This is a genomic window from Spiroplasma mirum ATCC 29335, from assembly GCF_000565195.1.
Lineage (GTDB): Bacteria > Bacillota_I > Bacilli_A > Mycoplasmatales > Mycoplasmataceae > Spiroplasma > Spiroplasma mirum.
Genome location: NZ_CP006720.1, coordinates 57,672 through 173,014 on the forward strand (window position 1 = coordinate 57,672; position 115,343 = coordinate 173,014).

Here is a 115,343-nt window from a genome sequence, read left to right on the forward strand (position 1 = left end):
TTGGCACTAAATGGTCAAAACTGAATTATTCCATTTATTATTGCAATTATTCTATTAGCCTTAGCAATCTTTGTTATTAACTACACAGTGTTAGGATTTAGAATTAAAGCAGTTGGGAAATCACGTGATGCTTCATTATATGCCGGAACAAATGTTAAATTCTATATAATTGTTTCAATGGTAATTTCCGGGGGACTCGCCGGCGTCTTGGGAATGCTTTATTACATGACCCAGTCAACGGTGTTGCAGTTCACCACTGATGCCTTGCCAAGTGTCGGGTTTGATGCGATTGCGGTAGCGTTAGTTGCCTTTACGAACGGATTGTCCATCTTGCCAATTGCGCTGTTATGGGCGATTATTAAGACTTCAGCGATGGCAACAACCCAACTTCCAGCGCTCCAAATGTCAAAACAAATGGGACAATTAATTTTCGGAATTATTATTTATATGACAGCTATTTCAGCGTTATTTATATATTTAAAACCGATTTTATGAATTCGCCGTTGATTTAATATTTATAATAATAAAGATGTATGGGGTGAATATCAAAAATATCGACTAAAAATTAAAGAATATAAAAAAGAAATTAAAAATATTAATAAAGAATACCATGTTCAACTAAAAGTTTTAAAAGCAAAAGGTAATAAAGAAGAAGTTTTAAATTATAAAGAAGAAGTTAATAGTCAATTAACTAACTTAGTTGGTCGAATAAATAATTTAAAAACTGAAATTAATTTCTTTATTCAAAAATGTTACAAAAATTTATTTATGGAAGGGCGTAAAGCAATTCGAACTAGTTACAACAATGCTATTTTTGGTTCAATTGCCGCGGCAGTGGATCGTTATGTGCAAGCAAATACAGAGTATACCTTGAAAAAACAACAAGTTGCTTTTGCCAAAAGACAGTATGAACAAACTGTTAAAGAGTTAGCCGGAAAAGCAAAACATGAATGTTATGAATTATTAAATAATTATAAAAAAGATGCTTATCTACAGTTAACTAATTTACACTCAGCGTATAGTGAATTAATTTCGCGTCAAAATGAGGAAATTAAAGTATTAAAAGAAAGTTACTATCCAATTTTTGACCAAATTCATCATCAATATGAAAATGACCATGTGTTATTAAAACAACATGAAAAAGAAACAATGGCAAAATTGAATAGTGAAGTTAAAGCGTTAAAAATTAAACATAAACAACAATTACATGATTTAAGACAACAACAAAAAATTGCCAAACAACAGATTAAAGCACAGCTAAAAGAATTAAAACTAGCTTGTGATAATGATTCAGTAATAAAACAACAAGTGGCAACAATTAAAGAAAATTTAAACCTTAAATTACAAGAACTTAAAAAAGAACACCTTGCTAATTTAGAAAAATTACGAATTGAGCAACAAAATAAATTGCCGGAATTACGTAATAAATATAATCACGAAGTATCCTTAATTATTCAAGCGTTAAAAGATAATAATAAATTATTACGCCAAGAATTACTTTGTAAAAAAGAAACTTATAAAAAAGCAAAATTAGCTCAGAAAAGGGGGGAATAAGATGTCAGCTGCAGGTCAATTATTTGCCAATGGTTCCATATTATTTGCTGTTTTATTAATTGCATCAATGGCTGGACTTTATTCAGAACGCGCCGGAGTTGTTAACATTGCCATTGACGGGATGATGATTATTGGGGCTTTAGTGTATGCTTTATTAGGAAAAGCCTTTGCCCAACAGGGAAATGCAATGCAATTAGTAGCATTAGTAATATCTTCAATGATTGCCGGATTATTTGCCATCCTTCATGCGTTTGCTTCGGTCACCTTGCGCGCCCAACAAGTCATATCCGGAACCGCTATTAACTTGTTAGCAACTGGATTAGGATTGTTCTTTGTAACAATTCCTTCCTTAGCACCCGGAAACATGATCCAAACTGGATTTACAACCATTGGAATTGATAAATATCAAATTGTAACCATCTTTGTTATTATTGCCGTGGTGATTGCCTTATTCACATTCTTCTTCTTTAGATTTACTAAAAGAGGAACACGCTATGTGGCAGCCGGGGAAAACCCTAATGCCATTGATGCAGCGGGAATTAGTGTTATTAAAACTAGATATGTAGCGGTAATTATCTCAGGATGTTTAGCGGGCTTAGCTGGTGCAATGTTTACCCACTTTGTATCAGGACAATTCCGTGGTGATGTCCAAGGACAAGGTTATATTGCTTTAGCAATTATGATTTTTGGTCAATGAAGAATTCAATATATTACTCTAGGAAGTATGCTATTTAGTTTCCTAATTGCTCTAGCTAATAGTTTATGAAGATTTACTGGTTGAAATATTGCTGATCCCTCAAACCAATTATTAAAAATTATTCCATTTGCTCTAGCTTTAGTAACAATGGTCGCCTTTTCAAAATACTCGAAAATGCCGAAATCTGATGGAATTCCATTTAATAAATCTTTACGGTAAGAAAACTTTAATATTAATTATCTAAAATAAAAATACCTATTATTATAATAGGTATTTTTATTTATAAAAGGACTATTAAATTTGTTGTCCTTCTTTTCAATATTTTTTCACTGCGTCTAATAGTTTTTCATCATATTCTGCTTAAAGATTTTGATTAGGATCATTACTTTCTTTTTTTGAATAATTTGTTGTTTCAAGACATTAAGATATTCTTAAATATCTTCCCCTAATGTTAAATAGCGGTTAACAATTTCTAGGGCCTCTTGATCCATATTTTTAGTTTGGACTATTTTCATAGTTCTTTTCCTCCTATTATTATAAACTTTTCTAATTATAAAAAAAAACAAATTTCCGATAAAAAATTATCGCAACTAAAATTTTTAGTGATATTGTTTAATAATCCGAGGGGTATATCTCTTTTGAAATTTGCTTTTTAGTTCAGAAAAATTTAAAATATAATTATCCACAAATAAGGAGGGATAAGATGGTAGATTTTGATCCAAGATGTTTTAAATGTGTTAATGAACAAGAGAGAGTGGGAAAGGGAGGAGCTGTTGCTAATGTTTTATTTAATAAAATGAAACAAGGAATGGTTGGCTCAGTAAATGATGAGATTTATGTGTGTGCTCGTCATAAATAACCCGAGATTTTAAAGAATAAATAGTCTTGATTTTTAAATTAAGACTATTTTTAATTTTAAAATAAAACCAAATATTTATTGACTTTTTTACAAAACCAATATAAAATTTATAAGCATATATTGTGAAAATTTTGAAAAGTGAGGTTTAGAAATTAATGGCATTAAAAGAAAAAGAATTTGGGCATTACGCTAAAAGAATTGATTATACAAAAGTAAGTGGGAATTTGGACCTGCCGAACTTAATTGAAATTCAAACTGAAACGTATGATTGATTTAAAAAACAAGGAATTAGCCAAGTGTTCGAAGAAGTATTCCCAATTGTTGGGCATGAAGAGAATGTTATTTTAGAAATGTTAGATTGAGAATTTAGAGAACCACGACGAACAATTCCCCAATCTAAAGAAGAATCTAAGATTTATGAAGCACCAATTTATTCAAATTTAAAACTAACAATTAATTCAAAAGATTTAGAAATTGAAAAAGGACTCATTAAAGGTGACGCTGAATTAATTAAGTCATGAATTGAAGAAAAAATCGGTCATAATATTACTATTTTGAAAAAAACAGCTGATGTTGTGTATTTCGACATCCATTCAGGAGATGAAGAAGCAACTTGCATTGCAACAATTAAAGAACGAACAGATTTAAAATTAGTCATTGAAATCACAATTGAAAAAATTGGTGAAGTTTTTTTTGGTGATTTTCCGTTAATGACTGGAAAAGGAACCTTCATTGTTAATGGTTCAGAAAAAGTTGTTGTTTCACAATTAGTCCGTTCACCAGGGGCTTATTATAAAAAAGATTTTAACCGTAAAACCGGAGAAAACATTTATTATGTTGATCTAATTCCGTCTCGGGGAACATGGTTAGAATTTGAATCAGATATGAAAAAAATTAAGACTGGAAAAGAAGAACGTTTTGACACTGTTTATTATGTCAAAATTGATAAATCAAGAAAAGTTTCGGTGGCTAGTTTATTTACAGCCTTAGGAGTAACCAAAGAAACTGTTTTTGATATTTTTGGTGATAATAAATATGTTGGAAACACTTATGATTTAGAACAATATAGTGGTGATATTAATTATGATCAGCAAGTAGCGGCCCAAGAAATTTATAAAAAAATCCGTGCAGGAGAAACTGCCACTCCTGATGGAGCTACTAAATATTTATATGGTTTATTATTTGACAAACGTAAATATGATTTAACGAAAGCCGGAAGATTCAAATTAATTCAAAAATTATCAGTTGAAAACCGAATCTATAATAAGGTTTTAGCAGAAGACATTAAAGATGTTAATGGTAAAGTAATTTTTAGTGAGGGAACTTTATTTGATAAAGAAAGTGTTAATAAATTAAAAGAGGTTTTAAAAGCTGGTGCTTGTTTAGAAGAAGTCTACTTTAATACTGAAATTCCCGGTAATAATAAAATCCAAAAAATTAAAGTATACGTTGATAACGAATTAAGAAATCAAGTTGAAAATATTATTGGAATTGATCCGAACGCAACGGATGAATTTGTTACAGCGCCAGATATTTTAGCAACTTTTTCATATTTATTAAACTTAAAACATGATATTGGAGAAGTTGATGATATTGATCACTTAGGAAACCGTCGTGTTCGTACAATTGGAGAATTGCTACAAAACCAATTTCGAATTGGACTTTTAAGAATTGAAAAAAATGTTAAAGAAAAAATGTCAACTTCAAATATTTTCAAGATGAAGCCATCAAATATTATTAATAATAAACCTTTATCAGCGATTATTGGTGAGTTCTTTAACTTGTCACAGTTGTCACAGTTTATGGACCAAACTAACCCCTTAGCAGAGTTAACAAACAAACGTCGGTTAACAGCCTTAGGGCCGGGTGGATTATCACGTGAACGCGCTGGTTTAGAAGTACGGGATGTTCACTACTCACACTACGGAAGAATTTGTCCAATTGAAACACCAGAAGGGCCTAACATTGGGTTAATTAATAGCTTAGCAACTTACGCAAAAATTAATTCATTTGGCTTTATTGAAACACCATACCGCAAAGTAATTGATAATAAAGTTACTAGTCAAAATGATTATCTAACCGCTGATGAAGAAAAAAATTATGTGGTGGCACATGCTAACATTCGTTTAAGCGATAAGGGTAAAATTTTAGACGACCAAGTAATTGCTCGGTTCCAAGGTGAAAACATTATTGCATCACGAACTGAAGTTGATTATGTTGATGTGTCACCAAAACAAATTGTTTCAATTGCTACAAGTTGTATTCCGTTCTTAGAAAATGATGATGCGAACCGGGCATTGATGGGAGCCAACATGCAACGACAAGCCATCCCACTAATTAATCCCCAATCACCATATGTTGGAACAGGAGTTGAATATGCCGCAGCGAAAGACTCGGGATTAGCAATTGTTTCCCAATATGATGGAGTAATTGATTTTGTTGATGCTACAAAAATTATTTTAAAAACCAAAGAAGGGTTAAAAACATATAACCTAGATACTTTTGTGCGTAGTAATCAGGGGACTTCTTTAACGCATGTTCCGTTAGTTAAACAAGGGCAAAAAGTTGTGAAAGGTCAAATTCTAGCTGATGGTCCTTCAATTGATAAAGGGGAATTAGCCTTAGGACAAAATGTAGTGGTTGCCTTTACAACTTGAAATGGTTATAACTATGAAGATGCCATTATTGTTTCTGAACGTTTAGTTGCGGATGATGTTTTTACTTCGATTCATATTGAAGAATATACAATTGAAAGACGCCAAACAAAACAAGGAGCAGAAGAAATTACGAGAGAAATTCCTAATATTTCTGAAAACGCGCGGAAATTCTTAGATGATGACGGGTTAGTTATTATTGGAACCGAAGTTAAACCAGGTGATATTTTAGTGGGGAAAGTTACCCCAAAAGGGCAAACCCAACTTTCACCAGAAGATAAACTATTACAAGCAATTTTTGGTGAAAAATCAAAAAATGTTAAAGATAATTCTTTACGAGTACCAAATGGGGGGGAAGGAATTGTGCAAGCAATTAAACGATTCCCTCGTGAAAAATATGAATTAGCAGCTGATGTGTTAGAAGTTGTTAAAGTTTATATTGTCCAAAAACGTAAGATCCAAGAAGGAGATAAAATGGCTGGTCGTCATGGTAACAAAGGGGTTATTTCAAAAATCTTACCAATTGAAGATATGCCACACTTAGAAGATGGAACCCCAGTTGATATTATGTTAAACCCATTAGGGGTGCCATCACGGATGAATATTGGACAGGTGCTAGAAATTCATTTAGGAATGGCGGCTAAAAAATTAGGGCAAAAAGTTTCAACACCAGTTTTTGATGGAATGACAAATGATGAATTAATTGAGCTAATGGATAAAGCAGGAATGAAAAACTTCGGGAAAGAAATTTTAGTTGATGGTCGTACTGGTGAAAAATTTGATAACCCAGTTTCAGTGGGAGTAATGTATATGTTAAAACTATCTCACATGGTTGATGACAAATTACATGCTCGGAATGTCGGACCATACTCATTAATTACCCAACAACCGTTAGGAGGAAAAGCTCAAAATGGGGGGCAACGTTTTGGAGAAATGGAAGTTTGGGCGTTAGAAGCTTACGGAGCAGCGCATACCTTACGAGAAATTTTAACAATCAAATCCGATGATATTAAAGGAAGAACCCGCGCTTACGAAGCAATTGTTAAAGATAAGAAAATTCCTGAACCAGGAATTCCCGAATCATTTAATGTTTTAACTCGTGAAATTCAAGGGTTAGGATTTAATATTCAAATGATTGATGAAGATGGAAACATCAAAAATATCAATAGTTATGATAATGAAGATAGTTATGTAATTGAAGAATTAACTAATACAACAATTGATGAATTTGAAGATGAGTTTGATATTTCAAAATTTATTCTAAATAACGATAATATTGAAAATGCTGAATTCGAATTGAATATTGAAGAAGATCCAAATGCAGATGAGGATAGTTATGATGATGGTGATCATAACCCAATTAAACCAGATTATCAAAGTGATGAAGAATAGGGAGGCAAAGTAAAAATGGTAGAAAATAATAAAATGAAAAACGGACGTATGATTAAAATCGGCTTGGCGAATCCCGATGATATTCGTGGTTGATCTTATGGGGAAGTTAAAAAACCCGAAACAATTAACTATAAAACTTTAAAACCAGAACGTGATGGTTTATTTGATGAAAAAATCTTTGGTCCAACCAAAAATTTTGAGTGTGCTTGTGGGAAATATAAAAAAATCAAAAAACAAAGGTAAAATCTGTGAACGATGTGGGGTCGAAATTACCGAAGCTATCGTGCGGAGAGAAAGAATGGGGCATATTGAATTAGAAGAGCCAGTTACTCATATTTGGATGTTAAAAGCAGCGCCAAGTCGGATTTCCCTAATTTTAGATATGAAAACTAAAGAGTTAGAAGAAGTTGTTTACTTTGTCTCTTATATTGTGTTGGATGCTGGGGATGCCAAATCATTACGTCCAAAAATGGTATTAGATTTAGGAAATGCCAAAACCTCAGCTCAAACTCGCCAACGTTTAACAAAAACTTTACGCGAAATCTTAGATACCCTTGAGCCAAATACAATTGCTTATGAAGTCGGTGAACAAATGATTGAGGATTTAAAAAATACTTCATTACCGTTTTCAATGGATGAATGTGCCCAATTTATTAATCGCCATACAAATGCTAAATTTGGAATTGGTGCCGAAGCAATTGAAGAACTATTAAAAAAATTAGATATTGATGCTGAAATCAACAAGATTAAACAAGATTTAAAAGATAAAAGAACGCAATTAGATCAAAATAAATTAATGAAAAGATTAGAAGTTTTAGATTCATTAAAAAAATCAAATAGTAAACCGGAATGAATGATCTTACGGGCAATTCCCGTTATTCCCCCTGATATTCGTCCAATTATTCAATTAGATGGGGGAAGATTTACAACTTCGGAAATTAATGATTTATACCGTCGGATTATTATTCGTAATGAACGGCTAAAAAAAGTTAAAGCAATGGGGGCACCTAGTGTAATTGTTAATAACGAAAAAAGGATGTTACAAGAAGCTGTTGATGCTTTATTAGATAACGAACGAAAAGCACGCCCGGTTACTGGTAAAGATAAACGACCATTAAAATCATTAACAAGTATTTTAAAAGGAAAACAGGGACGTTTCCGTCAAAACTTATTAGGGAAACGTGTTGACTATTCAGGGCGAAGCGTTATTGCAATTGGTCCGGATTTAAAAATGTATCAATGTGGATTGCCGCGTGATATGGCGATTACCTTATTTAAACCCTTTGTCATTCAATACTTAGTTAAAAATGGGATTGCCGCTAATATTAAAGTGGCGGAAAAATTAATTTTAAACCAAGATGACAAAGTTTGAGAAGTGTTGGAAGAAGTGATTAAAGATCACCCAGTCCTTCTAAACCGGGCACCAACCTTACACCGGTTAGGAATTCAAGCTTTTGAACCAAAATTAGTAAAGGGAAAAGCAATCAGATTACATCCATTAGTAACAACTGCTTTTAATGCGGACTTTGACGGAGACCAAATGGCGGTCCATGTTCCAATTACCGATGAAGCAGTAGCGGAAGCTAGAAGTTTAATGTTAGGAAGCCGTAATATTTTAGGACCAAAAGATGGAAAACCAATTGTTACCCCAACCCAAGATATGGTCCTAGGAAACTATTATTTAACATATGAAGAACGTGATCAGTTAGGAGAAGGTTCAATTTTCAAAGATATTAACGAAGCAATTATGGCTTATGAAACTAATTGTGTTGCTTTACATGCATTGGTGGCTATTCCTGTTAAAGCATTTAGTAATAAACAATTTAAACAAGCTAATATGGGAGATTACTTAATTACAACGCCCGGGAAAATTATCTTTAACCAAATTTTTAAAGAAGAGTTCCCATATATTAATGAACCAAATATTGAAAACTTAATTGCTTTAGCACCACGAAATATGATTAAAGATAATGTTGATCTTCATGAGTATTTGGTAAATTGAAAAATTAATGCGCCATTTAAGAAAAAAGACTTATCAAATATTATTGATCGTTACTTTAAAATATACGGGGCTAACAAAACAGCGGAAATGTTAGACAACATGAAAAACTTAGGATTTAAATTCTCTGGGAAATCAGGGGTTACTGTTTCGGCTGCTGACGTTAAAGTTTATGAACATAAACATGTTGAGTTTAAAGAAGCTGACCAAAAAGTTCAAGAAATTAATGACTACTATAAATTAGGAATGTTAACGGCCCGAGAAAAACATACAAGAATTGTTAACGTGTGATCACGGGTAAAAGATAATATCCAAAATGAATTAGAACATGTTTTAAAGGAAGATCCAAAAAATCCAATCTTTATGATGGCTGATTCGGGAGCACGGGGAAACGTTTCGAACTTTACCCAACTAGTTGGGATGCGGGGATTAATGAATAACCCGAAAGGGGACATTATTGAGTTACCAATTAAATCTTCGTTTAGAGAAGGATTATCAGTGTCAGAGTTCTTTATTTCAACCCATGGGGCTCGGAAAGGGATGGCCGATGTTGCTTTAAAAACGGCCGACTCTGGATACTTAACTCGCCGTTTAGTTGATGTTTCCCAAGAAATTATTGTAACAATTCCGGACTGTCATACTCGTAAAGGGTTTATGGTTTCGGATATTGTGGAACAAAAACACTCAAATATTATTGTGCCATTAAAAGACCGGTTAGTTGGCCGTTGTAATTTACGTGATATTAAATTATCTGAAAATGATATTATTCCGGCCGCTACTTTATTAACAGAAGAAGATGCTGCACGAATTATCAAAGCCGGTATCAAAGAAGTAATGATTCGTTCAGTTTTAACATGTGAAGCTAATAAAGGAGTTTGTCAGATTTGTTATGGTAAAAACTTAGCAACTGGAAACGAAGTTGAAATTGGAGAAGCAGTTGGAACAATTGCGGCCCAATCAATTGGAGAGCCCGGAACCCAGTTAACAATGCGTACTTTCCATACCGGAGGGGTGGCCGGAGGGGCTGATATTACCCAAGGGTTACCACGGATTAAAGAATTATTAGATGTTACCACACCAAAAGGATCAATTGCGATTATTTCAGAAATTGATGGTGAAATTAGTGATATTAAAGACGAAGGTGGCTTATATATTATTCATGTTAAATCAGAAAATGATGAACGTAAATATAAAACCCAATTCGGTGCTATCCTAAGGGTTAAACTTGGTGATAAAGTAGTTCGTGGTCAAAAATTAACTGAAGGTTCAATTAATATTAAAGAATTATTAGAAGTAGCGAAGATTGAAGATGTTCATAACTACATTCTAAAAGAAGTTCAAAAAGTTTACCGTTTACAAGGGATTGAAATTTCTGATAAATACATTGAAATTATTGTTAAACAGATGTTAAACAAAGTAAAAATTATTGATTCAGGTGACACTGACTTATTACCAGGAGAAATTGTTTCAATTAAAAAATACCGTACTGAAACAATTAATGCGGTACGGGCAATGAAAAAACCACCAACCGCTAAGCATGTCATCTTTGGTATTAAAAAAGCACCATTAGAATCAGAATCGTTCTTATCATCTGCTTCATTCCAAGATACAACGCGTGTCTTAGTAAAAGCAATTATCAAAGGAAAAGTTGATAAATTAGAAGGATTAAAAGAAAACATTATGTTAGGACATTTAATTCCAGCAGGAACTGGTTTAAAAGAATCGAAAGAAATTATTGAAGCAGGAATTGCGGCAAGAACAGAAGAATATTAAGAATAAAAGTTTACAATAACTTGTAAACTTTTTATTTTATTAAGATACTTAGCATCATTGAGATTTAGTTACTCGATGATTTAAAAAATAAAATTTTAATAAATAATGATAATAATATTGACTATTAATTAAAAAATCGCTATTATTATATGTGGATTGTATTGTTTGATACACTCGGATATGTGAAAGGAGAACAAGAGGATGCCAACAATTAACCAATTAGTTAGAAAACCACGTAAAGATAAAGTTTGAAAAACAAAAGCGCCGGCTTTAAACCGTGGGCTGAACTCTTTACAAAAAAAAGTAACTAATACGACATCTCCTCAAAAAAGAGGGGTTTGTACTCGTGTTGCAACAATGACACCAAAAAAACCCAACTCAGCGTTAAGAAAATATGCTCGTGTTCGTTTAACAAACGGAATGGAAGTTACCGCTTACATTCCTGGTGAAGGGCATAACTTACAAGAACACAGCGTTGTGTTAATTCGTGGTGGTAGGGTTAAAGACTTACCTGGGGTAAGATACCATATCATTCGGGGAACATTGGATACTGCTGGTGTTAATAACCGTCAGCAAGGAAGATCACTTTATGGAGCAAAAAAACCTAAAACAAAATCTTAGAATTTAATAGTAAGGAATGATTATTAGTGGAAGGAGGAAGAAAAATGCGTAAACGTAGAGCTGAAAAGAGAGATGTTTTACCAGATCCAATTTATAATTCAAAATTAGTAACACGTGCCATTAATAAAATTATGATTGACGGTAAAAGAGGAGTTGCTCAAACAATCTTGTATGGAGCTTTTGAAAAAATTAAAGAAAAAACAAATGCGGATCCGTTAGAAACATTTAACAAAGCCCTTGAAAATATTACTCCACATTTAGAATTAAAAGTGCGTAGAATTGGGGGAGCTAACTACCAAGTCCCAATTGAAGTTAATGAAGATCGTAAAATTACTTTAGGATTAAGATGATTAATTAGTTATGCAAGATTAAGAAATGAAAAAAGTATGACTGATAAATTAGCAAATGAAATTTTAGATGCTGCAAACGGAGTTGGGGGAGCAGTTAAGAAAAAAGATGATACCCATAAAATGGCAGAAGCTAATAAAGCATTTGCTCATTATCGTTGATAAAAAAAGTTATTTATAGGTAGAAAGGAAAATAAAAATGGCAAGAGAATATTCTCTAGAAAATACGAGAAATATTGGAATTATGGCGCACATTGATGCTGGTAAAACAACAACAACAGAGCGGATTTTATTCCATACGGGAAAAATTCATAAAATTGGTGAAACCCATGATGGGGCCAGCCAAATGGACTGAATGGCCCAAGAACAAGAAAGAGGTATTACAATTACTTCAGCGGCCACAACTGCTTTTTGAAAGCATATGCGTATTAATATTATTGATACTCCTGGTCACGTTGACTTTACAGTCGAAGTTGAAAGATCACTACGGGTATTAGATGGTGCTGTTGCGGTGTTAGATGCGCAGTCAGGAGTTGAGCCCCAAACAGAAACTGTTTGACGTCAGGCTACTACATATAAAGTACCGCGCATTGTGTTTGTTAACAAAATGGATAAAATTGGAGCTGATTTCCTATATTCAGTAAAAACAATTCATGAACGTTTACAAGGTAATGGACACCCAGTGCAATTACCAATTGGAGCCGAAGACCAGTTTAGTGGTATTATTGATATTATTGAAAGAAAAGCATACCACTATGATGGCCAACCAAATGAAGAAGCGCAAGAAATTGCAATTCCAGATGACATGAAAGATTTAGTTGAAGAATACCGCACAAAATTAATTGAAGCGGCTGCTAACTTTGATGAAGACCTAATGATGAAATATTTAGATGGTCAAGATGTTAGTGTTGCAGATATTAAAGCAGCAGTGCGTAAAGCAACTTTAACTAGTGAATTTTTCCCAGTCTTTTGTGGAAGTGCCTTTAAAAATAAAGGGGTTAAAGCAATGTTGGATGGAGTAATTGACTACTTACCGTCACCAGTGGATATTCCTGCTATTAAGGGAATATTTTCAGATGGTACTGAAGTGGAAAGACATGCTTCAGATGATGAACCATTCTCAGCATTAGCCTTTAAAATTATGACTGACCCGTTTGTTGGAAAACTAACTTTTTTCCGGGTTTATTCAGGAGTCTTGAAAAAAGGAAGCAGTGTTTTAAACTCAACAAAAGATAAATCAGAACGAATTGGACGAATTTTACAGATGCATGCTAATAACCGTAATGAAATTGAAGAAGTTTATGCGGGAGATATTGCTGCTGCAGTTGGATTAAAATTAACAACAACGGGAGATACTTTATGTGATGAAAAAAATGAAGTAATCTTAGAATCAATGGTCTTCCCAGAACCAGTTATTAACTTAGCATTAGAACCAAAAACAAAAGCTGACCAAGAAAAAATGAGTTTAGCTTTAGCAAAATTAGCAGAAGAAGATCCAACTTTTAGAACATGAACCGATGAAGAAACTGGACAAACTATTATTGCCGGGATGGGTGAATTACACCTTGACATCATTGTTGATCGTTTAAAACGTGAGTTTAAAGTTGAAGCAAATATTGGAGCACCCCAAGTTTCATACCGTGAAACTTTCAAAGAAACCGCCGAAGTTGAAGGAAAATACATCAAACAATCTGGAGGTCGTGGACAATATGGTCATGTTTGAATTAAATTTGAACCAAACCATGACAAAGGATTTGAATTTGTGGATGCAATTGTCGGAGGAAAAATTCCGCGTGAATTTATTGGGTCTGTTAAAAAAGGACTTGAAGATTCAATGCAAACTGGGAAGTTAGCTGGTTATCCAATGATTGATATTAAAGCAACTTTATTTGATGGATCATACCATGATGTCGATTCATCACAAATGGCTTATGAATTTGCTGCTAGTTTAGCGTTACGGGAAGCTGCTAAAAAAGCAAAACCAGTTATCTTAGAACCAATTATGGCTGTGGAAGTTATTGTTCCTGAAGAATACTATGGGGATGTAATGGGTAACTTGTCTTCACGTCGGGGACAAATTGAAGGAAATGAACAACGGGGAAATGCCCAAGTTGTTAAAGCAAAAGTACCATTATCAGAAATGTTTGGTTATGCGACTGACCTTCGTAGTTTTACCCAAGGGAGAGGAACCTACACAATGATCTTCTCACACTACCAAGAAGCACCAAAATCAGTTACCGAAGAAATTGTTAAAAAATCAGGAAAAGCCGCACCGACTGCTTAAAAAATACATGGTTAGTCTACCATTTTAAAAAAAAGGATTGAAAATATAAATAAATTCTATTAAAATAGTTATGACATTTGTCAATTAATTAGGGAGGAAAAATAAAATGGCAAAACAAAAATTTGACAGAAGTTTACCACACGTAAATGTAGGTACAATTGGACACGTTGACCATGGTAAAACAACTTTAACAGCTGCGATTACCACAGTATTAGCTAAAAAAGGATTGGCAGAAGCTAAAGGTTATGATGGAATTGACAACGCCCCAGAAGAAAAAGAACGTGGAATTACAATTAACACTTCGCACGTTGAATACCGTACAGAAAAAAGACACTACGCTCACGTTGACTGTCCAGGTCACGCGGACTATGTTAAAAACATGATTACCGGAGCTGCCCAAATGGATGGCGCAATTTTAGTTGTTGCTGCAACAGATGGACCAATGCCTCAAACAAGAGAGCATATCTTATTATCAAAACAAGTTGGAGTTCCAAAAATCGTTGTTTTCTTAAACAAATGTGATATGGTTGATGACGCTGACTTATTAGACTTAGTTGATATGGAAGTTAGAGACTTATTAAGTCAATATGACTTTGATGGTGATAATGCCCCTGTTGTTAAAGGATCAGCATTAGGAGCATTAAACGGTGAACCACAATGAGAAGAAAAAGTAATGGAATTAATGGATGCGGTTGATAATTATATCCCAACTCCAGAAAGAGATAAAGATAAACCATTCTTAATGCCGGTCGAAGACGTTTTCACAATTACAGGTCGTGGAACAGTTGCCACTGGACGAGTTGAACGTGGAGAATTAAAATTAAACGATGAAGTTGAAATTATTGGAATTAAACCAACTCACAAAACAGTTGTTACTGGAATCGAAATGTTCAGAAAATTATTAGATTACGCGGAAGCGGGAGATAACATTGGAGCATTATTACGTGGTGTTAACCGTGATGATATTCAACGTGGACAAGTTTTAGCAAAACCAGGGACTGTTAAACCACACCAAGAATTCAAAGCGCAAGTTTATGCATTAACAAAAGAAGAAGGAGGGCGTCATACACCATTTTTCGGTCACTACCGTCCACAATTCTACTTCCGGACAACTGATGTTACGGGAAGCATTGAATTACCAGCAGGAACAGAAATGGTAATGCCAGGAGACAACGTTGAATTAACAGTTAAATTAATTAGTCCAATTGCTGTTGAACAAGGAACTAAATTCTCAATTCGTGAAGGTGGAAGAACAATCGGCGCTGGATCAGTTGTGGAAATTATTAAATAATTGTAAAGACACAATCAAATAATAACTTATTCGTAAGTTATTATTTTTTTATTTTAAATATTTAAATTGTCTAAAATTAATATTAATTCACACCCCTAAAATATGTTATATTGTAAATGTAAATTAGATATTAATGTTAACAGAGTATGCAAAGGACCTAATAATCAAGGATTATTTGTTAGGTATTTTTTATGATTATTTATTCTAATTTATCTTCATAACGAGAAGATTTACTTAAAAACGCTTGTTTTTAATGGATTTTTAGTTATAATTCTAATTAAGTCATTTAAAGGAGGTTAACAAGATGGCATATAACCCAACAGTCAATAATGTTGAAGAACCAGCAAAAGCAATTGCTTTTGGGAAGTTTTTTGTATATATTTCATTTATTTTAATCATTCCAATTTTTATTTTTATTGGAACAAGAAATAGTTTAATTCGTCAAAAACAACGAATTGAAGAGACAGCATCGGATATTGATGTGCAATTAAAACGAAGAATGGACATGTTAACTAAATTAGTTGATGCTACAAAGCAATATATGCAATATGAAAAATCAACATTATCAACAATTACTGAATTGAGAAGTCAAACAAGTCCTTTTAAAATAAAAGATGTTGATCGCATTAACAAAGCTATTAGTGACCAAATGGGACGCATTAACATGTTAATGGAAAATTACCCTGATTTGAAAGCTAATAATAGTGTAATTGAATTACAAACAGGGATTAAAGATTGTGAGGACAACATTGCTGCTGCTCGTAGATTTTATAACTCAGAAGTTCGTGATTTTAACGGAAGAATTAAAACCTGACCAACAAATGTAGCGGCCGGAACTATTCATGCGCAAACATATTTATATTTTGAAGCAGCTCCTGCTGATCGCCAAGATGTTAAAATTGATCTAGGACAATAATTAATAGCTGATGACAAATAATTTAAATTCGACAGTAACTCCGCAGTCAAAACGCTGAATCACCACAATTACGAATGATGTTAATGATAAATTACAACAATTTAGTAACCATAAAATAAGTTTTAAGTATTCTTCAAAAAATTTACGAGTATTTGCCGCAATTATGTTGAGTGCGGGATTACTTTTTCTTGTCTTTACAATTTATTTTCTTGCGGCTAGTAAGTCATTGCACGGTGTTTTTTTGATTGTTGACATTGTTTTTTTAGTAATTGGGGCGTTGTTATTTTTGATTGGGATTATTTTTTATGTAAAATGATATATATCCGATAATTATGAACAAAAGATTTTAAAAGTTTTAGATTTTCAAAAATATTATCAACTTGCTTTTTTAGATGAATTCGCTGGAAAAATCGAGTTAGATGATATTTCGACGAATTTTAAAATTGCACCTAATGCTTTTGTTCCCTGTGAAGGTAAAATTAGAGTGGACCGCGTTCTTAATTTACATCATCGTAATTTTCGTTGTTCATTTGGAACCCTAACCCAGGAAATTCGCCGTAGTTATGTTGATAGCCAGGGTCGCCGCCGCACAACATATTATTGAAACCGGTTCCCCTTTTTAAATAGTATTATTTTAAATAAAAATATTGAAGTCAATGCTGTTATTAAACCAGCAAAGTCATTTTTAAAAATTTTTAAAACTAAGGACAATACTAATTTAGAATCAAGTGAATTTGAAAAAATGTATGCGGTTGATGCTGATGATCAAATTATGATTCGGAAGTTATTAGTCCCAAAAGTTATTGCTAATTTAATCAACTTGGGCAATACTGTTAATAATATTCCACAGATGAATTTCACCGAAAATTACTTAACCTATGGTTTTGAAAAATTCAGTGTGGGGGGTTGGCAAGATCCAACTGGAGCCTTAGCCGGAATTGATTTAAAAGGTAGTTGAGAAGACATTCCCAATGATATTTGCAACAAAATTATTGCTGATCTCCAGTATTTTCGTCGTGTATTTGAATGAGTAGCTGCTTACGATTTAATTGGGGAAGATTTATAAGAATAAAATACTAATTGTATTTTATTTTTTTATTTAAAATTATTAAGCTAAAATAACTAAAACCTAGAATAATAGCAATTGTTCAGAGCATATAACTGATACCAGCATACCACTGGTTATGAAGAACTTGCGAATATGGTTGTTTAGTCGCCATACTAACAGATAATAATGAAATAAAGAAGATTACCAAGGCGATAAAACAGGTGAAAATATAAATAAAAATTTTAATGTTAAAATGTTCTTCTTTTTCGTCATAAACATATGTTTTGACAAAAATAAAAGGGTTTTTAATTAATAAGAAATTAATGAACAATAAAATAAGGTTTAAAAAAATGAATATTATTGAATAAGTTAGTTTATCAGTGGGGTTAATTTTACTAAAAATAAAAGCTAATAACACAATAATTGAACTAAGAGCTAAAAAAATAAATAATCATAACAGATTAAATTTTATTTTTTTAATAATTAATTTAATGTCCGCAACTTTCATATTACACCTAACTTTTTTTATTAAGTAAATCATAACAAATTTATGCTAATTATAAAATATTATTAAAATAATAAATCAATACTTTTTTTCAGTTGATAAAAAAATAAAATTTTCATTGCTTAATTAAAAAATATGATTTAAGATATGTATGTAAGAATGAAAGGATGAAATAAATATGTATAAAATGATAAAAATAACGCCTTTTTTTTCAGAGCGTTTATGAGGGGGAAGAAAATTAGAAGAGTATGGGTTTAAGTTACCAGCTAATCAACTTATTGGGGAAGCGTGAGTAGTTAGTGCGCTTGATAATGGCATGGGATATGTACAAAACGGAGAATACCAGGGATTATCACTAAAAGAATTATATGAAAAACATCATGATCTTTTTAATGATAATAATTCGCAATTTCCTTTATTATCTAAAATTATTACTGCTAATGATTATTTATCAGTTCAAGTTCATCCTGATGATAAATATAGTTTAGCACACGACGGGATGTTAGGAAAACCAGAATGTTGGTATATCATTAACTGTCCAGAAGATGCGGAATTAATTTATGGACACCATGCAAAAACAAAATCAGAATTAATTGATTTTGTTAAGAATAAGCAGTGAATTGAATTATTTGTAAAAGTAAAAATTAAAAAAGGGGATTTCTTATATGTTCCTCCGGGTAAGATTCATGCCATTACGCCCGGAGTAACTGTTTTTGAATTGCAAAGATCATCGGATGTCACCTATCGATTTTATGATTTTGATCGGAAAGATCAGGATGGAAACTTACGCCCGTTGCATATTCAAGAATGTTTGGATGTTACCACTGTTCCTGATCCTCAATTACCAGTTATTCATAAAAAACAGGGACTTCTAATTGATAATGAATATTTTACATTATATTTAATTAAGTCTGATCAACATTTAGAATTACCAAATGTTAATTGAGCTCAAGTTACTCTACTAAAAGGAACAGCAGTGATTAATGGTGAACAATTACTTGCTGGTGAATCAGCGATTCTAGTAGACTTTAATAACAATTTAACAATTAAAACGGCGGGTGAATTATTATTAAGTTATAAAAAATAAGTTAACACTTATTTTTTATTTTTTTCTGAATATTTTTTTTGTTTAGAAAAAACTATTTACAAAAAAAAAAAAAAATATAATAAGAACAGGAGGTATATATTCAAATGAAATCTAATGATTTGTTCGATCAAGAGCATATAATTCTTAATTCACAAGCAAAAACACAACAAGAAGCGTTTGTTGAATTAGCAGAATTAGCTAAAAAACTAGGTTGTGTTAATGAAGCAAGTGACTTAGTAGCTGGCTTTAAAGCTCGTGAAGCAGAATCATCAACTGGTTTTGAAGATGGTTTTGCCATTCCCCATGCGAGAATCAAAGCAGTTAAAAAACCAGCAGTATTATTTGTTAGATATCAAAATCCATTGGATTGAAATGCCATGGATGGTAAACCAACTAATATTGCCATTGCGTTAGTCATTCCAGAAGACAAATCAGCTGATATTCACTTGGGGCTGTTAAGTGATATTGCCAGAAAATTAATGGATGCTGATTTTAAAAAAGCAATGAAAACTGAAACTGATAAAGCCAAAATTCAAAAAGCATTAATGGGTGAAAGTAAGAAAGAAGAACCAGTTACGACAACTAGTGGTTCAAAATTAATTTTAGGAATTTCAGCGTGTCCAACTGGAATTGCACATACATTCTTAGCAGCTGATAAGTTAACACAAGTTGGGCCAAAATTAGGGTATACAGTCAAAGTTGAAACCCATGGATCAGAAGGAATTCGAAATAACTTTACTGATGATGAGATTCAACGTTCTGAAGTAATTGTTGTTGCTGTTGATATTGCGGTTGATATGTCAAGATTTGGTGGTAAAAGAGTTTATACCACAAGTACATCAAAAGCAATTAAAGATCCCGAAGGGGTTATCAATACTGCTTTAAAAGAAGCCAAAGTTCAAACAGTAGGTGAGTTTAATACTAGCGGTGATAAAAATAGTGGCCAAAGAACAGGAATTATGAAACATTTAATGTCTGGTGTTTCTTATATGGTTCCAATTGTTATTTTGGGGGGTATTTTTATTGCTCTTGCCTTAGGATTATCAAAAGCTATTTATGGAGCTAGTTATCAACGCTACCATGGATCATTTAAGGATATGGAATGAGTCTTAAATTCAGGTCAAGCAACTCCAACCTTACAAGCGGTTTACTATACCGATCCCACTGCTGATCCCCAAAACTTTTTCTATTATTTATTAAAACTAGGGAGTGCAGCCTTCACCCTAATGATTCCAATTTTAGCAGCCTTCATTGCTAATTCAATTGCCGGAAGAGCGGCGATTGCCCCAGCGTTAGTAGTCTCATTTATTGGAAATGATGCGAGTGCTTTCTTCCCAATTGATGGAATCGGCGCTGTTGATACGCCAACCGGATTTGTGGGGGCTATCTTAGCTGGGTTAGCTGTTGGTTATACAGTTAAATGGATTAATAGTTGAAAAGTGCCAAAATCCTTACGCCCGGTAATGCCAATTTTTGTAATTCCGGTTCTAGTTGGATTTGTGTACGGAATGATTATGATGTTTGTGATTGGATTAGTAGTCGGTTATGTAATGCACCAATTCAAATGATGAATTTCATCAACATGAGGAAATCCAAATAATGCCGCTGGATTAGGAATCGGATTTGGATTCGGATTACTAATTGGAGCGATGGCTGGATTCGATATGGGTGGACCAATTAATAAAGTAGCGTTCTTAGCTTGTACAGGATTAATTGGTTCAAAAGTCTATACCCCAATGGGGGCAATGGCTTGTGCCATCCCAGTTGCACCATTAGGAATGGGAATGGCAACATGAATTTTCCGTCCATTATATAATGATGAACAAAAATCAATGGGATCATCAGCCTTCTTTATGGGATGTATCGGAATTTCGGAAGGGGCTATTCCATTTGCTATTAATGACCCAAAAAGAGCGATTGTATGTAATGTTGTTTCTTCAGCAATTGCCGGTGCTGTTGCTGGATTATTAGGAATTGCTGATGCTGCAGCGCATGGTGGTCCAATTGTTGCCTTAGTCGGAGCGATTGGTCGTGGAAACGATGGCCAATTATTAGGATGAGGAACTGCTTGAGGTTGAACATTATTATCATTAGTTATTATGTTTGGTGGGGCAACAATTAATACCTTTATGTATGGAATATGAATGATTATTGATAAAAAACGAACAGGTGAAACAATTTCAATGAAAGAATTTGTTTTAAAAACAAGAGCGGACAAAGTAGTTGCTAAAAAAGCAAATAAACAAGTAAAACTTAATAAAGTAGCAAAAAATAATATCAAAGGATAGTAGATAACTTATAAAATGGGTAATTACTACCCATTTTATTGTTTATCATATTTGTAAGGAGTTAATAAAATTATGCTTAATTTAAATGTTACTTTTAATTTATTTGAAGTTTTACCTTGATGAGCAGCTTTATTAATTTGTATTGCAATTATTATAATAGTTACTATTTTAGTCTGATATTTTAAAAAGAAAACCAATAATATTAAAAATAAAGCTGAGGAAGTTGAATTAAAAAGTTTATGAACAAGAATGCGAGAATTACGACAAAAACAAAAAAATAAGAAGAAAGCGACTTCCATCCCAGAAAAAACGATTACTAACCAAGAAAAAATTAAAAAATTAGAAGCAGAATTAGAAGAATTAAAAAATAAAAATAATAATGAAAATGATAATTAATTATCATTTTTTTGATATTTTTTATTTTTTTGTGTATAATATTATTTTGTTTTATTTTTTTAAAATTTAAACTTTTATGATATAATTAACATATAACAAATGGTTGAACATGGTTAGTAATAGTATGGTTATCAAAATTTTAATATTTAGAATTTGTGGGGGGCATATTAATGGAAAAAATCAAAATATCGAATTTAAAGACAAAGGGTATGCTTGAGCGCTTTTTATATAGTAGTGATATTGTTAATGCTGGTGATGATATTGCGGTAGTTAAAACAAATAATGATGAAATAATTATTAAAACCCCTTATAATGGTAAAATCATCAAGCCGCTAAAAACTGGTGCAACTGTTAAGAAAGGTTCAACCATTGCTTACTTATTAACCGATGAGAAAGAAATTGCTAAATATAATAATAAACATGGTTATCAAGATGAATTTAGTTATTTAGATAAAAATGGCGTACGATTTAATCCTGGTAAAAATGGGCAGTTTGGGACAAAATGGAAAGATGTTGATGAAGAAGATTATTCAGGAGCTGCTTTTGTTAGTGATGCTGATACTAAAACCCCACCGCAACTACTTAATATTACCCAAATTCCTAACAGAAATAAACAGTATGCAAATCGAATTGCTAATTTAAAAACTACTGTTGAACCACCAGAAATGCCAATCACCAAACAATCAGAGACTATTCTCCTTGAACCAGATGATTTAACTGAGTCATCAGCTGTCCCTGTCAAAAATAACCAGCCAATTATTAATACTGATAGCCTTATTAAAGAAAATGCAGATAATTTAATTAAAAAAGAAGAACCAGTGGTTAATTTAAATTCAGAAAAAATAAGTGAAAAACATTTAACATTTGGTCCCCAAAAGTCACATCGACTATCATTTAAAAATTTACATTACAATGTTGGACCTCAAGAACGTGCGCATATTCCTTTAATTGATACAATTAAAGATGTTAATGTGGAAAATTATGGTGCAAAAGATCGAGACGATGATGTTAAAAACAATCATTCACTAAATAATTCATTTATGCGAATGCATAATGATATTGCTAATGCAGTTAAGGAAAGTGATAATATGTTAAAAGACAAAACTAATGCAAAAATTTATGCGAAATATCTTGTTGAAGAAACAAAAAAACAAGATCAAGCACCCCAAAATAACTTAACAGCTAATCTTTTTGCTGCTAATGAAGAAGGAAATTCTTCTTTTCGTGATTTAGTAAAAGCTCGCCGTAATCAATTACACCAACAAAATAATTTTCACGAAATTATTGATGAACCTGAAAATAATAAGAACGTAATGGATTTCTTAGATGAATATGGTCGCCCTAAAATTATGCGAAATATTATTCAAGGACGAATGAATAATTTAATGAAAAACAATGGTCAATTAGAGTCAGTTAATGAGGTTAATCCAGCAAGAAGTACAAGCAGTGATAGTAGCGTGTCGAAACAACCTAAAATTTCGGTTGAAGAAGAACCAGTGGACTATATTACAGCGGATGGCTATGAAATTAAAGTTGGTGAGGATCAAAATACGCCGCCTAAAGATTTAGGTTATTATTCACCATTAAAAACCTATCGTGATCGTTTATATGAAAAATTAAATAATAACGATCAACGTGAAAAAATTCTTAAAACGCGAAACCAGCGAGAATTAATTAAAAAAAGAATGGAACAATTAGCACGTGGTGATATTGAAGTTACCGATAACGTTTTAGGGGCAATTAATAATTACAAGCGCCCTTCTTATGAAGAAATTGAAGCCCAATATGATCTTTTAAATGATAATTATAATAAACAAAAATTATCATCACCAACGCATGCCACAAATAATAGTGAGGAAATCATTAACCCCTACCGGGAAATCATTCCCGATAGTCTTAAGAGTTCTGCCCAACCAACGCCATCCTTAAACCCCCAACCAGTTGTTAATAACCAACCATTTGTGACTAACCCTGGATCTCAATCTCAACCAGTAATTGTTAACCAACCACCAGTTGTTAATAATAATAACCAGGAAGTATTGGTTGAACTAGCAATTTTAAAAGAAAAATTAGCGCAACAAGAACAACAAAATAAACACCAGGAGTTATTACAAGAAATTAAAACATTAAAAGAAAATAATCTTCGTAATAATGTTAATAATAATGATCATAATAATTTTGATAAAATGATGCAGTATATGTTAATGCAACAGATGATTAAAAGTATGAATCAAACACCCAATCCTTTTTTAGCACAATTATTACAAGAATCAATGCCTAATCAGCAACCAACTAATTTTAACCAACTACCTCCAGAACCACAGAGCCAACCAGGTACCCACAATAACGAAGGGATTATGGTTAAAAAATTTGATGAACAATCTAATAGTAACGCGGGAAATTTTATTCAACCATTAAATAACAAACTTAATATTTTACATACAAATACCAATCCCGTGGAACCACAAGGATTAGAAACGAGAGAAGAAATTAAACGAACTAAATATCCAGTAATTCGGTCAGTTATTTTATCACAAAGTCAAGTGCCACCGCTAACAATTAGTACGGAAATTGATATGTCAGCAGTCATTGAACAACAACGAAAATTAAAGAATGCTAACGCCGAAACGGGTGTAAAATTTTCAACAATGAGTTTTATCTTAAAAGCTGTTTCGTTAGCATTAAGTAAATATCCAAAACTAAATTCATACTACGACCAATCAGCTAACCAAATTGTAATTAAAAATTCTCACCATATTGGATTAGCAACGGAAACAAGTGAAGGGTTAGTTATTCCAGTGATTAAGTTTGCAGAACGCTTAAGCTTAAAACAAATTGCCATTAATATTCAAGAAACTCTTGATCGTTTACGTCAAGGTGAGTTATATGATTATGAATTGCAAGGAAGTACAATTACAATTGCTAACTATGGAACAGTTGGCGCAACGCAAGCCACCCCAACAATTTTCTATCCTAACTCTGCTGTAATTGGGGTTGGAAGAATTGTTCGCAAACCAATTGTAATTAAAGGCGACAAGTTGGTAATTCGTTCAATGATGAGTATTTCACTAACCATTGATCAAAGAATTATTGATGCAGCGGAAGCGGGAATTTTTATGACTAGATTAAAAGAAATTCTTGAACAACCAGAATTAATTACTTTATCATAAAAAAACATTATCTTGCAGATAATGTTTTTTTTAACGTAAAATTTTATAACTATATATTGTACCTTTCACAATTAATGCGTCTAGTTCATGGGTTCAATTACTAGTTTTATTAACGATGATGGTATATAATAAATTCTTGCGATAAAAATTGCGCCGCGTAATTTTAATATTGTATTTAAATAATAGTTCTTTTACAAAAATCTCATTTAACGGTAGAAATAAAATTCCTACTTTGATATATTCACTAATTTTAGTTAATGGTGCTAAGTCAATAAATTTGCGCGTAATTGTGCCATAAATAGTTTGTAAAGAATCAAAGCCCAAAGCAATAGAGCCAGCATACTTAATAACTAAGACAATAATATTAGTTAACTCTTTGTTAAGAATATTATTCAGAATTGCTCGCCCAGCGCTGTTTCTAATTTTACCATTATCAGTTTTATAAATATTTTTTCGACGTTTACCAATAATATAAGCATAGCAGTTACAAGTTGCTGATTTATCTTTATACTTTGCTAAGAAATTAATAATATCTTGTTGAGTTTCAACATAACTCATAAAACAAATAAATTTAGAGTTCTGAAAAACTAGTTCACTATTAAATATTTCATTTTTGTTGATAATATAACATTTTAATAAATACTTAATACCTCCCTACGCTCCACAAAATAGTTTCACATAAAATATTATATAAAAGGAAGGTATTAATTGCTAATGATTCCAGAAATTTAATTGTTTTGTATTTACAAATATTTTAGATTAGATATAATGATTAAGGTTATACCAATATATCATGGCGGTTGTGGCGAAGAGGTTAACGCCCCGGATTGTGGCTCCGGTACTCGTGGGTTCAAGTCCCATCAGCCGCCCCATTAATTTTAAATAACCACAAAGTGTTAATCATTCCAGTTGGTGTGATTTTTTATTTTTATGGTTAATATTTTTAGTTAAAGAAATAATTTAAAATTGTTAATTAAAAACTCCACAATCTTAAAACTAATTGTGCTATATTAGAAGTGTAAATTTGACTACTTGAGTACTTAAAGTACCTAACAAAATAAACTTGTTAGTTTTTTGTTTAATCACAATTTATACTAATACCGCTTTATTAATTAAAGGTTTAAAAAAATAATAATATTTAAAAACCAGGGAAGCGAGGGAAACAATATGTCCTGCTTAATAATGTTCCACTATCTTTAATTGTAGAACAAGCAATTGGTTATTTTGCTGCATTATTTAGTAGGAATTATTACGTGTTTACCACAACTCATCAAAACATTAAAAACAAGAAATACAACTAATATTTCCTTAGCAACATATTGTATATTTAATTTGGCTAATTTATTATGGCTCATTTTTGGAGCACTATCCATTAGTTGCCCACAACTAAATCCTAACCAATCAGAAGTTACAAAAATTATGTGGAGTTTAACTTTAATCGTACCATATTTTGTAACTTTTACCAGAGTCAGTATCATTTTAGGCATTAAAATTTATAATATTAAAAAACATGGGGAATTATTAACTACCGCTAATAAAAAAACTGATGGTTGAAAAAATTAACGAAAGTAGAGAACAATTATGCTCTTAACTAGTTTTAGTGATGATCCACTCTTTTTAACGGTCCATATTATTGGATAATTAGCTGCATTAATATCAATGTTGGTTTTTATTCCCCAAGCTATTAAAACGATTAAAACAAAGCAAATCGCGTGGGAATTTTATTAGGAATGTACTTAATATATAACCTTGCTAATTTTGCTTGAATAATTTGAGTAATTATTGACTGAGATAGCGAACCAAATAATATGCTATCTGATTTAACTGTGATTATTCCAAAGCTTGTTTGTATTATAATAACAAGTATAATTATTAGAATGAAGGTTATTAATACCAAAAAAGTTCACCATTACATTAGAAAGGAAGTTTAGAATAAAAAAATTAGTTTCAAATCATGAGTTTTTATGTAAACATCATACCAGTGGTCGTTATGAAGGAATGAAACACTCTTATGATTTAATGTTAACTTGTGCGGATAGTGATTTTAAAATTCTGCTGGTAATTCAATAAGATTTAATCAAAGTTATCAAAGAAGGAGATGTTAGTTATTCGTTCTTAGATAATCAATTATTAGAAGCAATTAATACTTGGTATACTAAATAATATAATTTATCTTTTGCTCGCGAAGAGTTAATTATTGTGAGTGGGGGTTATTCATTTAATGCAAATTGCCTTGAAAGTTTTAACAAAATCGGGCGATGGAGTTATTGCTCAACCACCAGTTTATGATCCTTTTTATGAAATTATTAAAAATAAAGACCGTAAAATAATTATGAACCATTTATTATATGATGAAGAGTAACAATACTACACAATGAACTTTCTGGAATTAGAAGAATTAATGCAACAACATAAAGCAATGATTTTATGCAGTCCTCATAATCCGGTGGGAAGAATTTGAAAAGAAGCAGAGTTAGCACAGTTATTATTCTTAGCTGCAAAATATAATGTTTTCATTATTAGTGATGAAATTTGACAAGATATTGTTTCTAGTAATGTTCAACATCATCCACTTTTTAGTTTTAATTCACCAGCAATTAATCAAGTATTAGTATTATCTTCCCAAACAAAAACTTATAACCTGGCAGGAGCCCAAATTGGTTATGGGTTATCTTATAACCGTGATTTTATTGTAAAAATGCACCATGAATTAACAAAATCAATTCATTATGCTTCAACTAATTATTTATCAGCTAAAATGATTATTAGTGGTTATTTGAACCATGATAATTATGATTGGCTAGCAGCATATAAAACAACGTTAGAAGAAAACTACCATTATTTGGTAAATGAACTTTTGAAAGGTCAACTAATATCAAATTCACCAGAATTGAAGGAACTTATTTAGGATAGTTAAATATGAGTAAGGTTGTTAAAACATGCCCCCAGTTAGAGCAAAAATTAGATAGTGTGCATATCCAAGCCATTAATGGTAGTATTTTTTCACCAACTTCCGAACTATTTATCCGGGTTGATTTTGCGCTAGATAAAAAAACAATTGCCGAAGTAGCACACCGATTAATTGACTTATTTAAATAATAAAAGTGTTCTTATATGTTTACTAACCTCCATTTGCTTGTTATAATGTATATGTTGGCATATTAATAATAAAATAAGAAATCTTATTATTAATTTAATGTAATATATGTGATATTTATTTTTTTAATTTTTACCGAATAATTTAATTTTAAAGCGACATAGTTATTAAAATTAAGATATTTTAGTGTATTTAATAAAATTAAATAATTAAGTATTAACTATTGACGAAGTGGAGGTGCAATAATGATCGATGCCTTAAAAGTTGGGGATAGTCTTGTTGTTCACGCCTATAAACATAACGGATCAATTTATCGCTCATGAGAAGAAGCAATTGTGTTAACGATTGAAGCGGATTATATTGTATTAGTTAATGAAGATGTAACAGTAACTGAAGTTAACGGGCGGAAATGACGAACAAATGAACCAGCAATTTGAATATTTAATAAAAAAAATTGAAGCAATATTATTTGTATGTTTAAAGATAGTGGCTTAAATTATTATTGTAATATTGCCTCACCATTTATTTTGGATGATAAAACAATTAAGTATGTTGACTATGATTTAGATATTAAAGTTTTTACCGACGGTAGTTATAAAATTTTAGATTTAAAAGAATTTAATCGTAATCGCATTGCTTGAAAATACCCTCGGGAAATTGTTAACATTGTTTGAGCAGAAATTGATAACTTAAAAAAACAAATTAAAAATCGTGAATTTGTTTTTGCTCATGAAGAAGCGCGTAGATTATGACATAAATATGTTGATTTCAAAGCTAAACAACGCTAATCTTAGCGTTTTTTTTGTTGTTTTTAATAAAAAAAGTTATTAAAAATTATTTTCGATATATGATAAAAATATATGATTTTTTAGTGAAAGAAGTAGTATTATGGCAAAATATAAGTTTCCAGACCAATTTTTATGAGGAAGTGCTTTTTCAGAACCACAAACCGAAGGAGCTAGTTTAGAAGATGGTAAAGCAGCATCAAATTGAGATCATTGATTCCAAATTGAAAAATATCGGTTTTTTTAACCAAACTCCGTGTTTAAATGATTTTTATCATCGTTATCCAGAAGATATTAAAAAATTGCCCGGGGTTTGAATTTTAATTCCCTACGGACATATCAATTCAGTGAACAAGATTAATTCCCGATGGCAAAAATATCAACCCCAAAGGTGTTAAATTCTATAATAATGTTATTAATGAAATGCTAAAAATAAGATTAAACCAATTATTAATTTATTTCATTTTGATATGCCTTTTTGAGCCCAAGAAAAAGGTGGCTGGGTTTCGCGTGAAGATGCGGCTGCTTTAAAAGGAATTTATATTCATGTTGAAGTAAAAGCACTTGCGGAAGCACAATCAGTATTAAATGACTGAGATGTCATTTTACTTGGCCCACAAGTAAAGTTTATGGAAAGAAACATTAAATCAATGACTACAAAACCATTATCGGTGATTCCTTCTAATATATATGCCTTAGGGAAAGGGTCTGAAGCATTAGACTTAGCATTAAAAATGTTAGGATAACTCCTCCCTATTTAAAATAGAAGAGAAGGATTTCTATTTATGGGTGAAAATAATAATGATACACAAAAATTTAGACCCGATAAGAAAATAAATTTTCAGGTTCAAAATTTTAAGAATTGATGAAATAGTAAAACCCTACCAACTATTTTAAAAATTGGGAATCAACGTCATTTTTCAGCAATTTGGTATTCATTTGGAACAATGACCTCTTGATTATTGCTCGATCAATTGGGATTTTAATTATTACCATTATCTTTTTTTTGGGGGGGTCAAATAAGATTTCTTTATTAGCCTTATTTACCAAAGCAGGTAATCCTAATTGGGATTGAAATGCTAGTTCATTTGAATGACCAACCAAAGCTTGAGCGGATGCTTCCCAAAATGGGGAGTTAGCATTTGGATATATTAATATTGCCATAATTGGTGCAATGCCATTATACTTTTCATTTTTATTAGGGTACTTTATTACCTTATCAAGAAACTTTAAACAACCAGTAATGGCTGGATTAGCTTCATTTACTGCTTTTATTGTAGCATTTATGGGGCAAGTTTTTTCTTTATGAGTGCCCAAGGATTGATTATGGCATTAATTGTGGCATTATTTACATCTGAACTATTTATATGGTTTGGAAATATGAAAAAGTTAGAGGTTAAACTACCCTCGGGAGTACCCCACTGTTGGGAAGTTCTTTGCGGTCTTTTTACCAATGACCTTTACTTTAGCGAGTGTAGCGTTAGTTAACATTTGTTTCTTAGCACCGGTAATTGCTACAACAGGATGAAGTGTTGACACTTGGCAAAACCTTGTTATTAGTAGTTATAAAGGTGGTTCAATTTGACAACCAGCATTTAAAGACTTTACAATTAGTGGTAATGATTTTTTAGAATGAGTTACTAAAACTGGACCATATAAAGATGCTAATATTGATACCAATTCATTATTTATCAATGGTGCTACTGCGAATATTATTAATGGTTATGGGAATGCTACTGATGTAGTGGGAATTAATAATTATTTTGATACAATCCGAAACGGAATGACAAAAGATGGTTATAACTTGTTTGGCCAATATTTAGTTTCGAGATTTGGTGGAGAGATTAAAGGAATTACTAGTTTACAAGATAGTGTCATTGATATTAAAGCTTCTATGGGAACAACTGGTATTGTTGTAATTTTAGCGGAACGCTGAAACCAAATCCAAGTTCCGACAAACGCCTTTGGATTCGGAGCAGCAATTTATAAATTCTTTACTTGATAATTCATTGGTTTTGCAACTGGTGATGATGGATTAGGATTAGCAATCTTATATGTCTTTATGATTTCATTCTTCTGGTTCTTTGGAGTTCACGGGTCAAATATTATGGCTGCTATCTTCGAACCAATTTGATGGATGATTTTAGGAATTAACACCGCGTTAGTATCAACAGGAATGCCAAAAACTGTGAATGAAAATTCTGAGTTAGGAATTTTTGCTAAACCTATCACTGGTTCCAATATAAGCTAAATCATAATTGGCATAATCATCAATTAACTCTTCCAAACTATTGTAGACTTTTGCCATTTGATATTTTGCTTGATACTCTTTTTCTTGCTCAATTGTTAAATTATAAATCCCATAGGGAATAATATCGTTATGATATTTAGTGTTTTTAATATCATCTAAAAATCATCTGGTAATTCTTCCCGCTCCAATAAATACAATTTTCATCTTTATCCTCCTATTGATACCAAATATTTCATGTTGATAATTCTGTGGTTAATAATTTTTTAAGGTTGTTCAAATCATCATAGACTAAATTTTCCCCACCACTCGTAATTACGCGTTGATATCACACATAAGATAATTTTGGTTTACGCGTTTTGGTTTTACTATTAAAATTAGCCGCTACTAAACCATAATCTTTCCAATAACTACCACTTGGTGAATAAATATAACAATAAGTTCATAATGAATAACCAATAAAATTAATTCCTTGGGCAACTGCTTTTTAACTTCATTAATATACAATTCTAAATATTCAATCCGTTCTTCATAAATAATTAATTCGTGAGTCTTATCATCAAAAGCCTCCATTCGATTTTCAATAATCATTAATGGCTTGTGTTACTCCTCAGCTAAAACTTTAGCCCCCGTTACTAACATTGATGGGTCAATGATCCAGTTTCATTTTGTATAGCGAACATTTTTTTTTGGAAAAACTTGTTTAAAGTCTTTAACAAAAAAAGTTGCACTTTCAATTTGCATTTTACCAGGTTACTTTTGGTAATCACCTTTGGTAATATAACAAGGCCGATAGTAATTTCATCCAATTAAATCTAACGGATATTTTTTTAAAAATTCTAAATCAGCTGGTAAAATTTGATAGTCAATTTTATTTTCATCCATTCATGTCAAGAATTCGGGGGGGGGTATGTTCCTTTTAAGTTAGGATTCAAGAAAAATTCTTAAATTATTTATCATATTTTTTAGCTGCCGAGTTATCATCTCTCTGATAAGGAATTGCTGGTGACCAGTCATGGTCAATTCATAACATTGCATCGTGGGGAACATATCCCGCTTTTTTGCTAATTTAAACTCTTCTTTGACAATTGCTCCGGTCAAATGTAAATGATGGAGAGCTTTCATAAAGCTAGCTTTATTTTTTTCGCTCGCGGGTAAATAATCATCAAGATAACCTAATAAGGTAAAAGTTGAATTTTCATCATTAACAAATCAAATTTTGCTATACTTTATAGAAAAATATCTTAGTTATTGATTTAGGGGGAACAATTGATAAATGTGCAGTTTTTCCCAACAAAAAGACATTATCTTAGAATTTTTAATTCCAACTAATTTAAATAATATTTTACTTAATATTAAACATGGAATTGATAAGCAATTTATCAAACATCAAATTGACTAATCTTTAATTAAAGCAATTGGTTTTGCAATCCGGGGGTTTTTAGATGATAAAGCTGGGGTAATTACTTTAGCAGGAAACTTAGGATAAAAAAATTTTAATATTCGTTCAGAAGTCGCGGCAATCTTTAATAAAGAAATTTATATTATTAATGATACTAATGCAGCAGCGTTAGGAGAATATTGATGTGGGGACCATGGTGATACCGCAACCCTTGCTTTATACACTTTAGGAACCGGAATTGGTGGAGGATTAATCCTGAATGGCAATCTTTGAACAGGAACAACTGGTTATGCGGGCGAATTTAGTCATGGCGGGTCATTTTCAAGATAAATATTTGTGTACTTGTGGACTCCAACATTGTATTGAACCAGTGTCTTCTGCAAACAGGGTTAACTAAATTATTAAATGAGCAAGCTAACCAAAACCCAGAAAGTAGTTTAGGCAAATTAAAAGCAAAGTTAGGCGATCATTTAAAATTATTAGACATCAAAGAATTATTTGAACAAAAAGATTTGTTGACAACAACTACCATTTTCGAAGGATTAATTCCCTTAGCCAATCATATTGCTATTTTGTTATATATTCTTAATCCGCAAGCTATTATTTTAGCGGGGGTGTCACTAATTTAGGGGGTAATTTAGCAGAAATTATTAATGAGTTAGTAAAGAAACGGATGGGGGATTTTAATCCTCCCAACCTTTAAAATTGAAATTTCCAAATTACAAGCCAAAGTGGGGGTATGCTGAACTGCTTATTATGCTTTTAAAAATAGTGGATTACTATAAAATATAAATATAAATAAAGGAGAACAATAAAATGAAACAAATAAATTTTGAAGAAATCTCATTTGGAATTATTACTTTTGCAGGAATGGCCAAATCAATTGGAATTATGGCAATCAAATCAGCGAAAGAAGGAAAAATTAGTGAAGCGTGGGGATTAATTACCGAAGCTGAACAAAATCTTGTGGAAGCTGAAAAAACACATATAGATGTTATCAAACAAGAAGCCCAAGGGGTCAAACACCAAATCTCCGTCTTATTTATGCATGCCGAAGACCAGATGATGACTAGTCAAATGGTTGTTGAATTAGCCAAAGAATTTATTAACTTATACGAAAAATTATTAGCAAAAAAAGTTATTGATTAAATAAAAGGAGCTTATAATAATGAATGTTAGAATTGGAACAAGTATTTTTATTCATTTGTTGGCAGATGACTTTAATATTGAAAAATACTTAACAACTTGTGCGGAGCATAAGATTAGTTTTATTTTTACAACTTTAATTGGTTTTCAAAAAAAAAAAAAATAACCAAAAATTATTTACTAAAATGAAAGCATTTACAAAAAAAGCGCAGGAATTAAAGATTGCGGTCTACAGTGATTTAGACCAGCATCTGTTTAATAAGTTTAACATTGATAAAAATAATCGCGAAGAAATGATGGCTTTTTTTGTTCAACAATTAGGGCTAAGTGGAGTACTATTTGACGATAGGGTGACTGGCCCTCTGGCATTACAAAATTATCCAATAATGACAAAAATATTAAAGTAATTTTAAATGGTACTGATTCGGGCAGAGAACTTGAATATATTATTTCTGCAAATGCTAACAAAGAAAATTTAATTAGTTGTTGAAATTTTTATTCGCAACGTTACACGGCGAGTTTGATTGCTTTTTACTGAACGGTTGGCATATGCCCATGAGTGTGGAATTAAAATGCAATCTTTTGTTACTCTCCAACGAATAGATACTGTCGGGACCTGAACTTATAATGATAAATTACCCAGTTTAGAATTTTACCGTGATTTACCATTAGATTTTCAGATTCGTCATTTAATGGCAATGGGGTTTGAAGATATTGTGATTTCAACCCAGTTTATCAATGAGGAAAAATTTGCAATTGTCAAAAATATCAATTTGAATAAGATTAGTTTAGCAATTGATGTTAATCCTGAACTATCACCAGTTGAGCGAGCAATTTTATTTGACCAAGAGATTCATTTTGTGCGCCAAGATCTAGCCGAATATATTATTCGTAGTACCTGGTCACGAATAAAATACCGAGAACAAGATATCCCAATCCCGGAGCAAGTAAAAGAATACCAACCGGGGGATGTTTTTTATTTTTAATAAATAAGGCAAAAAATTATGCGGGAGAGTTACATATTATTTTGAAACCAATGCAATGCCTAATGATGGAATCCACAATTTGGTTGGTCATTTAGATGAAAATGAACAAGAAATTTTTAAATATTTACAACCAAACACCGAGTTTGTGTTTAATCAGAAAAGATAAGAGCACTATCTTTTTTAGTTTGAAATAAATTTAATTATTCCATAATAATATTTAAAACTCCTTTATAATAATATTAATAATATTATTTAAAATAATATTACACTAATCAATTACAAGAAGGGAGAAATTAATAACATGAGTTTTACCGTAATTAAACATCCATTAATTTTAGATAAGTTAACAAGAATGCGAAAAAAAGACAGTAATTCCAAAGTTTTTAAAGAAAACCTTGATGAGATTGCCCAGTTAATGGCGTATGAAATTTTTCGTGATTTAGAGTTAAATGAATTTGAAATTGAAACGCCCGTTGCTAGAACTCAAGGATATAAAATTGCCCGGGATATTGTGTTATTTCCAATTTTACGAGCCGGATTAGGAATGGTTGATGGCATTATTAAATTAGTGCCTAATGCTAAAATTGGGCATATTGGGATGTATCGCGATGAAAAAACAATGCAACCGCATGAATATTTTGCCAAAAAACCAAGTAGTATTGAAAACGCCAATGTCCTAATATTAGACCCAATGTTAGCAACCGGGGGTAGTGCTTGTTTAACAATTGAAAAGGTAAAAGAATGGGGAGCACAGGGAATCAAATTAGTTTGTTTAGTAGCAGCACCTGAAGGGCGCGATTTTGTGGCCAAAGAACATCCCGATGTGGCAATTTATGTTGCGGCATTAGATGAAAAATTAAACGAAAAAGGTTATATTGTTCCGGGACTTGGTGATGCAGGAGATCGGATTTTTGGAACCAAATAAAAAAAATAAATTAATTTGAAAAAATAAGTTTAAAGGTGTAGAATATAAAATGTCAATGATAAGTGTTATCGCTCTTTTTGGGATATTGATTATCGTAACAATTTTATATTTGACACTAAAGTGAAGCTGAACTTTATACTCAGGATTAATGCTAGGGTATTTGTTTTCTCTTATAGGTTTCTTAATCATTTTATTTTCCGGGTGATTGTTAAGTATAAGTTTAAATAAGTATTTTTTTGTCTTAATGTATCTTGTTCGCTTGATGATTTATGCTATTTCAATAATTATCTATGCTTATTGAGATAAATATTTTAATATATTTACCATTATTATTGGTCTTAGCATTTTCTCATTTTCTGCATTGTTTTTAAATATCAAACTCCCAAAAAGAAAAAAGAGAGGAAGTGATGGATAAGTGTTAAAGAACAACTTGAATCTTCTAACAATCAATATTATTCCAGATCCTGATAAAAGTGGGATGGATGCCTGAAGTTCTACCATCTTGCTTCCGCAGTTACTGACGTTAGTAATTACTACTTTTATTATTATGATGTTATGTATTGGTTATTATAAACGACTTAAAAAACTAGGGCCAATGGATGATCCCGGTGGGTTAGTGCTCTTTGCCGAAATGGCAATTAAGTGAGTTGAACGGCAAGTAATTGATTTAATGGGTCCAAAATATAAATTCTTAACAGTATATGTAATTTATTTATTATTATATATTGGGATTGGGAACTTATTAAGTATTGTTGGTTTTGAATCAACAGTAACCGCTTATACAGTGCCTTTATCATTAGGATTAGTAACGTTCTTTGGAATTTACTATTTTGGGATTAAATATCAAAAACTAGCTTATTTCAAAAAATTCTTAATTAACCCCTTAGAATTATTCACACAGTTTGTTCCTTTAATTTCTATTTCATTCCGTTTATTTGGGAATATCTTAGGGGGAACTGTTATTGTTACATTATTGACAACCTTATTGGCCTTCATATGAGGACATATTACTTATATTGGACCAGTGGACTTATTAGCAGGAATTATCTTACCATGGTTAAGTATCTACTTTGACCTATTTGATGGATTAATTCAAGCGTATATTTTTGCAATATTAACCATTGCTTATTGAGCGATGGAAATGCAGTATGGCGGTGGCGAAAAACACAAGGAAAAAAGTATCAAGTTAAAAAAAGTTAAAAATGAACAAAAAGTTCATTTAAATGTTTAAAAAAAGAGTTAAAATATTAATTATATAGATTTATATTGTTAAAAAAGAAAGTAGGAGATTAAAATTATGTTAGATCTATTATCGAATTTTGTAGGAGTTTGATTAATGTCAATTGATGGGTCATTCTCAAAAGGAATGAGTCTAGTTGGTGCTGGTTTAGCAGCGATTGGATGTTGTGGTTCAGGAGTTGGACAAGGTTATACTGGAGGGAAAGCGGTTGAAGCGATTGGGCGTAATCCCGAAGTTGAAGGGAAAGTTCGTACTCAATATATTATTGCTGCGGCGATTACTGAATCAGGATCAATTTACGCATTAGTTATTGCAATTATTTTGGCATTCGTTACTGCTAGCTAATAATTTGAATAACAGACTAAATTACGGAAAATTTGAGAACATTACAAGAATTTATATATCAGAAAGGTGGGGGACACAATAATGATGTGGTTAATGTCAAGACCAATTGAACCAGCGGAAATTATTAATCAGTTATTCCCTAACTTATGAGTCTTCATCGCGCACGTAATTGCGACAATTGTGTTATTAACATTGTTAACAAAATGAGTTTATAACCCATTCCGAAAAGCAATGCGTGCTCGTCGAAACAAAATAAGAGAAATTCTACAAGATGCTGCTGATAAACAAGCAAAAGCTAACTATGTTCAAAAGGAAGCAACAAGTTTGTTAACAACAGCGAAAGTTGAAGCAAATACAATTGTGGCAACTGCGCGTAGTGAAGCGGAAAATAGAAAGCATCAAATTATCGATGCGGCAAAAAAAGAAGCGGTTCATTTAAACGAACAAATGAAAAAAGAAATTGAAAAAGAAAAAGAACAATACAAAGATGATATTCGAAAATCAATTATTGAAGTTGCGTTTGATGCAGCAGGTCAACTATTAAGTAAAGAGATCAGCAAAGATGAGCACAAAAAAATTGTTGAAAACTTTATTGATAATTTAGAATAATATGATAGTTAGTCAAAAATTTATTGAAAACTATGCTGTTGCTTTATTAGAACTTGCTGTTGAAAAGAAAAAAATTGATGAATATTTAAAAACAGCAAACGTCATTATTGATTTGTTCAAAGAATATCCCTATTATATTAAAATGCTTTCTAATACTTATGAATCAAAAGAAGAACGGAAAGTATTATTGAGCAAGGTTTTTAAAGGTAAAATTGAAGCAGATATTTTGCATGCCTTATATTTATTAATCGACAGAGAATCTTTTTATGCTGTTAGATTAATTTTTAAGCATTTACGAAAACTTATTAATGAACGTAATGATGTCCAGTATGGAAATGTTTATTCAGTTGAACCATTAACGCAAGATCAAATTAAAAGAATTCAAGATAAATTAATTAAAAAATTTGGTTATAACATTGAATTGGTTAATAAGATTGATCCCAATTTAATTGGTGGTGTAAAAGTTAAAATTAAACATGAAATTATTGATGGAACATTAGCTGGTCAATTAAAAACAATGAAAGAAAAAGCATTAGGAAATAAATAAGATGTGAGGTGAATAAAGTGGCTTTAAATATAAATGAGATTTCAGAAGTTATTAAAAAGCAAATAAAAGATTATGGTAAAAAAATTGAAATTCACGAAGAAGGAACTGTCGTAACAGTTGGGGATGGAATTTCATTAATTGATGGTTTAGATAATGCAATGATGGGTGAGTTATTAATTTTTCCCCATGATATTTATGGAATGGTTTTAAACTTAGAAGAAGCTGTTGTCGGAACAGTTTTAATGGGAGATGATTCTTTAATTAAAGAAGGAGACCAAGTTCGTCGTTCGAACCGGATTGTCGAAACTCCAGTTGGAGATCCTCTTTTAGGAAGAGTTGTTAACGCTTTAGGACAACCAATTGATGGGAAAGGGCCGTTAAAAACAACCAAAACAAGACCAGTTGAAAGAATTGCCCCCGGAGTTATGACCAGAAAATCAGTTGACCAACCAATGGAAACCGGAATTATGACAATTGACTCAATGATTCCAATTGGAAAAGGACAACGGGAATTAATTATTGGTGATCGTCAAACGGGGAAAACAGCGATTGCGATTGATACCATTCTTAACCAAAAGGGTAAAAATGTTAAATGTATTTATGTGGCGATTGGTCAAAAAGCATCAACAGTTGCTCAAATTGTGGAAAGATTACGCACCGCTAGAGCAATGGATTATACAACAATTGTTTCTGCGACAGCGAGTGAACTAGCACCATTGCAGTATTTAGCACCATATACCGGGGTTACCATCGGCGAAGAATGAATGGAATCAGGAGAAGATGTTTTAATTATCTATGATGATTTATCAAAACATGCGGTTGCCTACCGGACAATGGCGTTGTTATTACACCGTCCACCTGGTCGGGAAGCTTACCCAGGGGATGTTTTCTATTTACACAGTAGATTATTAGAACGTGCTTGTCGGTTAAATAAAGAATATGGAGGGGGAAGTATTACTGCCTTACCTATTATTGAAACGCAAGCGGGTGATATTTCTGCTTATATTCCAACCAATGTTATTTCAATTACTGATGGACAAATTTTCTTAAATTCTGACCAATTTAACGCCGGGGTTCGTCCAGCGGTTGATGCTGGATTATCTGTGTCACGGGTAGGATCATCAGCCCAAATTAAAGCGATGAAACAAGTTTCTGGTTCATTAAAACTTGAACTAGCGCAATACCGTGAATTACAAGCTTTTGCCCAATTTGGATCAGACTTAGATGATGCAACAAAATCAATCTTAGAACATGGGAAACGTGTTGTGGAAATTTTAAAACAAAAACAATATTCACCATTATCACAAATTGACCAAGCAATCGTGTTGTTATCAGTTAATAAAAAACGAACAAAATGAATTCCAATTGAACAAATTAAAGAATTTAAAGATGAAATTATTGAACATTTCCATACATCAGCAAAAGTCTTGCGTGATGAATTAGAAACTAAAAAAGCATTTAATGATGAGTTAATGCAAAAAATTGACCACGAAATTATTAAAGTTGTCAAAAAAGTTGTTGACAAAATTGCCAATTACAAACCAGAAACTTATGGGTTAGCTTCGGAATGAGAAAAGCTAGGAAAGTAATGAGGGTTTAAAAATGGCTGTTGGTAGTGATTTAAAAAAACAAATAACTTCAATTAATTCAATCTCAAAAATTACCAAGGCGATGGAATTAGTGGCAACGGCAAAATTAAAAAAAATTGGGAAACGAATTAGTGATTCCAAACCTTACTTTGCCGAAGTTTATACTGTTTTTAACGATATTATTGGGAAAGCAGATAATTCAATTTATCAAGCACCAGCTAATCCCAAACCAAACAAAAAAACTTGTTGGTTAATTGTTAATTCTAATTTAGGATTAGCGGGGGGATATAATATCAATGTTAATAAACTGGTAATAAAAGAAATTAAGCATACTGATCACATTATTGCGATTGGTTCGAAAGCAGAATCATTTTATAAAAATAAAAATTTTGCACTAGCTTCTGTTCATAAAGAAGTTGACATTAACTTTTCTTATGATGATGCTCGTGAGTTAGCATCCGAATTATTATCTGGATTTAATAATGGCCAGTATGATGAAATTAAAATTGCTTATACAAAATTTATTAATAATGTTACTTTTGAACCAACTATTTTGCAGTTGTTACCAATTTCTAAAAATAGTCAGCAGGAAGCCGAAAAAAATGATAATGTTATTACTGAATTCGAACCTGATCCGGCCACAATTTTAGCAAGTGCCCTCCCAATGTATTTAAACGCAATTATTTTTTCGGCAATTGTCGAATCACAAGTGTCGGAACAAGCTTCGCGCCGAACAGCAATGGAAAATGCAACTGATAATGCTAGTGATATGTTGGAAAAACTATCATTAAAATATAACCGTAAACGCCAAGCAGCAATTACCCAAGAAATTTCAGAAATTGTTGCGGGAGCAAGTGCCCAAGAAAGTTAAGGAGTTGAATAGATACATGGATAAAAATGGAAAAGTAGTACAGGTTTTAGGACCTGTTGTAGATATTCGCTTTCCCGAAGAATATTTACCAAAATTATATAATGCCATTAATGTTGATAATAATGGTACAAAATTAGTGTTAGAAGTTGTTCAACATATTGGTGATGATATTGTTCGAGCAATCGCCTTGGGACCAACCGAAGGAATGGTACGGGGAATGGAAGCTGACGATAGTGGAGCCCCAATCTCAGTCCCTGTTGGGGAAGAAGTATTAGGAAGAATGTTTAATGTTCTTGGTGATCCAATTGATGAAAAACCAGCACCCAAAACAAAAGTTAAACGCCCAATCCATCGTCAAGCCCCAAGTTATGAAGAACAACAAACAATGGCAGAAATTTTAGAAACCGGAATTAAGGTTGTTGATTTATTAGTACCCTTTGCCAAGGGAGGAAAAATTGGTTTATTTGGAGGAGCCGGAGTTGGGAAAACCGTGCTAGTTCAAGAGTTAATTAATAACGTGGCTAAAGCCCATGGGGGGATTTCAGTTTTTGCCGGAGTTGGGGAACGAACTCGGGAAGGAAATGACCTTTACTACGAAATGATTGAAGCAGGTGTTATTGATAAAACAGCTTTAGTATTCGGACAGATGAATGAAACTCCTGGTGCTCGCATGCGCGTGGCGTTAACTGGATTAACAATTGCTGAATATTTCCGGGATGATAAAAACCAAGATGTTTTATTATTTATTGATAATATCTTTCGTTTTACCCAAGCAGGATCTGAGGTATCAGCGCTATTAGGTCGTATGCCCTCAGCGGTTGGATACCAACCAACTTTAGCAACAGAAATGGGAGCGTTACAAGAACGTATTACTTCTACTAAAAAAGGAAGTATTACTTCTGTGCAAGCTGTTTATGTGCCAGCGGATGACTTAACTGACCCCGCTCCTGCCACAACTTTTACCCACTTAGATGCGAAAGTTGTCCTAGATCGGGAAATTGCGGCGTTAGGGATTTACCCAGCGGTGGACCCCCTAGGGAGTTCTTCACGATTATTGGATCCCCAAGTTGTTGGTGATGAACATTATGACACCTCGCGGGGAGTCCAAGAAACTCTACAAAAATTTAAAGAATTACAATCAATTATTGCAATTTTAGGGATGGATGAATTATCTGATGAAGATAAATTATCTGTTTCGCGAGCACGTAAAATTCGTAACTTTTTATCACAACCATTCTTTGTGGCTGAAAAATTCTCAGGAAAAGAAGGAAAGTATGTTCCGGTTAGTGAAACAATTCGTGCTTTTAAAGAGATTTTAAGTGGAAAACACGATAACTTACCAGAACAAGCATTCTTATATGTTGGAACAATTGACGAAGCTGTAAAAGCAGCCAACCAAATGAAAAACTAGTTGTTATGATTAATAAAACAAACTTAAAAATTATTACTCCAAAGGGAGTCATGGTTGAAGAACCTGTTGACATTGTAACGGTGAAAACAATTACTGGTTATATGGGAGTTCTCCATGGTCATATACCCTTAGTATCAACAATTGTTCCTTCGGAAATGTATTATCGTGTTGATAATAAACAATATAAACTAAGTATTAACGGTGGAATTTTACAAGTTGATCAGGAATTTGTTAAAATCTTAGCTGATGAAGTTAACTTTATTGATAAACAAGGTTCATAAAAAAGATTTTATGAAAAATAACATTTTTTATTTAGCCTATATTTTTCAAGTCTTTTTAGGGCCATAAAAAGTTGTTTTTTATTTTAATTGAGTTATAATTAATAAATTAAACTATAAAAAAACAATAAAAGGATAGAGAAAAAGTAGTGATTATTAATTAAGGAGGTCATCTTATTATGAAAAAACTTTTATCAATTTTAGGAGCAGTAGGATTAACAGTATCAGGAACATCAAGTGTGATTGCTTGTAATGCGCATAAAAGTGATACGCCTAATCCCGAACCTTCAAAAGACAAACGTATTATTACAAAACTAAGTTCATGAACAAATTTAAGACCATTATTATTTGATTCAAAAGATTATAAAAGCTTAACCGCTGATAATTTAGTGAACACCATTGCTAACCAATTACCATTAGATAAAACTAACAAAGTAGTTGTGAAAGATGGTACTTTTACAAATATTAACATTACCGATGGAAAAGTAACGAATGGTACTGTAACGGTGTCAGTTTTACGAAATGATAAACCAATTGTGGATACTACTTCAGGGAAAACTGAATTTAAAGTTTATTTCCAAACTAACCAAGTTAAGAATGCTAGAGAGTTAGCAACTGAAATTAACCAAAAAGCACCTAACTCATTGACAAAATTATCCGAAGTTAAAATTAATTTTAACGGAACCCAATTACCACTAGGAATGATTCTTAACTTAATCCCTACTTTTGTTAAGTTATCGGATTTACCAACTAAAATTCCAGCCTCGTTTGATGCTAATAGTGATCCTGACCAAAAGAAATGAAATGATTTTGTTAATAAAATCAAAATATTAGCTGGAGAAATTTGAGAAAAACCTTTTAATACAAGTGTTAAATTAACAGATTGAATTAACCTTACGGTTACTGGCAAACTTGGTGAAATTGTAAATGCCATTGCTCCTGACTTAATTCATTTCCACAACTTTTTAGTTGAGCAAAAGGCAAAAAATCATGATAATTTAGCATTATTATTAGTTCAATATTTATTTGAAGCACCACGAGACATTAATGGAGATGGCTTCTTAAAAATTAATAAAGATAAAAAAGATATTAAATCTAATTTAGATAATTTACTATGTAATCTTTTACAACCTTGACAAAATGCTAATAATGAAAAATACAGTGTTGCAAATCCTTTACAATTAAAAATCTTAGTTTTCCTAAGTGTTAAGTGGGACACGGGAACAGTTAAATTAAAAGATTTAAATGTTGATGATGTTTTAAAAACATTAATTACTGATTTAATGAATCATGACGTCGCCCAGCCAATTAAAGTCACTATCCATAATGTTCCAATCAAAGGAGATATTACTTTTGATTTAAACCTTAATAGTATAATTGGTGATAGTATTATGCCTACAATGTTAAAAAATAGTGGTTATGGTAGTACAATAGTTGATAGTAATAATTTGCAAATGTTAGCGGGGAACCTTATTTTTGAAATTCAAAAAGATGGTAGTGACACATGAACAGCATCAACATCAATTAATGACATTTTAATTAGTGATGTTAAAAATATTAGAATGAAAGTGACGGGAATGCAATTTAAAGTAATTGCCAAAGATGACGTCAATGCTAATTTTACTACCGATTATAACTTAAATACCGAATTTGATATTGACCTGTCAACAACAAACTTGTTATAAAACCATAAAATTCTTAATTTACCATTAAGAATTTTTTATATTTATTAAATTTAAGATATAATAAGGAAGTAAGACTTAGAAAAAATATGGAATTAATTTTAAACAACATAGTAAACCTATTATTTTCTGTTAGCAACTATAATTATTAAAACTACAAAGATGAAAAAAACATAAAAGAAAGAAGGCCATGTGCATGAAAAAACTTTTATCAATTTTAGGAGCTCTTGGTTTAACAACAACTGGAGTTTCATCAGTTGTGGGTTGTCATCTTCACAAGGTTGCACCCCAACCAAATCCTGCTCCATCAACAAAAGATGACAAAATTATTAATAAAGTAGAATCTTGGTCACAAGCTGCACCATTATTAGTAAATTCAAAAAACTTTCGTAATTTAACAGCCCATGATGTTGAAAAAACAATTAGTAATCAATTACCAATTGATCAAACTTACCAAATAAAAATTAAAGATAGTAGTTTTTATGATGTTAAAGTTGATAACAACCAATTAACAGATGGAACAATTATTATTTCAATTTTGCATAATAATAAAATTCTAGTTGATAAACAAAAACAACTATCAGAATTTAATATTAAATTTACAACCCAGGAAATTAGCTATACCGAAAAATTAGTGAATGATTTAAATCAAAAAACTTCCGGTTCGGTTGAGAATATTTCTGATTTTCAAATTAATTTTGGGGAAACAAGTTTACCATTAAAATTAATTATGAATTTATTGCCTAGTTTAGTGAAATTTAATAATTTGCCAACAAAAATTCCAACAACTTTTAATCAGAATGACCCCGTTCAAAGACAATGAACAGCATTTGTACAACAATTTGCTAATTTAGCAATGGTTGGTGATATTTTAAAAATTAATTTTAACCAAACATTTGATAGCTCAGGGGTAAAAATTAACATTAGTGGGAATGTTGGTAATATTATTAATGCAATTACTCCTGATTTAATTCATTTCCATAATTTTTTAATTAAGCAAAAAGATGATAAACATAGAAATTTATTATTGTTATTAATTCAATATTTATTTGCAACTCCCCAAGATATTAATAATGATGGCTTTACAAAAGTTGACAGTGGAACCACAAAAATTACTTCTAATCTTGATTATTTAATATGTGACTTATTACAACCATGAAAAACCGAGCAGGGAGAAAAATTTGGTGTTAATCGTCCAATTGCGATTGATATTGTTAAATATGTAACGATGCCAGTATATTGAGATAAATGAGAATTGACTGATATTGAATTAGCAAAAGTGGGGATTACCAATGTCTTTAAAAACACTTTAAACCAATTATTTAATCATGATATTAATAAAGATATCACAGTTGATTTTAGTGTTTCAGTTTTAAAAGAAGATATCCATTTGCAACTAAAACCACTAATTGAAACATCTTTACCAACATTTTTATTACAACAAGGCTATGATGAAAATGAAGTTAATAATAACATTAGTATTTTATCAGGAACCATTAAATTTGAATCATCAACAGATGGGCAAACTTGATTAGCAGCCAATAACTTGGATGATATTTTAAAAGCTAATGTTAAAGATTTTCAGGTAAAACTTGATAATTTACAATTTAAAGTTACTTCAAAAGCGGATCCTACAATTTCATTTCTTACAAATAAAGATTTAGCAATCAAAATTAATCTTGATCTTACAACAGATCCCTTATTATAAAGAAGGAATTCTTAATTTTATAAATTAAGAATTTTTCTTTCTAATTTAAGAAGTTAATAGGAGGCGTAATGACAAAATTTGATGAATTATTAAGTTCGATTAAAAAAGAATATCACAATTTTTTAAATCATCCTTTTATCATTGGCATTGTTAAGAATGAAGTTACTCGCCAAGGATTTGATTATTTTATTAATCAAAATTATTATATTTTAGTGGAAGTAATTAGGATTTGGGGGAGTTTACTAGTCAAAGCTCATAATGAAAAACAAATGGTTTTTTTAATTAGAGGGCTAAATATTATGATTAAATATATAACGCAAATTAACCAAAATTATCAATGTCAGGAATTAAAAAATATTAAACCAAGCCAAATTACAATTGATTTTATTAATTACTTGTGAGAGCTATCCTTGGAAGGAACCTACCAAGATTTAATTGTTGCCTTTAGTATTTGTAGTTTTGGTCATTATAATTTTCGACAACTAATTTTAGATACTTATCTTGATTTAAATGAACTGCACCCATATTATTGATGACTACTATTATACATTAATGATAATCAGGATTTAGAGTTGCAACAAAAATGAGTAGAATATTTAAACCAAGAATTAACAGACACCACCGCCGAAGAAATGGAAAAATTTAAAGTAATATTTTACAAGGTCCAACAATTTGAAAATAATTTTTTAAATGATTGTTTAAAATTTAATTCTTATAAATAAAGGTAAGATTTTTCTTACTTTTTCTTTATTTTTTGGATTTATTGAGAGATAATAAACATATTGAGAATAGAGTAAGGGGTATAAAATGGCAGTTAAATTGATAGTTTGTGATATTGATGGGACCTTAGTAACTGATAAAACAAAAACGATTCCTCCGGAAAATAAAACCGCCTTATTAAGAGTCCAAGACCAAGGAATTTTAGTAACAATTGCTTCGGGAAGAGTTCCAAGTGGGTTAGCGGAATTTGCCGATGAATTAGGAATCACAAAAAACTGTAAGTATGTTATTGGTAGTAATGGGGGCGCGGTGATGAATTTACAAACTGGGGAGTATGTTTATGACGAAATGGTTTCTTATGAAGATACATTATGAGCAATGGCAGTTGTTAAAGAAATGGGGAATGATTTTTATTTGGCGCCATTAAACGAAAAAATGGCATATGTTTCAAGTGAACGTGTTATTACAAAAGATATTTTTTTATTTCGCCATACTAAAAACATTCCAGTAATTTTAGATTGAAACGCGATTCCACAAATGCGTAAAGTTGTGATTTCATGTAGTGAACAAGCAGGCCAAGAATGATTACGCCGTAAGATTGCTAAAAATCATAACCTCCGTGTAGAAGTAACCGGATATGGTTATATTGAGATTATGCCCAAGAATGTCAATAAATGAAATGGGATTTTAAAACTAATTGACGCTTTAAAAGTTAATGAAGGTATTAAAATTAATAAAGATGAAATTATGTGTTTTGGCGACCAAATGAATGATTATGAAATGATTAAAAATGCTAAATATGGAATTGCATTAGCAAATGCAACAAGTGAGTTAAAAACAGTTGCGAATGATATTACGAAAAAAGATAATAACCATGCTGGGATAGCCGATTATTTATACGACCATTTATTAACTAGAAAAGAGGGTTAAAAATGTTGAAAATTAATAATGATGAAATTAAATTGATAGTTTGTGATATTGATGGAACTTTAATTACCAATAATAAAGAATTATTGCCAGAAGTTAAAGCAACATTACTTGATCTGTAAGCAGTGAGGCTATTTGTTTCAATTGTTTCAGGACGGATGCCCCTTGGTTTTATTGAATATGCAGATGATTTAAAAATTAAAGATTATGGTAATTATGTAATTGGTGACAATGGGGCTGTGGTGATGAATTTAACAACAAGAAAAAAAATGAATATTCTAACCAAATCAAAGTTCCGGTTGTGCAAAAGATTACTTCAATTTTATTAAATAATAATTGTCCTTTTGCGTTATCATATGCTCAAGATAAGGTTTTACATGTTGCTGGTAAACACTTATTAGCTGAAAAATTAACTCCTGGTGCCTTTTTGGACGGAATGGAAATGGTAGCAGAATTTGATTTTAACAATTTACAAGAAACTAATAAAATTGTGGTGAGAGCCAATAGTGTTGCGGAATTTGAAGAAGCTTACCAAGGTTTGCAAAGAATAACAGCAATTAATATTGAACGATTATCACCAACAATTTGTGATATTGTAAACGCTGATTGTAACAAGGGAACTGGAATTGCCCACTTAATTAAATTATTAAATGCTCACTATCATTTAGCAATCAAACCACAAAATGTGTTTGTTATATTTTGGTGATAATAATAATGACATTGCTGCATTAAAATATGTTAAATATGGAATTGAATGAGCCATACTCAAAGTAGTGTGTTAGCAGTTGCTTATGACACCACAATTAGTAACAACCAAGCCTGAGTTAGCTGGTATTTAAATAAGTTGAAACAACAAAATTATTAATTTATAGTATAAGATTTTAAAAAATATAGTATTATTAATATGATACAAAAGTAATAAAGGAGTCGATTTAAATGAGTGTACCTACCATGGTGCTGTTAGCCCTTGATCGCGAGACAAGTAATACAATTATATATGCCTTTGAAATAGTTGCTTTAATTTTATCAGTTATTATGATTATTATTGGCCTATTGCAAAACAAAAAATCTCAAACTGGTTTAAGTGCTTTAAATGGGGGAAACGATGAACTATTTGCCAATAGTAAAGAGCGTGGTTTGGATTGTACCTTGTCAATTGCCATGTTGAGTTTTGGGAGTGGACTTCTAATTATTACTTTAATCATTTGTTTATTAACTAATGTTTTACTATAAAAGATAGCATAATTATGGGGAGGTTTATTAATATCTCTTTTTTATTTAGAATTTGAGGAATCGTATGCAAAATAAAATCATTGAAATTTTAAGAGCAAAAAATAAGCCATTAGATACAATTGAATTAACAACTTTGTTAAAAATTGATAATCTAGAAGATAATAAACAAATGTTAAAAATATTAGTTGAGTTAGAAAATCAAAATATTATTGCCGTTAATAGTAATCATAAGTTTTACTATTTAAATCCTAAAATTTATTTGCAAGGCGTTATTAGTATTAATAAAAAAGGGTTTGGATTTGTTAAAATCAATAATAGCAAAGAAGAGTATTATGTTCACCAGAAGGATTTAAATAATGCCTTAGATGGTGACCAGGTTATTTTTGTTTTGAAAAGCAAGTCACCCAATAATGGCAAAAAAGTAGAAGCCCGAATTGTGAAAATTATTAAACGAAATTTAGAATATATTATGGGCGTTGTTAAAAAAAATAAAAACAACAAGAAATATTTAGAAGTTTTAAACAACAAACTCCAACAATATAAAGCTGAAATTTTAAATTTAAAAGCTGCGGTAGAAAACACGGTTGTTAAAGCTGCAATTATTAAAGCTAATAGTAATAGTAATACTATGCAAGTTAAAATCTTAGAAGTGATTGGTAATGTTAAGCAACCAGGGGTTGATATTTTAACAATTCTGCATGAATTTAATATTAAAGTAAAATTTGATAATGAAACTTTGCAAGAAGCTAATCAAATTGCTCCCAGCGTTTCTTTAAATGATCCACTCCTTTTTACAACGCGTAAGGATTTACGAGATGAATTATTAGTAACGATTGATGGTAATGATTCAAAAGATTTTGATGATGCCATTTGTGTTACTGAAAATCAGGATGGGACCTACCGCTTATTAGTGGCAATTGCGGATGTAGCCCACTATGTCACAGCGAACTCTTTTTTAGACAAAGAGGCTTTTGCCCGGGGGTGTTCGGTTTATTTAATTGACAGGGTAGTACCAATGCTACCAGAACGGTTAAGTAATGGGATTTGTTCATTAAATCCCCATGAAATTCGACTAGTAATGTGTTGTGAAATAATTATTGATAAAAAAGGGGAAGTTATCAGTTCAAGTATTTTTGAAGGAGTAATGGAATCGAAAGCTCGGTTAACATATGAAAATGTTAATAAGTTATTTAAAGGTGAAACAACCACAATTGTCCCCGAAATTAGTAACATGTTATATCAAGCAAGAAGATTATATAAAATTTTGTTAACCAAAAAAAACCATGATGGGGTAATTGATTTTAATTTAGATGAACCAAAATTTATTACTAATAAAGCAGGCAAAATTATTGATATTGTTAATCGTCCACGCGATGAAGCAGAGAAATTAATTGAACAATTCATGATTAGGGCCAATGAAACAGTAGCGGAAACTGTTTTCTGAATGGACTTACCTTTTATTTACCGGGTACATGATCAACCAAAAGAAAAGAAATTGCGTGAACTATACACCCAATTATCTTTAATGGGGTTAAATATTAAAGGAAAATTAGAAAACATTCATTCCAAGGATATTCAACAAGTTTTAGATAAATTACGAGATCAAGAAAATTTTAAGGTTATCTCTGCCTTATTTTTAAGAAGTATGGAAAAAGCAAAATATAGTGCAGTGAATGATGGCCACTTTGGGTTAGCCTCAAAATGTTATACCCATTTTACTTCGCCAATTCGGCGCTACCCCGATTTAATTGTGCACCGTTTATTAAAAGAATACTTAATTAATAATAAAATTAATGCAAAAGTTATTGAAAAAAATCGTGAGTTTACATTATTAGCGAGTGAGCAATCTTCTAATTGCGAAGTTAAAGCAATGGAGTGTGAACGCGAAGTTGATCAAATGAAAGAAGCTGAATATATGGAGGATAAGGTAGGAATGACTTTCCCCGGGATTATTTTGGGGATCACTGCTTTTGGTATTTTTGTCCAATTAGAAAACACCATTGAAGGTTTAGTTCATATTAGTGATTTAAGCGATGATTTTTATATTTTTGATGAAAAAACATTAACATTAATTGGTAAGCGCAAAAAACAACGTTTAACATTAGGAAAAAGAGTTAAAATTAAGGTAAAGAAAGCAAACAAACAACTACGCCAAATTGATTTTACTTTAATAAATTAAAGGAGGGGTTCGGATGAAAGTTATTAGTGTTAATAAAAAAGCCCGGTTTAATTATGAAATTTTAGATACCTATGAAGCTGGTCTTAGTTTAACAGGTAGTGAAATTAAATCAATTCGCAATAATGATGTTTCAATTAATGAGGCCTTTGTTGTCATTCGTAAAAACGAAGCTTTTGTTATTAATATGCATATTGCCAACTATAAATTTACTGCATCTTATAAACCTGATCCGGACCGCACTCGTAAATTATTACTGCATAAACGAGAAATTAAAAAAATCTTGCAACGAATTAAATTAGAAAAATTAACGGTAGTTGTCTTGCGGGTTTATTTAAAAGGAAACTATGCCAAATTAGAAATTGGGTTAGGAAAAGGGAAAAAACTTCATGATAAAAGAGAAGCGATTAAGAAAAGAGATAGTGAGCGATTAAGAAACCGTTAATTTGCAAAATTTTTAAGATATTTTTGAAAAATTATTAAAATAAACTAGCAATTTATTATTAATTTGATATATTTAAAGCATGAAAATAAATTAGCAATCTGTATAACCTGTATGTGTTAGTAATATGGTCTAACGTCTCTACAACTATCCATTGTAATTAGGTACTATAGGTTAATGTTTTTCCTTTTAAGAGCATTAACTTTTTAAATTTCACAGGTTAATGTTTTTTATTTTTATTAGAAGGAGAAACAGAAGTTAATATTTATTACACGAAAGATTAGTCATTTTTTTTAATTTGATACTTTTCAAACAACATTTCGGAAAGAAATTATCGGTGGAGTTTCAACATTTTTAGCAATGTTATATATTTTATCTGTCCAACCGCAAATGTTGTCTTCTGTCCCGGATGTTAATCATCTTAATGATGCTAGTTATAACATGTCATTTTTTTGGGTTTATTTCAATTGCAATTGCTGCATTTGTGGCAACCTTTATTATGGGATTATCAGCAAATAGACCGGTGGGGTTAGGACCCGGAATGGGGTTAAATGCTATTTTTACTTTTAATGTCGCTAAAAATGGCATTGGTTATCAAGGAGCTCTAATTGCTGTTATGATTTCTTCGCTTATTTTTTGTGTTATCTCTTCAACTAAACTACGAACTTTAATTATTGGAGCAATTCCACAATTAATTAAGTTGGCGATTGGTTCTGGAATTGGTTTTTTTATTGCTTACCTAGGTTTGTATAATATTGGTTTAGTTGGTGCTAACGCTGTCAGTAACGGTGGTGTTATTTATAATGGGGTCATTCCTGTTGTTGAATTAGGAAATCTGAAAATAAATTGACCCGTTATTTTAATGGGATTAGGTGTTTTAATTTTAATCTTTATTTTACATTTTAAAAAAATTCCGGGAGCAATTGCGATTGCCATTATTGTTGTGTTAGGCGTTTCCCTAATTGTTGGGAATGTTGTTAAATAATGATTTTATTAAAGCAAGCTTTTCGCACTGAACACGGTGAAGTTACCATGATTTTGCTGGCTTTAGTAGTAATATTAAGTCGACTTTTACTGCTTTTGGCAATAGTAAAATTTAAACTTCTCCCGTATTATATGTTTTAATTTTTGTATTTCTATTTGTTGAGTTTTTTGACTCAACCGGAACATTATATTTTGTGACAAAACAAATCTCTGATCAAAGTGGTGTGAAGTATGAATTACAACCACGCTTATTAATTGCTGATTCCGTCGGTGCTATTGTGGGGGAGGGGTCTTAGAAACTTCTCTTGTTACAACTTACGTGGAATCAACAACCGGAGTTTCTCAGGGAGCACGGAGAGGATTTTCATCATTAGTAATTGGAACATTATTTTTAATTTCAATTGTATTATTTCCAATTTTTAGGTTAATTACTCCTGCCATTGCGTGGGCAGCCACAATTTTTGTGGGGACACTAATGATTGTTCAAATTAAAGATATTGAATAATTACAACCAGAGTTAGGAATTGGGGCGTTCTTTACAATTATTATGATGATTGTAACATTCTCAATCACTAACGGAATTGCAATCGGCTTTATTAGTTATACAATTGTTGGTCTAATTAATAAAAAATACCGGGACACATTCATATTGTTACTTATATTATTGACATTCTCTTTATTGGCTATTTTGTTGATTATACATTTGTCCAATAACATCTTACAAGAAACCACTGTTATGAGGTTTCTTTTTTTTAGAAAAAAAATTTTAAAATCTTTGCTTTTATATTAAGATAATAGCAAGGATTAAAAACTAGTGGGATAAATAATTATGACCGGAAGATGTGTAAAGATTTATTGCAAAATTTTAATAGTATTTTTCATCTTATTTATATAGTAGGGCTTTAATAAATCAGTTTTATTTGTTAGATTTTCACTGAGTATTTTTTTGGAAAATTCTATTTCTCTTATATTATTTTCTGTGCGGCACTAATTTTTTATCTAACTCTATATGAATTTTTTATTCTTATTTAAAAATTTACACCGTTTTGTTAAAGCAAGTAACAAAGTAGCTCTCCATCATTTACACAAAAGAATATGCAAAATAATTGCTTTAATTATCCGAATTAAACTTATTATTTTACGTATTTTAGAAATCCTAGTTGCTCTCATTTCAAAATTTCGTCAACTAGCATTAATTTATCAAATTCGAAAAACAAAACTATTAAACCAGTTTAAAAAAGAACATTTCCCGCCCCTAGACCTTCGGAATTAGAACCTATGAAAAAACTAAATATTTCAATTAAGAAAACAATTTATAATACCCAAAATAATATTTTAATAAATAATATCTATTTTTTCCTTAATTACTTAATATCCTTAATTTATTCTTAATTAACTATGTTGTTACCGATATGATTTATCTATGATAGTATAATGAACCAATCTAAAAATTTGTTTTAAATAAACATATTTTTATTTTGTTAAATATTAAGTAATATTATTCTATTTTTTATGAAAAATTTTTATTATTTATCTGAAAATGATATATAATGAATTTGATTATTGCTATGTTTTATCTAATACTTTATAACATTAAAGGCCGCTTAATAAAATATTGTATTTTATTTTTAATTATTAAAAGTTTTGAACGTAATGATTTATTTTATTTGTAATAAATAAGAGGAAAAACAAAAATGGAATATAAAAAATTAATTTTAGTTTTAGATTTAGGAATTTCATCATGTGGTTGAGCAATTACAAATCAAACGCAAGAGGGCAAATGAATTTTAGAAGACTTTGGAGTAAGGTTATTTCAGATACCTGAAGATTCAAAAGATGGTATTACAAATGCTGAAGCAAGAAGATTGAAACGTAGTGCGAAAAGATTAATTAGACGAAGAAAAAATTCTAAAGAAGATTTAATAAAATTATTTGAACGTATTGATTTTCTTAATAAAGAAGATTTAAAAAACTATATTAATAGTCATAGTGCAACTAACTTAGTTGATGATTTTAATCGTAAGGAATTATATAATCCTTACTACTTACGATACATTGGTTTAGATAATTAACTTACAAAAGAAGAATTAGTTTGATCTTTAATTTATATTGCAAATAGAAGAGGATATAGTAATAAATTTTCTTTTGGTGATAAATTACCGAAAGGATTAGAAGAAGCAATCAAAAGTGCTACTCTTAATAAAAATTATCGTACATTATCGGAAGAAATTATTAAAAATTCAAAATATCGTGATCCTAATAATTTAAAAGCAATTCTTGTTAGAAATAAGGGTGTTAAGGAAGGAGAAGAAAATTTTCAGTATCTTTTTTCACGAACTGATTATATAAATGAAGTTCAATTGTTATTACAAAATTAATCTACATATTATCCTATTTTAACAGAAACCAATATTAAAAATATTATTGGTATTATTTTTCGTCAACAGGATTTTGAAGATGGGCCAGGACCTAAAAATGAAAAATTAAGAAAATTGTATAAAGAAAAAAATAAACAGTTTTCTAAAAATTTTACGCAATTAGAAGGCCGATGTTCATTTTATCGTAATGAAAAAGTTGATTTTAAATCATCAATTTTATTTGATATTTTTCATGTGGCATCTGAAATTTTAAAAATTAGTAAATATATTAAAGGTAAGGAAATTTTAGCTAAGAAAATTATTGATAATTTTTTCTATAATGACCAAAATAAAAAAAGCAAAACACTACTAAAAAAAATTCTAAAATAACATATTGATGAAAATATTTTTGATAGCCCTGCTTATAAAAATATAGAATTTAAAACTAAATATTTAAATCTTTTAAAAAAAAGAAGTTTTTGGTTTTGATGTATTAAAAGATGTTGATATCAATAATTTAAATAAGAACATCTATTATGAATTAGAAGAAATTATTCATACAAAAAATAATGAGTGTTAATAATGCAATTAATTATATGAAAAAGTTTTATTACTTGTTTAAAAGAATCAAATCCAGAGTTACTTAAATTACCAACATTATTATTAAATGATTATGAAGAAGATGAAGAGGAATATGAAATCAATGAAGAGGGAGAGTAGATAACGATAAATGCGAATGTTTGTATTTTTATGACTTACCTAATACGGCAAAAATGGATACTAAGAATTATACTAAATTTCATAAATTTTTAATTAAAAACGGTTATTATATGATTCAGTATTCTATTTATTGTAAGTTATGTTTAAATTATGATGAAGTTAATAATAATAATAATAATAATATGATTAATTTACATAAGCCGCCAAAAGGTAATGTAAGAATTTTAATAGTTACAGAAAAGCAATATGAATCAATAATACCACAGTTCGAATTATGAATTTTAATTTATATGAAGATTTTACCTCAGTAAAAGAAGTTAAAATTGGGGTGGGGATTGCAAATGATTTGAAGAAAAGTTGAATTGAAGGAGTTGATAAGGATGAGTATTTTACTGTTTCTATTGAAGAAGTAACCAAGGATTGTGTGGAAACAGCGGAATATTATGCCGCCGAAACAGTAATATTTAATAATTTACCAGTTTGTACTGATGCTTGAGTATATTATAATCTTAGTAAAGAAAGTCAGGAATTCATCCGTAAAAATATGCGCCAATATTTTAATTCACGAATGGTTCACCAAAGATTATTTACTAATTTAATTGATAATGACATTAAAAAACAAATTGAACAAGGAAATTTACAAATTGATGATGAATAGGATTACTAATTTCTAAGATTAGTAATTTTTTTATTTTAAGGTTTTATTAGAGTATAATTTAATATATATAGAAAGAGGGAACTTGATGAAAGGTTTAGTTTTTAAATATAAGGAATTAATTGATTGAAGTGAAGTACCAGCACCAAAAATTATTGATAATGAATATATTATTGTAAAAATTGAGGTATTTACTTTTTCACACTCTGATTATCGTCCTTATTTAGGAATGGACGACACGGTTGCCAAAAATACAATTATGGGCCATGAAGGGGTTGGAATTGTTAGCACAATTGGTAGAAAAGTAACATTTTTAAAAGTTAGGGACCGGGTTGTTATTAGTTGTATTATCCATTGTAACCAATGTAAGTTTTGTCAACAAGGTTTATATGCTAATTGTTTAAATGCTGGTTTTATTTTGGGAACTAAGATTAACGGAACCTATGCTGAATATGTCCGAGTTCCATATGGCGAATCTAGTGTTTATAAATTACCATCCGAAATTAGTACTGAACAGGGATTAATGTTATCAGATGTTTTATTAACAGCTTATGAAAATGTTATTTTAAAAGTTGATTTTAATAAAATTAATAATGTTGCATTAATTAGCGATGGGCCAATTGCCTTAGCAATCTTGTTATTTTTAAATTCTTATTATAAAAAAGTAACAGTTTTTGGCCATCACCGTATTAAGTTAGAGGTTTTTAAAGCTAATGGTGCTGAACAAATCATTAATAGTAAAAATAATGAGTTTGGAGATGAACAATATGATTTAGTAGTGGAATGTGTTGGAAATGATCGTGATACATTTACTTTAGCCCAACAATTAGTTGGTTTTAACAGTATTATTATTTCAATTAGGCTCTTTAAAAAACCAGTCATTTTTAACCTTAATGAACTATGATATAAAAATATTACCATCAAAACCGGGATTTTAAATAATGGGGCGACTCTTGAAGTAATTGATGAAATTTTAGCAAAAAAACTAGATCCAAATGTTTTAGTTTCCCAAGTGTATAATAAAGATGAAGTAATGGAAGCTTTCAACCAATTTGAAAATAAAGACTATTTTAAAAAAGTTGTTAATTTATGATTGTAGCATAGAAGGAGTAATAATTAAGATGGGTTTTTTTCAAAAACTAAAAGCAAACCGGGAAGAAAAAAAACAAATTAAGCTAGAAAAAGCTTTAAAAAAAACACGACTTTCATTTTCAACGGACATTAAAAAACTAGCTAGTAAATATAAAGAATATGATGATAATTATTTAGAAGAATTAGAGAATATTTTAATTGCTAGTGATATGGGAATGAACATGGTTTTACGAATTACCGATGAAATTCGTAAAAAAGTTAAAAAAGGATGGTCAATTGAAGAAACCAATAATTATTTAGTAGAAGTAATTATGGATTTATACAACGACCCAAAGTTGTGTCAAAACAAGTTAAATATTGAAGAGGAAAGATTAAATGTAATTTTAATGGTTGGTGTTAATGGTAGTGGTAAAACAACAACAATTGCTAAATTAACTAAAAATTTTTTAGACCAGGGCAAAAGGGTTTTATTAGTAGCGGGTGATACTTTCCGGGCAGGGGCTGTTGAGCAACTAAACCAATGAGCAGTCCGGTTACATACTGAAATTGTGAAACCAGCTAAAGAAGGACAAGATCCAGCTAGTGTTATTTATGATGGAATTGCCAAAGCAAAAGCAGGGAAGTATGACTTTTTAATAATTGATACTGCAGGAAGACTTCAAAATAAAGTTAACTTGATGAATGAACTAAATAAAATTACCCGAATTATTAAAAGAGAAATTCCAAGTGCCCCCCACGAAACTTTATTAGTTATTGATGGAGTAACTGGTCAAAATGGTATTTCCCAAGCCAAAAAGTTTTCCGAGGTAACAGATGTTAGTGGGATTGTATTAACAAAAATGGATGGTACAGCCAAGGGGGGCGTAGTCTTAGCAATCAAGGATCAACTAAATATTCCTGTAAAATTAATTGGCCTTGGTGAACAACCAGAAGATTTACAAGAATTTGATATTGAACAATATATTTATAATTTAACAAAAGATTTATTTGAAAGTGAAACCACCCCAGTAGGATAATGAAAGATCTTGAACGAACAAATTATCTAATCGATTTATATGAAATATATAGTTCATTATTAACCCCAAAACAAATTACCTACTTTAAATTGTATTTCTTTGAAGATTATTCATTAAGTGAAATTTCCGAAATGCAAGTTGTTTCGCGGAATGCTGTTTATGATTCGCTTTTAAAGATTAGCAAGACATTAATAAAATTTGAAAATAGTTTAAAAATATGTTATAAACAAACACAACGCGAAAATTTATACCAAAAATATTATGATACTAAAGAATGCCAGGAACTAATTAACAAATTAAAAAAAATTGAAGAAGATTAGGAGATTAAGGATGAAAATTTTAATGATTGGTGATATTTATGCAAAGGCAGGAAGAAAAGCGCTTGAAGAGTATTTACCTTTCATTATGAAAAAATATCAAATTCAATTTGTGGTCGCGAATGGTGAAAATACTAGTCATGGTAAATCAATCTTACGAAAGCATTATGAAGAATTAAAAGCATTGCAGGTTGATGTTATTACTTCCGGAAACCATATTTTTAAAAATCCCGAAGTCCCAAAATATATTGAAGAGGTTGATGATTTATTAAAACCACTAAATATGAATCCCTATACTCCTGGTTCAGGAACCGTTGTAAAAAAAGTTGGCAATAAAACCATCCGTGTTACTAATTTAATTGGTCGTAGTTTTATGGATCCTGCTGATAATCCACATTATGCATTGGAAAAAATTGTGGCTGAAGATAATAGTGATTTGCATTTAGTTGATTTTCATGCGGAAGCAAGCGCTGAGAAATTAGCCTTAGCTTGAAATTTTGATGGCAAAATTACTTGTTTAGTGGGAACGCATACACATGTTCAAACAACAGATAATCGTATTTTACCAAATGGTACTGCATATATTACTGATTTAGGAATGTGTGGTAGTTATAATTCAATTATTGGGGCTAATCCCGAAGAAGTTATTTTAAAAGAAAAAACTGGCTTACCAAGTCGTTTTCAACCCGCGGAAGATTTAGATAATTTAATTTTTTCAGGAATTATTTTGGAAACTGATAATGTTGATAATTCCGTGATTAAAATTGACCGAATTTTAATTACCCCTGATAATCAAGATAAATATAGATAGGAGCAAGGTTAATGAGTCAATTAATTACAATTAAAATGACAATTGGAATTGTGTTTGGAATTTTAGGATTTGCTCTATTATGTTATTTTATTAGTCGCTTTTATAAATTATTTTCCAAACGGGTGAGGGTAAATGAAGTACAGTTACCGGAACTAATTGATAATAAATATTTCATTAGTGCTGATCAATATCAATTCTCTGTGTTAGGGGAAATTAATAAAAATGACTGGGAAATTATCTTAGGAATCCATGACATTTATGGTAACAAAAATGATTTTGCTAGCTTAGTTAATAATAAGAATTTAAATTCTGAAATTTCATTTCTTAGTTTTAACCAGCGAAATATTGGCGATAATGATTACTACCAAACAAAGAATATCGGAATTTTAATAAATGATGTTTTAATGGCAATTGAAGTTATTAAAAATAAATATGAAAACCAAACAATTACCTTATTATTAGAAGGTTATAGTTGTGGTTTAGTTAATTACCTTTTACGAAAAACAAAACATATTACCAAAATAATTTTAGTTAATCCAATTACCAATAAAAAAACGATGCGCTTTTCTTTTTTTAGTAAAATTAGTATTTTCTTTAGTTTTTTATTTTATTTAAACAAAACTTTAAATATTAATATTGATTATCATTATTTTACTAATAACCAAGAGTATATTGTGAAGATGAAAGCCAACCCCCAACAATATTTTTTAAACCAAATTTTGCAAGTTAAACAAATTAATAAAAGAATTATCAAGAAAATAAATAACTTACAGGTTAAAACCTTATTATTGCAAAGTAATGGTAATAAATTTTATTTTCCCAAACGGTTGGCGAAAATTACCAACCCCTATGTTGAAATAACTAACCTTGATAATGATAACCATTTTATTTTTATTGATAATCTTGATGAGAAAATAATTAATTCAATGAATGACTTTGTGCAAAATTAAAAAGTTTGGAAGTTAACTTCCAAACTTTTATTTTTTACTTAATTCGTTTGATAAAAAGGTTAGGATTTCTAATAAATCATTTTGTTTTTGGTCGGTAATTAACGCTAATAATTGCTTATTAAGAGCTGATGAAATTTCCATAAATTTTTCAGCAATCATTCTCCCCCTTTGGTGTTAATTCCAACCAACTAATTCTTTTATCTTTTTGACAACGTTGTCAAACGATTAATTTTTCGACTCATTCCGGGCTTTTGTTTGATTAGAAATTTTTGATAATTTTGTCATTTTGGTTGTTGGATTGTTTTGCATATACAACAAGATTGGTCCGTCTGTTGGTTCAATATCAAAATATTTTGCGTGGGTTAAAAACTCACTAACTAGCGCATCAATTTCCTTATTAATTTTTCTCAGAACAAACATTAATTCATTAAATAACATCATTATCACCTACTTAAATTCTACCAAAAATTATCGGAAAAAGGGAATAACAACTTTGAACTTAGATTTCTTGGGCAAAGTCATCATGTGAAATTCTAGTTCTTGGGAAGGCTACCATTGGGTCAATCTTAAGATCATAATATCCTACCTAAACTAATTAAAAGAGTTGGATGATAGCGATTTTTATCTAAAACATCATATTTAGCTAAGATTTTTTCTAACGCTTGTGGATCAAGCCCGGTTATTACATTTGACCCAGTTTGTAAATCAGCTGCTTGTAAGGTAATAAATTTTGCTGCAATGTATGTCCTGTGGTCAGAAAATGAGTTAGCATCAACTGCCCCATTAATAACACCTTGCATGGCTTGTGAACATAACCATTTACCATTTCTGCTGGTAATTAACGGCTAAAACGTTCTGTTAAGAACTCAGTATCACTAGCATGTCCCTATTTGCTGCTAATAACACTAAAGTAACAGGTACATTATTGATTTTTTTTAGGATTTCCTTCTAATACTGCTGGTAAAATTGCTTTTTAGCATCTTCACTTTTAATAGCTACGACTTTAAAAGGTTCAACACCATAGGCATTTGGTACTAATCTTCCTGCTTCAATAATAGCATTTAAATCTTATTCTGATATTGATTTGTTAATATATGATTTAACTGCTTTTCTTCAATTTATTGCATCTTTTACTGACATTGTAATTTTCCTCTCCTTAATTTGTTGATGCGTTAACCATTATTATTTTAGTATTATTAGTTAACATGTTAACTAATTTTTAAAAGAATTTTAAAAAAATAAATTGATTTTTGTTTAAAAAATATCAGATTTTACGGTATAATTTTTTTGTTGTTAATACAACTAAAACTTATTCAGAAGTGGTTAGCATGCTAAGCAGTAATCCACTAGCAACCCTATATAGAAATTATAGAAGGTGCTTTTAGCAGGGCATATGATAGCTATCAATAAGGTTTATTAGTTATTTAAAAATCTTAAACTTATTAATTTTTTTGATAATCATATTTCTGATAAAGTAAACTAATTAGCCATTAACTAATTATTTTTTTAGTTAACTTATTTGGGAGAGGATTTATTATGGTATTACAAGAAAAGATATTATTTACATCAGAGTCGGTTTCGGAAGGCCATCCGGATAAAATTTGTGATCAAATTTCGGATGCAATTTTGGATGCTTGTTTAACTCAAGATCCAAATTCACGGGTAGCTTGTGAGTGTTTTATTACAACAAATCGTTTAATCATTGGAGGAGAAATTACGACCAAAGCAATTGTTAATTATGAACAAATTGCTCGTAACGTTTTAAAAGCAATTGGTTATGATGATGAAGAATGGGGAATTAACTGAGAAACTTGTCAAATTGAAATTTTAATTAATACGCAATCACCAGATATTGCAATGGGAGTTAATAAAAATGGGGCTGGTGACCAAGGAATTATGTTTGGTTATGCTACAAATGAATCAGATAATTACATGCCCTTAGCAATTTCAATTGCTCATGACTTGGTCAAAAGAGCTAGCTCATTACGCAAACAAGGTTTATTTTCCCAAGCTCGTCCGGATATGAAATCACAAGTCACGTTAGATCTTACTAATCAAAAAAAAATTTTAGTTGATACAGTTCTAATGTCGATTCAACATCATCATAATATTGATGAAAATGCGTTTAAAAAATATATTAAAAATGAAATTATGATTCCGGTTATTAAAAAATATAGCTTAAATGATGATTTTAAAATTTTAATTAACCCAACCGGTCGTTTTGTAATTGGAGGGCCAAAGTGTGATACGGGACTAACAGGACGAAAAATTATTGTTGATACTTATGGGGGTTATGCCCGTCATGGTGGTGGTGCTTTTTCAGGGAAAGATGGTACTAAAGTTGATCGCAGTGGGGCCTATATGGCACGCTATGTTGCCAAGAACGTTGTTGGGGCTGGATTAGCTGACCGCTGTGAAATTCAGTTATCTTATGCAATTGGAATTGCAGAACCAATTTCAATTTATATTGATACATTTGGTACTAATCGCATTCCTAATAATGTTATTTTAAAAGCAGTTGAGGAAGTGTTTGACTTTTCTCCAACGGCAATGATTAAAAATCTTGAACTACAAAAACCAATCTTTCAGCAGACAGCTACTTATGGTCATTTTGGACGTCCTAGTCATGAGTTACCATGGGAAAGATTAGACAAAATTTATTTATTAACAAAATATATTATTTTGCCCTAGTTTATTGATATAATTAACATAGAATTAACAATTAATGGGAGAAATATTATGGCATATAAATTAATTGCACTGGATTTAGATGGCACAACTGTCAAACGAAAAAATAAAATTTCAAAGCAAAATGTTAAAACAATTAAATGGGCATTACAAAATGATATTAAGATTATTATTGCAACTGGTAGAAGTATTAAAGCAATTAAAACAGTAGCTGATAAATTAGGAGTAATCAATTATGACTTGCCAGTAATTGGTTTTAATGGTGGAGTTATTTATGATTTTTTAAATAATCGAATAATAAAACAAAATTCTTTTTTAACTGCTGAAGTTCAGGATGTTTTTAGAATTGCTAATAAAAATAAGGTACAACTATGAGCATATTCAGTTAAAGATGATGATTTAGCATATGTCAACACTAACCGGGGATTAATGGTTAAATGAATGAGTTGGCATACAAAACGTAAGCGCGTGTTATATAATAAAGTAGCAAATTTTAATGATGAAGTCTTTAAATTCGTTGTAAGTGGTAACCGACCAAATGTTCTTGCTTTTAAAGAAGAAATTTTAGCAAAGTATCAATTTAATATTTTTGACTGGTCTTATGTCTCTAAATCAAAATTAAATCTTGAAGTTTCCCCTTTAAATACCGATAAAAAAGATGCGGTGGAATATATTGCAAAAATGTATGATATTAAGCAGGAAGAAGTTATTGCAATGGGGGACGGTTCAAATGATCGCGAAATGTTAAAATGAGCAGGGTTAGGAATTGCCATGGGGAATGCTAAACAAGATATTAAAAATATTGCCAATGAAGTTACTCATCATCATAAAAAATCCGGAGTAGCAAAAGCAATTAAAAAACACCTTAATAATAAATAAAAAAATTACTTAAGTAGTGATTTTTTTATGTTTGTTCTTGTTTACTTGCTTGCTTTTTATTTTTAACATATTCATAAATCATCATTCCTGCGGTGTATCAAATTACCACAATGATTAACCAAGTTAGAATATTCACAAAGTTATCTTTATTAAGACCTAACCCTTTTTGAATACCAATAAAAACAATTAAATATGCACAAATAACTCCAAATGAACCACCAATTGTAAAAGCTAATGATGGTTTAATTTCATAATTTTGATCTTTAATAAAACGTAAGGCCCCGATTGGCATTAGAAAGGCAGCTGAACCCATCATAATAGGAAATGCACAAATAGCGCTTAATCCTAATAAGTAAGTAACAGCCATTGCAGGAGCATAAATCCCAACTCCTAAGGACATTAAGGCTCCTAAGATGAAGAACACAACCGCTCCCACCAAATATTTCCATCATATTTGTAAGGAATCAGCATTCCCAGAACTTGGCATGACACCAACTTGTTTTTGACCTAATAAAATAATAATTGAGATAATAATCAATACAATACTAATAAAAATTTGGGCCCAACCTAATTTTATTTTATTAGCAAACATTGCCCCTAAGTATGATCCAATTGAAGCTGCCGCAATTAAAAAAACTAGGGTTAGTCACTCAACTTTTATCAGGGAAATAAAAATAATTGCTTCTAAACAAGTGGGAACCGCGTGACCAATATTTAAAGTCCCTAAGATTTTTTTATCATTTTTTATTTGTTTAGTTAATTTTAATAAAACAATACTAATTGCAAATGAACCAATACCAATAGTATCAAAGAAATCAGCAATGAACCCAATAATCCCTAATTTTCATATTCGCTGCTTAATATTATTATCAAACTCGCCAACGTTTTTTTCTGCCTGGCCGTAGCACCGATAACTTTTCGTAATTAAATAATATACAAAAATTCCGACAAAACATAATAATACTAAACATATTATAGTAGATGTTAATGTTGGTTGTCAGATGTTTGTAAAATATAGCGTGATTAAAAAAATAATCAAAATAATCGGAATGCTTAGTAAACTTCAATAAAGGATTTTTTTCTGCATATTATGTTTCTTTCTGCTAAATATAATCATAATTATTATATTATTAATGGAATAATTCTACCATATTTAAATTTGACATTAAAATAATATGAAATTTTAAAATATTTTTTATAAAAAAGACTACTTAATTATTGATATTTTTACATTTTTCCCTATAATTAACTTAAATGAAAATTAAAAAACAAAAAGTTTAGTATAACTAAACAAGATAAGGAGGAAAACTAATGAAAATTGGTGAAAAAATTAAATTATTACGTCAAAAAAATAATTTAACCATTGAAGAGTTAGCTAATCGTTGTGAGTTAACAAAAGGGTTTATTAGCCAAATTGAACGGAATATTTCCTCCCCAAGTATTGAAACTTTAGAAAGTATTTTAGAGGTTTTAGGCACCAATTTAGGCGATTTTTTTAAGCAGGAAAAGAATCGAAAGTTTGTGTATGGTGTCGAAGACCGCTATGAAGTTGAGCAAGATAATTATCGTATTGAATGGTTAATTCCAAATGCGCAAGCAAATGAGTTAGAACCAATTTTAATTCAAATTAAACCGTATAGTGAATCCCAGAAGTTATTACCCTTTGAAGGTGAGATCTTTGGTTATGTCTTGTCCGGGGAAGTTAGTGTCTATAGTGGAACAAAATTTCAAAAAGCTTATGAAAAAGATAGTTTTTATTTGTATGGTAATAATCAACATTATTTAAAAAATAATAGTAATAAAATTGCGGAAGTGCTGTGAATTTCAACTCCGCCCGTATTTTAATAAGAAAATGAGAGAAAGGAAAAAACAAAATTGGAAAAAAATATTTTAGAATTACGTAATATTTCTAAACAATATGATGGAAAGGTTATTTTAAAAGGAATTAGTGTCAATATTAAAGAAGGTGAGTTTGTAACTTTATTAGGACCTTCTGGGTGTGGTAAAACAACAACTTTACGCTTAATTGGTGGTTTTGAAAAACCAGATAGTGGCGAAATGCTCTTTGAAGGGAAAAACTGATTAAAAGTTGCTGCAAACAAGCGGGAAGTTAATACTGTTTTTCAAAATTATGCGTTATTTCCCCATATGAATGTCTTTGATAATATTGCGTATGGTTTAAAAATTAAAAAGAAAAAATTTGATTTTATTAAGCGGGAAGTTTGTCGCTTTTTGCGTTTAGTGGGTTTAGATGGCTTTGCAGATGCCCGGATTGAATCATTATCTGGGGGACAAAAACAACGAGTAGCACTAGCCCGCGCTTTAATTAATCGTCCCCGAATTTTATTGCTAGATGAACCAATGTCAGCGTTAGATGTTAAACTTCGGAAAAAAATGCAAAGTGAATTAAAAGCTTTGCAAGAAGAAATTGGGATTACTTTTATTTTAGTAACCCATGATCAAGAAGAGGCCTTAACATTATCTGACCGGATTATTGTAATGAATAAGGGGGCAATTCAACAAGTAGGAACTCCGAGTAAAATTTATAATGAACCGGAAAACTTGTGAACAGCGCAATTTATTGGTGATTCCAATATTATTTCAGATGCCATTTTTGTTAAGGATTATTTAGTTAAAATTGATGGCAAAAATTTTTCGTGTTTAGACCGGGGATTTGGGGAAAATGAAGATCGGATTGATATTATTATTCGCCCCGAAGATATTGATATTGTGGCAAAGGGGGACGGTTATTTTAATGGGACAGTGGAGTCGTTAAATTTTAAGGGAGTCCATTGAGAAATTGTGGTGGCAACTAAACATCGAAAATATTTAATTCATACTACCGACCATGTTGAAGAAGAAAGCGAAGTTGCGGTAAAGTGAAATCCCGAAGATATTCATGTCATGTGAAAAGAAATTGATGATTAGGTTTCGTAATGAAAAAAAATCTAGATAAAAAAGAATTCAAATTCTGAATTAAAACTAAAAAATGATTTAAAAAAACTAAATCAAAACTTCGTTCTTTCTTTCAAACATTATCCGCGTGATGTAAAACTCGCTACCATAACATTATTTATAATACCCAAAAAACTAAGTGATTCCAACGAGGAATTAACCTATTAATCTGACCATACATTATTTTAATGATTTTATTAATTGTAGTTCCACTGTTAATTATTTTATTGTATTCGTTTATTCAACCAACAGGAAACAGCTTAGTTTTTGAATTTAATTTTGCTAACTTTGCGGCCTTCTTTTCCCAACAAGCCTTTGTGGTGTCCTTATTTTTATCATTAGGTTATGCTTTAATTGCCGCAATTATTGCAATTATTATTGCTTATCCAGTTGCCTATGTCATGGCTTTTTGTAAATCAAAATTATTATCTAAAAATATTTGAATTTTAGTAACTTTACCAATTTGAATTAACATGTTACTAAAAATTATTGGGTTGAAAACATTATTCCATATGATTGCCCCGGGGCTGTTAGGAACTCCGGTTTCCATTGTTATTGGGATGGTCTATGCTTTTATTCCCTTTGTGATCTTACCGATTTATAATAGTTTGGATAAAATTGATCATTCCTTAATTGAAGCATCACGTGATTTAGGAGCAAATGGTTTTACGACCTTTTGAAAAGTCATTTTTCGCCAGTCAATTCCGGGAGTTATTACTGGGGGAACTTTATTATTAGTGCAAGCAGCAACTTCGCTGTTAATCGTAAAATTTATGGGAAATGGTCAAATTAGTATGATTGTTGAAGTTATTAAATCCTACTTTTTTAAAGGAGGTAACTTTGGGTTAGGGGCTGCCATCTCGGTAGTATTAGCTGTGATTGTCTTTATCATTATTATTGTTTCAAATTGAATGTCAAAAGTATTTGAAACTAAAAGGGGGAAACGAAATGAGAAACTTTCTTAAATGTTCTTACATGGGAATTATCTTATTATTTATCTATGTTCCCATTGTAATTTTAATTTTATTTTCTTTTAATAATAGTGATAGTATGGGAATTTTCACTGGCTTTTCTGATCGCTGATACCATGAATTATCCCAACAACAATCATTTTTACAAAGTATTATTATTTCGGTCTTTACCGCGGTGATTGCCACATTAGTGTCAACTATTTTGGGAACCTTAGCTGCAATTGGCTTAAGTCGCGCTCGTAAAGTTACCCAAAAAATAACATTATCAATTACTAACATCCCCTTAATTAATGCTGATATTATTACTGCGGTTTCATTAATAATGTTATTTATTGCACTAGGAGCAAAATTTGGGTTCTTAACTTTAGTGCTAGCCCATATTTCGTTTGATGTTCCTTATGTTATTATCACAGTGTTACCTCGTTTACGAAAAATTGATCCGCGTTTAATTGAGGCATCTTTAGACTTAGGTGCGAAGCCATCGCAAACACTATGAAAAATTATTTTACCAATTTTAAAACCAGCAATTATTTCAGCCGCCGCGATTGCTTTTGCGATGAGTTTTGATGACTTTATTATTTCTTATTTTACAGGGGGTGATGATGTTAATGTGGCAACTTTCATTTATACAATGAAGAGAATTAAACCCTTTGTGAATGCTTTTGGAACAATTTGTATTGCAATTATTGGTTTTGTAATTATTGGCTGAAACGGGTGAAATATTTATAAGGCAAGTCATGAAAAATTCCGAAAAGAAATGTTAAAAGGAACTTATAAAGATAAAACAATGTTGCGTTATGAAATGCGCTTGGCTATGTTATACCATAGTTTAAACAACCAAACTTTAACATATGAAAAAGTTAAAGAACGCTTGCGCACAAAAATTATTTATTGAGAAGATAAATATGCCAAAGGACTCGCCTGGGCTAAGAATAAAAAAAATAATTTTATTCTCAAAGAAGAGCGCCGGGAGACAATTAGTGAAATTTCGCGGAATAAGTTCCGCTGGTTTATGAAAACTTGAAAACCGATTACTTTAGTAATAATTTGTGCTGGTTCGATTAGTTTGCTAACAGGAGTTTATATTACAAACAATATTTATGACCTTGTGGTTGCTAATTGAAGTGGTTATATTACAGATAGTGTCTTAAATGGATTCCAACAAAAATACCATGTTAAAGTTAAATATGTTGTGTATGATAGTAATGAAACTCTATACAACAAGTTATACACGACTAAATACGATGTGATGGTTCCTAGTGATTATATGGTTGCCAAATTAGGGGGGCAAGGAGACTTAGCAAAAATTAATTATATTAAATTAAATGCGGTCGATCCTAATTTCCACCTTGTAAAACCAAATCCTAATTTTGATAGCAAGATTGCGGGCTATGATGTGAGGTTTAACCAATGGTTTAATGATAAAAATGTTGATGTTAATTATTATCAAAATAATGATATTCAGTTCTATAATACTTGTATTAATACAAATGATAAAAAACCGCCAGCAAGTTGTTTTGACAAAAATAAAATAGTTATGGTTAATAATGGCCTATTAGGAATTCAAAATAAAAATAAAATTGCTAGCCCTACAATTAATGCTTCAATTACTGACTATAATATTCCATTATTTTGGGGTGATATGTCGTTAGTTATCCGTCCATCTGCTGATAATATTGCTTTTATTCGAAATATTTTAAATGAAGAAAATAAAAACCTGCCAGGGACAATTGCTAAATTTGGGATTAGTGAACAAGCATGAACAGCGGACCGCCAACAATATGTTATTAATGATGTTTATGATCCCAAAAATGTTACATATTCGAACGGGATTTCATGGGATATTTTATGAAAAGCAGCCCAAGCCGGTAAAAAAGTTCTGTTAAATAATGATTATAAAAATCTATTCATGATTGCTAGTGAAAAAAATCGCCAGCAAGTCTTACCAACAACACAGCAAGAAGTTGACAAAGATTTTAATGATTTAAAAACCTTGTTAAAATATAATAATGTTGCTTTAAAAAATGATGAAATTATTAATGATGTTGGGGATGGCCGTTTTGACTTTGCGTTTATGTATAATGGCGATGCCATTGCTGCTGACGCTGGTGATAATGGCGAAGGTGGGTTTGCAAATAGTGGACAAGTCGGCAGCGACCACAAATTATTAATAACACATCCTCGTTTTGCAAAATATAATGCCATCCAACAGAAATTTACTAATATTGAAGGAACCAATATTTGGAGCGATAACTTTGTAATTGCCAAAAACTCAAGACATCAGGACTTAGCTTATAAATTTATTAATTATGTAATTCAACACCAATCAGAATTAACTGAAAATGCTGGGTATACTTCTCCATATCAACAAGTGATGGACTATGAAATTAACCCGGTCGTAAAACCTGGTGATGAATTAGGACCAATGCTGGACTATAATCGTGAATATGTGCCCGTCTCAAAATGGGATAGTACTCTTAATAACTATGTATCTGATCCGATTGCCGCTGATGGACCATTCTATAATGGTAGTCTTGATGACTATCTGGTTAATAAATATAATATTTTAATTGCCAGTAAAAATTAAAAGATAAGAAGATCTTATCTTTTTTATTTTCACTTTATTTAATATAATTATTTTGGATAAGATACACTAAAATATTGGTTTTAAGAAAGGCATAATAAAAATAATTACTTAAATTAGAAAGAAGGTTTTTATTATGAAAAAATTACTAAGTTTATTTAGCGCACTAGTTTTTACAACTATTGGTGTGAACAATGTTTTTGATAACGATAGAATTGAAAAAACAGCAAATAAGATAAAAGAGTTGTATGTTTTAGGAGATAGTTTTTCAGATGTGGGGGTTTTAACAGGAGCAGTTTCTAGTTTTTTTAGCTGACCACAAGGTTTTAACTGCCAGCAAATTACAGTTAGGGGCTCCTTTTTATAAAAATAGTTCGTTTTCAACGGGACTGGTTGCGGTCGAAGTTTTAGCAAAAGAATTAAATCTTGATTTAACCATCAGGATGGGAATATCAAATTTCGAGCAATTCATGGTTTCTTAATAAAGAATACTCACATTATGGTAATAACTACGTATTTGCTGGTTCCCAATTAACACCCCAAGGGAGGTAAGTTTTTATAAACATCCAATTGAATGAGTTAAAAATAATATCTTAAATAAATTTGATTTAACTTCGCAATTTCATATGCTTTTAAAACAACATTCTATTAATAAAGATAGTTTGTTTATTGTGGAGAGTAGTAATAATGATATTTTTAATCAAATGGACAATGAGCAAACTGATGATAATAAATTAGTAGATCAATTAATTAAGACGCTTGGTTCTGTTCTTGACAAGTTAATTAATTCAGGATCTCAGAAAATTTTGGTTGCCAATGTTGTTAGTCTTTCGAAGACACCGCGATTTGTTAATTATCAAACAGCGTGAATTAAGAAAATTGTTGATAACTATAATAACCAATTAAACAACTTACTAAAAAACAAAAAGTCAAAATATGTTCATTTATTTAATTTAGAAAAAGAACTAAATAATTATATCGAATTAGCAAATAAAAGAGGGGTGGACACCAAAAATGCTGTAGTCCATAAAAATTTGGATAGAGTGAGTTTATTGCGCAGCCTTAGTCTATTTGGGACAGGAGAAATTACAATGAGTTATATAAATAATAAAAGTGTAAAAGATCTTAATAATACTTTTTTTCTGGATGATGTGCACACCACCCTGTGAGTTCAAAATCTAGTTGGGAAAGATATGCATCAATTTATAAAGAACTGATAAATTTACCATTTGATTATTTATTTAAAAATGAAATTTTATTTGCATTTTTTTATTTTTTAAAATTTATTTAAAAGGAAATGATAACTTTATTTATTAAATAAAAAATAAGTGAGGTGATTTTTATTAAAAAGAAATGATATTTTTTATTAATTCCGTGAAAACAGTGGACCCTGATTCTTTAAGCAATGGTGATTCTCCCAATGGGACAACCGTAGCAGTGATTTTTCAAAATAAATATCGCTTGCCATTAACAAATGAAAAAGTTATTTCCCCACTCTTATCCAGTTACTGCCACTCTGTTAGGAACAAGTGTTAACGAAATTTTAGTTAATTATCATTTTGTTTTTTATAATTTTTATCCGTTAGACAAGCAACTTTTAACAAGGAAAGTCTTAACAAGTATAACAGTTATTCTCTTATCCAAAGAACAGTTTATTAAATAACATTCTCAAAAACTAATAACAGAAAAACTATTAGAACAGTTAAATTTTCCGCGGGCAATTATTCCCAATTTATTAAAAATTTTACATAGTAATTTTTTAACAACTTTCCAGATAAAAAGTAACTTACAAAATTATTTGGGGCCGTAGTTATAAAAAATACTATAATATTTTATTATTGTTTGTAGTAATTTAATGTTATTAAAACTAAGAAAATTTTAACAGTAATGGTTTTTAATTGTTATTAATTTTATTATTACTAAGTTAATCATTATTAATAATTTATATTATTTATTATCGTTACCATTAAGTTTCTTGATTTTGTTAGGATGTTGGCAAAAAAAATTTTGATATATTTTTTTGATAGGGATTGTTGTTATTAGTCATTTAATGATTATTAAATTTAGTTATAGACCACCCTTACATAAAACATTAATGTGTTACTTTTTCTCTTAAATAAATTATTAATGTCCATTTTTCCATGACGGAGAACTTGAATCTTAACTTGCGGATTGCATTTTTCTATTTGTATTTAATAAATTTTAATCTGACAACCTTAAAGGCGGTCATTGTTTTATTTGTAACTTTGTTCAACAATAATTTTTGTAAAAAGAAATTTGATCATAATCAACGATGATGTGCTAGTTTTTTATTAACATTAGGAGTTTACCCGTTTGCTTTTTAACAGTTGGTTTTATTTATGGTTTTTCAATTACGCTACTTTTTACTAGTATATGGCGGCAAATAAAACACTTACCTTATTAAAAACAGGTTATTATTCTTAATGCCTTCATTTTTTTAATTGCTAGTGGTTGAAATATTTACTTTAATTTTAGTATTATTTTTACGAGCATGTTATTTAATATTATCTTAACGCCCCATTTATGGCAATTATTTTTTTAGCTAATTTTATAATTGTTTTTATTAAACCATTACATTTTTTCTATTCCTGGTTTTATTTTATCTTATGGCATTATTCTTTGGTATTATTAAAAATTAACTTTAAATGGAATCTTGGCACCCTTAATTTTGTTTTTATTTGTTGTTATTATTTAATTTTTCTGTTGGCTTGTTACTATATTAAGTGGCTTAAAAAAAATATTAATTATTTTATTCATTATTTTAATTGGAATCATGCTTTCATTTAATTTTTTGAGTAAACCAGCGGTTTCTTTAACAATGTTAAATGTTGGAAATGGTCAAACAATTATTATGGAAGATAAATGACATTCAAAAGTTATTGCTTTTGATTTGGGCTGGGCGCCGGAACAGGATTCTCACCAACTATGGTCAGTGATTATTTACGATGAAAAGGAATCAATTAAATTAGTAAGGTTTTTATTTCCCATCATCACCAGGATTATAACAATAATCTGAGCGATGTCCAAAAGAAACTATGGGTTTTTAACTTTTAAATAATAATTTAACAGAGAAAAAATATCAAATTGACGATTTTACCCTGCAGATTTTGCACCGTAATGAAAATGCTTATAATGAAAATAATAATAGTTTAGTTATTCTGATAACAGTTAAAAATCAATATTTTTTGTTGATGGGAGATGCTAGTAAAACAATTGAAGATAAGTTATTAAATTTTGCCTGGCCCCCAATTGATTTATTGCAGGTTAGTTATCATGGTTTAAGCACTGCTTTTAGTGAAGAATTTATTAGTAAAATTAAACCTAAAACTTGTTTTATTTCAGCGACCCATGACTACCAGCAAAATTTTCCGACTGCTAAAACGCTTGCCACATTAAATAAATATCATTGTCAAATTTATCAAACTAATATTTCTCATAATTTAGTTTATAATATTAATGAAAGAGCAAAAAGTTATCTAACAACTTTTTAACATATTAATGAAAGGAAAGGCACATGTTTTTAATATACGGTGAAGATAGTTTTTTGATAAAAACTCAAAAAAATAAGATTTTGGCTAAAATTAATCTTAATGATGAATATGAAGTTGAAGAATATAGTTATTTGGAATCACCATTATTAGATATTATTAATGATGCTAATACTGTTGCAATGTTTTCAGATAAAAGAATTATTGTTATTAATGATTGTTTTTTCTTAACTGAAGAAAAAATTAAGGCAAAAGTAGATAATAAAAAATATTTGCCTAATTTATTAGAATATTTAGAAAATCCCAATCCTAATACTTATTTAATATTTATCTGTCCTGTTAATAATATTAGTAATCGGCTAAAAATCACTAAAAAAATGTTGGCTTTAACTAGTGTTTTAAAAGCAATCAACTTATCATACCCCGAGTTATTCAAATTTGTTAATGATTTTATTGCTAAACATCATGCTACCATTTCTCAACACGGAGTTGAAAAAATTATTGAATATTTACCAAATAATTTATATATTATTCAAAATGAATTGCAAAAATTAATCCTGGTTGACTCTCATATTACAGAAGAGATTATTGAAAATAATATTACTAAGTATTTAGATACGGACATCTTTAAGTTAGTTGATTATTTATTATATAATGATTTAAATAATTTTTTAATTAATTACCATTATTTACAAGAACGGGGGTTAAATAATATTGCATTATTGGCCTTAATTGCTAATAGTGTTATTTTAACGCGCGATATCATTATTTTATCGGCCACTAAAAAAACATATTCTGATATTGCTAGTACTTTAAAAATTCATCCGTATCGAATTAAAAAAATTTCTGAGTGTTTAAATAAATTTAATATAGAAAAAGCAAATAAAATTATTATAAAATTATTTGAAATTGATTATAAAATAAAAAAAGGTATAATAAATGAAGACATTAGTAGTGATTTATTTTTAATTAATTTATTTGATTTAAATGAATAGACTATAATGAAAAGATGTTATGGAGATGGTTCAAAAAAAATGAAAGAAAATAAATTATATACCTACATTGCTTATGCTTTATATAATACATTTAAAGACGATAACATTAAAGCACAAATTATTGTTAATTCTGAGTTTAAAGCGTTAGTAATCAAACAAATTTGTTCTTTATTAACTTTAGAAAAAGAATTTGATGCATCATTTAACGATGAAAAATATACCGTGGCATTTGCGCAAGCGTTAGCCAATGTGACAAATGAATCAGCCACAATTGAAAAAATTGATGGGACAACTTTCAATCAATTAGATGAAGACTATGTTGAATATATTAAATATATTTGTGATAATTTTAAAGTTAAAAAAGACTATATTACGCAGGAAAATGTTGTTACCATTGATGCCATTGACAAAATTGCTGATTTTGTTGATGAAAAAGCAATTGATAATGCTCGTGATCAGATGAATAAAAAAGCGGCTAAAGGATTGGAAAAAGAACAGCAGCAAGATTCTGCCCAAAGTACCGGACCGATGATGGGGACTGGAATGGGAATGAATGCTTTTGATCCAAGCAAACTAGACATGGGCCAAATGATGCAACAGATGGCTAATATGCCAATTCATCCCCGTTTAGATCCGCGTTTTTATCCTTACCGCACAAAACCTAAATTTATGCCATTATTTAAAAAGATTGTGGCGGGATTAGTAATTCTTGCTGCTGTTGGTTTAATTATTTTATGATTATTAGGGTCATTTCTTGGAATTATAATTGATACAAATGTAATTGTTTATAAGTGAAACGGTTCTGTCATTATTGTTGGTGGTGGCGCTGACGCGGGCATTCATGTTGGGAATAATAATTTTGTGGGACCATTTCCATTTTCTTCCAAGTTAAAATTAGCGTTGACTGGCGCTGGTTCAATGAGTTTATTTAGTGGACTATTACCAATTATTCCTGCAATTTTCATGGGCTATGAATTATTAGGAGCAAAGCGTTTTAAAAGAGATAATTATACTGTTAAAATGCTAACAGTCGGAATTAGTGTTATTATTTTATTATATTCTTCTCTTTCATTAATTAGTATTTTGTTACATAATTACGTTAGCAATATTGTTAATGGACTAGGAGTTCCCAAAAGTGGTATTAATGTTGGTGATTCAAGTTTATTTGGTGGAATCCTAACACCCGATTCTGACCTGCAACAAACGTTAAATAATATTATCAATGAAATTAATAATAGTTCTTCATACAAATTAATTTATGCATTTAGTATTATCTTTATGATTGTGGGATTAGTTGCTTCAATTGCGACCATTGCCCTAATGATTGTTGCACCTAAACTTGACCGTAATAAATTAGTCCGAGCTAATGAAGAATACCAAAAAGCAGTTAACGCCGCAATGCATGGCAAAAAATATATAATAGATCCTTCTTTATTTGACGAAGAATTTAGAGAAGATAATCCGTTTAATTCCTTTGGAAATAAGGATGAAAATAAGAATAATAACCAAGATGATGAAGATAATTAAAGTTCTAATTATCTTTTTAAATTAAAAAATAGTAACTACTTTCATAGCTACTATTTTTTATTTAACACCAGCCTAATTATTTCCTAAAATTAATTTACACGGATCATTAATTTACTTTTTATTCTCGCTGCTTTATTAGCATGATAAATCCCTTTAGTTACAGCTTTGTCAATTAATGAAACAGCATTGTTTACTAAATCATTAGCATTTTCTTGTTTTTCTGCAATTGCTAAATTAGCTTTTTTAATTGCTGTTTTAATTGAAGATTTAAATGATTTATTAGCTAAATTAGCTTTTTCATTTTTTTTTGATTCTTTTAACTTGTGATTTGATATTTGCCATTAATATTTATTCCTTTCATTTACTTAGACACAAAGGAATTATAGCAAATAGATATATGCGTGTAAATATAAAAACTTAGTTTTTTAGAGAATTTATAATTTTTAGGGTAATAATTATTTTTCTAAATTATGAAACTTATTGTTTTTTTATTGTTTAGTTAATTAAGATATTAGCAGGGAAAGTTAAAAACTTATTAACTTTATTTATAACAATTGTAATAACTATATTATTTTATTTCCCTAAAATTTTTAAAAGAAAGGAAAATAAAGGAATGGAAAAGTTATTAGCAATTTTTGGCGCTGTTGGTTTAACAGCAACCGGAGCAATCAGTATTATTGCTTGCCATAAAGAAGAAGCCACAACAACAAGACTTACAGAAGAAGCACAAAACGCTATTAATAGTTACAGTTACATTACATTTACTTTTGTTAGTAATTTATTTACTAAAGATGGTGCTGGTACTTATTTATTAGTTCAGAATGGTCAAGGAACATTATCATTAATGCCTGATAATATCATTGGTATGAATTTGAGCAAAATTAATGGTGTTGACATACCAATGAGTATCTTATCTGCTATGGGTATGGGTAATTTAGTGAGTTTTATAAATAGTCTTAATTTATTAGACAACGGAATAGAAAATATATGAAAACAAAGACACATATATAAGAGAGGTTTTCCCTGATGATTACTATTTATAAAATTAAGGAAGCACGACATAGAATCAATGATTATATTAATTCTGATAATATAATTCATGATCTTACATTATCAAAAATGCTTAATATGGAAATATATTTAAAAGTAGAGAATTTACAGCGAACAGGAAGTTTTAAAATTCGAGGAAGTTTAAAAAAGATACTTTCTTTAAATGAAACCGAACGTGCTAAAGGGTTTATTGCTGCATCTGCTGGCAATCATCCTCAAGGTGTTGCATTGGCATGCTTATTAACAAATACTAAATGTACAATAGTAATGCCAGAAAATGCACCAAAGTCAAAAATTGAGGCAACCAAATTATTATGGTGCAGATATTATTTTATCTGGTTCTAATTTTGATGAGGGCGTTAAAAAATACATTAGAAGTTCAAAAATTACAGCAATTAACATTTGTACATGCTTTTGATGATGAAGATGTTATTAGTGGGCAAGGTACTATTGGATTAGAATTAATTGAACAAATCCAAGGTTTATATACAATAATTGTTCCCGTTGGTGGAGGCGGTTTAATTTTAGGCATTGCTATTGCTGCAAAAACATTAAATCTAGAAATTAAAATTATTGGTGTTGAAGTTGAAAATGTACCATCTTTAACAAAAGCCTTTCAATTTGGTAAATCAATTGAAGTTGAACCTAGTAAAACAATTGCTGATGGTATTAATGTTCAAAAAATTGGTTTAATTACTTTTGAGATATGTAAACAGTATGTTGCTGAAATTGTTACTGTTTCAGAGAAAAGAGGGTAAAGGAAACAATTTAGTTCTTATTGGCAAAAGATAAAATTTTAGCAGAAGGTGCTGACGCTTCAGCTTATGCAGTAGTACTATATAAAGAAATTAAATTAATTCAAAATACTAATGTAGCAATCATTATGTTGGTAGGAAATATTGATTTATCTAAATTGAATGAAATTTTAAATGAAAATATAAATTAACTTTAGTAGTTTATTTTTTTAATTTAAAAATGAAAAATTTTGATTTATTTATAATATAGTTTAAGTATGAAAGATATTGATCTTTCAAAAATTAAATAAAATAAATGTGGTTTTTAATTAGGGAATTGTGTTAAAAGCACAAGCTGTACCAGCAACTGTAGAACTGACGAAAGCTGTAATATGTAATAACCACTGAGAAAATTTCTTGATAAGGGCAGTAAGTAAGATGAAGTAAAGCCAGTAGACCTACAATGTTTTTGAAATTTGATTACTTCTGGAATAAAGTAATCCTGTAATTTATTTAATTTTTGTATTTTTTACAAAAATGAAAAATAATAAATTATTGAATTTTATTAATAAAGATAACAAAAATAATATTAGTTATTTTTGTTTATTTAAAGTACTTAAATAATAACTAAAATAGAAACGGGGAAAAGTGGGAATGAAATTAAATGATAAAAAGTTTTTATATAATAAATAAACTGATGGGGGATCTACTTCAACAATAAGTAGTATTAGTTAGTAACTCGTTTGCTATTTTTACTAAAGAAAATCCTTTAAATTCATATAATAATGATTTATTAAAAAGAAGAAATGATGAAAATTGTTAATGTTGAAAAAAATGATTCAACTTATGAAAATGATAATATGTCAGCAGATACACCAGCCGGTCAAATGATGAATATGGCTGCAACAGCTGCCAAAGAATATGCTTTACGCTTTTTATTAAGTAAAGAATATCGTGATGCTCATCAAAATGAGGATATTCATATTCATGATTTAGATTATTATCCATCAAAAACCACAACTTGTGTGCAATATGATTTAAAAGATATTTTTTGCTAATGGTTTTTGAACAAAAAATGGAATGGTCCGCGAACCACAAACTATTTAGTCGTATGCGACACTATCAGCAATTGTTTTTCAATCACACCAAAATAAACAACATGGTAGTCAAGAAATTCCGGCTTTTGATTATTTTTTAGCTCTTGGTGTTTTAAAATCATTTCGTAAAAATTTAGTTAAACAATTAGAATTTATTTTAAAATTAAATAATTTAGAAAATTAAAAAAATTGACAAGCACTAATCCAAGAAAAATTTAATACTATTGATTTACATCTTAACGAAGAAGTACAACTTGAAATTAGTAAATTATTAGATTTAAATATAAACCAAGTTAAAATTGCATTTTAGGAAGCATATCTTACAACAGAAAAAGAAACTTTTCAAGCAATGGAAGGATTTATTTATAATTTAAACACAATGCATTTCATGAGGAAAAACCAAGTTGTTTTTTTTCATCAATAAATTATGGAACCGATACTTCTTCCGAAGGAAGAATGATGATTCGCCAAGTATTATTAGCAACTCAAAAAGGACTTGGAAAAAATAAAACACCAATTTCCCAATTTAAATTTTTAAAGTTAAGGAAGGAATCTTTTACTCTGAAGAAGATTTTAATTTAGCAATTAATAATTGAAAACAAGCTAAACAGGAAATGCTAAATTATAAAACTAAAAACTTTGATTTATTAATTCTTGCTTGTCAAACAAATTCAACCCGATTATTTCCTAACTTTGTTTTTTAGATACACCATTTAATAAGCACGAAAATTGAAATCCTGCTGATCCAAATAATTATTTAAATGAAGTTGCCACGATGGGTTGTCGCACAAGAACATTTGAAAATATTAATGGGTATAAAACACCAGTTGGTCGTGGTAATATTTCTTTTACCGCTATGAACTTATCTCGTTTAGCCATTGAAGCGGTAAAAGAAGTTAAAGAAGAAAATTTATCATATGATGATTTTTTAAAAAAAGTAAGTGCCTCATTGTATGAAAACATCATAAGGACATATCAAAAGATGAATATCTGGTAAATATGATTAACCAGGGTAGTTTAACAATTGGTTTTATTGGTGGACACAATGCCATGAAAATGATTTTTGGGGAAGGCCATAGTGAATTAGAAGCAGCATATGATTTGTTATACCAAGCAGTATTAACAATGAACGAGATTGCTAATCAATATAAACAAAAATATAAATTTAAACTATTCAGTTATTGCCACTCCGGCCGAAGGATTACCTGGGCGTTTTACTAGAATGGATGTTAAAAAATACGAAATTATTTCTGGTGTTAATGATAGTAATTATTATATTAATTCATTCCATGTTGATGTTAAACAAAATATTAGTATTTTTGAAAAAATAAAAAAGAAGTACCATTCCACGCAATTACATTAGATGGACATATTAGTTATGTTGAATTGGATGGAGCTATGAAATATAAAATTCCTGTTATTTTAAAAATACTTAAATGTATCTTTGATAATAATATTGGTTATGGATCAATTAATCACCCCGTTGATGTTTGTTTAGAATGTCAATTTTCAGGAATTATTCCTCAGGCATATGATAAATGTCAAAGCAATAATATCCGTCGCATTCGTCAAATTACTGGTTATTTAACTGGTGATTTAAATAGTTGAAATTCAGCGAAAAGATCAGAAGAACATGATCGGGTTAAACATGGAATTAACGAAAATAAATAACTTTAACATTAAAGTTTTAAAAATTTATCCTGAAACAACTAGTGATGGCCTTGGGTTATGTTATAGTATTTATTTAGTAGCGGGTTGCCGGCATGCTTGTTTTGGTTGCCACAATGTCAGAAGTTGAAATCATAATAATGGCCAACTTCTAGATGATAAATATCTTGCTGAAATTATTGACCAAATTAATGCTAATTCGTTATTGGAGGGTGTTACGTTATCGGGAGAGGTGATCCGTTTTTATGACTCCCTATTTTTAAGACAATTGTTAGAATATTTTAAAAAATATACTAACAAAAATATTTGATGTTATACAGGCTATACGTATGAACAAATTATAAACAAACCAGAGTTAAATGCGTGTTTAAAATATATTGATGTCTTAATTGATGCGTGGTTCGTTTTAGAATTAAGAGATATTTTACTTCCTTTTAAAGATAGCAGTAACCAGCGAACAATTTATTTAAAAAATTGTAAACTTGATTTTATTGATAATTATTTGGAAATTATTAAATCAAGTATTTTTATTTTTAAAGGAATTCTTTTTTTATTAGTTAAATTATTTATGAGAAATTAATAAAAAACGAGGATTATTAATGAATAAACTACTAGCAATTATTGCAACCAGCATTTTTTTAATATTAACCCCACTTTCTTTCGTCCTTGAACAGACAGTTAATGGTCAAGTTTCGAACATCCTGAATAATGAAACTAATAATCTATAAAATAAAAACAATTTAAAAATATATTTATCAGGTGTAACTTATACTAAAACTTTAAATCAAACCGAATTAAATAGTAAACAAAAAACTTATTTTAATGCTAGTTCAGCTGTCACTATTTTAGATTTAGATAACTATGGATTAACAAAAAAAAACAGTTTCTTGATTTAGTACCAACAGTTAATTTTTCACTTGCCAAAAATAAAATTGTTATTAATAATCATAAGGTTAAAGGTAAAGAAAACTTTAATTATATATTAGATATTGCTAATAATTTTGATCTTGCCAAAAAAAGTACTGCAGTTCGTGGAAATTCTTCTATTGATGATTATAGAAAATTAGCATTATATTATTTATGATTTTCATTATATTAAGAAAATAATAAAATAAAATTAAGAATGGAGTATTTATATAAAAAAAATCATTATTAAATCCTAGTGAATTAAATGTAACATTTAATTTAAAATTTAAATATATGAAATTAATACCCTCTGAATTTTATTTTAAAAAATTCAATAAAATAATAATGTCAAAATTTCCTCATATAGTTGACTTTGATAAGAGAGAAGGCACTATTACAAATGATGAATTTAAAAGTAAAATAAAAAATAAATTAATAATTTTGTTGCAAAGTATTTTAGAAAAACTGAAGGAAAAATATCCTTCTCAAGTCATAAATTTTAGTTATGATTTATCAATTCAAGATAATGTTTATGACTTATTTCGTTCTGTTAATAGATACCGAATATTAGTTTATTAATTAATAATGTGCAGAGTTTGCTAACTATAGGAATTATAACAAAGTTAACATTGATACCAATCTGAATTTAATTGATTTAAATATCAAGACCGTACTCCTTTTAACAAAGTTATTTTTAGAAAAATTTACAAAAGAAAATATTATTGGGCGAGTTTTAAATGTGGCATCATTAGTAAGTTTTACACCGAGTTTGTTTTTATCTTCATATGCTGTTTCAAAAGCATATGTCTTAAATTATTCAGTTGCTGTAAATACCGAATTAAAAAAAACAAAAGTCATTAAATAAGGTAATTTGTATTTGCCCCCAAATCTTTAAAACAAAGTTTAAAAAAAGAAAAAACTACATCATTGTTGGTTTTGCAAATAAAATATTGCGATTTTTAATTAAAATTGCCCCACAAAAATGAGGTACAAATATTATGTATAAAATATTTCGTTAATAACTAGTAAATTAGGTATTTATTTAATATAATAAATAAAGGTAAAATTTATTGAAAAGCAAGAAAAAACAACAATGATTAAACAATACATCAAGCCTGATAAAGATGATAAAATGTGAATTTATGATAATGGTCAAAAAACCAAAAACTTTAAAACAAAAGAAAAGTAGTACGGTATGGAATTAGAAAAGCTAGAAAGGTGGCTAAACATGTGGATGTGGGGCTATGAATTATGCGCAAAAATAGTACTTTTTAGGAAGAACGAACTTACCATGCTCGTAAACCATTATAAATAAAGATCAAAACAAATAAAAACTAAGTTTAAAACTTAGTTTTTATATTTATTTAAACATTTCGAAGATTGTTTTAATCATTACGCCCGTTCCGTGCCCGTTCCCTGTATCAGATGTTCCTGCAATATCTAAATGAATATATGGTTTATCTTCTACAAATTCACATAGAAAGGCAGCCGCTGTTGAACTTCCTCCCATTCTTGATGGTTCAGCATTTGTTAAGTCAGCAATAGGAGTTTGCCGCATTACTGCAATATTGTCTTCATGAATTGGCATTCTTCAAATTTCTTCGTGTGAATTTTCACTAGCTTTTTTAAATTCTTCATATCATTCGTCATTATTGGCAAAAACTCCGGTCATAAATCTTCCCAAAGCCACTAACATAGCGCCAGTTAATGTTGATGCTTCAATTAATTTATTAACATTTAATTTACGAATTGAATAAGTAATTCCATCGGCTAAAACTAATCTTCCCTCAGCATCTGTGTTATCAATTTGGACTGTTTTACCGTTCATTGAAGTTATTACTGATTCTGTTAAAGTAGCTTTCCCACCAATGCGATTTTCTGTTAAACAAGCAACGGCTGAAATATTAACTTTTGCTTTTACTTTTGCTAAGGCTAATACTGTCGCACACATAATAGCAGCCCCGGACATATCAAACTTCATTCCAACTAGAGCATTTGATGGTTTTAGGTTATATCCTCCACTGTCAAAAGTAATTCCTTTTCCTACTAGACCTACTTTTTCTTTACTATCTGGGTTGCCATGATATTCAAGAACTACAACCCGAGGTTCTAAATAACTTCCGGCGTTAACAGCCAATAATAATTCCATTTTTTCTTTTTCAATTTCTTTTTTATCTAAAATTGTAATTTTTAAATTTGGGATTTTTTTTAGCTTCTTCTTCTACTTTTTTTTGCAAAAATTTCAGGATACATTAAATTTGGGGGAGTATCTTGTAAGATTCTTGCAAAATTAACATATTCCATTTTTGTTGTAATTTCTATAAATTTGTTATTTGCGTTAGGGCAATCATGAACCAAATTATAAATTACATCTTTTTCTTCTTTTTTATTTGTTGTTTTTAAACTATAGTTTTTATTTAAACTATAATATAATCCTTCTGCTAATGCTTTAAATAAGTGACTATTTGGTTCAGCATTTTTTTTAAAACTATCAACATCAATATTAATATTGTATTTATTAGTTTTAGTAAAATTAGTAATAAACTTATATACTGATTTGAATGTTAATGGTTTTTCAAAATAAACATAAATAGTTTTATCTTCGGAAATTAAAGTTGTTCTTTCATTTTCTTTAATTACTAAATTGTTTACTTGATCATTTTTAAAAATAGCTTTTAATGTCAGAACTTGTTTTTTATCATTTAATACAATCATTATTTACTCATCCTTCTTTCTAAATAATCTAATATATAAAATTATAGCATTAAAATAAAGCGCTATTTACTATATAATCAGATTATTTGAGATATAATAAGACTTAGAATAATAATTTATGCAGATAAAGGAGAAGATGGGAAATGAAAAGAAATGAAGCACCAGCCCAGTATAAATGAGATTTTACAAATTTATACCCCACAATTGATGATTGAAAAAAAGATTTAAATATTATTGTTGAAAAGTTAAAAGAAATTATAGCATTTAAAGGAAAATTAAATAATAAAGATATTTTTAAAAAATATTTACAGTTAGATGATGAAATTGATTTAATTGTTAGTAAATTAGGGCAGTATTTACATATGGGTGATATTGATACAACTAATTTAGTTTATCAAGAATTATCAGGAATCTTTGCCAATACTATTAATGAACTTTCAAGTCAATTAGCTTTTATTTCTCCCGAATTAAAAGCAATTGGTGAACAAATTATTATGGGATGAATTAAATCAGATTCTGAGTTACAGAAATACGAATATGGATATCGGAAATTCTTCCGCGAAGCGCAACATATATTATCTGAACGAGACGAAGAAATTTTATCATTAGTATCACGAAGTCGTGGAGCAGCTTATGATATTTATGATTTATTAGCATATGCTGATAAAAAACCAGCTTATGTAAATTATCAAGGCAAAGAACAAAAATTAACTCAAGCCTTATATAGTGAAATTACTGAAGAGACTGACCCACTGGATGATCAAAAATTAAGAGCAGAAACAGCAAAATTATTTGTGCAACATTTAACAGATAAAAAACATTCCTTTGCGAGAGTTTATGAAGCAATTTTACAAAGAAGTGTCGAATCAGTAAAGTTAAGAGGCTATAAAAATACTTTGCAAGCATCATTATCAGGTGATGATGTTACCGAAGACATTTATGAAAGTTTAATTAAGTATGGTCGTCAAACAAGTCATTTAAATGTTCGCTATAATGAAATTTTGAAAAAATATTTTAAATTTAATAAATATTATGCATCAGACAGCCGCTTAAAATTAGTAAAAAATGTGCCCAGTGTTAATAAAAAATATTCAGTTGAAGAAGCAAAAAACATTATTCGTGAATCATTAAAAATGTTAGGACCAGAATATTTGAGCCAACTAGAGATTGCGTGAAGTGATAATCGAATTGATTATTTTGAAGATACTAATAAAAGAGCCGGCGCATATTCATCAGGAGGGAATGGTGTTGAACCAATTATTTTGATGAACTGAGATAATACAATCTCATCGGTTAATACATTAGCCCACGAAGCTGGTCACTCCGTGCACACCTTACTAGCAGATGCAAATAATCCCCGCCCATTATCAAACTATCCAATTATTTTAGCGGAAGTAGCTTCAACTGTTAATGAACACTTATTATTTGATTATTTATATAAAAATGCTCAAAGTGATGATGAAAAAATTTATTTATTACAAAATCGCATTGAAGAAATTACTGGAACTTTCTTCCGACAAATTCAATTTGCTGATTTTGAATGAACTGCTCATAAAATGGTTGAAAATAATAAACCCCTAGATGCTGATAAGTTGGCAGATTTATTTGAAAAAATTAGTAATGATTTTGGAAGTTCAGTCTTTGATAAATATGAAGAAAATTCAAAACAGTATGGGTGAACAAGAATTTTACATTTCTTTAATTCACCATATTATGTTTATAAATATGCAACATGTATTGTTGCCTCATTCAAACTATATAATGATGTTTTAAATAATAACCCTGAGACATTAATTAACTTCTTAAAACAGGGGGGACGCAAAGAACCATTATTAATTTTAAAAGATATTGGAATTGATTACACTAATGAAAAAGTTTATGATGGTTTAATTAATAAATTAACTTCCTTAATTGACAACTTAGAAGCACTATTAAATAAAAAAGGAAATTAAAATTCAATTCCTTTACGCGCAGGGATCTTTTCATAAAAGTAGTGTTTAATTAATTTAACATTACTTACTAGATCAACATTATCAATTAAGTTTTGGGTAATATGATGTCCGGAAAAAGCCAATTCAATATTTGGCTTTTTTGTTTTAATAACAGCAATTAATTCTTCTTCAGTTATTAAACCATTAACAATGCATCCTAATAATTCATCAACAATAATTAAATCCACATTATCACTCTGAACTAATTTTTGTAAAATAGCAAACCCACCTCGCATCTCTTCTTTTAAGATTGCTTTTTCTTGGTCATTCATTTCCCAAAAGAATTTTTGACTAGAAGAATAAAAATCATAAATTTCTAAGCGGGGATGATTAATTTGTTCAAAAAACAACATTTCTCCTGATTGACGATTTTTTAAAAATCGTAAATATTTAATATTTCAACCATAACCAAGCGCTCGAATTGTCATTCCGTTCAAAATTGAAGTTTTTCCTTTACCATCACCGTAATATATATGAGTATAACCTTTTTTCTGCATTTTACTGAACCACCTTTTCTTAGTTATATTATAGAACAAAAAAATAATCCTCCTCGGATTATTTAATATTTTATTTTTTTGGGCATTTGATAAGTTTTATAAGTTGTTTGGGCGCGGATAATAGCATCAGGATCAGCTAATAAGATAGTTTCCCGCACTCGTTTAAAACTAATTAACGAAATAGTAATCATTACAATGTAATTATTATCTGAAAATTCGTTATTAAGATTTTTAGAAACTTTTTAGATGGTATTATTACGATAACCATTTTCTCGTAAACGGTCAATAATCACTTGGGGGTTGCTTGTAATTACCATCAAAGTTGTGTTGCAATATTTTGGGAAAATTTTATTTGACACAATACCACAGACAATAATAACCATAAAGGCCGCAAAGAATGTAGCTGAGAAATAGAAGGTAATAAAATCAGGGTTAGGAGTTGGTGGTTTAAAAGCATAACTCATTGCCCATGTTATTAACATTACCAAGGTATTAACTAGGATTGAAACATTCCCAACTGGTTTTTCTTTGTTCTTGAAATATAGTTATTTACAAAGTCTGTACCTCCTGGACAGGCATCACCAATGTATAAGAAATCATAACCAATTCCATTTAAGATCGCTCCAATTAATCCAAAGAAGAAAATTTATAAATCACGAACACTAGACTTATCAATATCATTTAGATTTTGTAAAAAATGGAAGTCTGTTGAATTGATAACAGGGATTCCATGATAATCCCCAATTCCCGTTAATAATAATATGGAAAGCCGTTTGACAAACCATAAAAATTAATGTATTTATGATAAATCTCCGACCAACAATTATTGAACTAAAAATAATTAAAGGGATATTATTAACAATGTAAAAAACATAATACATTAAGTTAGCATTATTAATATTTGAATCATTTAATGGAGGGAAAATATATTGGACAAAGATTTTCCCGACCGCTCCCAACCCCGGTGGAAGAACTTTTGAAGGAGTTAAGAAATAATCAAAAGCAATCGTACAAATTAAACTAGCTAAAACAAAATAGATATAAACTTTATTTTGAGTTTTTTTAAGATAGTTTTTTTGCTTTGAGTAATAATTAATCTTTTTTTATTTGTTCTTCATTATATTCGCTCCAAAGAGTACTGATTTTTTCTTTAACATCTAATTTATTTTCAAGTTCAACAAGTTGTTTTTCATAAGCAACTATTTTATTAACAAATTTATTAATAATTTGTTTTTTTGTAGTCAAATTGTTCTAATTTTAATTTTAGTTTAATTTTTTTGACTGATCATGGTTCTTACTTAATTTTAATAATTTTTGCTCTAGTTGATTTTTATATTCGCTGGTTTCATTAATATATTATTTCATCATTTGTTCTGTTTACCGAATATTTTTCTTAATATTTTCGTAGAGCTCTTCATCTACTAACTTTTGCTTTTTCGTTTCTTTCAATTTAATCACACTCACTCTTTTATTAATACAATAACAAGGTTATTATATTCCTTTTTATTATTTTTGTTCTTAAAAATTTTCATAATTTATTAATATTTATCTAAAAAAATGTTTTAATTAAAAAGAGTATAGATAAAAAAAGATAGTAAGGATTGAAAAAACATGAAAACCAATAGTTTACTTTTTTTAAGAGCAGTTGAATTAGCAGTGATTGCTTCTTATGAATTAGTTGGAAAGCAAGATAAAAATAATCTGGATAAGAAGGCCGTCGATATTATTAATTTATTATTAACTAACCATAATGCCAAAGCTAAAATTGCTATTGGGGAAGGCGAGTTAGACGAAGCACCAATGCTTTATCAAGGGCAAACTTTTACTAATAACCATCCGATTACAATTGATATTGCAGTTGATCCCATTGAAGGAACTTCTCCCGCTAGTAAAAATGAAGAGGGCTCAATTTCTTGTATTGCTATCGCTAAAAACGATTCAATGTTACAAATTCCGGAAATGTATATGGAAAAATTATTTATTGCCAAAAAAGATGAGGGGAATATTGATTTTACAAAAGATATTAAGTGAAATTTAGATAATTTATTAAAAATTAAGAAAACTTTAAAAGTTATTATTTTAGATAAGCCTCGCCATCAAGAAATTATTCAATATATGGAAGCAAATAAAATAGAAGTTATTCGTATTAAAGAAGGGGACGTCTTAGGAGCCATTGATGTTGTTTTAGGGCGCGCAGATTTATTATATGGGATTGGTGGTGCGCCCGAGGGAATCTTAATGGCTTCTTTGGCAATTGCTACTAATCATATTATGTTTAATCGGTTAGTACCATATCAACAAATTTGACCATCTGAGAAGGAAACTGCTGAAAGAATGAAAATTGAAGCGAAGGGTATGCAACTAAAAAAATTAAATTATGACTTAATTTTACGAGAAAATGATTTAGTTAAAGATAATAACACAATGTTCTTTGCAGCTAGTTTAACCGGGGGGTCATTATTAAAACCATTAATAGTTGAAAATAATGAATTTATTGTTAATTCATTTATTGGGTATAATAATATTTATCATCAGATTGTGTCAAGATATCCAATTGTTAAGGATATTAAATACTTATTAACTGAATATAGTTTTTGCAAATAATTATTTAATAATCTTCTATAAATATTGTTTTCTGACTGTTGTTTTAAAATTGTTTTAATTTTAATTCTTAGATAAAATTATAGTATGTAATTAAATAATGAGGTGAGAGTCAGATGGCCAAAAAAAACAATGGGAGAAATTTTAGCCGCCGCTAAAAAAACCAAAACAGCAGTGGATATTGAAAAAATTGAAATTGCTGATGGTGAAACTTTTGATTTAGTAAATTTAACCTTAGAACAAAAATTAAAATTGCTAAAAGCAGCAAATAATCCTGCAAATCCAAATTATTAAATCTGATTACAACTAAGTAAGGAAAAAACGAGAAATTGACAAAAAAATTGATAAAAAAGATATCAAAAATTTATCAGAAGATAACGAAAATGAATAAGAATGATCTTATTCATTTTTAATTAAAATTGAATTGCTATTTTAAGATAAAGGTTTATAATTAGTGAAACTAAAATTCAGGAGATGAGAATTAGTTTTAATTAAAATTAAGAGAGAAATTTATTAGAGGTATTATTATGTTTAATCATATAGTATTTTAGCAAATGATAGTTCAAGGATTTTAAATCAAATAGAAAATTGGCATCCAATTAAGTATTTTATTTAATTTATTTTTTTATTAATAGCAACAGGGACCTTTTTTGGAGCAAAATTATCCTCAACATATTTATCGGCCCTTACCCAACAAACACAGTTAGGAACCGCCGTGGCTGAGGGGATTATTTTATCTTTTATTAGTGCAAGTCGGGAATTAACAGCCGCCTTAGTTTCGGGAATTATTGGTCACCCAGAACTGTCGGTATCCGATGTAATTGGTTCAAATTCAGTAGTTACTTTTTGTTTAGTATTAGCAAATATTATTTTTTAAGAAAAAAATTATTTGCTAATACAACCAAATAAATAACATTATGATGTGATTATTACTAGGATTTGTTTTATTATTAGTAATTACCTTAATTCCGATTAAGGAATTTGCCTTTATGCGTGTTACGATTCCAGGTATCCGCTTGTCGTGAGTTAACTTAGTAATTTTTATTGGTTATATCATCTTTTTTGTTTTATTCACTAAACATTGCTAGTAAAGAACAAACAACCGAAATTGATTTAGATACTGAAAAATTAGCCATGAGTTATCTAAAGTTAAAACGGATTTATACTATTTTTGGTTTGGGAACGGGATTAATTATTATCTCCGCCTTTATTTCCTCAACTTCGGCCGGTGGTTTATTATTAGGATATGTTACATGTTTACCAGAGTTAACATCCTTATTCTTTTTAGCAAAATTAGGGCAAGGAACCAGGTCCATTAGTGCGACAGTTGGAACAAATTTATTTCATTATTTCTTTGATTTCTTTTCAGATATTGCCTATTTTAACGAAGGGGAGTATAAAACCATTGCCACAAATAATCTTCGCTATGAATATTTTTAATAATTTGTATTGAAGCGCTGTTAACAGGATTATTAATTTTAAATACACAGAAAAAAAATTAGTAATAATAAAATAATGTTAATAACAATTAGTGTGGTTATTATGTTAGTTTATGCAATTGGTTGAATTGCCAATATTGCCTTAACTTCGACAAATGTTATAATTAAGTAAATTAAAAGAAAAAAATAATTAAGTGGAGGAATGTTATGGCCAAAAAAGCATTTAATTGATTAATGATAATTACCTTAGTAATTGGAATTGTGCTCGTAGTATTATTGGGAGTTGTGGCTTGGTATGTTTTAAAAGTTAAAGTGGAAGAAACTGGAAATAAGTATAGTCCTTGTGTTTTATACGAAGAGCATTCTCCTGATAAAGTTAGTTCTGATCGTGGTCAAAAAGCGGAATTAATTTATCAGTTACAAAACCCTAATTTTAAAATCTTACAAAAACAAAAGTTAAATTATAATGATTTTACAACAGATGATTTTAATTTAATTAGAGCTTGTGAAAGTAATATGGTCTATAAAGCTAGCCAAGCCGCAATTAATACTTTCCAAGATTTATCAACTCCAATTGTTTTCAATAGTATTGCTGATTTAGAAGGCAAATTGAAAAATAATTATGTTTTAGATTTTACCAGTTTAGTTAATTCAACAACTGGTGATAAAGTTTCTTTTGCCAATAATATCCTTGATTTTTTTAATAAACTTAATAACTTATATGGAAACAAAATGTTAAAATCAATTTTATATAATCTTGAAGAAGGTTCAATGGTTAATAACCAAGTTGTTGCGGTAACAAGATTTGGGGGCTGGAATTCGTATGGGGTTTATCAATGTATGGTGTTAGGACCCCAAGCAGCTGATGTTAATTTAGTAAGACAACAATATGATATTGGCTATTGGCCAACAAAAATAGATATTAATATTTTAGTGCATGAAATGGGCCATGCAGTATCAAATTATTTATGAACTTATGCGTCTGATCGCCAGTATTTTAATAAAAACCTTGATGGCATTTCTACTTGCCAAAGTCTTAAATATAATAATCCAACAAGAGTAAGATTTTATAACAAAAGTCCTAATGATTATTTAGTTCATTATTTAGGACAACGTGCGGGAATTGGTAATGGTTATCCATTGCAACAAAAATTGGCAGCTTGGTCCTTTGTACAATCTGGTTATGGTCGTGAAGGTAGTGATATTGGTGGGAATGGTGAATTATTTGCCGAAGCTTTTGCCCAATGACTTTTAACACCAGATAGTCAAAAAGGATTAAATTGACAAGTATTAAATGATTTTTATACCAATGCGTTAAAAAAAGAATATGCTTTGTAATATAAAAAAGTTTGAACCTTAGATTCAAACTTTTTTATACTTCTTCACCATTTAAAAGTTTTTCAAGATAATCACCAACCCCACCCTCATTATTTGTTAAATAAGTAATTCCGCGGGCGAGTGCTTTTAAGTTATCATTACCATTTTTCATTGCAATTCCATAACCAACTGTTTGTAGCATTTCACGGTCATTCATTTCATCCCCAAAAGCAATGACATCGCGGATGTCAACATTATAATATTGGGCTAAAATTCTAGCCGTAAAACCCTTGGAAACTAATTTATTATTAATGTTTAACATAATAGTATTGCTGTTTAGTTTTTTCCCAATATTAATCCGAACTGAGTTTTTATAATTATCAAACATTCTTAAAACTTGGTATTTATCATTATCATTTTTTAGATACAAGGCCATATTACTAGCCGGTCCTTTTCAATTATCAAAGGGGTCCGTGATGAAGTATTCATTATCAGCCACATCATCTAAATGGAAGTAGTTTTCGACTGCTTTATCTTTTTTTCAACAAATTGCTTTGTCATAATGTTCAATCAAAATGTTATCTAATGAATTTTTAATTTGGGGATTATTAATAATATCCATAATTACATCATATGAAATTGAAAAAACAATTCGTTTAAAATCCCGTTTTAACGGATCATGTATATGTCCTCCGTCAAAATTAGTCAATAAGGTTGTTAGCCCTAATTCTTGGTAAAATCGGATACTAGCCCGGTGCGGGCGCCCAGTAATAATACAAATATGGTGTCCATCATTAGTTGCCTTTTTTAATACTTCAATTGTTTTGGGATGAATTGATATGCCATCATCCATTAAGGTTGTTCCGTCTAAATCAATTAAAATTAAGCGTTTTTTATTTAAGTGTTGTAATTTCATTGTTACCTCCTCTTTTATTTGCTTGCTACAATATTTATTATATAATAAGGGAATATTTTTACTAAAAAAAGATAAAAATTTAGCACTTAATAATTGACAATGCTAATGAGTATTGGTATGATATAAGTGTTATTATCACTTAGCATAGTTAATTGCTAATTGACAATTGTCATTTTTATTATTGATAAAGGAGGTATTTATTATGGAATTTACACAACAATATGAGCCGGGGAAAGATCCTAAAGTCCTTGACAAGTATGCTAAAAATTTAAATAAATTAGCCCATGAAGGGAAAATGGATCCTATTATTGGTCGTGATGATGAAATTAACCGGGTAATTAGAATTTTATCAAGAAAAACAAAAAATAACCCTGTGTTAATTGGTGAACCAGGAGTTGGGAAAACTGCCATTGTTGAAGGACTAGCCCAGAGAATTGTCAAAGGTGATATTCCAAGTAACTTAAAAAATAAAATTATTTATGAACTGGACATGGGAGCCCTAATTGCGGGAGCTAAATACCAAGGAGAATTTGAAGAAAGATTAAAAGCAGTAATGAATAAAGTAAAAGAATCAAATGGTGACATTATTTTATTTATTGATGAACTGCATTTAATAGTTGGGGCTGGAAAAACGCAAGGAAGTATGGATGCTAGTAATTTACTAAAACCTTTACTAGCCCGCGGAGAACTTCACTGTATTGGGGCCACAACTTTAGATGAACACCGCCAGTACATTGAAAAAGATGCTGCCTTAGAACGTCGTTTTCAAAAAGTAATGGTTAATGAACCAACAATTGAAGAAAGTATTTCAATTTTACGTGGATTAAAAGAACGTTTTGAGTCGTACCATGGGGTTAAAATCCATGATAATGCCTTAGTTGCCGCCGTAAATTTATCATCACGTTATATTACTGATCGTTTTTTACCAGACAAAGCAATTGACTTAATTGATGAAGCATCAGCAACTATTAAAACGGAAATCGCTTCAGTTCCTACGGAACTAGATAATTTAAACCGGAAAATTTTACAATTACAAATTGAAAATGCAGCTTTAAAAAAAGAAACAGATAAAGCTTCAAATGAAAGATTAGTAGATGTTAATAATGAATTAAAAATTTTGCAATCAAAACAAGAAGTTTTGCATAAACAATGAACAAAAGAAAAAGAAAGTATTAAGCAATTAAAGCAAGTAAAATCAACAGTTGAGCAGTTAAAAACAGAATTAGAACAAGCCCAATTACGCGGTGATTTTAACCGTGCGGGGGAAATTCGCTACTCATTATTACCAGCTTTAGAAAAACAACTAGAAGAGCAAGAGAAAAAAGCTTCTGAATCACAACTTCTAAAAGAAGATGTCACTGAACGTGAAATTGCTTCAATTGTTGCGAAATGAACTGGAATTCCGGTTGACCGCCTAGTTGAATCAGAAAAAACAAAATTATTAAATTTAAATAAAATTTTACGCAGAAAAGTTAAAGGACAAAATGAAGCAATTGACGCGGTTAGCGATGCAATTTTAAGAAGCCGTAGTGGAATTAAAGATCCTAATAAGCCAATTGGTAGTTTCTTATTTTTAGGACCAACTGGAGTTGGAAAAACCGAAGTTGCCAGAAGTTTAGCTTATGTTTTATTTAACTCAGAAAAACAAATGGTCCGCTTAGATATGTCAGAATATATGGAAAAACATTCAGTAAGTAAATTAATTGGAGCCCCTCCAGGTTATGTTGGTTATGAACAAGGTGGCCAATTAACGGAAGCTGTTCGTCGTAGTCCATATTCAATTGTCTTATTTGATGAAATTGAAAAAGCTCATCCTGATGTCTTTAATATTTTGTTACAAATTTTAGATGAAGGGCGAATTACAGATAGTCTTGGAAAAACTGTGAACTTCCGAAACACAATTATTATTATGACCTCAAATATTGGTTCTGAATACTTATTGTCAGAAAACAATGAGGGTGTTGGCGAATTAATTCAAAAAGAATTAGTTCGTAAATTTAAACCAGAATTATTAAACCGGATTGATAATGTTATCATCTTTAATGCCTTATCAAAAGAAGTTATTAAAGAAATTGTTAATAAAGAATTAACTGAATTAACGACCCGAATTGAAAATACCAAAAATATTCGAATTAGTTTTTCTGATGATATCTATCAAAAAATTATTGATGAAGGTTATGATCGGGAATTTGGAGCCCGTCCAATTAAACGGTATATTCAAAAAAACATTGAGACAGTAATTGCCAAAGCAATTATTAGTGAAGAAATTCAAGAAGGAAAATCTTACACAATGGCTGTTGAAAAGAAAGAAATTGTCATTAAAAATAGTTCAAAATTAAATTAGCACTTGTAATATTAGAATGATAATTTATAATATTAATTGTTAGCACTAAACTGTGCTAATTGCCAAAGTTAATTTTATTGAACTATAGGAGGTATTAGCATGTTAACAACAAGACAAGAAAATATTTTAAAATGTATTGTTGAAGAATACACTAAAACAGCACAGCCTGTAGGAAGTAAATTTATTATGGAATCACCATTAATTGATGCTTCATCAGCAACAATTAGAAATGAATGTGTTATTTTAGAAAAACAGGGCTATTTAGAAAAAGAGCACACTTCCTCAGGAAGGATTCCTTCAACAATGGGTTATCGTTATTATGTTGATAACTTAATGGATAGCAAAAATATTGATGATATTAAAAATCGGATTGAAGGATTATTTGCTAATCGTAATATGTCAATTAATGATATATTAGATCAAACTGGTAAGATTCTAAGTGAAATGACAAACTTAACAACAGTTGTGGTTGGCCCTAACATTGAACAAGAATCACTGAAAAAAATTGAATTATTACCAATTAGTAATGATCGCGCTGTTGTGGTCTTTGTATTATCCAACGGTCATGTTGAAAACAAAATATTTGTTACCAACGAAGATTTTTCAATTAGTGATCTTAAAATATCGATTGAATTATTTAATGATCGCTTGGAAAATACCAAGATTAATGAAATTGAAAAGAAATTCGATCTTATTCGTCCAATCTTAGAACAACAAGTTAAGCATTATGAAATGATTTTAAAACAATTTGCAAATGCGTTAACAAGTATTGTTAAACCAGCCTATACGACCCACGGCATGCAATATATGTTGCAAAACCCCGAATACAATAATCCCGAACGGATTAAACAAATTGTTAAATTCATTGAGAATATTTCCCCTTTTGATTATTTTCAAAAACAACAATCAAAGGAAAAAGAAAACAAAGTAAGTGTACAAATTGGGAAAGAAACAGGATTTAACAATGATGATGTCGCTTTATTATCAACTACTTATAGTGTTGATAATATCCAAGAAGGGGGGATTGCTTTAGTTGGGCCCAAAAGATTAGAATACGATAAGGTTTATGAAATTTTAGAATGATTATCAGATAAAATAAAAGAGGTTTATAACAAATAGAAAAGAAAGGTGAGAAGTGAAATGTCAAATGAAAAGAGAGAAAACTCATCACCAAATCAATTAAAAGAAAAGATTGCCCATTTAAAAGAAGAATTAGCAAAGGTTAACGAAACTTTTCAAAAACAACTAAAACAAGAATCACAAGATTTTAGATCCGAAAAAGAAACATCACCGGATCAACAGTCACCAGTTAAAGAAGAAAAAGTTAGCCCGATGGTTGTGATTGAAGAATTAGAACGAGAAATTGATTTATTATTAAGAGATAACGTCCGACTTCGCGAAGAAAAATTAGTAGTATTAGCGGATAGTGAAAACTTAAAACGCAGAGTTCAAGAAGAACAAGCAAATGTTCGTAAGTATCGAGCAGCCGGGATTGTTGAAAAATTATTACCAGCCCTTGATAACTTTGAACGAGCACTACAAGTTGAAAATGTAACTCCCGAAGTTAAAAATTTCTTAATGGGATTTGAAATGATTTATAAATTAATAAAACTAAGTTTTGGTGAAGAAGGTATTACAGAAATTGAAGTTAACGTTGGCGATGAATTTGATTCAAAAATCCACCATGCAATTGAAATTGTTGAAACTGGCAAAGTTAAGTCAGGTCAAATTGCAAAAGTCCTACAAAAAGGGTATCTAATTCATGATCGGGTTTTACGACATGCCGCTGTTAACGTAGAAAAATAATATAAAAAAAGAAATAAAAAAATAGGTATACATAAGATAGAAACATAACAAAGGAGATTAATATTATGGCAAAAATTATCGGAATTGATTTAGGAACTACAAACTCTTGTGTCGCTGTGATGGATGGAAAAGATGTTAAAGTTTTAGAAAACCCAGAAGGACAAAGAACAACACCTTCAGTAGTTTCATTTAAAAATAATGAAATTATTGTTGGGGATTCGGCGAAAAGACAAGCAGTAACTAATCCTAATACAGTTAGTTCAATTAAAAGAAAAATGGGAACTAGCGAAAAAATTGAAATTAACGGGAAAGAATGAACACCCGAAACAATTTCAGCAGAAATTTTAAGATATTTAAAAACTTATGCTGAAAAAAAAATAGGTGAAAAAATTACAAAAGCAGTTATTACAGTGCCTGCTTACTTTAATGACGCTCAACGTCAAGCAACTAAAAATGCTGGTAAAATTGCAGGTTTAGAAGTTGAAAGAATTATTAACGAACCAACCGCTGCCGCGTTAGCTTATGGAATTGATAAAACTGATAAAGAACAAAAAGTATTAGTTTATGACCTAGGAGGAGGAACATTTGACGTTTCAATCTTAGATTTAGCTGATGGAACATTTGAAGTTTTATCAACCAACGGAGATAACCATTTAGGAGGAGATGACTTTGACGAAGTTATTATTAAATGAATGGTTGAGGAATTTAAAAAAGACAATGGAATTGATTTAAAAACAGATAAAATGGCAATGCAAAGATTAAAAGAAGAAGCAGAAAAAGCCAAAAAAAATCTATCTTCACAATTACAAGTTGAAATCGCAGCTCCATTTATTACTGCTCGTGATGGTAACCCATTACACTTAAACTTATCATTAACAAGAGCTAAATTTGATGATATGACAAAACACTTAGTTGCCAGAACAATTGAACCAGTTAAAAAAGCATTAGCTGATGCCAAAATGAAACCAAGTGATCTTGACCAAGTATTATTAGTTGGAGGAAGTACTCGTATTCCTGCGGTGCAAGAAGCAATTAAAAAAGAATTAGGAAAAGAACCGAACCGTACTATTAACCCAGATGAAGTGGTTGCCATTGGGGCCGCAATTCAAGGAGGAGTGTTAGCCGGAGATATTAAAGATGTTCTATTATTAGACGTTACTCCATTATCATTAGGAATTGAAACTTTAGGGGGAGTAAGCACCGTGTTAATCCCAAGAAATACAACAATTCCAACAAGTAAATCACAAATTTTCTCAACAGCAGCTGACAATCAACCAGCTGTGGACATCCATGTTTTACAAGGTGAACGTTCAATGGCCGCTGACAATAAAACTTTAGGTCGTTTCCAATTATCAGGAATTGAACCAGCACCAAAAGGAATTCCTCAAATTGAAGTTAAGTTCTCAATTGATGCGAACGGAATTGTGTCTGTTTCAGCGAAAGACTTAAAAACTAATAAAGAACAAACAATTACCATTACTAATAATGAAGGATTAAGTGAAGAAGAAATCCAAAAAATGATTACCGAAGCTGAAGAAAACAAAGCTCGTGATGAAGAAAGATTAAAAAATATTGAATTACGTAATAAAGCTGAAGCATATATTACAACAATTCAAAATACTTTAAATGAAATTAAAGATAAAATGAGCGATGAACAAAAAACACAAATGGAAACAATGGTAAATGAAATCAAAGAATTAGTTGAAAAAGAAGATTATGCTACATTACAAAATAAAATGAATGAATTAGAACAAGCAATGACCCAAGCCGCTCAATTTATGCAAGAGCAACAAGGTCAAAATGGTAATGATGAAATTGAAGATAAACCAGATAACGATGATAACAAAGATGAAGATAACAAAGACTAATTACTAATTAAGATAACTAGCTATTAGTTATCTTTTAATTCATTTTGCAGTTAATAATTATAGGAGGTTACAATAACAATGAATAATAAAAGAGACTATTATGAGGTGTTAGGAGTTAGCAATAATGCTAGTGATGATGAGATTAAAAAAGCTTTTCGAACATTAGCTAAAAAATATCACCCTGATGTTTCAAAAGAAAAAGATGCGGAAGCGAAATTTAAAGAAGTTAATGAAGCTTACGAAGTTTTATCAGACCCCAACAAGCGGAAAATGTATGATCAGTTTGGTCATGCTGGGGCCCAACAACAAGGTTTTGGTCAAGGATTTAATGCGAGTGGTTTTGAAGATATTTTTTCGGGGGGATTTAGTAGTTTTGGTGGTTTTGGCGATATTTTTGAAAATTTCTTTGGCGGTGGTAGTTCTCATCGTAAACAACAAAAACAAGATACGCGTCCCATGAAGGGCCAAGACATTGGCGCTCATGTAACAATTTCCTTAAAAGAAATGATGTTTGGGACAACCGTTAATTTAAATCTAACATTAGATAAAACTTGTGAAGTATGTAACGGAGCGGGGGCTAAAAACCCTAAAACAGATATTCACACATGTACGACTTGTGATGGTTATGGTTATGTTAATGTTGAACAACGAAGTTTATTTGGAATTATTCAAACTCAACAAACCTGTCCGGATTGTAAAGGAACAGGAAAAGTAATTACTAATAAATGTCCAAAATGTCGGGGGAAAGGGAGATACCAAGCCAAAGAAAAAATTGACTTGGAAATTCCAAAATCAATTATGCCAGGTCAACAATTACGAGTTTGGGAAAAAGGAAACTATGGTTATAATGGTGGACCGCGCGGAGATATTTACTTAGATATCTCAGTTAAACCAAACAAATACTTTAAACGAGTTAATGAATATGATTTATTTTTAGATTTACCAGTTAATTATTTAGATGCCTTATTAGGTGGTGAAATTATTGTTCCTACTTTTGATGGGGAAGTGCGTTTAAAACTACCAAGTAATACAAAAACAAATAGTATCTTTAACATTCCTAACTACGGTTTCTTTAAATCACCAAGTTCAAATAAAAGAGGAGACTTAATTGTTAATGTTATTGTTTCGGTGCCAACTAAATTATCAGCTGAAGAACGCCAAAAACTAAATGAATTAAAAGAAATTAGTACTTATAAAATGGATATGGATTTTATGAAAGATTTATAATAAAAAATGGTTTTACAACCATTTTTTATTTATTTTTATTTATGGTTATTCATTAGTTAAATAGCAGGTAAAATTCTCATTGTCATAAAAATAAATAGTAGTCGCAAAATTGTAAAGTAAATGCTAAGACCTTAATTCCTTCGCTACTAGTCTTTTCATTTTGCTCAAGTTTTCTTTTCATTAAAACTGTGATTGGAACTCAAATAAATAACCTTGTTAAAAATGTTAGAATACTAGTAACTCAACAAATGATTACCAAAAGTTGGTATGCTTTTTGCTGGTTATTTTGTAAATCTATTGTGTTTATTCTTTGATTAATTGTATTCTTGAAATTTTTCAAAAATTACTGCTCTTATTCTAAAAAAAATGCAAGAATTTTTGCACTTTTTATTGGGATTTTATTATTTGTCTTGTTTATTTTTTCATCGATAATATCCATAAATACCATGGGTTAAAACAAACACATTTTTATAACCAAGTTTTCGTAATTGCGCTGCGGCATCGCTGCTGCGGTTTCCACCATTGCAAAGGGTTATAATTAATTGTTCTTTGTCCTTTAAATATAAGCTTGGATCTTGCAATAAGTCATAAATATAAATATTTTGTGCTCCTGAAATTCCTTGCAATGATTTAAATTCAACTTCCGTTCGCACATCTAATAACAGCGCCTTATCTTTTAACTCTTCAAAAGTTTGATTATCCATATAAATACTATTTTGATTGTTCATTTTGTTTACCACCTCAATCTATCTCTCTTATATTTTAATATAATATTTGATGAAATAACCAAATAATAAAATAATTGTATGTTAAAATAAATATGGTTTTAATATTTTTAAATATTTAAGATTGAATTGTGTGCAGTAACAGAGAGGGAATAATATTTTTGTATGGATAAAAAAGTTTATGAAACAATTTTAAACGGTCGGAAATTAATTGTTGAATATGGACAATTAGCAAAACAAGCAGCAGGTAGTGTTTTAGTAAGATATGGTGATACAGTTGTCTTAGTAGCGGTTACTGTAAGTGATCAGGCTAGTGAAAGCGATTTTTTTCCGTTAACAGTTGTTTTTCAAGAGAAATTATATTCGGTGGGAAAAATTCCTGGCGGTTTTTTAAAACGGGAAGGAAAACCAAGTGAATATGCAACTTTATCAGCGCGAGTTATAGACCGTGCGTTACGTCCGTTATTTTCTGAAAATTTTCGTAACGAAGTCCAAGTTGTTATTAATGTTTTGGCCGTTAATAATGATAATGATGTGCGAATTGCGGCGTTATTTGCTGCTTCGTTAGCAATTTCAATTTCTCCAATTCCATTTAATGGTCCAATTGCGGGCGCCTTAGTAACAATTGATAATAATGGTAAAATAATAATTAATCCTACTTTAGATGAATTAAACAATGGCAAAATGGAACTAATTGTAGCGGGAACTAGGGATGCAATTAATATGGTTGAAGCAGGTTGCCAAGAGATTAGTGAAGATTTAGTGTTAGCAGCCATTTTAAAAGGTCACGATGTTGTGAAAGAATTAATATCATTTCAAGACCAAATTGTTCAAGCAGTAGGTAAACAAAAAATGCAAATTGAATTATTTAGTGTCCGTCAAGAAATTCAAGATTTTGTAAAGGCTAATTATCAACAGGCTTTAATTACCTCTGCAAATATTGCAAGTAAGCAAGAACGTTATCATCAAATTGAAAATATTAATAATGCTGCATTAATGGTATATGAAGAAAAACAATATAAAAATGAAAAAGAAAAAAAACGGGTAATGTTAGAATTAAACACTTGCTTACATAATGTTGTTCGTGATGAAGTTCGTCGTCAGATCACAATGGATAAAAAACGCTTGGATGGTCGAAAAGTTGATGAAATTCGCAGTTTAACAAGTGAAATTGATTTATTACCCGTTGTTCATGGAAGTGCTTTATTTACACGTGGTGAAACACAGGTAATGACAATTGTGACATTAGGAGCATTAGGAGAAAACCAAATTATTGATGGTATTACAGATGAAGAAGGAAAACGTTTTATGCACCATTATAACTTTCCGCCATTTTCAATTGGTGAAACAAGGAGAATGGGATCACCCTCTCGCCGAGAAATTGGCCACGGAGCCCTGGGGGAAAAAGCCTTAGCGCAAATTATTCCTAGTGAAAAAGTCTTTCCTTATACAATTCGGTTAGTTTCCGAAGTTCTGGAATCAAATGGAAGTACTTCGCAAGCATCAATTTGTGCATCGACGTTAGCGTTGATGGCGGCTGGTGTACCAATTAGCGCTCCAATTGCTGGAATCGCTATGGGCTTAGTAATGGAAAATGATCACTATACTATTTTAACTGATATTCAAGGGATGGAAGATCACTTAGGTGACATGGATTTTAAAGTTGCTGGTAGTGAAAAAGGAATTTGTGCTTTACAAATGGATATTAAAATTACGGGGATTAGTTCAGAAATTTTACAAGAAGCATTACTGGCGGCTAAAAAAGCTCGGAAAGTATTGTTAGCCAATATGTTAGCAACAATTGCCACTCCACGTAATCATTTAGCACCAACAGCTCCGAAAATGAAAACCTTTATGATTCCCATTGACAAAATTAGAGAAGTTATTGGAACGGGGGGTAAAGTTATTAGTGCCTTAATTGAAAAATCTGATGATGTTAAAATTGATATTGAAGATGATGGGCAAGTTACGATTTATCATAAAAATTATGAATCAATTGAAAAAGCATACCAATTTATTAAAGACATTGTGTGGCCAGCAGCTGTTGGTGAAGAATACGAAGGTAAAGTTGTTAAAATTGAAAAATTTGGTGCTTTTGTTAACTTGAAAGAAGGCGTTGATGGTTTAATCCATATTTCAAAACTTTCTGATAAACATGTTGGCAAAACAGAAAAGATTGTTAATTTAAATGATTTAGTACGGGTGAAAGTATTAGAAATTGATGCCAAAGGAAAAATTAAACTAGGATTAGTAAAGATTATTAGCAAATAAGAGAATAATCATTTTTCTTTGATTAATTACCAATGTAATACTTCTTTTGCTATAATTAAAAAGAAATAAGGAGTAGATAATATCATGAATAAAATTGCAATTGATATGATGGGGACTGATTTGGGAATCACCCCAATCCTTGGTGCGGTTAAAATTTTTCTTAAAAAATATCATGATATTAATTTTGTCTTTGTGGGGAACGAAGAAGAAATTAAACATGAATTAAAAAATTACAAATTAGATCCAGCACGTTATGAAATTTTCCATGCTTCAGAAATTATTGCGATGACTGAAGGACCCCTTGAAATTAGGCGGAAAAAAGATAGTTCAATGGTACGAAGTGCGGAATTACTAAAGGAACAAAAAGTTAATGCTTTTGTCTCAGGTGGGTCAACGGCGGCTTATTTAGCAGCGTGTCATTTTATTATTGGGGAAATTGAAGGAATTTCTCGTCCTGCTTTTATGCCTTTTATTCCAACCGTTACAAAGGGTAAATATGTTATGATGTTGGATGTGGGAGCTAATTTAGAAAATGACGCCCAAGATTTAGTAAATTTTGCGATTATGGCGGATGTTTATGCCCGGGTTATTTTAAATTTGCCTAATCCTAAAATTGGTCTGTTAAATATTGGCGAAGAAGCAAATAAGGGTAAAGAATATCATAAGAAAGCTTACCAAATGTTAAAAACTAATAACAAATTAAATTTTTATGGAAATATTGAGTCTCGTCATATTACAAGTGATCTTGTTGATATTATAATAACTGATGGTTTTACCGGAAATATTGCATTGAAAGCAATTGAAGGAATGGCCAAAAATTTAATGACAGTTTTAAAAAAAGAATTAACAAAAAATATTATTCGGAAAATTAAAGCACTAATGTTAAGAAAAGCATTTAAAGGGGTAAAAGAAACCTTTGATTATCGAAATAATGCTTCAGCTTTAATGCTGGGTCTTAACCAAATTGCAATTAAAACCCATGGTAGTAGTGATCAAAAATCATGGATTAGTACCTTAGAAATGACTAGAACTGTTATTAATAATGATGTTGCCAATAAAATTAGAGAAGCGATTAAGGAAACAAACTAGTTTTAAAGGAGTGATTAGATGTCATTTGAAAATAAAACACCAGAAAATTTGGTGTGTGAATTAAAAGAATTTTTTCAGAAATATAACATTGAAATTAAAAATGGAAAATACTATTTAGAAGCCTTAACTCATAACTCTTATGCAAACGAAAACAATTTATCATACACATATCAACGGTTAGAATTTTTAGGGGATGCCATCCTTGCCAAAGAAATTTCGTTATACTTATTTCGAAAATATCCTAATAAAAATGAAGGGGAGATTACTAATTTAAGAAGTAAAGTTGTGCGTGAATCAACCTTAGCTGAATTAGTGCGAAAAATGAATTTAGCACAATTTATCTTGTTAGGAAAGGGAGAAATTAAAACAAAAGGGTATGAAAAAGACCGTATTCTAGCTGATATTTATGAATCAATGATTGCCGCTTTGTATTTAGATACCGGTGAAGAAACAACACGTCATTTTATTTCCGACACCTTAATTGACTTTGCTGGTTCACCAGCCTTTCTGGATAAGATTCGTGATTACAAAACAGAGTTACAAGAATTCTTACAAGCCAGTGATTCGCGGGCATTAGAATATAAATTAATTGAAGAAATTATGCCACCGGAAGGAAACAAAATTCTTTATCGGATTGTAGCTGAAATTGATGGGGTGCGCTATGGCGAAGGGCAAGGCTATACTCATAAAGAAGCTGAACAAATTGCCGCACGCAACGCGCTAAATAAATTAGCAAAAAATACAATTGAGTAAAACTTTGTGGTAGTTTATTAAAGATAAACTATGGTGAAGTTTTACACCTTTGCAAATAAAAAAATATTAATTTAATAAAAATAAATGGAGTAAACTATGATTTTGATTAGACACTTATTTAAAAATTTTTGAAAGAGTTTTACCAAAAATACTTTACAAGTATTAGGGTTATTTATGATGCTGATTGTTATTATCACAATTTTTTGTGGTTTAATTTTATCGCATAATTTAGCTTATAGCCAACTAGATAAAATTGGACAGGGATCATATGATACCAATGTAACTTTTACGATTAGTGATAAATTAAAAATTAAATCACGCGTAAACAACTTATCATACAGTTTAGTTAATATTAATTATTTGGATGATAAAAACAACCCTAATATTAATCAAATGGAGAAAGCTAATTTTAGTCTAAAAAAAATCAATGGTTATTACCAAATTATTTTAGATTCAAAAACAACCCATGTGGGACAATGGTTAGCATCAAATAGTAATAATGAATATTTTCAACAGCAATTAAAAAAGAGTGATACAGTAGCCATTAATTTTCGAAATGATATTTTACCAAATAGTGATTTTATCTTAACCGATGATGAATATAATGAATTAATTAGTTATACTGTAACGAATGGAGAGTGAATTCCCTTTGTTAGTGTTGATGCTAAAACAAAAGATTTATCAGGTTATGAAATTTTTAATAACCAGTATAAAGATTTTAAAACTAACCAGGATAGCATTAATGAGTTAGAGATAAAATTAATGAATACTGTTATTTTAGGTTCGGTCATTAATAAGGGTTTTATTTATGAAACCCTAGATGTTTATGATATTTTTAAAGCACAGTATTATTATATTCAAAATATTAAAACGGGTTATTGGTCAACCCCAATTATGGTTAAGGGGAATTATCAAGAATTTTTAAATTATATTGCGCCCGATGGAATTGCGCCTATTATTATTAATCCGAGTTATGCACGTAAAAATGATTTAAAAATTGGTGATGTTATTAATATTTATAATAATTATTATCGGATTTTAGGGTTTGGGACTAGTTTATTTGTAAACCAAGATGTAAACAATGGTAATTTTGTTTATAATCCCTACCTATGGATGCGAAACCAAGATTTTCTTAAATTAAAATCATATTTACCAAATATTACACGGTTAGTGGAAAACCAGTGAACAATTAAGGGTGCTTTTGCTGATAACCAGTTGAACCCTGGTTTTAAGGATAATAAGCAAGGAAGCTGGAATAACTTTGCTAATATTTATCAGGATGGGAATATTAATTTAACTGGTAAACCTAACAATGAAATAAATTCAATGTTACTATTAATTATTAATAAAGAAGAAATTATTTGATCAATTTTAATGGCGATTTCAATTCTGTTAATTGTTTCATCTTTTATTATGATTAGTATGATTGTTAATAAATTATTATTAGTTAATCGTGAAATTATTGGAAACTTAAAAGCCCAGGGCTATTCAACGATGGTTATTACAACACTTTTATTATTATGTTTCTTTGTTTTAATGCTCATTATTTCCACGATTGCGATGGGGACGAGTTGGGTCTTTTCCTTTATTCTTAATATTACATATAGTGGTTTTTTAGAACTAACAACTTACTTTTCAGTTCCAAACTGAAGAATTGTGCTATATGATTTTGTCATTCCAACAGTCATTGTTTGTGGTTATGCTTTTATCTTCATTTTCTTAGAAGTTCAGAAAAAACCACTGGTTTTAATGAAACCAAAAGTGGTGAAAGCACCAATTCTCAAAAAAGGTTATTTAACAAAGTTTTTAGGATTCATTAAGCTGAACTTTAAGCAAAAAATCAGTTTAAAATTTGCCTATGATGCTAAATGAAAATTATTATTAACAATTATCGCAACGACCTTAACGGGGGCAATGCTTTTTACTGGTTTAACAACAATTATTAACTTTTCGCAAGTTAATCTTAATTTGCGTTACAACATGAATTGAAAATATGCTTATCAGTATGATAATAGTTATCATTATGATTTAAAAAACAAAGCTCCCTATGATTATTTAGTTTATGATAGTTCCCAAGATGTTATTACTAGCAATGTTGCCGGTTATAACATCCTAGACCCCTCGCAAAAAATAACTACTTCTGAATTAGTCTTAAAAAAATATCAACTCAATGGGAAGGCTGTTTGTGGGCCATTTGTTGACGGTAGTACGGATTTAAAAAGTTTAAAATATTTATGGTTAAATGCTAATAGTTATGGATGATATGTTAATAATTGTAAAGGAACAAGCCATTATGACCAAATTACCTCTTTTATTAATTCGAGTACCTATTATTATTTTATTGAAGAATTAAGCCGTAATAATGGAATTCTTACTTTGGGTTATCAACCAATTATTTATGGTAAGCAACAACAAGAATTATTTGCCCTAAATAGTTATTTATCAACTAATTTTGCTTTAAATTATGGTTATACCGAAAACTTCTTAAATAGTTATCGCCAAGCTAATTTAAAATCACCAATTGATATTTCAATCCGTAGTTTTTATCAAAATTATATTAAACCATGAAACTTTAGTTGGATTAGGGGTAATGCGACCCAATTTTATCAATATGAAAATGATAATTTATTGTTTGTCCCTCGCTTAGAAAACAAAACTAATATGGAATGGTTCTTTAATGAGATTACTAGTTTTGATGATCGTGATTCTCAGAAAAGTTTATTATACTATGCACTTCATCCTAACCAGTATACAATCAATAGACATGTTAAAGAAACAATTTTATTAACTAATAAAATTAAATCATTAATTCAGAATGGAGACTGGTTTTATGCCCATACCCCGGGTTGAAAACCATCCAATTTTAAAGTGAATGTTTATCCAATTATTGTCAATAAAGGTTTCCAATTTTTAAAGGGAGTTAATATTGGTAATGTTTTGACAAGCAATTTTAACGAGAAATCAGTTACGTTCTATATTGTGATGGATGAATTTAACAACGGAATGAAAAATATGATTTTAATTAATAATTACGCCACAAAGGGATTGGTCCAAAAAGACTTAAACCAACTTTATTCATCCCTTAATCAAAATGAAACTTACCGCTATATTGGTTTTTATGAGCGGAATAATAATTATACCGTTGATCCTTCTAATCCAAAAACATATGATACGGCTCCTATTTATAATGGGACGCAAAATTTAACTAATATGTTTGAAAAGACAGTTAATTTACAAATTCTTTTATTCTTAATTTATTTGTTAATTTTAGTAGCATCTATTGTAGCATGTATTTTCCAAATCTTTATTATTACTAATATTATTGTAAAAGATAACTTAAAAGTGTTGAACAGTTTTAAAGCATTAGGATATTCAAACTTATGAATTTTTAACCGGATGTTCTTGGTTTATTTACCAATTATTATTATTAGTTGAGTTATTTCAATTCCAATTGGGACATATGTCATTGACATGATTCGCCAGCAAATTATCTGAAATATGCTCGCATATGTTTCTGCAGCTGTTAATGTTGGGGACTACTTAATTAGTTTCTTTGGCTTAGTAGCAATGTTTATCACCGCATTTGTTTTAAATAAAGGTTTTATGGATCGACGATATCCAATGTTAAAAACAATGAACTGAAATTAGAACATAAACAAAATTTGTTTATGTTTTTTATGCACGACAGGGATATTTTTTAATGATCAAAATAACATTGTGCTATATTTTAGTTGATAAAGTAGAGAACATAATGTGGATAAGAACAATAAGTGAGGTTAATTTTAATGGGTTAGTTTTGTTAAAAAAACACCATCAATTTAATGAATTTTATCAACAACAAAGTTATCGGAATGCTAAATTAACAAAATTATTAAATGAAACGATTGAACATAGTGTTACCATTGAAGAATATAGTCAACACTTTATTAATTTATTAGTGTTGATTGTGGAAGAAGATAATCAAGATTTATCAGATGAAATGATGATTCAAATTGGAATGGTAATGTCTTATTGCCATGGGATTACCTTGTTTTGTGAAAAATTAGACCAGGTATTACTTAAACAAAAAGAAATTATTCAAGCCTTTATTAACACCGTTAAAGAATTAAATGTGGAAATTATTTTAGAATTAACAAAATACCAAGATTTCCCGATGAATATCTTAACTAATATTTTTAATGAAATTTTAAGTTTTAAAACCCTTCACTAATTTTTGACAATTTAAGAAAAATTTTGAACAACATTACGAACGCAGGTGCTAGATTATCAAACGAGTAAGGAGGTTTTTAAACTTTTTATTTTATATTTTTTCACTCCCAAAGCCCTCATTGATTTCTTTAATAAATTATTAGTTAACAAGTGCTAGTTTCATTGTTTAAGAATAGTGATATAATATTTATGAATAAGGAGATGACGACCATGAGGGAAGCATTAAAAGGTTCAAGCCTAACTGAAGAAGAAATTTTAAAAAAATTCAAGAAATTTAAAAAAATTTTGATTGTACACCAAATATGATTGATGGCATTGGGTTTTGTGCCAAATCATTTGGTAAAGATGGTAAATTAATTACTGAAGAAGTTGTTACTTCTAATTCAAAATAAAAACATTATTTTATTAAATAATGTTTTTATTTTGGTGATTTCCTGTCCACTTCCTTTGATAAATTTATATAATTAATACGAAAATAATTGAATGACAAATAAAAGGAGAATAGTATGTTTGGACTAGAAAATAATATGGCAGGTTTAGGGTATTTTGTTTTTCTAATAATTTTAGGCCTTTTAATATTAGGAATGATAATTATTGGGTTAGTTGATATTTCTTATAAAAGTCAAAAAACAAAATATTATCCCAAAGAAATTTTACGAAAAATGTTAGATGATAATGATCTGAAAGATGTTAATATTGGAATTTTTAAATTTATTGGGAAGGCGCAGAATTTCAATTATATTAGTAACACTATTAAAATTAGAATTCGTGATTTAAATGATCCTAGTGTTTTAAAAATTTATGATATGTTATTTCACTTTTATTATTTATTTCAAATTAAAACTAAAAAAAACCGTTCATTTTTTTGATTAAAATTTGTTTCGTATTTATTATGTTTTGTATTTGTAATTTTTATTACAACAACAATTTTAATAATTTTATGTAATGTTATTAACAATAATAACTTAGATATTGATAGCATCACCACCGCCATTCAAGTCCTAGCGATTGTTGGCTTAATTTTATTAATTATTAGTTGGTTTTCATGGACTAACATTGTTGAAAAATATCGCAAAGATTTAATTGATTTAGCGGATGAGTATTTAGATGACCAAACTGCCAAAAAAATAAAATTACTAACAGCTTTTAAAGCCTTTTTTCCCTTTTCAGAAAATGTCATCTTTTTTACATAAAATTAGCCATCTTTTAAATAAACTATAAAAGATTAAAAAAACAAGAAAAATAGTTGCACGATTTTATTAATTTATATATAATGAATAAGGTTGATTATTCAACAATGCCTAGTTAGCTCAGTTGGTAGAGCATTCGGCTGTTAACCGACAGGTCGCAGGTTCGAGCCCTGCACTAGGCGCCATTTTATTTTAAGGAAGTATATTTAAAAGATCATATTTGGCCTGTTGGTGAAGCGGTTAACACACATGCCTTTCACGCATGCATTCACGGGTTCAATTCCCGTACAGGTCACCATTGTCGAGTGTTAGCTCAGTTGGGAGAGCGCCTGCCTTACAAGCAGGTGGTCAGCGGTTCAAGTCCGTTACACTCGACCATTTTTTAAATACGCTGGCTTAGCTCAACCTGGTAGAGCAACTGACTTGTAATCAGTAGGTTGGGAGTTCGATTCTTCTAGCCAGCACCATTATTGTTCTCTCCTGTTAGCTCAGTTGGGAGAGCAACTGGCTTTTAACCAGTGGGTCAAAGGTTCAAGTCCTTTACAGGAGACCATTTTTTAATAAAATATTAATAACAGAGGAAATCCGGGTTTGGCGGAATTGGCAGACGCACCAGACTTAGGATCTGGCGAGGCAACTCGTGGGGGTTCAAGTCCCTTAACCCGGACCATTATTTAAAATTAATAAAAGTTTAATCACTGTGGAGTGATTTTTTTTATCGCAAAATTAGTGCAGAAAACCATCATAACTTTATCATTTCTAATCAAAATTATAGTAAAATTAAAATATAGTAATAAAGATAGGAGCCTTTACGATCAAATAAGGAGGAATCATATGAAACGTGCCATTTTTACTGACTTGGATGGGACTTTATTACAAGACAATCATAAGTTTAGCAAGATTACTAAGAAAACAGTTAAACAAATCCAGGACAAAGGAATTCCCTTTGTAGTTACAACGGGGCGTCTTGCGAGTGATGCCATTCGCCAAGCAAAAAAACTAAAAGTTCATAAATATAATGGGTATGTCCTAGCAAATAATGGCTCTGCCGCTTATTCGTTTGCTACTAACTCATTTTTATGAATGATGATTTTTACAGATGAAGAAATTAAAAAATTATTTAAATTTACTTACAATAAATATAAAGTTCATTTTTTTAGTAACAACGGAACTTATGTTTATGAAAAGGGCAAAAATTCATTTTACTGATCAAAGATTATGAAAACAAGCTATAAAATTATTGATGCTCCTGACCAGATTACAGAAGGCATTACTCATGCTAGTGTTATCACCCATGAACCATTAAGTGACAGTTCTGCGGCGCAACTAGTAGATGAGTTAAAAACATTATTACCATTATTAGATGTCACCCAGTATAATAATCGTGTTTTTGAAATTTCAGCAAAAGGAATTTCAAAAGGAAGCGCATTAAGATTTTTATCACACTATTTAGGAGTTCCGATTGAAAATACCTTCTCATTTGGGGATTCATACAATGATATTGAGTTAATTAAACAAGCAGGAACCGGAGTGGCGGTTAATAATGCAATTGATGAAATTAAAGCTTTGGCCAAAGAAATTTCATTATCAAATAAAGAAAACGGGCCAGCACTATATTTAAGAGATAAAATTTTAAAAAATGAGATATAATGATACTATATTATAAATATAATGCAAAGGAGAGAAATTTATGGCAATTAAGCATTTAGAAAATATGCAAGAATTTAATAATTTAATAAATAAAAATGAAAAAACTATTATTGACTTTTATGCTGATTGATGTGGCCCATGTAAAATGCTTGCGCCAATTTATGAAGAACTAGCTGGTGAAGTTTCTAATGTTCATTTTGCAAAAGTTGATGTTGATAATTTACAAGATATTGCTCAAGAATATGGTATCGCATCAATCCCAACATTATTAATTTTCCAAGGTGGAAAAGAAATGAATCGTCATGTTGGATTTGCAACCAAAGATCAAATTAAAGAATTATTAAAATAAATTGCGATTAAAATTTAAATAAGTAAGTAGGTAAATATTAAAATTATGGCAATGTCAATGAAAAAAAGAGTGAAACTAATGGAAGCAAAAAAATTAGAAAAGGCAAATGCCCGTAAGGAAGCAGCAAAGAAAAATTCACAATCACAAGTTAGTAAATAAAAAAGTTAGAACACGGCTAACTTTTTTATTTGGTTAATTTTCAGCGTTATTTCCTTGGGGCAATTTACCAAAATTTTCTTTTTACCAATAAAAATAATATAAAAATAAAGATACTTTTCGGTAAAATGGTTGCAAATAAATCTAAAAGTGGTTAAATACAAATAGAAGGAAATCAAAACATATTTTATAATGTAGTGACAAAAACTTAATGATAAAAACTTTTAGGGAATCATCAAATTATAAAAAACATTTTGTAGGAAATTATTATTTTTCTAGATTATTTTTCGCGTATGTTTTTATTAACCTTCAGGGAGATTTAGATTATTCAAAATCTAATACTTAGATTTTCTATTTAGGAGGTAATTAAAATGAAAGATAAGTATGCAATTAATGTCTATTCAGAAATTGGGACATTAAAAAGTGTTATGTTACACCGTCCCGGAGATGAATTATCAAATTTAACACCAGATTTATTAGAAAAATTGTTATTTGATGATACACCAGATTTGCCTATCGCACAACAAGAGCACGATGAACTAGCAAAAGTGTTGAGAGATAATGGTGTGGAAGTATTGTACATTGAAAAAATGGTTGCTGAAACAATTGCGCAAGATAAAAATTTAAGAACTGACTTGTTAGATAGGTTCCTAAAAGAATCAGGAGCAAAACCAGAACACATTGAACCATTAAGAAAATATTTAGATAAACTTTCAGACCAAGATATGGTAAATAAAATGATCGCAGGAGTAACAAAATATGAATTAGGTGTTGAAAATACTGATGGTTATCCATTAGCAATGGACCCATTACCAAACCTATTATTCCAAAGGGACCCATTTGCATCAATTGGAAACGGGACAACTGTGCACCAAATGTTTACTATAACAAGAAGACGTGAAACAATTTTTGCGGACTTAGTACTACATCACCACCCAAGATTTAAAGATAAAGTAAACTTCTGATACGATCGTAACGAAGAAGGAAGTATTGAAGGGGGAGATGTTTTAGTATTAAACCACAAAACATTAATTATTGGGGCTTCACAAAGAACAAGTATTGATGCAATTAAAAAAGTTGCTAAAAGAGTTATCGAAAGTCCTGAAATTTCTTATGAAAAAGTTATTGTTTTTGATTTAAAAACTAAAAACAGAGCATTTATGCACTTAGATACAGTCTTTACAAATATTGACTACGATAAATTTATTGCACACCCATTAATCTTTGATAACATTAGTGAATTTAAACTTTATGAAATTTCAAAAGACGGGATGACAGAAATTAACAAACAACTAGATGAATACTTATCAGATGTTGTTGGTAAAAAAATTCACATTGTAAAATGTGGAGGGGAAAATCCAATTGCCCAAGCCAGAGAACAATGAAACGATGGAACTAATGTGATTACAATTAAACCAGGGGAAGTTATTGCTTACAACCGTAACCACATTACAATCGCGGAATTAAAAAAATTAGGTGTTAAAGTACACGTAATTGACAGTGCTGAATTATCGAGAGGTCGTGGGGGACCACGTTGTATGACAATGCCAATTTGAAGAGAAGATATTTAATTAATAACGAAGAAAAAGGAAGGAAGTCATAAAAATATGGCCGTAAATTTAAAAGGAAGAAGTTTTTTAACATTATTAGATTTCACACCAAGAGAAATCAACTATTTATTAGATTTATCAAGAATGCTAAAAGAAGCTAAATATGCAGGAATTGAACAACAACCTTTAAAAGGAAAAAATGTTGTGTTATTATTCCAAAAAGATTCAACAAGAACTCGTTGTGCTTTTGAAGTTGCCGCTTCTGATTTAGGAATGAACGCAGTGTACCTAGGACCTTCAGGAAGCCAAATGGGGAAAAAAGAATCAATTGAAGATACTGCAAAAGTTTTAGGAAGAATGTTTGACGGAATTGAATTTCGAGGTTACAAACAAAGTGATGTTGAAGATTTAGCAAAATATTCAGGAGTACCAGTGTGAAATGGGTTAACAGACTTATACCACCCAACGCAAATGTTAGCTGATGTTTTAACAATCCAAGAAGTTAAAGGGCCAAATGTTAAAGGAATTAAATTCATTTACTTTGGTGATTCAAGATTCAACATGGCAAACAGTTACATGATTATTAGTGCAAAATTAGGAATGCATTTTACTGCATGTGCTCCAAAAGATTTATGACCAGATGCAAAACTATTAAAACAATGTCAAGATATTGCGAAAGAAAATGGGGGATCAATTACTTTAACAGAAGATCACAAAACCGCAGCTAAAGACGCTGATGTTATTGCAACTGATGTTTGAGTATCAATGGGAGAAGATAAATCAGTTTGAAAACAAAGAATTGCTGATTTAACACCTTACCAAGTTAATATGGAAAAAATTAAACAAGCTAAAGAAGATGTGATCTTCTTACACTGTTTACCAAGTTTCCATGATGAAAATACTGATACTGCCCAAGATATTATTAAAGAATTTGGGGGAAATGGTGAATTAGAAGTAACTAACGAAG

At 30.1% G+C, this 115,343-nt stretch carries 124 protein-coding genes, 7 tRNA genes, 5 pseudogenes and 2 riboswitches (2 of these 138 cut by a window edge); of the genes and pseudogenes, 115 read left to right on the top strand and 21 right to left on the bottom strand.

Features of this window, described 5'->3' with window-relative positions:
* The 11 genes and pseudogenes from P344_RS00275 to P344_RS00320 all read left to right on the top strand — a co-directional run.
* A protein-coding gene (locus P344_RS00275; protein ID WP_025316894.1) for an ABC transporter permease subunit crosses the window boundary here: on the top strand, window positions 1-1,554 show its 3' portion. It extends 615 nt beyond the left edge of the window; 1,554 of the gene's 2,169 nt are visible here — the last part of the coding sequence; its start codon lies off the left edge, out of view; its stop codon occupies window positions 1,552-1,554.
* Between the two features lies 1 nt (window position 1,555).
* The gene (locus tag P344_RS00280) at window positions 1,556-2,470 is read left to right on the top strand and encodes an ABC transporter permease (protein ID WP_025316895.1); all 915 of its coding nucleotides are present in this window, start codon (window positions 1,556-1,558) and stop codon (window positions 2,468-2,470) included.
* Between the two features lie 484 nt (window positions 2,471-2,954).
* On the top strand, window positions 2,955-3,110 hold the full coding sequence (locus P344_RS06925; RefSeq protein ID WP_169728169.1) for a hypothetical protein: 156 nt from the start codon (window positions 2,955-2,957) through the stop codon (window positions 3,108-3,110).
* 155 nt (window positions 3,111-3,265) lie between these two features.
* The gene (gene rpoB / locus P344_RS00285) at window positions 3,266-7,156 is read left to right on the top strand and encodes a DNA-directed RNA polymerase subunit beta (RefSeq protein ID WP_025316896.1); all 3,891 of its coding nucleotides are present in this window, start codon (window positions 3,266-3,268) and stop codon (window positions 7,154-7,156) included.
* Window positions 7,157-7,189: 33 nt separating this feature from the next.
* Window positions 7,190-10,928 (top strand): annotated as a pseudogene (gene rpoC, locus P344_RS00290) (DNA-directed RNA polymerase subunit beta').
* 201 nt (window positions 10,929-11,129) lie between these two features.
* On the top strand, window positions 11,130-11,549 hold the full coding sequence (rpsL, locus tag P344_RS00295; RefSeq protein WP_025316897.1) for a 30S ribosomal protein S12: 420 nt from the start codon (window positions 11,130-11,132) through the stop codon (window positions 11,547-11,549).
* Window positions 11,550-11,593: 44 nt separating this feature from the next.
* The gene (rpsG, locus tag P344_RS00300; RefSeq protein ID WP_025316898.1) at window positions 11,594-12,061 is read left to right on the top strand and encodes a 30S ribosomal protein S7; all 468 of its coding nucleotides are present in this window, start codon (window positions 11,594-11,596) and stop codon (window positions 12,059-12,061) included.
* Between the two features lie 34 nt (window positions 12,062-12,095).
* Window positions 12,096-14,180, top strand: a complete 2,085-nt coding sequence (fusA, locus tag P344_RS00305) for an elongation factor G (protein ID WP_025316899.1) — start codon at window positions 12,096-12,098, stop codon at window positions 14,178-14,180.
* Window positions 14,181-14,286: 106 nt separating this feature from the next.
* Window positions 14,287-15,471 carry an elongation factor Tu gene (tuf, locus tag P344_RS00310; protein ID WP_025316900.1) on the top strand — a complete coding sequence of 395 codons (1,185 nt, stop codon included), beginning with the start codon at window positions 14,287-14,289 and terminating at the stop codon, window positions 15,469-15,471.
* A 304-nt stretch (window positions 15,472-15,775) separates the two neighbouring features.
* Window positions 15,776-16,387, top strand: a complete 612-nt coding sequence (locus tag P344_RS00315; RefSeq protein ID WP_025316901.1) for a LemA family protein — start codon at window positions 15,776-15,778, stop codon at window positions 16,385-16,387.
* A 10-nt stretch (window positions 16,388-16,397) separates the two neighbouring features.
* Window positions 16,398-17,453: a DUF3137 domain-containing protein gene (locus P344_RS00320; RefSeq protein ID WP_025316902.1), complete on the top strand. Its 1,056-nt coding sequence runs from the start codon at window positions 16,398-16,400 to the stop codon at window positions 17,451-17,453.
* A gap of 10 nt (window positions 17,454-17,463) precedes the next feature.
* Here P344_RS00320 and P344_RS00325 read toward each other — a convergent pair whose 3' ends face one another.
* A complete protein-coding gene (locus P344_RS00325; protein ID WP_025316903.1) occupies window positions 17,464-17,943 on the bottom strand; it encodes a hypothetical protein in 480 nt (159 codons plus the stop codon).
* Window positions 17,944-18,118: 175 nt separating this feature from the next.
* On the opposite strand from P344_RS00325, the gene P344_RS00330 reads away from it, so the two are divergent.
* The 4 genes from P344_RS00330 (at window position 18,119) to P344_RS00345 (ending at window position 24,881) form a co-directional block, all read left to right on the top strand.
* Entirely contained in the window at window positions 18,119-19,027 is a 909-nt protein-coding gene (locus P344_RS00330) for a type I phosphomannose isomerase catalytic subunit (protein ID WP_025316904.1), read from the top strand.
* 104 nt (window positions 19,028-19,131) lie between these two features.
* A complete protein-coding gene (locus P344_RS00335; RefSeq protein WP_025316905.1) occupies window positions 19,132-21,315 on the top strand; it encodes a PTS fructose transporter subunit IIABC in 2,184 nt (727 codons plus the stop codon).
* A gap of 72 nt (window positions 21,316-21,387) precedes the next feature.
* Window positions 21,388-21,711, top strand: a complete 324-nt coding sequence (locus P344_RS00340; protein WP_025316906.1) for a hypothetical protein — start codon at window positions 21,388-21,390, stop codon at window positions 21,709-21,711.
* Window positions 21,712-21,881: 170 nt separating this feature from the next.
* Window positions 21,882-24,881: a 2-oxo acid dehydrogenase subunit E2 gene (locus P344_RS00345; RefSeq protein ID WP_025316907.1), complete on the top strand. Its 3,000-nt coding sequence runs from the start codon at window positions 21,882-21,884 to the stop codon at window positions 24,879-24,881.
* Between the two features lie 30 nt (window positions 24,882-24,911).
* Here the strand turns inward: P344_RS00345 and P344_RS00350 are convergent, their stop codons facing one another.
* A complete protein-coding gene (locus tag P344_RS00350; protein WP_330216932.1) occupies window positions 24,912-25,529 on the bottom strand; it encodes a YigZ family protein in 618 nt (205 codons plus the stop codon).
* A gap of 148 nt (window positions 25,530-25,677) precedes the next feature.
* Between P344_RS00350 and P344_RS00355 the strand changes: the two genes are divergently transcribed.
* The 12 genes and pseudogenes from P344_RS00355 (at window position 25,678) to P344_RS05840 (ending at window position 30,768) form a co-directional block, all read left to right on the top strand.
* Window positions 25,678-25,753 (top strand) — tRNA-His (locus P344_RS00355).
* Between the two features lie 352 nt (window positions 25,754-26,105).
* Window positions 26,106-26,237: pseudogene (locus P344_RS08020) on the top strand (PQ-loop domain-containing transporter); the annotation flags it as partial.
* A gap of 63 nt (window positions 26,238-26,300) precedes the next feature.
* On the top strand, window positions 26,301-26,444 hold the full coding sequence (locus P344_RS07175) for a hypothetical protein (protein WP_245565523.1): 144 nt from the start codon (window positions 26,301-26,303) through the stop codon (window positions 26,442-26,444).
* A gap of 167 nt (window positions 26,445-26,611) precedes the next feature.
* Window positions 26,612-26,812 (top strand): hypothetical protein, encoded by a 201-nt coding sequence (locus P344_RS06440; RefSeq protein WP_148552264.1) that lies wholly within the window; start codon window positions 26,612-26,614, stop codon window positions 26,810-26,812.
* Between the two features lie 290 nt (window positions 26,813-27,102).
* Window positions 27,103-27,243, top strand: a complete 141-nt coding sequence (locus P344_RS06445) for a hypothetical protein (protein WP_156028492.1) — start codon at window positions 27,103-27,105, stop codon at window positions 27,241-27,243.
* Between the two features lie 12 nt (window positions 27,244-27,255).
* Window positions 27,256-27,789, top strand: a complete 534-nt coding sequence (locus P344_RS00360) for an aminotransferase class I/II-fold pyridoxal phosphate-dependent enzyme (protein WP_025316909.1) — start codon at window positions 27,256-27,258, stop codon at window positions 27,787-27,789.
* Window positions 27,790-27,800: 11 nt separating this feature from the next.
* Window positions 27,801-27,980 (top strand): hypothetical protein, encoded by a 180-nt coding sequence (locus tag P344_RS00365; RefSeq protein WP_025316910.1) that lies wholly within the window; start codon window positions 27,801-27,803, stop codon window positions 27,978-27,980.
* Window positions 27,981-28,223: 243 nt separating this feature from the next.
* Window positions 28,224-28,766 (top strand): DUF402 domain-containing protein, encoded by a 543-nt coding sequence (locus P344_RS00370; protein ID WP_038677529.1) that lies wholly within the window; start codon window positions 28,224-28,226, stop codon window positions 28,764-28,766.
* Between the two features lie 100 nt (window positions 28,767-28,866).
* On the top strand, window positions 28,867-29,010 hold the full coding sequence (locus tag P344_RS07180; RefSeq protein ID WP_236681393.1) for a family 1 glycosylhydrolase: 144 nt from the start codon (window positions 28,867-28,869) through the stop codon (window positions 29,008-29,010).
* Between the two features lie 223 nt (window positions 29,011-29,233).
* Window positions 29,234-29,509: a PTS sugar transporter subunit IIB gene (locus tag P344_RS07185; protein WP_025316912.1), complete on the top strand. Its 276-nt coding sequence runs from the start codon at window positions 29,234-29,236 to the stop codon at window positions 29,507-29,509.
* 209 nt (window positions 29,510-29,718) lie between these two features.
* A complete protein-coding gene (locus P344_RS05835) occupies window positions 29,719-30,099 on the top strand; it encodes a hypothetical protein (protein WP_025316914.1) in 381 nt (126 codons plus the stop codon).
* Between the two features lie 117 nt (window positions 30,100-30,216).
* Window positions 30,217-30,768: a hypothetical protein gene (locus P344_RS05840; RefSeq protein ID WP_025316915.1), complete on the top strand. Its 552-nt coding sequence runs from the start codon at window positions 30,217-30,219 to the stop codon at window positions 30,766-30,768.
* Here the strand turns inward: P344_RS05840 and P344_RS05845 are convergent.
* The 5 genes from P344_RS05845 to P344_RS07720 all read right to left on the bottom strand — a co-directional run bounded on the left by P344_RS05845 (window position 30,747) and on the right by P344_RS07720 (window position 31,896).
* The gene (locus P344_RS05845) at window positions 30,747-31,004 is read right to left on the bottom strand and encodes a hypothetical protein (RefSeq protein ID WP_148552265.1); all 258 of its coding nucleotides are present in this window, start codon (window positions 31,002-31,004) and stop codon (window positions 30,747-30,749) included. The two genes, P344_RS05840 and P344_RS05845, sit on opposite strands and share 22 nt — an antisense overlap.
* Window positions 30,970-31,218: a Gfo/Idh/MocA family oxidoreductase gene (locus P344_RS00385; RefSeq protein WP_025316917.1), complete on the bottom strand. Its 249-nt coding sequence runs from the start codon at window positions 31,216-31,218 to the stop codon at window positions 30,970-30,972. The genes P344_RS05845 and P344_RS00385 overlap by 35 nt, the downstream gene beginning before the upstream one ends.
* A 180-nt stretch (window positions 31,219-31,398) precedes the next feature.
* Window positions 31,399-31,602, bottom strand: coding sequence for a hypothetical protein (locus P344_RS05850; RefSeq protein ID WP_025316918.1), 204 nt, complete (start codon window positions 31,600-31,602; stop codon window positions 31,399-31,401).
* Between the two features lie 12 nt (window positions 31,603-31,614).
* Entirely contained in the window at window positions 31,615-31,755 is a 141-nt protein-coding gene (locus P344_RS06450; RefSeq protein WP_156028493.1) for a hypothetical protein, read from the bottom strand.
* Window positions 31,756-31,764: 9 nt separating this feature from the next.
* On the bottom strand, window positions 31,765-31,896 hold the full coding sequence (locus tag P344_RS07720) for a hypothetical protein (RefSeq protein ID WP_269078599.1): 132 nt from the start codon (window positions 31,894-31,896) through the stop codon (window positions 31,765-31,767).
* Between the two features lie 391 nt (window positions 31,897-32,287).
* On the opposite strand from P344_RS07720, the gene P344_RS07725 reads away from it, so the two are divergent.
* The 28 genes from P344_RS07725 to P344_RS07225 all read left to right on the top strand — a co-directional run bounded on the left by P344_RS07725 (window position 32,288) and on the right by P344_RS07225 (window position 52,233).
* Window positions 32,288-32,413 carry a hypothetical protein gene (locus P344_RS07725; RefSeq protein ID WP_269078600.1) on the top strand — a complete coding sequence of 42 codons (126 nt, stop codon included), beginning with the start codon at window positions 32,288-32,290 and terminating at the stop codon, window positions 32,411-32,413.
* A gap of 144 nt (window positions 32,414-32,557) precedes the next feature.
* Window positions 32,558-32,743 carry an ROK family protein gene (locus tag P344_RS07190; RefSeq protein WP_236681423.1) on the top strand — a complete coding sequence of 62 codons (186 nt, stop codon included), beginning with the start codon at window positions 32,558-32,560 and terminating at the stop codon, window positions 32,741-32,743.
* A 32-nt stretch (window positions 32,744-32,775) separates the two neighbouring features.
* Window positions 32,776-33,042 carry an acetate and sugar kinases/Hsc70/actin family protein gene (locus P344_RS07195; RefSeq protein ID WP_025331828.1) on the top strand — a complete coding sequence of 89 codons (267 nt, stop codon included), beginning with the start codon at window positions 32,776-32,778 and terminating at the stop codon, window positions 33,040-33,042.
* 187 nt (window positions 33,043-33,229) lie between these two features.
* Window positions 33,230-33,562 carry a PTS sugar transporter subunit IIA gene (locus P344_RS00400; RefSeq protein ID WP_025316921.1) on the top strand — a complete coding sequence of 111 codons (333 nt, stop codon included), beginning with the start codon at window positions 33,230-33,232 and terminating at the stop codon, window positions 33,560-33,562.
* Window positions 33,563-33,581: 19 nt separating this feature from the next.
* Window positions 33,582-33,725, top strand: a complete 144-nt coding sequence (locus P344_RS07200; protein WP_211231565.1) for a hypothetical protein — start codon at window positions 33,582-33,584, stop codon at window positions 33,723-33,725.
* A gap of 19 nt (window positions 33,726-33,744) precedes the next feature.
* A complete protein-coding gene (locus P344_RS07205; protein WP_211231566.1) occupies window positions 33,745-33,966 on the top strand; it encodes a hypothetical protein in 222 nt (73 codons plus the stop codon).
* A gap of 117 nt (window positions 33,967-34,083) precedes the next feature.
* Window positions 34,084-34,545 carry a MupG family TIM beta-alpha barrel fold protein gene (locus P344_RS07210; RefSeq protein WP_211231567.1) on the top strand — a complete coding sequence of 154 codons (462 nt, stop codon included), beginning with the start codon at window positions 34,084-34,086 and terminating at the stop codon, window positions 34,543-34,545.
* A 55-nt stretch (window positions 34,546-34,600) separates the two neighbouring features.
* The gene (locus P344_RS07215; protein ID WP_236681394.1) at window positions 34,601-34,711 is read left to right on the top strand and encodes a DUF871 domain-containing protein; all 111 of its coding nucleotides are present in this window, start codon (window positions 34,601-34,603) and stop codon (window positions 34,709-34,711) included.
* A gap of 135 nt (window positions 34,712-34,846) precedes the next feature.
* On the top strand, window positions 34,847-35,470 hold the full coding sequence (upp, locus tag P344_RS00410) for a uracil phosphoribosyltransferase (protein WP_025316922.1): 624 nt from the start codon (window positions 34,847-34,849) through the stop codon (window positions 35,468-35,470).
* Complete coding sequence (locus P344_RS00415) at window positions 35,457-35,885, top strand: MG406 family protein (RefSeq protein ID WP_025316923.1); 429 nt, start codon at window positions 35,457-35,459, stop codon at window positions 35,883-35,885. The genes upp and P344_RS00415 overlap by 14 nt, the downstream gene beginning before the upstream one ends.
* Window positions 35,886-36,701 carry a F0F1 ATP synthase subunit A gene (locus P344_RS00420; RefSeq protein ID WP_236681395.1) on the top strand — a complete coding sequence of 272 codons (816 nt, stop codon included), beginning with the start codon at window positions 35,886-35,888 and terminating at the stop codon, window positions 36,699-36,701.
* 66 nt (window positions 36,702-36,767) lie between these two features.
* On the top strand, window positions 36,768-37,055 hold the full coding sequence (atpE, locus tag P344_RS00425; protein ID WP_038677531.1) for an ATP synthase F0 subunit C: 288 nt from the start codon (window positions 36,768-36,770) through the stop codon (window positions 37,053-37,055).
* A gap of 81 nt (window positions 37,056-37,136) precedes the next feature.
* Window positions 37,137-37,664: a F0F1 ATP synthase subunit B gene (gene atpF, locus P344_RS00430; protein ID WP_025316925.1), complete on the top strand. Its 528-nt coding sequence runs from the start codon at window positions 37,137-37,139 to the stop codon at window positions 37,662-37,664.
* 1 nt (window position 37,665) lies between these two features.
* On the top strand, window positions 37,666-38,211 hold the full coding sequence (locus P344_RS00435) for a F0F1 ATP synthase subunit delta (RefSeq protein ID WP_025316926.1): 546 nt from the start codon (window positions 37,666-37,668) through the stop codon (window positions 38,209-38,211).
* A gap of 17 nt (window positions 38,212-38,228) precedes the next feature.
* Entirely contained in the window at window positions 38,229-39,800 is a 1,572-nt protein-coding gene (atpA, locus tag P344_RS00440) for a F0F1 ATP synthase subunit alpha (RefSeq protein WP_025316927.1), read from the top strand.
* Between the two features lie 13 nt (window positions 39,801-39,813).
* Entirely contained in the window at window positions 39,814-40,671 is an 858-nt protein-coding gene (gene atpG, locus P344_RS00445) for an ATP synthase F1 subunit gamma (RefSeq protein WP_025316928.1), read from the top strand.
* A 16-nt stretch (window positions 40,672-40,687) separates the two neighbouring features.
* Window positions 40,688-42,082, top strand: a complete 1,395-nt coding sequence (atpD, locus tag P344_RS00450) for a F0F1 ATP synthase subunit beta (protein WP_025316929.1) — start codon at window positions 40,688-40,690, stop codon at window positions 42,080-42,082.
* Between the two features lie 5 nt (window positions 42,083-42,087).
* Window positions 42,088-42,363 carry an ATP synthase F1 subunit epsilon gene (atpC, locus tag P344_RS00455; protein WP_025316930.1) on the top strand — a complete coding sequence of 92 codons (276 nt, stop codon included), beginning with the start codon at window positions 42,088-42,090 and terminating at the stop codon, window positions 42,361-42,363.
* Between the two features lie 176 nt (window positions 42,364-42,539).
* Complete coding sequence (locus P344_RS00460; protein WP_025316931.1) at window positions 42,540-44,045, top strand: lipoprotein; 1,506 nt, start codon at window positions 42,540-42,542, stop codon at window positions 44,043-44,045.
* Between the two features lie 193 nt (window positions 44,046-44,238).
* Complete coding sequence (locus P344_RS00465; RefSeq protein ID WP_025316932.1) at window positions 44,239-45,750, top strand: lipoprotein; 1,512 nt, start codon at window positions 44,239-44,241, stop codon at window positions 45,748-45,750.
* Between the two features lie 68 nt (window positions 45,751-45,818).
* Window positions 45,819-46,472: a TenA family protein gene (locus tag P344_RS00470; protein WP_025316933.1), complete on the top strand. Its 654-nt coding sequence runs from the start codon at window positions 45,819-45,821 to the stop codon at window positions 46,470-46,472.
* Between the two features lie 85 nt (window positions 46,473-46,557).
* Entirely contained in the window at window positions 46,558-47,400 is an 843-nt protein-coding gene (locus P344_RS00475; RefSeq protein WP_025316934.1) for a Cof-type HAD-IIB family hydrolase, read from the top strand.
* Between the two features lie 122 nt (window positions 47,401-47,522).
* Complete coding sequence (locus tag P344_RS07220; RefSeq protein ID WP_148552266.1) at window positions 47,523-47,726, top strand: HAD hydrolase family protein; 204 nt, start codon at window positions 47,523-47,525, stop codon at window positions 47,724-47,726.
* Window positions 47,699-48,106, top strand: a complete 408-nt coding sequence (locus P344_RS05860) for an HAD hydrolase family protein (protein ID WP_025316935.1) — start codon at window positions 47,699-47,701, stop codon at window positions 48,104-48,106. Before P344_RS07220 ends, P344_RS05860 begins: the two co-directional genes overlap by 28 nt.
* A 227-nt stretch (window positions 48,107-48,333) precedes the next feature.
* Window positions 48,334-48,630 (top strand): preprotein translocase subunit SecG, encoded by a 297-nt coding sequence (secG, locus tag P344_RS00485; RefSeq protein WP_038677534.1) that lies wholly within the window; start codon window positions 48,334-48,336, stop codon window positions 48,628-48,630.
* Window positions 48,631-48,694: 64 nt separating this feature from the next.
* Window positions 48,695-50,809, top strand: coding sequence for a ribonuclease R (rnr, locus tag P344_RS00490; RefSeq protein ID WP_025316937.1), 2,115 nt, complete (start codon window positions 48,695-48,697; stop codon window positions 50,807-50,809).
* A gap of 13 nt (window positions 50,810-50,822) precedes the next feature.
* Window positions 50,823-51,251, top strand: coding sequence for an SsrA-binding protein SmpB (gene smpB, locus P344_RS00495; protein WP_025316938.1), 429 nt, complete (start codon window positions 50,823-50,825; stop codon window positions 51,249-51,251).
* Window positions 51,252-51,338: 87 nt separating this feature from the next.
* A riboswitch (purine riboswitch) is annotated at window positions 51,339-51,438 on the top strand.
* A 234-nt stretch (window positions 51,439-51,672) separates the two neighbouring features.
* Window positions 51,673-52,233 (top strand): solute carrier family 23 protein, encoded by a 561-nt coding sequence (locus tag P344_RS07225; RefSeq protein WP_236681396.1) that lies wholly within the window; start codon window positions 51,673-51,675, stop codon window positions 52,231-52,233.
* 314 nt (window positions 52,234-52,547) lie between these two features.
* Here the strand turns inward: P344_RS07225 and P344_RS07230 are convergent, their stop codons facing one another.
* Window positions 52,548-52,805: a hypothetical protein gene (locus P344_RS07230; RefSeq protein WP_236681397.1), complete on the bottom strand. Its 258-nt coding sequence runs from the start codon at window positions 52,803-52,805 to the stop codon at window positions 52,548-52,550.
* 1,121 nt (window positions 52,806-53,926) lie between these two features.
* On the opposite strand from P344_RS07230, the gene P344_RS00510 reads away from it, so the two are divergent.
* From P344_RS00510 to P344_RS00550, 10 genes are all read left to right on the top strand, one after another.
* Window positions 53,927-54,304 (top strand): hypothetical protein, encoded by a 378-nt coding sequence (locus tag P344_RS00510; protein ID WP_025316940.1) that lies wholly within the window; start codon window positions 53,927-53,929, stop codon window positions 54,302-54,304.
* 420 nt (window positions 54,305-54,724) lie between these two features.
* The gene (locus P344_RS00515) at window positions 54,725-54,979 is read left to right on the top strand and encodes a hypothetical protein (RefSeq protein ID WP_025316941.1); all 255 of its coding nucleotides are present in this window, start codon (window positions 54,725-54,727) and stop codon (window positions 54,977-54,979) included.
* Between the two features lie 192 nt (window positions 54,980-55,171).
* Complete coding sequence (locus tag P344_RS06460; protein WP_156028494.1) at window positions 55,172-55,309, top strand: hypothetical protein; 138 nt, start codon at window positions 55,172-55,174, stop codon at window positions 55,307-55,309.
* 20 nt (window positions 55,310-55,329) lie between these two features.
* Window positions 55,330-55,620: a CRISPR-associated endonuclease Cas2 gene (gene cas2 / locus P344_RS00520; protein ID WP_025316942.1), complete on the top strand. Its 291-nt coding sequence runs from the start codon at window positions 55,330-55,332 to the stop codon at window positions 55,618-55,620.
* A complete protein-coding gene (locus tag P344_RS00525) occupies window positions 55,584-55,967 on the top strand; it encodes a hypothetical protein (RefSeq protein WP_025316943.1) in 384 nt (127 codons plus the stop codon). The genes cas2 and P344_RS00525 overlap by 37 nt, the downstream gene beginning before the upstream one ends.
* 85 nt (window positions 55,968-56,052) lie before the next feature.
* Window positions 56,053-57,063 carry an alcohol dehydrogenase catalytic domain-containing protein gene (locus tag P344_RS00530; RefSeq protein ID WP_025316944.1) on the top strand — a complete coding sequence of 337 codons (1,011 nt, stop codon included), beginning with the start codon at window positions 56,053-56,055 and terminating at the stop codon, window positions 57,061-57,063.
* 22 nt (window positions 57,064-57,085) lie between these two features.
* Entirely contained in the window at window positions 57,086-58,072 is a 987-nt protein-coding gene (gene ftsY, locus P344_RS00535; RefSeq protein ID WP_025316945.1) for a signal recognition particle-docking protein FtsY, read from the top strand.
* Entirely contained in the window at window positions 58,072-58,392 is a 321-nt protein-coding gene (ylxM, locus tag P344_RS00540) for a YlxM family DNA-binding protein (protein WP_025316946.1), read from the top strand. The genes ftsY and ylxM overlap by 1 nt, the downstream gene beginning before the upstream one ends.
* A gap of 10 nt (window positions 58,393-58,402) precedes the next feature.
* Complete coding sequence (locus tag P344_RS00545) at window positions 58,403-59,200, top strand: TIGR00282 family metallophosphoesterase (protein ID WP_025316947.1); 798 nt, start codon at window positions 58,403-58,405, stop codon at window positions 59,198-59,200.
* A gap of 11 nt (window positions 59,201-59,211) precedes the next feature.
* Window positions 59,212-60,150, top strand: coding sequence for a serine aminopeptidase domain-containing protein (locus tag P344_RS00550; protein ID WP_025316948.1), 939 nt, complete (start codon window positions 59,212-59,214; stop codon window positions 60,148-60,150).
* Between the two features lie 27 nt (window positions 60,151-60,177).
* Here the strand turns inward: P344_RS00550 and P344_RS07730 are convergent, their stop codons facing one another.
* The 3 genes from P344_RS07730 to P344_RS05865 form a co-directional block, all read right to left on the bottom strand.
* On the bottom strand, window positions 60,178-60,309 hold the full coding sequence (locus P344_RS07730; protein WP_269078602.1) for a hypothetical protein: 132 nt from the start codon (window positions 60,307-60,309) through the stop codon (window positions 60,178-60,180).
* A 66-nt stretch (window positions 60,310-60,375) separates the two neighbouring features.
* The gene (locus tag P344_RS00555) at window positions 60,376-60,591 is read right to left on the bottom strand and encodes a hypothetical protein (protein ID WP_148552267.1); all 216 of its coding nucleotides are present in this window, start codon (window positions 60,589-60,591) and stop codon (window positions 60,376-60,378) included.
* 125 nt (window positions 60,592-60,716) lie between these two features.
* Complete coding sequence (locus tag P344_RS05865) at window positions 60,717-60,950, bottom strand: nitroreductase family protein (protein ID WP_025316950.1); 234 nt, start codon at window positions 60,948-60,950, stop codon at window positions 60,717-60,719.
* A 736-nt stretch (window positions 60,951-61,686) separates the two neighbouring features.
* Between P344_RS05865 and metK the strand changes: the two genes are divergently transcribed.
* Both metK and P344_RS00570 read left to right on the top strand, forming a co-directional pair.
* A complete protein-coding gene (gene metK, locus P344_RS00565) occupies window positions 61,687-62,841 on the top strand; it encodes a methionine adenosyltransferase (RefSeq protein WP_038677537.1) in 1,155 nt (384 codons plus the stop codon).
* Between the two features lie 48 nt (window positions 62,842-62,889).
* Complete coding sequence (locus tag P344_RS00570) at window positions 62,890-63,717, top strand: Cof-type HAD-IIB family hydrolase (protein WP_025316952.1); 828 nt, start codon at window positions 62,890-62,892, stop codon at window positions 63,715-63,717.
* Between the two features lie 25 nt (window positions 63,718-63,742).
* On the opposite strand, the gene P344_RS00575 is transcribed toward P344_RS00570, so the two are convergent.
* Window positions 63,743-64,804, bottom strand: a complete 1,062-nt coding sequence (locus P344_RS00575) for a TSUP family transporter (protein ID WP_025316953.1) — start codon at window positions 64,802-64,804, stop codon at window positions 63,743-63,745.
* 224 nt (window positions 64,805-65,028) lie between these two features.
* On the opposite strand from P344_RS00575, the gene P344_RS00580 reads away from it, so the two are divergent.
* The 11 genes from P344_RS00580 to P344_RS00625 all read left to right on the top strand — a co-directional run bounded on the left by P344_RS00580 (window position 65,029) and on the right by P344_RS00625 (window position 76,258).
* Complete coding sequence (locus P344_RS00580) at window positions 65,029-65,562, top strand: helix-turn-helix domain-containing protein (protein ID WP_025316954.1); 534 nt, start codon at window positions 65,029-65,031, stop codon at window positions 65,560-65,562.
* Between the two features lie 30 nt (window positions 65,563-65,592).
* A complete protein-coding gene (gene potA / locus P344_RS00585; RefSeq protein ID WP_025316955.1) occupies window positions 65,593-66,645 on the top strand; it encodes a spermidine/putrescine ABC transporter ATP-binding protein in 1,053 nt (350 codons plus the stop codon).
* A gap of 8 nt (window positions 66,646-66,653) precedes the next feature.
* Window positions 66,654-67,637: a spermidine/putrescine ABC transporter permease gene (potB, locus tag P344_RS00590; protein WP_025316956.1), complete on the top strand. Its 984-nt coding sequence runs from the start codon at window positions 66,654-66,656 to the stop codon at window positions 67,635-67,637.
* Complete coding sequence (locus tag P344_RS00595; protein ID WP_025316957.1) at window positions 67,621-70,230, top strand: extracellular solute-binding protein; 2,610 nt, start codon at window positions 67,621-67,623, stop codon at window positions 70,228-70,230. The genes potB and P344_RS00595 overlap by 17 nt, the downstream gene beginning before the upstream one ends.
* A gap of 133 nt (window positions 70,231-70,363) precedes the next feature.
* The gene (locus P344_RS00600) at window positions 70,364-70,594 is read left to right on the top strand and encodes a hypothetical protein (protein WP_025316958.1); all 231 of its coding nucleotides are present in this window, start codon (window positions 70,364-70,366) and stop codon (window positions 70,592-70,594) included.
* A 259-nt stretch (window positions 70,595-70,853) separates the two neighbouring features.
* Window positions 70,854-71,447, top strand: a complete 594-nt coding sequence (locus tag P344_RS00605) for an SGNH/GDSL hydrolase family protein (protein WP_025316959.1) — start codon at window positions 70,854-70,856, stop codon at window positions 71,445-71,447.
* Between the two features lie 254 nt (window positions 71,448-71,701).
* Window positions 71,702-71,890: a hypothetical protein gene (locus tag P344_RS06465; RefSeq protein ID WP_148552269.1), complete on the top strand. Its 189-nt coding sequence runs from the start codon at window positions 71,702-71,704 to the stop codon at window positions 71,888-71,890.
* Window positions 71,891-73,066: 1,176 nt separating this feature from the next.
* Window positions 73,067-73,306 (top strand): hypothetical protein, encoded by a 240-nt coding sequence (locus P344_RS00610; protein WP_025316960.1) that lies wholly within the window; start codon window positions 73,067-73,069, stop codon window positions 73,304-73,306.
* Between the two features lie 49 nt (window positions 73,307-73,355).
* The gene (locus P344_RS00615; RefSeq protein WP_025316961.1) at window positions 73,356-73,739 is read left to right on the top strand and encodes a ComEC/Rec2 family competence protein; all 384 of its coding nucleotides are present in this window, start codon (window positions 73,356-73,358) and stop codon (window positions 73,737-73,739) included.
* Between the two features lie 23 nt (window positions 73,740-73,762).
* Window positions 73,763-74,731 (top strand): DNA polymerase III subunit delta, encoded by a 969-nt coding sequence (holA, locus tag P344_RS00620; protein WP_025316962.1) that lies wholly within the window; start codon window positions 73,763-73,765, stop codon window positions 74,729-74,731.
* Window positions 74,732-74,770: 39 nt separating this feature from the next.
* Window positions 74,771-76,258 carry a hypothetical protein gene (locus tag P344_RS00625; protein WP_025316963.1) on the top strand — a complete coding sequence of 496 codons (1,488 nt, stop codon included), beginning with the start codon at window positions 74,771-74,773 and terminating at the stop codon, window positions 76,256-76,258.
* 89 nt (window positions 76,259-76,347) lie between these two features.
* On the opposite strand, the pseudogene rpsT reads toward P344_RS00625, so the two are convergent.
* Window positions 76,348-76,600: pseudogene (gene rpsT / locus P344_RS06240) on the bottom strand (30S ribosomal protein S20).
* 271 nt (window positions 76,601-76,871) lie between these two features.
* On the opposite strand from rpsT, the gene P344_RS00635 reads away from it, so the two are divergent.
* The 10 genes and pseudogenes from P344_RS00635 (at window position 76,872) to P344_RS08025 (ending at window position 82,578) form a co-directional block, all read left to right on the top strand.
* A complete protein-coding gene (locus P344_RS00635) occupies window positions 76,872-77,354 on the top strand; it encodes a lipoprotein (RefSeq protein ID WP_025316965.1) in 483 nt (160 codons plus the stop codon).
* A gap of 23 nt (window positions 77,355-77,377) precedes the next feature.
* Window positions 77,378-77,653 (top strand): pyridoxal-phosphate dependent enzyme, encoded by a 276-nt coding sequence (locus tag P344_RS07735; RefSeq protein ID WP_158500433.1) that lies wholly within the window; start codon window positions 77,378-77,380, stop codon window positions 77,651-77,653.
* A gap of 5 nt (window positions 77,654-77,658) precedes the next feature.
* Entirely contained in the window at window positions 77,659-78,066 is a 408-nt protein-coding gene (locus tag P344_RS07740) for a pyridoxal-phosphate dependent enzyme (RefSeq protein ID WP_025316967.1), read from the top strand.
* A 20-nt stretch (window positions 78,067-78,086) separates the two neighbouring features.
* Window positions 78,087-78,254, top strand: coding sequence for a hypothetical protein (locus tag P344_RS06470; protein ID WP_156028495.1), 168 nt, complete (start codon window positions 78,087-78,089; stop codon window positions 78,252-78,254).
* A 119-nt stretch (window positions 78,255-78,373) separates the two neighbouring features.
* A riboswitch (cobalamin riboswitch) is annotated at window positions 78,374-78,502 on the top strand.
* A gap of 346 nt (window positions 78,503-78,848) precedes the next feature.
* Window positions 78,849-79,100: an anaerobic ribonucleoside-triphosphate reductase gene (nrdD, locus tag P344_RS07745; protein WP_081717371.1), complete on the top strand. Its 252-nt coding sequence runs from the start codon at window positions 78,849-78,851 to the stop codon at window positions 79,098-79,100.
* A 796-nt stretch (window positions 79,101-79,896) separates the two neighbouring features.
* Window positions 79,897-80,136, top strand: coding sequence for an anaerobic ribonucleoside-triphosphate reductase (nrdD, locus tag P344_RS07750; RefSeq protein WP_456293386.1), 240 nt, complete (start codon window positions 79,897-79,899; stop codon window positions 80,134-80,136).
* Between the two features lie 2 nt (window positions 80,137-80,138).
* Window positions 80,139-80,360, top strand: coding sequence for an anaerobic ribonucleoside-triphosphate reductase (gene nrdD / locus P344_RS07755; protein WP_025316970.1), 222 nt, complete (start codon window positions 80,139-80,141; stop codon window positions 80,358-80,360).
* Window positions 80,275-80,810: pseudogene (gene nrdD, locus P344_RS07760) on the top strand (anaerobic ribonucleoside-triphosphate reductase). The gene nrdD (P344_RS07755) and the pseudogene nrdD (P344_RS07760) overlap by 86 nt, the downstream one beginning before the upstream one ends.
* Window positions 80,788-81,387: an anaerobic ribonucleoside-triphosphate reductase activating protein gene (gene nrdG, locus P344_RS00655; protein ID WP_211231568.1), complete on the top strand. Its 600-nt coding sequence runs from the start codon at window positions 80,788-80,790 to the stop codon at window positions 81,385-81,387. Before nrdD (P344_RS07760) ends, nrdG begins: the two are co-directional and overlap by 23 nt.
* Before the next feature lie 954 nt (window positions 81,388-82,341).
* A complete protein-coding gene (locus tag P344_RS08025; protein WP_081717373.1) occupies window positions 82,342-82,578 on the top strand; it encodes an SDR family NAD(P)-dependent oxidoreductase in 237 nt (78 codons plus the stop codon).
* A 495-nt stretch (window positions 82,579-83,073) separates the two neighbouring features.
* Here P344_RS08025 and P344_RS08030 read toward each other — a convergent pair.
* Window positions 83,074-84,428 (bottom strand): annotated as a pseudogene (locus tag P344_RS08030) (M17 family metallopeptidase).
* Between the two features lie 143 nt (window positions 84,429-84,571).
* Between P344_RS08030 and pepF the strand changes: the two are divergent.
* Entirely contained in the window at window positions 84,572-86,380 is a 1,809-nt protein-coding gene (gene pepF, locus P344_RS00670) for an oligoendopeptidase F (protein ID WP_025316974.1), read from the top strand.
* Here the strand turns inward: pepF and P344_RS00675 are convergent.
* The 5 genes from P344_RS00675 to P344_RS07270 all read right to left on the bottom strand — a co-directional run bounded on the left by P344_RS00675 (window position 86,377) and on the right by P344_RS07270 (window position 88,161).
* Window positions 86,377-86,916 carry a cob(I)yrinic acid a,c-diamide adenosyltransferase gene (locus tag P344_RS00675; RefSeq protein ID WP_025316975.1) on the bottom strand — a complete coding sequence of 180 codons (540 nt, stop codon included), beginning with the start codon at window positions 86,914-86,916 and terminating at the stop codon, window positions 86,377-86,379. The two genes, pepF and P344_RS00675, sit on opposite strands and share 4 nt — an antisense overlap.
* 62 nt (window positions 86,917-86,978) lie before the next feature.
* Window positions 86,979-87,107: a hypothetical protein gene (locus tag P344_RS07765; RefSeq protein WP_269078604.1), complete on the bottom strand. Its 129-nt coding sequence runs from the start codon at window positions 87,105-87,107 to the stop codon at window positions 86,979-86,981.
* A gap of 51 nt (window positions 87,108-87,158) precedes the next feature.
* Window positions 87,159-87,398, bottom strand: coding sequence for a hypothetical protein (locus P344_RS07260; protein WP_025316976.1), 240 nt, complete (start codon window positions 87,396-87,398; stop codon window positions 87,159-87,161).
* A gap of 186 nt (window positions 87,399-87,584) precedes the next feature.
* A complete protein-coding gene (locus tag P344_RS07265; protein ID WP_330216933.1) occupies window positions 87,585-88,013 on the bottom strand; it encodes a YitT family protein in 429 nt (142 codons plus the stop codon).
* Entirely contained in the window at window positions 88,009-88,161 is a 153-nt protein-coding gene (locus tag P344_RS07270; protein ID WP_236681399.1) for a hypothetical protein, read from the bottom strand. Before P344_RS07270 ends, P344_RS07265 begins: the two co-directional genes overlap by 5 nt.
* A 366-nt stretch (window positions 88,162-88,527) precedes the next feature.
* On the opposite strand from P344_RS07270, the gene P344_RS00685 reads away from it, so the two are divergent.
* The 5 genes from P344_RS00685 to P344_RS00700 all read left to right on the top strand — a co-directional run bounded on the left by P344_RS00685 (window position 88,528) and on the right by P344_RS00700 (window position 92,294).
* On the top strand, window positions 88,528-89,520 hold the full coding sequence (locus tag P344_RS00685; protein ID WP_025316977.1) for a fructose-bisphosphatase class II: 993 nt from the start codon (window positions 88,528-88,530) through the stop codon (window positions 89,518-89,520).
* A 129-nt stretch (window positions 89,521-89,649) separates the two neighbouring features.
* The gene (locus P344_RS07275) at window positions 89,650-89,811 is read left to right on the top strand and encodes a hypothetical protein (protein WP_236681400.1); all 162 of its coding nucleotides are present in this window, start codon (window positions 89,650-89,652) and stop codon (window positions 89,809-89,811) included.
* Window positions 89,812-90,232: 421 nt separating this feature from the next.
* Window positions 90,233-90,394: a hypothetical protein gene (locus tag P344_RS06490; protein ID WP_156028496.1), complete on the top strand. Its 162-nt coding sequence runs from the start codon at window positions 90,233-90,235 to the stop codon at window positions 90,392-90,394.
* A 185-nt stretch (window positions 90,395-90,579) separates the two neighbouring features.
* Window positions 90,580-90,957 (top strand): hypothetical protein, encoded by a 378-nt coding sequence (locus P344_RS00695; protein ID WP_025316978.1) that lies wholly within the window; start codon window positions 90,580-90,582, stop codon window positions 90,955-90,957.
* Window positions 90,958-91,163: 206 nt separating this feature from the next.
* Window positions 91,164-92,294: a hypothetical protein gene (locus P344_RS00700; protein WP_025316979.1), complete on the top strand. Its 1,131-nt coding sequence runs from the start codon at window positions 91,164-91,166 to the stop codon at window positions 92,292-92,294.
* A gap of 34 nt (window positions 92,295-92,328) precedes the next feature.
* Here P344_RS00700 and P344_RS00705 read toward each other — a convergent pair whose 3' ends face one another.
* Window positions 92,329-93,189 carry a Cof-type HAD-IIB family hydrolase gene (locus tag P344_RS00705; protein ID WP_025316980.1) on the bottom strand — a complete coding sequence of 287 codons (861 nt, stop codon included), beginning with the start codon at window positions 93,187-93,189 and terminating at the stop codon, window positions 92,329-92,331.
* A 202-nt stretch (window positions 93,190-93,391) separates the two neighbouring features.
* Between P344_RS00705 and P344_RS00710 the strand changes: the two genes are divergently transcribed.
* From P344_RS00710 to dnaJ, 5 genes are all read left to right on the top strand, one after another.
* On the top strand, window positions 93,392-95,533 hold the full coding sequence (locus tag P344_RS00710; RefSeq protein ID WP_025316981.1) for an ATP-dependent Clp protease ATP-binding subunit: 2,142 nt from the start codon (window positions 93,392-93,394) through the stop codon (window positions 95,531-95,533).
* A gap of 99 nt (window positions 95,534-95,632) precedes the next feature.
* On the top strand, window positions 95,633-96,652 hold the full coding sequence (gene hrcA / locus P344_RS00715) for a heat-inducible transcriptional repressor HrcA (RefSeq protein WP_025316982.1): 1,020 nt from the start codon (window positions 95,633-95,635) through the stop codon (window positions 96,650-96,652).
* Window positions 96,653-96,673: 21 nt separating this feature from the next.
* Window positions 96,674-97,339 carry a nucleotide exchange factor GrpE gene (gene grpE, locus P344_RS00720; protein WP_025316983.1) on the top strand — a complete coding sequence of 222 codons (666 nt, stop codon included), beginning with the start codon at window positions 96,674-96,676 and terminating at the stop codon, window positions 97,337-97,339.
* Between the two features lie 65 nt (window positions 97,340-97,404).
* Complete coding sequence (gene dnaK / locus P344_RS00725; protein ID WP_025316984.1) at window positions 97,405-99,207, top strand: molecular chaperone DnaK; 1,803 nt, start codon at window positions 97,405-97,407, stop codon at window positions 99,205-99,207.
* Between the two features lie 78 nt (window positions 99,208-99,285).
* A complete protein-coding gene (gene dnaJ, locus P344_RS00730) occupies window positions 99,286-100,434 on the top strand; it encodes a molecular chaperone DnaJ (RefSeq protein ID WP_025316985.1) in 1,149 nt (382 codons plus the stop codon).
* Window positions 100,435-100,835: 401 nt separating this feature from the next.
* On the opposite strand, the gene P344_RS00735 is transcribed toward dnaJ, so the two are convergent.
* Window positions 100,836-101,162, bottom strand: a complete 327-nt coding sequence (locus tag P344_RS00735) for a rhodanese-like domain-containing protein (RefSeq protein WP_025316986.1) — start codon at window positions 101,160-101,162, stop codon at window positions 100,836-100,838.
* Between the two features lie 162 nt (window positions 101,163-101,324).
* Between P344_RS00735 and P344_RS00740 the strand changes: the two genes are divergently transcribed.
* The 16 genes from P344_RS00740 to argF all read left to right on the top strand — a co-directional run.
* On the top strand, window positions 101,325-103,430 hold the full coding sequence (locus P344_RS00740) for a polyribonucleotide nucleotidyltransferase (RefSeq protein WP_025316987.1): 2,106 nt from the start codon (window positions 101,325-101,327) through the stop codon (window positions 103,428-103,430).
* A gap of 84 nt (window positions 103,431-103,514) precedes the next feature.
* Window positions 103,515-104,519, top strand: a complete 1,005-nt coding sequence (gene plsX / locus P344_RS00745; protein WP_025316988.1) for a phosphate acyltransferase PlsX — start codon at window positions 103,515-103,517, stop codon at window positions 104,517-104,519.
* A gap of 18 nt (window positions 104,520-104,537) precedes the next feature.
* On the top strand, window positions 104,538-105,272 hold the full coding sequence (gene rnc / locus P344_RS00750) for a ribonuclease III (RefSeq protein ID WP_025316989.1): 735 nt from the start codon (window positions 104,538-104,540) through the stop codon (window positions 105,270-105,272).
* Between the two features lie 96 nt (window positions 105,273-105,368).
* The gene (locus P344_RS00755; protein WP_236681401.1) at window positions 105,369-108,920 is read left to right on the top strand and encodes an FtsX-like permease family protein; all 3,552 of its coding nucleotides are present in this window, start codon (window positions 105,369-105,371) and stop codon (window positions 108,918-108,920) included.
* Window positions 108,921-109,023: 103 nt separating this feature from the next.
* A complete protein-coding gene (locus P344_RS00760; RefSeq protein WP_025316991.1) occupies window positions 109,024-109,482 on the top strand; it encodes a hypothetical protein in 459 nt (152 codons plus the stop codon).
* Between the two features lie 505 nt (window positions 109,483-109,987).
* Window positions 109,988-110,674, top strand: a complete 687-nt coding sequence (locus P344_RS00765; RefSeq protein WP_025316992.1) for a hypothetical protein — start codon at window positions 109,988-109,990, stop codon at window positions 110,672-110,674.
* A gap of 106 nt (window positions 110,675-110,780) precedes the next feature.
* Window positions 110,781-110,856: transfer RNA gene (locus P344_RS00770), tRNA-Asn, on the top strand.
* Between the two features lie 37 nt (window positions 110,857-110,893).
* Window positions 110,894-110,969 (top strand) — tRNA-Glu (locus tag P344_RS00775).
* A 4-nt stretch (window positions 110,970-110,973) separates the two neighbouring features.
* Window positions 110,974-111,049 (top strand) — tRNA-Val (locus tag P344_RS00780).
* 12 nt (window positions 111,050-111,061) lie between these two features.
* Window positions 111,062-111,138, top strand: a tRNA-Thr gene (locus tag P344_RS00785).
* A 10-nt stretch (window positions 111,139-111,148) separates the two neighbouring features.
* Window positions 111,149-111,224: transfer RNA gene (locus P344_RS00790), tRNA-Lys, on the top strand.
* Window positions 111,225-111,256: 32 nt separating this feature from the next.
* Window positions 111,257-111,341, top strand: a tRNA-Leu gene (locus tag P344_RS00795).
* A gap of 164 nt (window positions 111,342-111,505) precedes the next feature.
* Window positions 111,506-112,321, top strand: a complete 816-nt coding sequence (locus P344_RS00800) for a Cof-type HAD-IIB family hydrolase (RefSeq protein WP_025316993.1) — start codon at window positions 111,506-111,508, stop codon at window positions 112,319-112,321.
* Between the two features lie 40 nt (window positions 112,322-112,361).
* Window positions 112,362-112,670 (top strand): thioredoxin, encoded by a 309-nt coding sequence (trxA, locus tag P344_RS00805; protein WP_038677541.1) that lies wholly within the window; start codon window positions 112,362-112,364, stop codon window positions 112,668-112,670.
* A 527-nt stretch (window positions 112,671-113,197) separates the two neighbouring features.
* Window positions 113,198-114,397 carry an arginine deiminase gene (locus tag P344_RS00810; RefSeq protein WP_025316995.1) on the top strand — a complete coding sequence of 400 codons (1,200 nt, stop codon included), beginning with the start codon at window positions 113,198-113,200 and terminating at the stop codon, window positions 114,395-114,397.
* Between the two features lie 36 nt (window positions 114,398-114,433).
* A protein-coding gene (argF, locus tag P344_RS00815) for an ornithine carbamoyltransferase (protein ID WP_025316996.1) crosses the window boundary here: on the top strand, window positions 114,434-115,343 show its 5' portion. It continues 92 nt past the right edge of the window; 910 of the gene's 1,002 nt are visible here — the first part of the coding sequence; its start codon is at window positions 114,434-114,436; its stop codon lies beyond the right edge, outside the window.